Source organism: Rhizobium sp. S163, from assembly GCF_030380805.1.
GTDB lineage: Bacteria > Pseudomonadota > Alphaproteobacteria > Rhizobiales > Rhizobiaceae > Rhizobium.
Genome location: NZ_JAUDSA010000019.1, coordinates 1 through 110,938, shown reverse-complemented (window position 1 = coordinate 110,938; position 110,938 = coordinate 1). Strand labels below are relative to the sequence as shown.

Below are 110,938 nucleotides of genomic sequence, written 5' to 3'. Positions count from 1 at the left end.
ACGCTCAACCAGAAATTCGGCGCGATCCAGGATGCGTTCATCGCCATGTTCCCGCCGCCGCCGGTCCAGGGTCTGGGCACAACGGGTGGTTTCAAGCTGCAGCTCGAAGACCGGGCGGGCCTGGGCTACAACGCGCTGGACGAAGCGACCAAGGCCTTCCTCGCCAAGGCGTACCAGACGCCTGAGCTGGCCGGCCTGTTCTCAAGCTACCAGATCAACGTGCCGCAGCTCTACGCGGACCTCGATCGCGCCAAGGCCGAACAGCTCGGCGTGTCGGTGACCGACGTCTTCGAAACGCTGCAGATCTATCTCGGCTCGCTCTACGTCAACGACTTCAACGCATTCGGCCGCACCTATAGCGTCCGCGTGCAGGCAGATGCGCAGTTCCGCGCCCATGCCGACGATATCGGCCAGTTGAAAGTGCGCTCAGCTTCGGGGCAGATGATCCCGCTGTCGGCACTCCTCAAGGTCGATGCCACGACGGGACCGGAACGCACGACCCGCTACAACGGCTTCCTTGCCGCCGATATCAACGGCGGTCCGGCACCGGGCTTCTCGTCCGGCCAGGCACAGGCGGCCATCGAGCGGATCGCCGACGAAACGCTGCCGAAGGGCATCGGCTTCGAGTGGACGGATCTGACTTACCAGCAGATTCTCGCCGGCAGCTCGGGCGTGCTCGTCTTCCCGCTGGCGCTGCTGCTCGTCTATCTCGTGCTGGCTGCCCAGTATGAAAGCCTGACGCTGCCGTTGGCGATCATCATGATCGTGCCGATGGGCGTGCTGGCGGCCTTGACGGGCGTCTGGCTCACCGGTGGAGACAACAACATCTTCACCCAGATCGGCCTGATCGTCCTTGTCGGTCTCTCGGCGAAGAACGCGATCCTGATCGTGGAATTCGCCCGCGAGCTGGAATTCGAAGGCCGCACGCCTGTCCAGGCGGCGGTCGAGGCCAGCCGCTTGCGTCTGCGCCCGATCCTGATGACGTCGATGGCGTTCATCATGGGTGTCGTGCCGCTCGTCGTCTCGACCGGCGCTGGTGCCGAGATGCGTGCCGCCATGGGTGTTGCGGTGTTCTCCGGCATGATCGGCGTCACCTTCTTCGGCATCTTCATGACGCCGGTGTTCTACGTGCTGATCCGCAAGTTGGCGGGCAACCGTCCGCTGGTGCAGCACAAGGACGACGACCACAACGGCCACGGTGGAGCCGAGGTGATCCGGATGGCGGCCGAATAGGCTCTGCATCCATAACGATTGCGAAAGGCGGGGCATGTCCCCGCCTTTTCTGCGTTGATGGGGTTCCATGCGGCGATGTCTTGATTAGTCTACCGTTGCCGGGCGAGAGGAGTCGCGCCGGCATAGATGGAGGCATTGGATGCATATCGCTATCATCGGCGCTGCCGGCATGATCGGGCGCAAACTCACCGAACGGCTGGTGGCCAACGGGCAACTGTCCGGGCAGGAGATCGGGCGGCTGACGCTGGTCGATGTCGTGGCGCCGGCAGCACCTGTCGGCTTTGCCGGGCGGGTGGATGCGAGTGCGGCCGATATCTCGCAGCCGGGGCAGGCGGCGCTGATCGTCGGGTCGCGGCCTGATATCATCTTTCATCTGGCAGCCATCGTTTCCGCCGAGGCCGAGCTCGATTTCGAGAAGGGCTACGGGATCAATCTCGAGGGTACGCGGGCGCTGTTCGAGGCGATCCGTCTGGCGCATTTGCAGGATGGCTATCGTCCCTGTGTGGTCTTCACCTCCTCCATCGCCGTCTTCGGCGCGCCGATGCCTGATGTCATACCCGACGATTTCAATCTGACGCCGCTGACGAGCTACGGTACGCAGAAGGCGATGAGCGAGCTTTTGCTTGCCGACTATACGCGCCGTGGCTTCATCGATGGTATCGGCATTCGGTTGCCGACGATCTGTGTCCGGCCGGGCAAGCCGAACAAGGCCGCCTCCGGCTTCTTTTCCGGCATTATCCGCGAGCCTTTGGCAGGCCAGCCGGCCATTCTTCCTGTGCCGGATTCGGTTCGCCACTGGCATGCGTCGCCGCGCTCGGCGGTCGGCTTTCTGATCCACGCCGCAAGCGTCGATCTCGAGCCGCTTGGCGCGCAGCGAAGCCTGACGATGCCCGGCGTCAGCGCCTCGGTCGGCGAGCAGATCGAAGCCTTGAGGGCGATCGCGGGCGACAAGGCCGTGGCGCTGATCCGGCGGGAGCCGGATGAGCTGGTGATGAGGATCGTCGGCGGCTGGGCGCGGGCCTTTGCGCCGGAGCGGGCAACGCGCCTCGGCTTCGTGGCCGAGACGAGCTTCGAAGAGATCATTCGCGTGCATATAGAAGACGAAATGGAAGGCAGAATTCAATGAGCAGTCAACAACGGGCGATCGCGTTTCTAGGCACCGGACTGATGGGCGCGCCGATGGTGCGGCGCCTGCTCGATGCCGGCTTTGCCGTCACCGCCTGGAACCGCGACATCACCAAAGCCGAAGCGCTGAGAAGCGACGGTGCTGATGTCGCCGCGACGCCGGTCGCGGCCGTGCAGGGCGCATCCGTTGTCTTCACCATGCTCAGCGATGGCAATGCTGTTGGTGACGTCCTGTTTTCGCAAGGTGTGGCAGAGGCGCTTGCGCCCGGCGCGGTTGTTATCGATTGCAGCTCGATCACGCCTGAAGCGGCGCGCGATCATGCGGCGACGCTTGGCGAACGCGGCATCCGTCACCTAGATGCGCCGGTTTCCGGTGGCGTCGTCGGCGCTTCGGCCGGTACGCTTGCGATCATGGCGGGCGGTAGCGCCGATGTCGTCGATGCGCTCAGCGATGTGTTTTCCGCGCTTGGCCGGGTGACGCATGTGGGACCGAGCGGCACAGGCCAGCTCGCCAAGCTCGGCAACCAGCAGATCGTAGCGATCACCATCGGTGCGGTCGCCGAGGCGATGATGCTGGTCGAGGCTGGCGGTGGGTCGGCGGAGGCGTTTCGCCGCGCGATCCGGGGCGGCTTCGCCGAGAGCCGAATTCTTGAGATTCACGGTCAACGTATGGTGGAGCGCAATTTCGGCGGCGCAGGCCCATCTAAGCTGCAGCTGAAGGATCTCAACAATATCGTCGCCGAGGCGAAAAGCCTGGCGCTGACCTTGCCTCTGACCGAGGCCGTGCGCGCCGAGTTCGCCGCGTTCGTCGAGGATGGCAATGGCGATACGGATCACAGCGGATTGCTGCTGCAGCTGGAGCGAAAGGCCGGCCGCGAACGCGGAAAATCCTGATGGTCGGTACGGTCCCTGACGAACAATAAATAGTGCTGGTACGCCGTCATGCAATCATTGATAGATTTTTAGGGTGTTCTAATTAATGTCACACTTGGCAATCACTGGTAGGTGATCGTGGTTGCTGGCGGGCACGGGGATGGGTTTCGCTTTGACGTTGCGTGAGGCATGAATGGCTTTGGCATCTAAGAACTCCAGACGCTCTGAGCGGGAGTTTCAAGATCTTCTACGGCGTTTGGAGCTTGCGCTCGATGCGTCGCAGATCGGTGTCTGGGAGCATGACCTGCGATCGAACGAGATCTCCTGGGACGTGCAGATGCATCGCCTCTATCACTCCGGCCAGCGGAGCGGTCCCGTGCCGACATCGATCTGGTCGAACGCGATCCATCCCGATGATCGCGCGCGTGCCACCCAGGAATTCAACGACGCCATCGCCAAGCGCGGCCAGTATAATTCGGAGTTCCGGATCGTCTGGCCGAATGGCGAAATCCGCTACATCCGCTCCCGTGCGCATTTCTATGTGAGCGACGAGGGGGCGCCCTCGTTCATCGGCGCGGAATGGGATGTGACCGCAGACGTGCTTCTCAACGCCGAGGCGGCACGGCAGCGCGAGGTGGCCGAGGCCCGTGCGCTGGCGCTTGAGGAGAGCACGGCGCGGATCGAGCATGCGGCCGAGCACGACTACCTGACCGGTCTGCCGAACCGACGCTTCTTCGACAAGCGGATCGCGGAACTCGCCGAAGACGAAAGCATCTCGACGCTGGCGGTGCTGCATCTCGATCTCGACGAGTTCAAGCAGATCAATGACAGCTACGGCCATGCCGCCGGCGATGCCGTGTTGCGCGCAGCGGCCTTGCGGATCGCCGCGGTGCTGCCGGAAACGGGCATGGCGGCGCGGATCGGCGGCGACGAATTCGTCATCGTGCTCGTCAACTTCGAGAGCATGGACGAATTGCGGGAGATTGCGCGCCGTGTGCAGAAGCGTTTGCGCAAGAAGATCCGCTTCGGGCATGAGATGCTGCAGTCGGGCAGTTCCATCGGCATTTCATGGTCGGCGGATCGCGGCGATACCAATCTTCTGGCCGAATCCGACATGGCGCTATACGCGGCCAAGAGCGGCGGGCGCGACCGCATCGAGTTCTTCACGCAGCGGCTGAAGGACGAGCTGATGGGCAAGCGGCGGATCGCCGAGGAGCTCAAGCTGGCGCTGACGGCAGGCGAAATCGTTCCCTATTACCAGCTGCAATTCGACGCCCGCACGCGGGAGATCGTCGGGCTCGAAGCGCTGGCGCGCTGGCGGCACAAGGAGCGCGGCATTCTGGCGCCGGCGGATTTCCTGAAGGTTGCCGACGAACACGGACTGACCGCCGAAATCGATGCGTCGATCCTGCGGCACGTGCTGAGGGACCGCCGCGAATGGGAGCAGCATGGCTTCGATGTGCCGAGGATTTCGGTGAACATCTCCGGCCAGCGGCTTTATGATCCGCTCTTGATCAGCGATCTGGAAGCGCTCGATATCCCCGATAATTCGATCGTCTTCGAGTTGATCGAGACGATCTTTCTCGACGACTGCGACGACGAGATGATGCAGAGCGTCGACCGGATCAAGCTGATGGGCATCGAGATCGAGATCGACGATTTTGGCTCCGGTCATGCCTCGCTGATCGGCCTCGTCAGGCTGCGCCCGACGCGGCTGAAAATCGACCGCCAGCTGGTGGATGCGATCGATACGTCCGACGAGCAGCGGCGGGTGGTGAAGTCGATCATCGAGATCGCAAAGGCGCTCGGCGTCAAGGTGATCGCCGAGGGCGTCGAGACCGAGCGGCATGCCGCGACGCTGGCGAAGCTCGGCTGCGATGCGCTGCAGGGGTTTGCGCTGAGCAGGCCGGTGCCGGCCGCCGAGATTGACGCCAAGTTTTCAGCGCTGGTTACGAGCTGATAATCAGCTTGCCGTGCCGAGTTCACCGCGCGCTTCGAGATACCACTCCACGAAAGCCGCCACACCCTGTTCGAGCGAGGTGCTTGGCGTGTAGCCGGTCAGCGCCTGCAAGAGGTCGGGACTGGCATAGGTGCGCGGTACGTCGCCCTGCTGCATCGGCAGCATGACGCGCTTGGCTGGATGGCCGAGGGCTTTTTCCACCGTATCGACGAAGTCGAGCAGGCTGATCGGCTGGCCGCCGCCGATGTTGACGATGCGGAACGGCGCCTGGCGCGAGAGCGTCTCGACCTTCTCGGACGCGACGCGATTGCTTTCGGCGGGGACGACAGTGGAAAGTCGCACAACGGCTTCCACGAGATCGTCGATATAGGTGAAGTCGCGGCTCATCTTGCCTTCGCCGTAGATCTCGATCGGCTGGCCCTCCAGCATGTTCTTGACGAACTTGAAGAGCGCCATGTCCGGCCGGCCCCAGGGGCCGTAGACGGTGAAGAAACGGAAGGCCGTGGTCGGGATCTTGTGGAGATGGGCGTAGCTGTGCGCCATCAGCTCCATCGACTTCTTGGTCGCGGCGTAGAAGGTGAGCGGCTCGTCGGCGCGGTCGGTCTCGTGGAAGGGCACCGTCGGATTGGCACCGTAGATCGAGGAGGTCGAGGCCAGCATCAGATGGGAGACGCCGATGTTCTTGGCGATCTCCAGAATGTTCCACGAGCCGATCAGGTTGGAGTTCAGATAGGCTTGCGGGTTCTCGTTGCTGTAGCGCACGCCGGCCTGGGCGGCGAGGTGGATCATCACGTCGGGCTTGGCGACCGCGACAGCCTGTTTGAGTGCCGCGCGGTCCTCCAGCATCGCCGTCACCGGCGTGAAGGCCGGAAACTGCGCAAGCGCGGCGTTGCGCATGTGCTTGAGCTTGATGTTGTAATAATGCGTCATGCCATCGAAGCCGGTGACCTCGTGCCCGTCCTGCAGAAGCCGGCGCGCGAGATGGAAGCCGATGAAACCGGCTGTTCCGGTGATGAAATACCGCATGCTCATGCCCTGCTGTTCGTTATGCCTTGCTCTTCTTGCCGACCGCGAAGTAGCTGAAACCGTGCCTGGTAACTTCGGCGATCGGATAGATGTTGCGCAGATCGACCAGCACCGGCGTCTTGACCAGGGTCTTCAGCCGCTTGAAGTCGAGCGCGCGGAATTCCTCCCATTCGGTGACCAGGACCAGCGCATCGGCGCCTTCAGCGATCTCATAGGGATCGCTGCCATAGACGACGGGCCCGAGCAACTCCTTTGCCGCATCCATCCCCTCGGGATCGTAGACGTGGACTGTCGCGCCGCCGTCGAGCAATGCCTGGATGATGGTGATCGAGGGCGCATCGCGCATGTCGTCGGTGTTCGGCTTGAAGGTGAGGCCGAGAATGGCGATCTTCTTGCCGCGCACGTTGCCGTCGCAGGCAGCGACCACCTTGCGGCCCATGGCGCGCTTGCGGTTATCGTTGATGGCGACGGTGGTCTCGATCAGCCGCATCGGGCTGTCATGATCCTGCGCGGTCTTGACCAGCGCCAGCGTATCCTTGGGGAAGCACGAGCCGCCATAACCGGGGCCGGCATGCAGGAACTTGTCGCCGATGCGCTTGTCCATGCCGATGCCCTTGGCGACCTTCTGCACGTCGGCGCCGATCTGCTCGCAGAGATCGGCGATCTCGTTGATGAAGGTGATCTTCATGGCCAGAAACGCGTTGGCGGCGTACTTGATCAGCTCGGAGGTGCGGCGCTCGCAGAAATAGAGCGGGGCTTCGTTGAGATAGAGCGGGCGGTAGACTTCGCGCATAACCTCGATGGCACGCGGCTCCTCGGTGCCGAGCACGATGCGGTCGGGGCGCTTGAAGTCGGTGATGGCGGCACCTTCGCGCAGGAATTCCGGGTTGGACACGACTTCGATGTCCTTGTCGGGAAACTCTTCGCGGAAGATGCGCTCGAGCTCGTCGCCGGTGCCGACGGGGACCGTCGACTTGGTGACGACGACGGTGAAGCCTTGCACCGATGCGGCAATTTCACGCGCCGCCGCATAGACGTAACTCAGGTCCGCATGACCGTCGCCGCGGCGCGAGGGCGTGCCGACCGCGATAAAGACGACGTCGGCAGCGGCCACGGGGGCTGCGAGATCCCGGGAGAAATCCAGGCGTCCGGCGGCGCGGTTCTGCGCGATGATCGTGTCGAGGCCTGGTTCGAAGATCGGCACCTGGCCTGCTTCGAGCGCATCGATCTTGGCCGCCGACTTGTCGACACAGGTGATATGATGGCCGAAATCCGCGAGGCAGGCCCCCGAGACAAGGCCGACATAGCCCGAGCCGATCATCACAATACGCATGGAAATTTTCCTCAAACACCGATCAAAGCCCTGCCTGATGGCAAGGCCATGATGGTGTTACAGAGGTAATTTTATAAGTTCAAGACAACCAAGAGGTCAGTTGCGGCCGAACTCGTCGACGATACGGATGATGTCGTCTTCGCCGAGGTAGGAGCCGGTCTGGACTTCGATGAGTTCGAGCAGGATCTTGCCCGGATTGGCCAGACGGTGGACTTCGCCCAGCGGGATGTAGACCGATTCGTTTTCGCGCAGCATCTGCACGTTCTCGCCGATCGTGACCTCGGCCGTGCCCTTGACGACGATCCAGTGCTCGGAGCGGTGGTGGTGCTTCTGCAGCGACAGCTTCTTGCCTGGGGTGACGAAGATGCGCTTCACCTGGAAGCGGTCGCCGTTGAAGATCGAGGTGTAGCCGCCCCAGGGACGGTAGGAGGTCGGGTGTGTCTCGGTGAGCTTCGAGGTCGTCGGCTTGGAGGCCAGCATCTTGACGATGGCGCCGACGTCCTGGCTGTCCTTGAGGTGACCGACGTAGACGGCATCCTCGCTGGCGATGACGGCGACGTCGTCCATGCCGTTGACCGCCAGATGCACGCCGTGGGTCATGACCAGCGAGTTGCGGGTGTTGACGACAGTGGTGTTTTCAGCGGCGACATTGCCCTTTTCGTCAGGATTGCCGCTCTTCCAGATCGCGTCCCAGCTGCCGAGATCCGACCATTGGAAGGGGGAGGGAACGACGGCCGCGTTCCTGGTCTTTTCCATGACCGCGTAGTCGATGGAGATATCGGGGCTTTGCGCGAATGCCGCCTTGTCGAGGCGGATGAAGTCGAGATCCTTGACGCCCTTGATGACGGCTTCGCCTGCAGCCTTGAGGACATCGGGCGCGAAGGTGGTCAGCTCGCTCAGGAGCTTGGCGACCGGGAACATGAACATGCCGGAATTCCAGTAGAAGCCGCCGGATGCCAGCATCTCCTCGGCTTTCGCGAGCGGCGGCTTCTCGATGAAGCGCTTGACCGTCAGCGCGCCACTCGGCAGCGCCTCGCCGCCTTCGATATAGCCATAGCCGGTTGCCGGTTCCGTCGGCTTGATGCCGAAGGTGACGAGCTTGCCTGCGGATGCGGCGGCGATCGCTGCGCGCACGGCGTCGAAATAGACCTGGTCGGCATCGATCTCGTGGTCGGAGGCGAGCACATGCATGATGGCGCTCTCGCCGAAGCGGTCGCGCACCAGCGCGCCGGCGGCAGCAACGGCAGCGGCCGTGTTACGGGCCATCGGCTCCAGGAGGATGCTCGACAGCGTCATGTCGAGTTCACGGGCCTGCTCGGCGACGAGGAAGCGGAATTCCTCGTTGGTGATGACGATCGCCGGTTCATAGAGCGCCTTGTCGGAGACGCGCAGCAACGTGTCCTGAAAGAGGGTGGTATCACCGATGAAGCGGATGAACTGCTTGGGGGCGGCGGCGCGCGACAGCGGCCAAAGGCGCGTGCCCTTGCCGCCTGCCATGATTATCGGAACGATCTTCTGCGTCATCTGGATGTGTCCTCGAATGGTCTTTAATCGTTGATCAGTTTGCGCTCGCCCAGGCGCGGATGCGCTTGAGGCCTGCTGCAAGAAGGTCGGTGGTAGCGCTCTCCGTCTCCGCTTCCACATAGCAGCGCATCTCCGGCGCGTTACCCGATGGGCGGAAGTGGATGATGCGCTTGTCGGCAAGCGTCACCCGCAGGCCGTCGATGTCGCTGGTGCTGTCGACTTGGCCGATCGGCTGCAGGAAGTCGGAGAGATTGGCCGGGCTTGCGCGCAGATGCGCCATCAGCTTGGCGCTGGTCTCGACCGGGAAATTCTCCAGCCGATCGGCGGCGGCGAAGGGGAGCGCGTAGCCGGATGCGACGACCGACAGGGGGCGCTTGTTTGCGGCGGCCTGCGCCAGTGTCGCCAGAACAGGCAGGAAGCAATCGCGGGTCGGCAAAGCCAGCAGCGTGGTGCCATTGACCTCGAAAGCGCTCGCCACCAGCGTGCCGCCATTGGCCTCGAAGCCGACGACGCCGGTCTTGCCCGATGCCAGCGCTTCCTGCATGCCTGATATCACGAAGGGCGATCCGACGCGGGTGCGGATGACGCTGAACGATCCCGATGCTTCGATGCCGGAGTTGGAGGTCACCGGTGTCACCACGGCGTCCGCGCCGAGGAAGTTGCCGGCGATCAGGCCAAGGAGGTCACCGCGCAACGGAGTGCCGGTCTCGTCGGTCACCAGCGGCCGGTCGCCATCGCCATCGGCAGACACGATGGCGTCGAGGCCGTGGTCGGTTGCCGCCTGCTTCAGAAGTGCGATGGTCTCTTCCGAGACGGCTTCGGTATCGACGGGAATGAAGTGCTCGGAGCGCGCGAAAGCCGTGACTTGAGCGCCGAAGTGCTTGAGCAGATCGACCATGAGATCGCGGGCGACGGTGCTGTGCTGATAGACGCCGACCTTCAGGCCAGCAAGCGCATTGGCGGGCAGCAGACTGGCGTTGCGCTTCTTGAACAGGTCGAAACACTCGACCGACCGATCCTCGGCTTGCCGGTCACTCAGTGGCCATTCGAAGCCGGTGCGGTCGAGATCGGTCGCCGCCGCTGTGATCGCGGCTTCATCAGCCTTGTCGATCTCGCCATCCGGCCGATAGAATTTGATGCCGTTGCGGTCGGCGGGGATGTGGGAGCCGGTGATCATCAGCGAGGCGGCGCCGAGATGCAGGCCGTAAAGCGCCAGCGCCGGCGTCGGCACCGTGCCGCAATCGATCATCGCGAAGCCGAGCTTGCCGAGCGCCTTGATGCAGTCGGCTGATATCTCGGGGCTGGATTGGCGAAAGTCGCGGCCGACAAGGATTGGGTCTCCGGCCTTCGCCCGCCCACTTTCGAGGAGATAGCGGCCAAACGCCGTCGCATAGAGCGCCGATGCCCGGCCCTTCAGATCCTCGGAAAGGCCTCGAAGCCCGCTTGTCCCAAATTTCATTCTGAATAAGCCCTCGGCAACGCTTGAATTCGTCCACGCTTTGAAAGCAGATTACGCAAAGTTCGTAAACTTTGATGGCCGGCAACCGATAAAATGCTCGCCAAATCCCTTTTCGACGCAAGTCTGATACGCGTTTCGCGAGCCGGTGGAGGCAATTGCATGAATGAACAGACCATCGCACTCGAAGACAGCTGGAAGAGCGCCTTGTCCACAGAGTTCGAGCAGCCCTACATGCAAAGGCTGAGAAGCTTCCTTATCGAGCGAAAGCAGATGGGGAAACGGATTTTTCCCAAGGGATCGGAATATTTCAGGGCTCTTGATCTGACACCGCTTAAAGATGTGAAGGTCGTGATCCTGGGACAGGACCCCTATCACGGCTCAGGGCAGGCGCATGGCCTGTGCTTCAGCGTGCAGCCGGGTATCAGAATTCCGCCGTCTCTGGTCAATATCTACAAGGAGTTGCAGGCCGATCTCGGCATTACGCCGGCGCGCCACGGTTTTCTCGAACATTGGGCGCGGCAGGGCGTTCTGCTTTTGAACAGCGTGCTGACGGTCGAGGAGGCGCAGGCCGCGTCGCATCAGGGCAAGGGTTGGGAGACCTTCACCGATGCCGTGATCCGCAAGGTCAACGACGAATGCGATGCGGTGGTCTTCATACTCTGGGGCGCCTATGCGCAGCGCAAGGCTGCGTTTGTCGACACATCCAGGCATCTCGTTCTCAAATCGCCGCATCCATCGCCGCTTTCGGCGCATAACGGCTTTTTCGGCTGCCATCATTTCTCCAGGGCGAATGCCTTTCTTAAAGAGCATGGACGTTCGCCGATCGACTGGCAGCTTCCCGAAAACCCTGCCGATGAATAGCTTGCGATGAACGACATCAGATCGTCGTTCACTAAAAGTAGACAATGCGTTCCGGTCCGTGGGACTATTCCAACGCGCTGATAAAGATCATCTATGACCCATCGAACAGCCCGCCAGACGGGCCAGAAAGGGGTCTCAAATGCTCGACCAGATCAAGGGTCTTCACCACGTTACGTCGATGGCTGCGAACGCCCAGACGAACAATCAATTCTTCACCAACGCGCTCGGTCTGCGCCGCGTCAAGAAGACGGTCAATTTCGACGCTCCTGATGTCTACCACCTCTATTACGGCGACGAGAACGGTGCGCCCGGCACGATCATGACCTACTTCCCGTTCCCGAAGATGGCGCAGGGCCGTCCCGGCACCGGCGAAGTCGGAACGACGGTCTATTCCATTCCCGAGGGTTCGATCGGCTTCTGGAGCGATCGCCTCGCCAAGCTCAATGTGACCGGTCTGAAAGCCGAGGAAACATTCGGCGAGAAGCGGCTGAACTTTGCCGGTCCCGATGGTGACGGCTTCGCGCTGGTCGAGGTCAAGGACGACACCCGTCTGCCCTGGACACATGGCGGCGTTGATCAGGATCACGCGATCCGCGGTTTCCATTCGGTTGCCATGCGACTGCGCGATGACGGCGCGACATCGGAACTCTTGAAGTTCATGGGCTATCAGGTCCAGGACGAGCGCGACGGCGTCAAGCGTTTGACCATTCCCGGCGGCAATGGCGCGCACCTGATCGATCTTGAGACGATGCCGAACATCTCGCGGGCGCTTCCGGGCGCGGGCTCGGTGCATCACGTCGCTTTCGCCGTCGAAAACCGCGCGAAGCAGCTGGAGGTCCGCAAGGCCCTGATGGACACCGGATACCAGGTGACGCCGGTTATCGACCGCGATTACTTCTGGGCGATCTATTTCCGCACGCCAGGCGGCGTGCTGTTTGAAATCGCCACCAACGAACCGGGCTTTGACCGGGACGAGGATACGGCGCATCTCGGCGAAGCGCTAAAGCTGCCGACGCAGCACGAGCATCTGCGCTCGCTGCTGGAACAGCATCTCGAACCGCTGGAAGCATAAGCTAAGGATATCGATATGACCGATCATGGATATGTGCACCGGCTGCATGCCGGTGCCGCAGGCAAGCCTATTCTCTTCACGCTGCATGGGACGGGCGGAGACGAGAACCAGTTCTTCGACTTCGCGCGACAGCTTTTGCCCGAGGCAACCATCGTCTCGCCGCGTGGCGACGTCTCGGAATACGGCGCTGCGCGCTTCTTCAAGCGCACCGGCGAGGGCGTCTACGACATGGCCGATCTGGCGCGGGCGACCGACAAGATGGCGGGTTACGTCAGCGAGCTCGCAAGGGAGCACCAGGCTTCGGCAATCCTCGGGCTGGGCTTTTCGAACGGCGCCAACATTCTCGCCAACGTGCTGATCGAGAAGGGGGTGTTCGATGCGTCGGCGCTGATGCATCCGCTCATTCCCTTCCAGCCGAAAGCGAATGCCGGTCTGGCGGGACGCAAGGTGCTGATCACCGCCGGCGAGCGCGATCCGATCAGCCCCGTGCCGGTTACCAAGGCGCTGGCCGATTACTACGAGCGCCAGAAGGCCGATGTGACGACCGTGTGGCATCCCGGCGGACACGAGATCCGGCCGAATGAGGTCGATGCGATCAAGGCGCTCTTTGAGCCATACAGATAGGACACATTATCGGGCAGGCCTTTCGGGGCCTGCCCGATGGCTTCCTGCGCGCTACCACTTTGATCTAGGGTCATGCCTTCAATCTTCTGTGGTAATTTTTCATCATTGATACTGGAGCGGGTATAGGATCTCATTTTCCGAGGATATGCATTCGTATGAGCGATATTGCCGACCTCAGGATGATTTCAGGCCTCCTCCGTCGCCAGATATGGGTGGTCTTGGCCACCGCCGCCGCCATTCTCTCGCTCACCGCTATCGTCCTGACGGTGTTGACGCCGCGATATACGGCGCAGGCGCTTGTCGTCGTCGACACCAGCGCCAAGAATCTGCTGGCGCCTGATAGCGCGGCAATTGCCAATGCTTCCGATAATGCGCGGGTGGAGGGGGAGGTGCGGATCGCGCAGTCTGATGCCGTGCTCCTCGATGTCGTGCGCGAGGGCAAGCTCGCTGATGACCCGGAGTTCGCATCCCGATCCGGCTACCTTACGGCCATCTTAGCTCGCTTCGGCGGCGCATCCTCTCACACCACCGATGACGCCGAGCGCGAGACGCTGGCCGCGTTCAAGGAGGCGGTTCGTGTCCGCCGCGAGGGGCTGACTTATCTCATCACCGTTGGCGTCACATCCGAGGATGCCGCGAAAGCCGCGCTTCTCGCCAACCGTGCGGCTTCGGTTTACATCAGGCATCAGATCGACGCCAAGGTGGCGGGCACGATCGCGGCCCGCAACAGCCTGCAAGCACGAGTGAGCGCCGCCAAGGACAGCCTTGCGAGCCACGAGGGGCGGCTGGATGGCTTCCTTGCCGCCAATGCGGGTATGCGCGATGCCTTCAGCAACGGCAAAATGGGCCTGCGCGTCGCGGATGCACAACTCAATCAGCCAGCCACGCTGCCTACAACCACGCCGCAGCTACCGACACCCTCCGAGACGTTGACGCAATTCTACAGTCTGCAGCAATCGGCTGAGATCGCGCGGGCGCAATATCAGAACCTTCTCACCCGATTGCAGGATTTCGAGGCGCAGGCCAGCCTGCAACTGGCCGACAGCCGGGTGATTTCCGAGGCCTTGCCACCGATCGAGCCATCCTATCCGAGGGTTGCCGCGATCCTTGCTGTCGTGAGCCTCGTTGCGCTTGGGTTCGGTATCGGGGCGGGTTTCCTGCGGGAGTTCTTCGTTGGCGGATTTACCGGGGAGGATCAGGTCGAGGCGGTGCTGAACATCCAGCTGGCGTCGGTGGTGCCGCATGAGGAGGGTGGCGAGCTGGAGCGGCCGCATGGGCGCGGGCTCTCCGACCGGATCATGACGGCGCCGCTCTCTGTCTTTTCGGAATCGATCCGGCGTATCCGGGTCTCGGTCGAGCAGGCGCTTCTCAGCCGGCATCCTGTGACGGAGGATGCCCGCGAGGAGGGCATCGTGATCATGGTATCCTCCAGTCTTCCGGGGGAGGGGAAATCGACGCTCGCGACGGCGCTGGCGCGGACCTATGCGCTTGCGGGAAAGCGCACGCTGCTGATCGACTGCGACCTCAGGAAGCCCAGCATTCACCGCCACGTCGATCGCGATCCGACGCCCGCCTTCGTCAATCTGTTGCGCGGTGAGGCCGATCCTGGGCTCGCCAGCATGGTGGCCGTCGACCACGCCACGAACCTCTCCGTTATCCTTGGCGCGCGGCCGGCCGAGTTCGCGACCGACGAGCTGCTGATGAGCGCGCGGGTGCGGGCGCTTCTCTCTCGGGCGCGGCTGCATTTCGACTACGTCGTCATCGACACGCCGCCGGTCGAGGCGGCGGTGGATGCGCTTTATCTGGCCCGGCTCTGCGATGTCGCGCTCTTCGTGGTGCGCTGGGCGCGGACGCCGCAGAACGTCGCGCGCAAGGCTGTGGCGGCGCTGAAGGGAAATGTCGGCGGCGGCACGCCTGTGATCGCGGTGCTGAACGGGCAGGATCAGCGCCATTGGTTCAGCTTCCAGGCCAAGCCGCTGTGGCGCACAGCTTATGCTGGGTAGGGGGGAGGCCGCCGCTTCCGCCGTGGCCTACCTCTTTAGGTGCAATCCAGGCGTTTATCGGCGGCGTCCGCTTGACACACTAGCTGCGTTACTGAAGGTTTAGTTCATTCATAAATGCAACCTTATTCGCGTCATGGCTGCGCCCCGATTTTTCTCGGTGGCGCTTGATTGCAGGCATTTGAAATAGCGATTTCACTCATTCGTTGAAGAGCGACGCATGGTCCGTGCAAGGCGCATTCTCGTCCACGATTATTCCGGTCATCCGTTTCAGGTTCAGCTAGCCCGCTCGCTGGCGCGGCGCGGGCATGAGGTTCTCCACGTTTATTCGGCCAGCTTCCAGACGCCGAAGGGTGATCTTGCCGCGCGGCCGGATGATCCGTCCGGGTTTCGTATCGCCGGCCTTTCGCTGTCCGAGCCGTTTCAGAAGTCGAGCTTCCTGAAGCGGAGGGCGCAAGAGATCGAGTTCGGGCGGATGGTGGCCAGCGAGATCAGGCGGTTTCGGCCTGACATTGTGCTCTCCGCCAATGCACCGCTCGATACGCAAGCCGTCATTCACAAGGCTGCGCGCGCCGGCGGAGCGCGGTTCGTGTTTTGGCTTCAGGATATCTACAGCGAGGCCATCGGCCGCTTCCTGCCTGCGACGTTTCCGCTGATCGGGAACGCGGTGGCGCGCCGATATCAGCGGCTCGAATTTGGTCTGCTAAGGCAAAGCGATCATGTCGTCGCGATCACCGATGACTTCGTTCCATATCTCCGGCAAAACGGCATCACGCCCGGTCGGATCTCCGTTATCGAGAACTGGGCGCCGCTGGACGATATGCGATCGGTCGGACTGGCAGCGTTCGAAAGCGAAAGGGGCACTAGCCCTATCCGGACGGTCTATGCGGGAACGCTCGGCTACAAGCATAATCCCGATCTGCTGCTGCAGGTGGCGAAAGCGCTGCCTGTTGCGATCGATGTTCATTCCGAAGGAGCGATTGCCGAGAGCCTGGCGCGCAAGGCGGCGGCGGAAGGTGTCAGCAATCTGAGCGTAAAGCCGTGGGTGCCGTTTGCAGATTTGCCCGGTGTTCTCAGGTCAGCCGATATCCTGATCGCGATGATCGAAGAGGGGGCTGGGACCTTCTGCGTGCCATCAAAGGTGTTGACCTATTTCGGATGCGGCCGGCCGGTGCTGGCCTCCGTGCCACGCAACAACTTGGCGCGGCGGCTCATCGAGCGCGCCGATGCCGGGCTTGCGTCGGATCCTGATGATGCGGCGGCGTTCATCGACAATCTGCGTGGGCTTGCCGGCGATGCAGGGCTGCGTCGCAGGCTCGGCGCGAATGGTCGCTCTTATGCCGAGGCGCATTTCGCGATCGAGCCGATCACCGATCGCTTCGAGGCCATTTTCGCTGGACTCTATCAGATGGAGAAACAGGCAATCTAGCGCTGGGGGGCGTTGCATGCTGGAGAAGACTGCACTTGTCTGCGGCGCCGGAGGGTTCATCGGCAGCCACCTCGTTGCCCGCCTGAAGCGCGACGGCTTTTGGGTTCGTGGTGTCGATCTCAAATTGCCTGATTATGAGGAAAGCTTGGCCGACGAGTTCATCGTTGGAGATCTGAGGCTGATCGACGTCTGCGAACGGGTGATGGACCGCGATTTCCACGAGGTCTACCAGCTGGCGGCCGATATGGGCGGGGCCGGCTATATTTTCACCGGCCAGCACGATGCCGACATCATCCACAATTCGGCTTCGATCAATCTCAACGTCGCCGATCTATGCCGCCGGCGCGGGGCTGGGCGCGTGTTCTTCTCGTCGTCGGCCTGCGTCTATCCTGCCGTCAACCAGGCTGATCCCGATAACCCGAATTGCGAGGAATCTTCCGCTTATCCCGCAGCACCGGACAGCGAGTATGGCTGGGAGAAGCTGATTTCGGAACGGCTCTATCAGTCCTATGCCCGCAACTACGGCATGACCTGTCGCATCGCCCGCTACCACAACATTTTCGGCCCATCGGGAACCTGGGACGGCGGCAGGGAAAAGGCGCCGGCGGCCATTTGCCGGAAGGTGGCGCAGGCGGATCATGGCGGTGAGATCGAGATCTGGGGCGACGGCATGCAGACGCGCTCCTTCCTCTACATCGACGAATGCATCGAGGGCACGGTGCGGCTGATGCGCTCGGATTTTGCCGGGCCGGTCAATATCGGCTCCGAGGAGATGGTGAGCATCAACCGCCTCGTCGACATGGTGTGCGAGATCGCCGGCAAGCGGCTGCACAAACGGCATGTTGCTGGGCCGATGGGCGTTCGCGGGCGCAGATCGGACAATCGGCTGATTGCCGAGACACTGCACTGGCGGCCGACGCAGAGCCTGATCGATGGCCTGGAAAAAACCTATGCCTGGATCGAGAGCCAGCTTCTGCGGAGCGCTGCGTGAGACGCGCCTTTCCTCGGTGGGATAGGCTCTCTGCGATGTGCGGACGGCCGCGCGGCTCGACCAATGCGGCGTTGTTGATCCTGAGCTTCGCTATCGGGCAGGGATCGATCTTCCTGGCGCAAACATGGCTGATCCAACGCGGCGCACTCGATCTCCTGGCGGCGTTCGCGACGCATTTCTCCTTTGCGATCCTGGCGTTGATGATCGTCGACTTCGGCGCGCCTGTCGTCATCGCCACGCGGATTTCGCTGGCGGGGGATCGCGAGGTCCTGGATGTGGCGCGGCGCTGCTACTGGCAGGCCTCGGTTGTTCGGTTGGGCGTTGCGCTCGTGTTATCGCTGGCGGCGCTCGTCTACGCTTGGTTTGGCGGAGACGGATTTTCGCGGACCTATGTCCCCGCAGCGGTGCCTGCGCTGTTGATCTCGGCATTCAACGCGGCGGGCGTCTTTGATGGACTGGGGCTCAGCGGCATCAGCGGGTTGACCGGGATGCTCGCCTATATCGCGTCCGCCATCGCACTGGTCGTAGCTGGGGCGCAACCGGCTGACGCAGGCATGATCCTCGGGGTGGCGCTGTCGCTGGGATACGCCTTCGCGGTCTTCGCGCAGATGGCTGTGCTTTGGCGGCTGGGATGCGCGATGCGTGTGGTGAAGGTTAGCGTTGCGGATTGCGGCGCGTTTGCCCGTGAGGGATTTGGCGTTCTGCTTGCAATCCTGCCCGGACAGCTGTCGTTTCGGTTTCAGATCGTGGTCTGCGCGGCGGTTCTGGGGCAGGCGGGTTTGGGACTGTTCGTCTATGGCAGGCAGATCGCGGCGGCCGTGTCGCAGGTCCTGGAGTTCGTGCGGCGCGCGCATTTTCCCGATATGGTCCGTGCCCTTCGGCTGGGTGATACCACGTTGAGGGCGGGCTTCGAGGCGCAGCGGTTGGCGACGTTGCTTGCGATCGCGTTGACGCTTGGTTTGATGCTGGTCGGTAGCTCCTCCTTCTTGCTGATGAGCGGCGCCTTCGCGCAATCGGGTCTGGTGGTGGCGCTCTTTGCTGTCGGCGTACTGACCGGCGCGCTCTCGCAGACGCTGGCGCAGGCAGCGCAGGGGCTTGGTCGCTTTCGCGTCGTGGCCGTTGCTGCAGTACTCGCAATGCTCGTCGGCTTCGCAGCGAGCGCAGGTTTCGGGGCGTTGCTCGGGCTTGTCGGGCTGGCGGTGGCGGAGGTGGTGACGCATGTGGTTGGGGCGCTGGTCATCTGGGCCTCGGTGTTCCGGCGAGCGCACGGGCTGAAGACACTGCGGGTCAGCGCATGATCAGGCTCTGGACCGTCTCGGCGCTCTATCTCGCCAATCTGCCCTTCGCCGACAGCCTCTTCGTCGTTCTCTTGACGCTGCCGATGTTCCTCATGGTGCTGATCGGGCTCTATCGCATTCGGTCGCGCCGGTTCCAGGTCGGCGATATCTTCTGGTTCTGTCTCTTCGTCTACTTCGTGATCTCGCCCCTGCAGCGCATGCATGGGGACCGGATCGGCGGCGCGACGGCGATCACGGCCTATGCCTATGAGCCGCACGAATTTGTTGCCGCCATGCTGATTGTGGTGCTCTTCTGCATGCCGTTCCTGTTTGTCTCGATGGAGCGCGACGAGCCTGCCTCCGAAGCGGGTGGTTCGATATTTCCGGTGCCGGTTCTGCTGGCCGTGAACGGGCTTGCCTTCGCATCCTTCGTCGTATCCGAAGGCGGGATGGAGCGGTTGTTGTCGTCGCGGCTGGAGCAGGACCCTTCGCAGGCCTTCATCGGCAGCCTGTTCTTTCTCGGATTGCAGTCGGTGACCGCTTGCCTTGTCGCGGTGCGGTTTCATGTGTCCCGATCGCGGCTGATCTCTTTCGTGCCGCTGCTCCTCGTCATTGCCTTGCTGGCGGTCTCGCGAAATCCGTTCAATGCGCCGCGCTTCATGCTGCTGGCGGTCTGGGGGCCGGTCTTGCTGCCGCTTTGCGGTGGCCGGGTTGCGGCTGCGTGGTTTTATGTCGTTGGGCTGTTGGCGCTGACGGTCCTGTTTCCGGTGTTGAGCATCACCACGCGGCTTGGACTGGATGGCGTGGGCGATCTCTCCGAGATATCCGTCTTCAGCAACTTTTTCGACATTCCCTCGGTCGATGTCTTCGACATGGCGGTGCATGCGGTGCGGTTCATGTCTGCGCATGATCAGATGTGGGGCGAGAAGCTCGTCGCCATCCTGTTGTTCTTCGTGCCGCGCGCGGTCTGGCCCGGGAAGCCTGTCGTGGGCGGGCTTGATGTCGGCAACGAGCTGTTTGCGGCGGGCATGTACGGGACGCCGAACCTGTCCTTCTTCGTCGGCTGCGATCTCTACATGGATTTCGGCTTTGCCGGCGTCGCGCTGGGCGGGGTCGTTGCGGCCATGCTGCTGCGGTCGGTTCTGATGGCGGAGTGGGGCGTGTCCGGCGGCATCAGCGTGTCGCGTATCGTTATCGCGTCCTCGATGCCGATCCTTTTGCGTGGCCCGGTTGGCGCAGTGCTGCCGTTGTTTGTTTGCCAGATCGCGGTTGTTTTGGCGTTGTCCTGGCCGGTCAGGGAACACGCCTATCCTGGGCTGCCCCATCAGGAGCGGTTGCGGCGATGACGGAAGGCGCGTCGGAGAATTTCGGCATACTCGATGCCGCCCGATCTGGCTCGCGCGAGGGCGGGCCGAGTTTTAGCGTCAGGCATCGTGCGCTGCGTCTGACCTGGGGGATCACCTGGGCGCTGCTCGCGGCCTGGACGCCGGCACCTTTGCATCGGTGGCGGGCGTTTTTGTTGCGGCTGTTTGGGGCGCGGTTGGCGCGCAATGCGCGGGTACATGGATCGGCGCGGATCTGGTATCCGCCACATCTGGTCATGGAGGAGAACACGCTGATCGGTCGCGGGGCGATCATCTATTGCATCGCGCCTGTTCGTATCGGGTGCGGTGCGGTGATCTCGCAGGGGGCGCATCTGTGCACCGGCTCGCATGATATCGATGACGCGTTGTTCCAGCTCATTGCTCGGCCGATCACCGTTGGCGCTGACGCGTGGGTCGCGGCCGAGGCTTTTGTCGGCCCTGGCGTTTCGATTGGGGAGGGCGCGGTTCTCGGCGCGCGGGGCGTTGCTTTCGGCGATCTTGCCGCATGGACCGTTTATGCCGGCAATCCGGCGCGGCCGATCCGCGCCCGGGCTATCAACCCATAGCTTCGCGCGCGTCACCAGCCCATAGCCAGCGTCGCCGATACCCAGGCTACGGCGGTGATCGCATAGCCCTGGTCGTTCAGATGCAGGGCGTCGGCGCGAAGCGACCTCGGAATGATGCCGGCGGCGATGTCCTGTTGGTCCTCGGTCGTTTGATTGGCTGCGACGACGAGTGCGGCGTACAGGTCGACGAAGCGTGTCGCGTAGAGGGTAGCCAGTGTGGCGTTCAGGGTGGCGATCGTCTGGCGGGTTTCGGGGTTGTCGGCGGACGACGGTAGAATCGAGCCGATCAGATAGCGGCTGCCGGGGACATGGGCGGCCATGGCCGCGATGTCGGAGAGAACGGTCTCGGGTGTCGTCGCATTGTTGCGGCCGGCCGATAGCCATTGGATCTGGCCGGTGCTCGCATCGCTGGGGTGGAAGGGCGTGGCGTATGCGACGGGCACGGCGTCGCCTGCATGGCTGCGCGTGAACAGGTAGCGCGTACCGCCATCGGTCGTCAGCGTGCCCTCCACGCCGGCCAGCGTGCCGTGTAGGCCGATGGCGCCGTTGGCGCCGTGCAGCGCCTCGACCGATCGGTAGAGGACCTCCACTTGCGGGGTCCCGTCGCCCCATTCGATGACGATGTTGTCGAGCGACCAGCGGAGAAGGGTGCCGCTGCTGAGGAAGGCGATTGCGCCGCAGGGTGGGTTTGCGTTGGCGAGATTGCCGGCTGAGAAAACCAGTTCGTAATGACCGCTCGCCGCGACTGCCCATGTCGGGTCGTCGTCCGATGTCGTTGTCGCCCAGCTGCCGCCCGGTGCGCTGAGGCCGCCGACATGGATCTGGCCGCTGCCGTCGATGAGCTCGATGTCGAAGGCGATGTGGATGAGCTTGCCGCCTGGGATGATCTGGCCGCCGGGGATTTCGGCGATGGCCAGTTCGCATCCTCGCAGCACGCCGGCGTCGTCGTTTTCGACGATTAGTTTGCCGTCGCGCGCGACAACCGGTGCCGCGTGGCCGTCCTGGATGCGCGGTAGCCAGCCGTCGCTATCCTGATCGAAACGGTATCGCCGCGAGAATTCCGGGTGGTAGGCGGGGATTTCGCCGTCGCCGGGTGTCAGCTGCAGTGCGGTCGCGGCCGCGCCTTGTTCGAACTGGCCGGGGAAGATGCGCAGCGTGATGTCGATCGCGCTGCCCGGGATGATGTCGAGCAGATGCGTGGAGCGGATGAAGCTGTGGCTGTTCGTCGCCGTTGCCGAGACGTGGCTCCGCCTGCCATCAAGGGCGAAAGCCGGCGCGGCGATTTCGGCGAGGTAGCCGCCGAGCTCGTCGGCCTCGATGAGCAGAAGGCGCATGCCCGCTATGCCCGAGGTGGAGCCGGCGATCATCTGAATCGCGCTTGATATCGTCCAGGGGGTGCCCGGCTCCGCCGCGTGGTTGGCGGCGATGGCGCCGTAGATCTGTCGGCCGATGTCGGTGAAGCCGGCTGTCGCCGTCCCGTGGATTTTGACGTCGCCATAGGGCAGGCCGTTTTCGTCGGTGCCCTTGTTGATGCACTCATGGGTGAGACCGTTGACGATGCCGGTCTCGAACCGGTCCATCCAGTCGCGCGTATGCGGAAAGAGGTTCCTGATATCGCCGCCGGCCACGGCAAGCTTGAGCGGCACGCCGCCTTGTCTGGCTGCGATCTCGGTCGAGGTCTGGCCGCCGATGCCGCGATTGATGATCATTCTCGGCGGGTCGAAGAGGCTGGCGGCGATGGCCGGGAAGGTGGTGTCGCGGGACGATGCGCCGGCGCCTTCGGTCAGGCTGTCGCCGAATGCGATGATTGTGCGAGGGCCGGGGCGTTGCCGGGCGGGGGATTGGGCAGTCGAAAGGCCGATACCGACAAGCATTGCGGGTCTCCTGTAAGGATTGGGAAAAATATCCTAATTCAGTGTCGGGAGACGGGGACGAGCTGTCGGCGCAAGTTCTTTTACGGTCGAAGCGCTCGAAGCGTGGCTACCTTCATGTTGTCTTAAGTAATTATCTTGAGATTACAGGTTCCTTGTTCCATGATGATTCCGGCCGGAAGGTTTTCTGTGTCCGACGTCATGTCGATCGATGCAGATCGCCTCCGTAGAGAACATGTTTCCTGGTCATCGATCGCGTATCGCGGCCGCTAGACTTGATTTCACAATAGTATGCCGCCTGTGTGCGCTCGCCGTGGGCCTGATTGGGAAGATTGCATGAATTCGGAGTTTGCCGTTCGCCCCATGCGGCCCGGTGAGTTGGAGCTAGTGCTCGAATGGGCGCGCCAGGAGGGGTGGAATCCAGGTCTCGACGATTCGCTTCCATTTCATGACGCGGATCCATCGGGGTTTTTCGTCGGCGCAGTCGGCGAAGTCCCGGTTGGCTCGATCTCCGTCGTCAAGTATGGCGACGATCTGGCCTTTCTCGGGCTCTACATGGTTCACCCGGAATTTCGCGGCAAGGGTTACGGCAGGGCGATCTGGGATGCCGGCATCGCATCGGCGAATGGCCGCAGCATTGGGCTCGATGGCGTCGTTGCCCAACAGGAGAATTACCGCAAGGCCGGCTTCGAGGAAGCCTACAAGACGGTTCGCTATGGCGGCGTCATCGGCTCTTTGCCATCGTCGTCGCTGACCGCCACGCCCGTGACCGACAAGCTGGACGGGCTGGTGCGCTATGACGCCAGCGTGTTTTCAGCCCAGCGCCCGGCCTTCGTGACCTCGTGGTGCACCAACCGCAAGCATCGGCGCACGGCCGTCGTGCGCAAGAGCGGCAAGATCCGTGGCTATGGCACGATCCGCCGCTGTTATGACGGATACAAGATCGGGCCGCTGTTTGCCGCCGATGCGGATAGCGCAGCGGCGCTGCTTTCCACGCTTGGGCAGGAGGCGAAGGGCGCGCGGGTGTTCATCGATATCCCCTCCGACAATCGCGACGCGGTGGCGCTTGCCATCGGCATGGGGCTTGAGCCTGTGTTCGAGACATCTCGCATGTATCGCGGCGCCGTTCCCACGGTTCCGCTGAAGAATGTCTTCGGCGTCACCACATTGGAACTGGGCTAGCTAGCTCGCGTCCGAAGTGGCAGGTGCCGCGCGATTGGGGCGGCCCTTTTCGGCGATGGCGATGCCGCCGAGCGTCAGCACCAGCGCCACGATGTGGAACGTCTGCAGTGTTTCGCCGAGTAGCGCGACAGAAAACAGCGTGCCGAAGACGGGCACGAGATTGATGAAGAGCGCCGCGCGGTTTGCGCCGATCCACTCGACGCCCTTGATGTAAAAGACCTGTGCCATCAGCGAGGCGAAGATCGCCGTGTAGATGGTGATGAGCCATCCGGTGCCGTCGGGAGCCTGTGCCGCGCCCTTTGAGGCCTCCCAGGCCAGAAGCGGCAGCGCGCTCAGCATGGCGCCGAGCGCGGGCACCGCCATCAGCGTGCGCCAGTCGAGCGGCGGTTTCCATCGCAGGAAGATGGTGTAGACCGAGTAGGCGGCGACCGCGACCAGCATCAGGCCGTCGCCGGTGTTGAGGCCGAGCTCCAGGAGCGTGCTCAGGCTGCCATGGGCGGCCGTCAGCGCCACGCCGAGCAAGGTCATCGCGAAACCCAGGATTTGGGCCAGCGACACGCCGGTGCGGAAGAACAGGAAGTTGAGCAGGAATATCAGCATCGGGATGCCTGCCTGCTCGATTGCGACATTGATGGCGGTCGTATATTTTACCGCTGAATAGAGCATGGCATTGAACAGCGTGTAGCCGACAATGCCGTAGAAGAAGAGCAGAGGGAGGTTTTTGCGCACGACCGGCCAGTCGCGTCTCAGCTGCGGCACGGATATGGCGGCAATGATCGCCGTTGCGACGAACCAGCGTAGCGATGTCAGCATCATCGGGCTGACGTGACCGAGCGCCAGTTTTCCGGCAACGGTATTGCCACCCCAGCACATCGCGGCAACGACAAGGCATATGTAGGCTGCAAACTGCACGGCCGATTCTCTCCCGGTCGGCTGCGCGGGCGCAGAACTTCCTCCGACGATGGCGGCAAATAGCCTGCCAATAGCTGATTTGTCACGTAAAAAGCCAATTCAGACGGCAATACAGGGTCGCTTTCCCAAAAACAAAGCCTTATAGATGCGCGGGTTTGAGCAGGGAGCGGTTAAATCCGCCTTTAACAGGAAGACGTGAATGACGAACGTAGTTGTGGTCGGTTCGCAATGGGGTGACGAAGGCAAGGGCAAGATTGTCGACTGGCTTTCGGAACGTGCCGATGTGATCGTGCGCTATCAGGGCGGACACAATGCGGGCCATACGCTGGTCATCGATGGTGTCAGCTACAAGCTGGCGCTGCTGCCGTCGGGCCTCGTGCGCGGCAAGCTCAGCGTCATCGGCAACGGCGTCGTCGTCGATCCGCATCATTTCGTCGCCGAAGTCGAGAAGCTGCGTGCCCAGGGCGTCAACGTATCGCCCGAGATTCTGCGCATCGCCGACAACGCGCCGCTGATCCTCTCCCTGCACCGCGATCTCGATGGCTTCCGTGAAGATGCTGCCTCCAACAGCGGCACCAAGATCGGCACCACCCGTCGCGGCATCGGCCCCGCCTACGAAGACAAGGTCGGCCGCCGCGCGATCCGCGCCATCGACCTTGCCGACAAGGAAGCGTTGCCGGCCAAGATCGACCGCCTGCTGACGCACCACAATGCGCTGCGCCGCGGCCTCGGCCTGCCGGAGATTTCGGTGGAATCGCTCGAGAAGGAACTGAACGACGTGGCAGATCAGGTTCTGCCCTATGTCGACCAGGTCTGGCGTATCCTCGACGACCAGCGCAAGGCCGGCGCGCGCATCCTGTTCGAAGGTGCGCAGGGCGCGCTGCTCGACAACGACCACGGCACCTATCCTTTCGTCACCTCGTCCAACACGGTTGCCGGTCAGGCTGCCGCAGGCTCCGGTCTCGGCCCGACGGCGATCGGTTATGTTCTCGGCATCACCAAGGCCTACACGACCCGCGTCGGCGAAGGTCCGTTCCCGTGCGAGCTGAACGACGAAGTCGGCAAGCATCTTTCGACCGTCGGCCGCGAAGTCGGCGTCAATACCGGCCGTCCGCGCCGTTGCGGCTGGTTCGATTCCGTTCTGGTTCGCCAGACGGTGAAGACCTCAGGCATCACGGGCATCGCGCTCACCAAGCTGGACGTTCTCGACGGCCTCGACGAACTGAAGATCTGCGTCGCCTACAAGCTCGACGGCAAGGAGATCGATTATCTTCCGGCCAGCCAGGCTGCCCAGGCGCGCGTCGAGCCCGTCTACATCACGCTTGAGGGCTGGAAGGAATCGACCGTCGGCGCGCGCAGCTGGGCCGATCTGCCGGCCCAGGCGATCAAGTATGTCCGCCAGGTTGAAGAGCTGATCGGCGCCCCCGTCGCTCTCCTGTCTACAAGTCCTGAGCGCGATGACACCATACTTGTGACCGATCCTTTTGAGGATTAAGGTTTTATATGATTATTTGTGTGGTTCGCGCGGCGAACCACACTCTTAGAGAAAGTACGTATGGCGGATTTTATCGCAGTTATCCGGCGGGCGGTTGACGGCCTGACCGACAACACTCCCGATATGCGGGTGAAGGTTTACGAGCGTGCTCGCGGTGCCGTACAGCGGCAGCTCGAGAACATGAAGCCGCGTCCGCCCGAGGCCATGCTGCAGCGCCAGCTGGAAAAGCTCGAAGCCGCCATTCGTGAAGTCGAAGCCGAGCATGCCGACGCACTGCCGGCCGAGGACCAGGCTGCCGTCGCCGAGCCGGTGACGGAAGCGCCGGCCGAGCCGGAAGTCGCGCCCGAGCCAGTCGCGGAAGAGGCGGAGGACGCTCCGGAGGCCGAGCCGGCCTACGAGGCGCCCGCGTACGAAGAACCCGCTTACGAGGAACCGGCTTACGAAGCGCCCGTCGAGCCCGAGGCTCCGGTTGCTGACGAGCCTGTCGCGCATGAGGAGCCGGTTTACGAAGAGCCGGCGCCGGTGCATGCCGCCGAGGTTCACGAAGAGCCCGAAGTTCAGCCCGAGCCCGAAGTCTATCACGAGCCCGCGCACTCGCATGCCGAGCCCGTGTTCGAGGAAGCGCCGCATGTGTCCGCCGCCTCCGAGCCGGAAGCGGTCGAGCCGTGGCAGCTGCCGGTCGAGGACCAGTATGAGGCCGCGCGCGAGACGCATGGCCATGATTTCGCTGCCGCGCCTGATGTCGAGCCCTATGCAGAGCCTGTCATCGACGACGCGCCGCGGGCGCAGCCTGTCGCGCGCGATTTCGACCTGAGCAACCGTCTCGTCGAGCCGGTTCCGGTGTTCGAGCCGCCGCATCAGTTCGTCGAGCAGACGCAGGACGATCCCATTCATGCCGACGCCGCCGGTCATTTCGACCCGGTGTGGAACGAGCCGGCAGAAGAAGTGCCCGAACCGTCCACGAAGACGGTTGAGCCGACGGATTGGGCGCTCGAGGAACTGCGCCAGTTCTCCGAGACCTCGCATGCCGCACCTGCCGCAAACGATGCGGCGCGCGCCTTCGACGAAGTAGTGTCGAGCATCGACTACGCTGCGGCGCCGGTAGCGGCTGCACCGGCAAAGATGCCGGCTGCCAATGAGAGCTTCTCCTGGGAAGCGGCTGCGTTCGACGATCTGCCGCCGATCGACAACGACAAGAAGACACCGGCTGCCACATCCTACGAGGATGTCGATCTCTTCTCCGAAATTCATGGCGGACCGACGCCGAAAAACGAGCCTCTCGCCGGCGACGACTGGCAGGAAGCGACCCGGCTTCGCGGCTACGACAATCGTGGCGTCGTTGCCGAGGATGACGATGGCCTGCCGGTCGCAAGCAACGACGACGACATCGCCTCGAAGTTCCAGGGCAAGAATTTCCGCATGGAGCCGAAGCGCCGTCGTTTCGGCATCGGTTCCATCATCGCGCTTCTGATCGCTTTGGGCGTTGTCGGCGGCGGCGGTTATGCCGCCTATACGCACCAGGCCGCGCTGACCGAAATGGTCAAGGGCCTCGTCAGCGCAGCACCATCGCAGACCGCGCAGACGCCGCCTGTTGCAGGCACGACAGCGCCTGCGGACCAGACAAGCGATGCCAAGCCGGCTGCTGCGACGCCTGATGCCGCGCAGAACGGTGCGGCTTCCGCCGACGGTTCTGCTGCCGGCAACAAGTTCACGCAGCGGCTGATGGCCGATGGCACCGAGGTCGATAGCGGCCCGGCGGCTGCACCAAGCACGCAGGTCGCCGAAGGCAAGTCCGTCGCCGAGCAGAATGTCGCTTCCGCCGACCCGGTCGCACCGGCCGCCGCAGGCACGACACCGCCGGCAGCCGCTCCTGGCACGGCCGCACCTGCCGTCGCAGCATCCGCGACGCCGCCCGCAGCCGGCCAGACCGCGCCTGCCGGTTCCAGCGAAAAGATGTTCCTCTATGAGGAGCGCATCGGCCAGAGCTCGCCTACGGCGATCCAGGGCTCGATCGTCTGGAGCCTGCACCACGAGGCCGGCGCCGACGGCAAGCAGGAAGCTTCCGTGCAGGGCACGCTGACGGTGCCCGAGCGGAACCTCACGGCGCAGATCAACTTCAAGCGCAATTCCGATCCGTCGCTTCCGGCCAGCCATATCGTCGAAATGGTGTTCTCGCTGCCGGCGAATTTCGAAGGTGGCGCGATCGACAGCGTTCAGCGCATTTCGATGAAGCGGACCGAGCAGGATCGCGGTGATCCGCTTGTCGCGGTGCCCGCCAAGATCACCGACGACTTCCACATGATCGCGCTCAACGATTATCCGGATGCCCGCAAGGCCAACCTCGACCTGCTGTCGACGCGCGACTGGATCGATATTCCGATCACCTATCGCAACGGCCGCCGCGCGCTTCTGACCATGCAGAAGGGCCCGACCGGCGTCGAAGCCTTCAACGCCGCGATCCGCGAATGGAACGCAGCCGGCGACGTCTCGACCAGCCAGTAAGGCCGGTCGTTCAGACTGAACAAATACAGGAAAGGGCAGGTCGCGAGACTTGCCCTTTTTGACGAGATCGGCCCCCTTCGTTGCCGGGCTTTCTGGATTTGGAGTTTGGACAAGATGACCGCTGCGAGCCGCCCGGATCTGAGCGATATCAACCTCGACGACTGGGTGGAGCGCAGGCTTCCCAGAGCATGGCGACCCTACACGCGTCTGGCGCGTCTGGATCGTCCCGTCGGGATATGGCTCACGCTTTTCCCATGCTGGGCGGCGCTAATCCAGGCGTGGCACGGCTTTCCCGATATTCGGCAGCTGGTGATATTTTCGCTCGGCGCCTTGTTGATGAGAAGTGCCGGTTCCACCGTCAATGATATCGCCGATCGCAAGTTTGACGGCCATGTCGAGCGGACGCGCTTCCGGCCCCTGGCGAATGGCCAGATTGGTATCCTGCAGGCAGTGAGCTTTCTGGCCGTTCAGCTTGCGCTGGCAGCCTCGCTGCTGTTCTTCCTGTCGCCCTACACACGGCTGGTGGCGATCTGTGTTGTTCCGCTCGTCTTCATCTATCCGCTCTGCAAGCGCTTCACGCACTGGCCACAGGCCGTTCTCGGCGCGGCGTTCAACTGGGGCATGTTGATGGCCTGGGCCGAGGTCGCCGGGCACATCCCGCTTGGGGCCATCCTGATGTGGGGCGGGGCGATTGCATGGCAGATCGGCTACGACACGGTCTATGCCTATGTCGACGTCAAGGATGACACCCGGCTTGGACTGAAATCGACGGCGATCCTTTTTGGCCGGCATGGCAAGGCGATCATTGGCGTCTTCTACGGCGTGGCCGTTGGCGCATGGGCGCTCGGCGGCTGGCTGCTCGGGATGTCGCTGCCTTATATGCTCGGAATTCTGGTGATTGCCGCCCATCTTGCGTGGCAGACCGGGCGGATCGACCTTGTTCGCCCAGAGGTGAATTATCGGCTGTTCCTGGCAAATATCCTGACCGGCTTGCTGCTGGCGGGCGCGGCATTGCTGGGCACCCTGTAAACGAAAAGGGCGGGTCGTGAGACCCGCCCTTTGTCTTTTGGGGATTGGTTCGCTTACGCAGTGGCTTCGACGACGCGGACGGCCTTGGCGCGGTCGAGCGCGTCCTTGCGGACGGCGTCCTGAACCTTTTCGAAGGCGCGGACCTCGATCTGGCGCACGCGCTCGCGGCTGATGTCGAACTCGCTCGACAGATCTTCCAGCGTTACCGGATCTTCGGAAAGGCGGCGTGCCTCGAAGATGCGGCGTTCGCGGTCGTTCAGAACGCTCATCGCCTTGGCCAGCATGCGGCGGCGGGTGTCGAGTTCGTCCTGCTCGATCAGCACGTCTTCCTGGCTGTCATGATCGTCGACGAGCCAATCCTGCCACTGGCCGCTGTCGCCTTCCGACGCCTTGATCGGCGCGTTGAGCGAAGCGTCGCCGGACAGGCGGCGGTTCATCGAGATCACTTCTTCCTCGGAGACGCGCAGCTTGGTTGCGATCTCGGCCACGTGTTCCGGTTTCAGGTCACCTTCGTCGATGGCCTGGATACGGCCCTTCAGGCGACGCAGATTGAAGAACAGACGCTTCTGGTTCGCGGTGGTGCCCATCTTCACAAGCGACCAGGACCGCAGGATGTATTCCTGGATCGAGGCCTTGATCCACCACATGGCATAGGTTGCCAGGCGGAAACCGCGTTCCGGGTCGAACTTCTTGACGGCCTGCATCAGGCCGACATTGCCTTCCGACACGACTTCGCCGATCGGCAGGCCGTAGCCGCGATAACCCATGGCGATCTTGGCGACGAGACGCAGGTGGCTGGTGACGAGACGATGCGCAGCCTCGCGGTCGCCATGTTCGGAATACCGCTTTGCCAGCATGTATTCTTCCTGCGGCTCCAACATCGGGAACTTGCGGATTTCGTCGAGATAACGGTTGAGACCGGCTTCGCCGGCGGTAATGGACGGCAATCTGCTTCGGGCCATTCTTGCACCCTCCTATCTGAATTCCGATCCCCGCTTGGACGCGTCCCTGCGTCTTGAAGGCGAACCGGGAACGTGCGGCTTTGTCAAAGCCCGCACGAAGTCAGTGTAGAGATAAGTGTGGCGAAACCGTAGTTCAAGGCTCAGGCCCGCTTCACGATGCCGTTACAGCTCGGCATTGCGCAAGGCGTCGACCAGCGCCACCATATCGTCGGGCAGGGGGACCTCGAAGCGCATGAGTTCGCCGCTGCGCGGGTGTTCGAACTGCAGCATGTAGGCATGCAGCGCCTGGCGGCCGAAACTATTGACCGCCTTCTTGGCTGCATCCGGCAGAAGGTTGGCCTTGGTCTTGAAGCCCGCGCCATAGACGGTATCGCCGAGGAGCGGGTGACCAATATGGGCCATGTGGACGCGGATCTGGTGGGTGCGCCCGGTTTCCAGATGGCACTCGACGAGAGAGGCCAGCGACAGCGCATCCGGCGTCTCGTGGAAGCGCTCGATCACCTCGTAATGCGTGATCGCCTCGTCGGCATCGGCGGTGCCCGGGCGCTTGACGGCGCGGCGCGTGCGGTCGCCGGTGTCGCGGCCGAGCGGCGCGTCGATGCTGCCGGTCAATGTGCGCGGGCGGCCCCAGACGACGGCCTGGTAGGCGCGCTCGATCGGCATGGTGCGACCGTGGTCGGCGAACTGGGCGGAGAGGTGGCGGTGCGCGACGTCGTTCTTGGCGACGACCATGACGCCCGTCGTGTCCTTGTCGAGGCGGTGCACGATGCCCGGACGGCGCACGCCGCCGATGCCCGATAGGCTGTCTCCGCAGTGATAGATCAGCGCGTTGACCAGCGTTCCGTTCCAGTTGCCGGCGGCCGGATGGACGACCATGCCCGATGGCTTGGAGATGACGATCAGGTCGTTGTCTTCATAGAGAATGTCGAGCGGGATGTCCTCGCCCTTCGGCGTGGGATCCTCGGGCTCGGGCAGGTTGATCTCGAAGACGTCGCCGGGACGGACCTTCTTCTGCGGATCGGCGACGACTGATCCCTTCGACGTGACCTGACCTTCCTTGATCAGCACCTTGATGCGGCTGCGGGAGAATTCCTCGCCGAGCTGAGCCGTCATCCACGCATCAAGCCGGCCTTCGGCATGTTCATCCGCCGTCAGGACTTTCATATTGCCGGCTGCTTGTTTAAAGGGGTCGCTCAAGACGCTTCTTCTCCGAAGTATTTTATAGAATGGAACGCCATATATGACGAATGTCCAGCCAGAAGACGATCAGGAAGAAAAGCCCCTCGATCCGGCAATGGAAAATGTCCGACGCAAGATGATCCGCCTGCAGATCGTCTCCGGCTTCATCATGTTCGTGAGCCTTATGGCGGTCTTCGGCGCGGTTGTCTACAAGACGATGCGGGCGCCGGCCAAGGAGCCGGTCGCGATTTCATCCGCCGGAATTCCGTCGGATGCGCCGGTTTCCGTGACGGCAAACCTGCCCGCAGGCTTCGTTCTCCAGTCCTCTTCGCTTTCGGGCGGCCAGATCATGTTCTTCGGCAAGACCGCCGAGGGCGTGGCCAAGGCGCTGGTGTTCGACATCAAGGCCGGAAGCATCATTGCCGACGTGACCGTCAACGGCGGCTGAGAACGATGGCCCCCCGGCTGATTGCGATCGACAATGCTGACGACCCTGGTATCGCCGAGTTTCGCGACATTCGCGAACGCGATCTGACCGGGCGGCATAACCGGTTCATCGCCGAGGGTACCGTCGTGCTGCGCATGCTGGCCGAGGCGCACCTGATGGGCGGCGATTTCGCGGCCGAGAAGGTGCTTTTGCTGCGCAACCGCGTCGACGGCGTTGCCGATATTCTCGAACGGCTGCCGGAAGACGTTCCCGTCTACGTCGCGGAAGCGGATGTGCTCGACCGTATCGTCGGCTTCCATCTTCATCGCGGGGTACTGGCGCTGGGGCGGCGGCAGCCACAGGGCGGGGCGCTGATCGATCGGTTGCCCGAGCGCTCGCTGGTGCTGGTCGGTTGCGGCATTTCAAACCACGACAACGCCGGCTCGATGTTCCGCAATGCGGCTGCCTTCGATGCCGATGCCATCTTTCTCGACGAGACCTCGTGCGATCCGCTTTATCGGAAGGCGATGCGCGTTTCCGTTGGCTCCGTGTTGAGCGTTCCCTACCAGCGCGGCGGCGATGCGGTTGAGTTGCTCACGCAATTGGCCGAGCGCGATTTCGGCATCTGGACATTGTCGCCGCGCGGCGAGGTCGATATCCGCTCCATTCCGGCCTCCGAGCGCATGGCGCTGGTGGTCGGCACGGAAGGCGAGGGGTTGCCGCAGGCGGTGCTGTCGCGGTTTCGCAGCGCCCGCATTCCGCAATCGCCGGGGCTCGATAGCCTCAACGTCGCGACTGCGACCGGCATCGCGCTGTTTGCCATGTCTTCCACGGCCAAGCGTATCTGAGATCTGCTGGCGGCTAGGCTTAGCCGGGCTGCGACAGGATCGTGGCGGCGCGCTGGGCGAGGTCGATGCGCTCGCCTTCCTTCGTTTCCGCCGTCTCCGGCAGCAGCTCGCGGATCGGCGAGGCCTTGCCTTCGTTGATGGCGGTCAGGGCCACCATGTCGGCAGCGATGGTTGCGATCTCCTCGCGGATCGCGCCGTCGTTGGAGGTGTTCAGCCTGGCGGCGAGGATTTCCTCGGAGACCGCGGCGCTGCGGGCGCGCACTTCTTCGGCGAGGCGGGCTGCGACCGCGGCGGTATCGAGTTCTGAGATCGGGGCTTCTTCCGGCACGGGCTTTTCCTGCGGCGGGATGAGAACGAGGGGAGCAAGGCCGGCGGAGCGCAGCGCGCGGTTCGCCTTGCGCATGTCCGCATTGGCGGCCTTGACCTGATCCTTGAGCTTGGTCAGATCCTGCTGCCGGCGCGTCAGAAGCGCTTCCTTGTCGGCAAGGGTCGCCTTGTCGCGCTCGGCGCGGTCTTCGAGGCGCAGAACAGCGTGTTCCTGCTGCGTCAGCTTCTGTTCGGCATCCTTGGCGCGCTTCTGTAGCAGGCCGACATCCTGGCGAAGTTCGTCGCGCTCGGTGCGCAGGCCGCTGTGCTTGAAATTGAGGTTCTCGAGCTCGGTCTCGCGCGCGGCCATGTCGATCTTCAGATTGTCGGTCTGTTCGACGATCTTGTTCAGGCGGATACGGAGAGCATCGAGTTCGCCTTCCTTGGCGGCACTGGCCTGTTCGGCGATGTGCAGGCTCGTCTTCAGCTGGCTGATATAGTTCTCGTCCTTGCGCAGATGCGAGCGCAGTTCGGCAGCCTCGACACTCATGTCGGCGATCTGGGCCTGAAGCGCGCTGATCTCGGAGGCGAAGTGGCCGGCGTCGCGGGCGATCTGGTCGTGCTTCAATTGCAGCGACATCGACTTTTCGCGCTCGCGAATCAGATCCTGCGTGGTGCGGGCGTTTTCGGCGGCATAAAGCGCGCGGACCATGTCCTTTTGCGCACGCACTTCCTGGGGGCTGAGCGGCATCGTCGCGCGCATACGGTTTTCGGTGTACCAGACGATACGGCGATGGACGGCCGGCGATACGAGGAAAACCAGGAACGCCGCGGCCAGAAAGCCCAATCCGAACAAGAGCGCGTATTCGATCACGGCGAGGCCACTGCTTCCAGAAGTTGATTTGCGTCAGCCAATGATTAAGCGGCCAACGCCGTTAGGGCAAGTGGCGGATGGGTCACGGCGACACAGAGTTCGCCGTGACGACGATATCAGAAGGGGTTCCAGGTCGGATTTGGGGTAATCTTGATATAGCCGACGTTGAGGCCGAGGCGAGCGCCGACGCCAGTGCGGATCGGCACGACGAGGACGTTGTTGTTCTTGAGCAGCGTCATGCCGAAGCCGGCGATGACGAAGGCCTGGCCGCTGACGCCGCCGAAACGGGCATAGATCGCGTCTGTCGAGGGCAGGTCGTAAACCAGCATCATGACGCGCGTGCCCTGGCCACCGTAGTCGATGCCGAGCGAGGGGCCCTGCCAGTAGAGCGGATGCTCGCCGGCGTTCTTGGTATTCAGCTGGCCTTCGCCATAGGTCAGGCCGGCGATGAAGGCGCCGGAGCCTTCCTGGCCGAGAATGTAGCCGTTCGGCAAGCCGTACTTCTGGAAAGCGGCCTCGACCGCCTTGGCAAGGCCGCCGCTGGTGGAGCCGAAGAAGGAGTGGCCGGCGTCGACGATTTCTTGAACCGAGTATTGATCATTCCTGGCTTGCTGAGCCGCGGCCTGGGTCGCGACGAGCATCAGGCACGAGATCGCGAGCATCGAGACCCGCCGGCAGTCGGCCAGGAATCTTCCTAGGATTGAGGGGCGCATGGTGTCATCCGTTCATCATGGTCGATACATGGTGCCGTTTCCGGCGTTTCTATCATTTTGCGCGGATGGTCTTAACAATCGGTTTACCAAATATGGTGTCATTATGGCGCCGAGTACGCTCGCAAACTTCGTGCAATGATGAAGCAATATGTGTGGCGGAATGAATCACCGCCTTCTTGGAGACAATGATGTCGAAGAATCCAAACCTTACCCTGACCGGCCCAGATCTGGCCGCGCTTCTCTGCAGCCGTGTTTGCCATGACGTCATCTCGCCCGTCGGCGCGATCAACAACGGCCTCGAACTGCTTGACGAGGGCGGCGCCGATGCAGACGCCATGGATCTTATCCGCACCAGCGCGCTGAACGCCTCGGTTCGTCTCAAATTCGCACGCCTTGCCTTCGGCGCTTCCGGCTCCGTCGGCGCTTCGATCGACACTGGCGAAGCCGAGCGCGCCGCCAAGGACTTCGCCGCCGCCGAGAAGAAGACCGAAGTGGTCTGGAACGGCCCGCGCGCCATCATCGCGAAGAACCGCGTCAAGCTTCTGCTCAACCTGTTCCTCGTCGCTTATTCCTCCATTCCGCGCGGTGGCCAGATCGATATCACGCTCGAAAACCCGGAATTCGACGCGAAGTTCACGCTCGTCGCCAAGGGCAAGCTGATGCGCCTGCCGCCGAAGTTCGTGGAGATCTCGACGGGTGAGATCGAAGAAGCGATCGATGCGCACACGATCCAGCCCTATTACGCAGTGCTGCTCGCGGAAGAGTGCGGCATGAAGCTTGGCCATAGCGCCAGCGCCGAAGAGATCGTCTTCACCGCCGAAGTCATTCCGGCCTGATCTAAAACAGCGCCGGGATAGATTCCCGGCACATTGCTTGTATCGAAGTAATACTTCCTTAGCCGAATGTTTCTATCCTTGCCCGTGAAGATGCCAGCCAGGAGAGAAGCTGGGCAATGGAGCAGCGATGCAAAGGTTCATGATCACCGATTCGTCGGACGTCGTTCGTAAGGTCGGGAAGCGGATTCTCTCGGAACTCGACTTCATGGTCAGTGAAGCCTCCAGCGCCAGCGAAGCATTGTCCCACTGCCAGGTGGAGCTGCCGGACTACCTGATCGTCGATTCGTCCATGGATGGAGCGCTTGATCTGATCGTGGCGGTTCGCGCCATGGAAGGCGGCAAGGAGGTCAAGATCTACTATTGCGTGATCGAGGCCGACCTGAAGAAGCTGATGATGGGCAAGCGGGCAGGGGCCACGGACTTCCTGCTCAAGCCATTCGACCGCAAGATCCTGACCGCAGTCTTCGGCAATCGCGCCATCGCAGCCTGATATTTCCATTCGATTCAATCGCAAAAGCCGCCTTCGGGGCGGCTTTTGTCGTTCCGGACTTATTCCTGGGCACAAAAAATCCCGCCGTGAAGGCGGGATCTTAAGGATGATCGGCGTAGGGACCGAAATCGGATATCAGGCTGTTTCGGCGTATTCGGCGCCGTCAGGCTCGCGCAGAACGTAGCCGCGGCCCCAGACGGTTTCGATGTAGTTTGCGCCGCCGGCAGCGTTTGCAAGCTTCTTGCGCAGCTTGCAGATGAAGACGTCGATGATCTTCAGTTCCGGCTCGTCCATGCCGCCGTAAAGGTGGTTCAGGAACATTTCCTTGGTGAGCGTGGTGCCCTTGCGGAGCGAAAGCAGCTCCAGCATCTGGTACTCCTTGCCCGTCAGGTGAACGCGCTGGCCGCCGACTTCGACGGTCTTGGCGTCGAGGTTGACGATCAGTTCGCCGGTCATGATGACCGACTGGGCGTGGCCCTTGGAGCGACGGACGATCGCATGGATGCGAGCAACCAGTTCGTCCTTGTGGAAAGGCTTGGTCATGTAGTCGTCGGCGCCGAAGCCGAGACCGCGAACCTTGTCCTCGATGCCGGCCATGCCGGAGAGGATCAGGATCGGTGTTTTAACCTTGGACAGACGGAGAGTGCGAAGCACTTCATATCCGGACATGTCTGGAAGGTTGAGATCAAGAAGGATGATATCATAATCATACAACTTGCCGAGATCGACGCCTTCTTCACCAAGATCGGTGGTGTAGACGTTGAAACTTTCTGACTTGAGCATCAGTTCGATGCTCTGCGCTGTCGCGCTGTCATCTTCGATGAGTAGTACCCGCATTCTTATCCCCTTTACCGCCGCCGAAAGGTGGTCTGGCCCCTACGCGATACAGAAATGTCACTGCGTGATTTGGAAGCTGCCACGAAATGGTTAACAAATTCTGATTCACTCTGGCAAGAGGTAATCAATTTATTAAATATTTTGTCCATTCCGCTGTTTTCCAACGAGAATCCGCAAGGCCCTCTTCTCAACTGTTACATTAAGAAAGGCCGGCAAGCGATTCATTCGACTCACCAATGAAACGGACCGGAAATCGCGTAGTTGTGTTTACCGACCCTTAAATCATCGGCACTATCATTAACGATGCCCGTAAACGAAAGGTTACCAGCGGTAGGTTTTTGTTAACGCCGAGGGAAATTTTTTGGGCAAGTCGCATGACAGCGGCAGCTAATGGGCGGTTTCAAGTGAAGCCGGGGTCTCGCATCACTGGAGTAATGCGTATGAAGTCGCGTGAGAGCCTAGTTCGTCTGAAAGAGTTTCAGGTGAACGAAAAGCGTCGTCAGCTGCAGCAGTTGCAGATGATGATGTCTGAATTTGACCGTATGACGAAGGATCTGGAAAGCCAGATCGTCGTCGAGGAAAAGAAGTCCGGCATTTCCGACCCGAATCACTTCGCCTATCCCACCTTCGCGAAGGCAGCACGCCAGCGCGCGGACAATCTTCAGGTTTCGATCAAGGAACTGAGGATGCAGGAAGAGGCCTTGGAGCAGACGCTCGAAGAGATGCAGGCGGAATATGCACGCGCTGCCGCGCTCGAAGAGCGCGACGGGGCGGTTCGGGCACGAGCCTAGCGCATCGGCCCGAAAATCGGAATCGATTTTCGGAAAGCTCGATGCGTAGATTCAAAAAGTTAGAGCGTCCTTTGTGCGTCCATTCGGACGCACGGCGCTCTAAGCCAAGATGATCGATGCCTTCGGGCATCGGGGGTGTCATCTCATAAAAGCCATGCATGACGGGCGTGCTGTCCGTCATACATGGCTTTTGGCGTTTCCTGCCCTCTAGAAAATCAGTTGATGACGTCGCGCCATTCTTCATGGCGAAGCGCCTGCGCCTTAAAGAAAGGGCAGAGCGGAATGATCTTCCAGCCGCCGGTTCTGGCGGCTTCGACCGCATGCAGCGCCAGCGCCTGGCCGACGCCTTTGCCGCGCAGCGCATCCGGAACACCGGTATGATCGATGATGATGAGCGTCGGCGATGTGCGGGAATAGGTCATTTCGGCCTGGTGGCCTTCGAGCTCGGCGACGTAGCGGCCGCCCGATGCGTTTTCTTCGTTGGTGATCTTCATCCCGACTGCCTTCCTTTCGATTGCGTTGAAGCAAACGTGCCATGGCGCCGGCGCAAAGCAAAGGCCGCTCAAGGTGACGCATTGTTCGATGAAAGGGGAGGCAGGTGGTTCGGCGCTTGCGAAAAGAAGATGCCGAGCCTTGCTCGCGCAGCCTCTGTCCGAGTGGTCTTTGTGGACGGTGGCCGCGCTTCAGAGCGTCGGTTCAGTTCGGCAATGAGATAAACGCCGGAAAGCAGCAAAAGCTTCGGGCCGGCTTCACATCTTGCGATGTGCGGTCGGCCCGAACTGAAATGGAATCAACTTCAATAATTAATCAATGGCGATACTGCTGGATGCGCGTGGTGCGCAGACCGGCAAGACCATGGCTATTGATGGATGACTGCCAGGAGAGAAACTCCTCGACGGTCAGGGTATAGCGTTCGCAAGCTTCTTCCAAGCTCAACAGGCCACCGCGCACAGCTGCGACAACCTCTGCCTTACGGCGAATTACCCAGCGCCGAGTATTCGGCGGCGGCAAATCCGCAATCGTCAGCGGGCTGCCATCGGGGCCGATGACATATTTCACTCGGGGACGTATCATTTCGGTCATTGGACTCTCTACACAACTCAAGACCACGAGAGCCACTCTAGCTTGTCACATTTAAAAATTGCCTAAACGCGTCGTAAGACTTTGATAATAAATTTAACCGCGTCGCATGATGGCGCTGGCGCGCGCTTCGCGCACGGCTTCCCTTGCGTAAATTTGTCATAAGTGCATGGGAGCCATGCACAATGAATATTAGTTGTCTGATCCTCATCAAACTATAAGCCTCCCCAGGGGCAGATAGAACGTCGCGTGTCATCGCGATTGTTGTTTTTGCGTGCGTTGGGAATAGAATGTCAGGCTTCGCATAACGTTGAAGCGGCCGTTTTTTCTTTTCCTATACTTTGATTGTTGCTGCCAGAAGACCGTTTTCAGGCAAGTTTAGCCTTTGAAGGACGAAATCGATGCGGAATGAAGAACGCGCCGTTCAAGACGGCGCGGCGAATATTGTTTTTTTATCGTCAGAGAAGTCCAGTCCATCGCCGGATCCTAAGGAGCGCCTCGCGCGTCTCGCGAAAGCGGCGGGTTTCAACCACTATTTGTTCGCGGGTTTTCCACATGGCGATAATGGCGGCTTTGCGGGAAACCACATTTTCAGCAACTGGCCCGACAGCCTCGTTGCCGCCTATGACGAAGATGACCTGTTTCACAATAGTGCGCTTGTTTCGGAGCTCAGGAAATCGAGCCTGCCGGTTTCGTTTGGTGTCGGCGCGTTCGAGAGCAGCGTGACCAACCCGAAAAACGAGCGGATCACCGGGCGGTTTCGCGAGCTCGGATTTCGCCGGACATTTGCTTTCGTGCTCCATGACGCCGATCGCCAGCCTTATATTTTCGCGTTTTCGGGCGCGCGGGCGGATCTTTCGCGCGAGGAGGCGATGGCGCATGTGTTCAGCGCCATGGAATTTCTCGACGTCTATGCGCGGCTGCAGGTGACCGAGCAGCCGCTGGAGAACCTCAGCAGCCGCGAGATCGAATGCCTGCGCTGGTCGGCGGCGGGCAAGAGCAGCGACGAGATCGCCATCATACTGGAGCTCTCGCCGCACACCGTGGTCGGATATCTGAAAAGCGCGATGCGCAAGCTCGATTCCGTCAATCGGATGCAGGCGGTTGCCCGGGCCTTCCGCTACCGCCTGCTGTAACTCGTTCAGAGCATGACGGCGCAGAGTTCGGTCTTTGCCGGTCCAAATTCGTATTGCGCCGTGCCGCTGTGAAGCAATGCAAGCCAATCGCCCTGATTCAGCCAGACGATCGTCGTCGTGTTTTGCCGGGCCGGCGATGCTGAGGCCGGGCCGCTCGCGCTGGCGACGACCGTCGCGCCGTTGATCTCGATCGCCACACCGTGGCCTGATGAGGTGAGGGTGCTCAGAGAAAGCGACAGCAGATAGAAGCCGTCGGCCGGGACGATGAGCCGCGCGCCGGTGCCTGCTGGTACGGCGGTGCCGAGTTCGAAGCCGCCTTGTTCTGCGTGGATATCCGTGAAGCCGGTGCGGCTTGCCGCTGGTGGAGACGCTGTGCCGGCAGCGGGCGATGCTCGTACGATCGGTCGCGAGGGCATGCGCACGACGCCATCCGGCGCCACGATGAGCGCCGTCGACCAATCATCGCCATCGCCGCTGACCTTGATCGAAAACGCATCGCTTCCCGCAAGCCCCATCTCGGCGCGGCCCGACCAATTCGTCTGAAAGAGAAGCGTGCCTGTTTGAGACGGGTCGGCCTTGTTGATCTTCAACTGATGACCTTGTCCCGCATGGCTGAAGAGGCTTGCCTCGGAGGCGATCGCCAGCCGGTTGATCTCGTCTGCCGTCGCGTTGATGCCGATCTTGGGAAGCGAGCCGTCGGCATCGAGGGAGATGACGTTCCAGTTCGTGCCGTCGAAAGCGCGGAGCTGGCGGGTGTCGAGAAAGAAGGCGCGCCAGCCGGGGTTTGGCGAGAGATAGGCCCATGCGCCATCCTGCCAGACAGAAATCAGCCCCTGCCGGCCGAGCCACGCACCCTCGGGATCGGCGCCGACGAGGTAGCGGTCGCCTTCAACCGGTGTTTCGGGCGGTCCGTGCCGTTCGGCGATGATCGTCAGCTGGACCACTGTGTCGAGACGTTGCAGTGCCTCGTTATGCGGCACGTGCTTCTGCGCCTGGGAGGGCAGGATGTAGGGCAGGGCGAGGTTGTTGGTCTGGTCCGACACGATCGAGCTCCGGTGTTCGCGGCAGGTTTCACTGCCGCAAATCGTAGAGGCGTGTCGGGAAACGGGGATCGCGCGCGGGACCCGGCGCTGATTTCAAAGGGATATTTGCGAGAAACGTCCCCGTGCTCAAAGCCGGGGGGCGTTGCCCCAGGAGATGAAATCGGGGTTCGCGAAATCCGCGTCGTGGGCTTGCCGCGTCTTGCCGTAGGTGAGGGGGCGGCCGTCGAGGGTCACAGTGCAGCCGCCGGCCGCGCGCAGGATGGCATCGCCGGCCGCGGTGTCCCACTCCATCGTGCGGGTGAAGCGCGGATAGACGTCCGCTTCTCCTTCCGCGAGAAGGCAGAATTTCAGTGACGAACCGATGTTCTTGCACTCCGAGATGGCCTGCTCGGCCAGGAAACGCGCGGTCTGCGGGCTGTTATGCGAGCGGCTGGCGAGTGCGGTGCGTTTGGCCTTGGCGAGGCGCACATTGATCGGCAGCCGCTTTTCGACACGAAAGTCCGGGCCGATATGCAGCTTCTCGGCCGTGCCGTTCTCGCCGAGAAAGGCGACGCCCAACGCGGGGGCAAACACGATGCCGGCGGCCGGGTGGCCATGGACGATGAAGGCGATATTGACGGTGAATTCCGGCCGCTTGTCGACGAATTCGCGCGTGCCATCCAGGGGGTCGACCAGAAAGAACGACGAGCCGACCGCCGGTACGATGCCGGCCGCGACCGATTCTTCGGCGATGACGGGAATATCGGGAAAATCGCGATAGAGATGGGCGAGGATGATCCGCTCGGCCTGCTCGTCGGCGATGGTAACCGGACTGTTGTCGGCCTTGCTGGCCGCCTTGCAGCCGGCGCGGTACACATCCATGATCGCCTTGCCAGCCTCAAGGGCGGCGCGTTCAAACGTCTCGAGCATCGCGGGTCGGTTCGATCCCTTCTCCATCATGCTTCTCATATAGTCGTTTTCACGCTTCATTGCACCGTCGGCAGACCGTCGCAAAAGGACGCAGGTGTGGTTTGACGATTTTCCATCAGTTGGCGAAGGGTAAAGATCCCAGGGAAAAGTGAATTTGCGGTGAAAAGTGGCGTCGGAGCCCGGATTGTGTTGAAAAAATCAACTTTTTGAACTCGAAAAAGTCATTTTCACCAAAACGGCAAAGAACTTTGGAGCTTTGAAATTTTACACTTCCCTTTTGCCTTGAAAGCAGTATGAAATCTTTAATCAAGGGCTCAACAAGGGCTCGAATAACAAGAGACGCAGGCTTTTTACGGTTCTGTGTCCAGGGGAAAGACATATGGAATATTTTGTCCAGCAGCTCATCAATGGGCTGACTCTTGGATCCATCTATGGCCTCGTGGCTATCGGCTATACGATGGTTTACGGCATCATCGGCATGATCAATTTCGCTCACGGCGATATTTTCATGATCGGTGGCTTCGCCGCCCTTATCGTCTTTCTCGTCCTCACATCCATCTTTGCCGGTCTTCCAGTGGCTGTTCTGCTGTTGGCAATGCTGCTTATCGCGATGCTGATGACGAGTTTGTGGAATTGGACGATCGAGCGCGTCGCTTATCGCCCGCTGCGCGGTTCGTTCCGCCTGGCGCCGCTGATCACAGCGATCGGCATGTCGATCGTGCTGTCCAACTTCATCCAGGTGACGCAGGGTCCGCGCAACAAGCCGATCCCGCCGCTGATCAGCAGCGTCTATAACATTGGTGGCGTCACCATCTCGCTGAAGCAGATCGTGATCATCATCATCACGGCCGTGCTGCTCACCGTGTTCTGGTACCTCGTCAATCATACGGCGCTTGGCCGCGCACAGCGCGCCACCGAGCAGGACCGCAAGATGGCGGCGCTGCTGGGCGTCAACGTCGACAAGACGATCTCCGTGACCTTCATCATGGGCGCCGCACTCGCTGCCGTCGCCGGCACGATGTACCTGATGTACTACGGCGTGGTGAACTTCAACGACGGCTTCGTGCCTGGCGTTAAGGCGTTCACGGCGGCCGTTCTCGGCGGTATCGGTTCGCTTCCGGGCGCCGTTCTCGGTGGTCTGATGATCGGCCTGATCGAAAGCCTTTGGTCGGCCTACTTCACCATCGCCTACAAGGATGTGGCGACCTTCGCCATCCTCGCTTTCGTGCTGATCTTCAAGCCGACAGGTATCCTGGGCCGGCCGGAAGTCGAGAAGGTTTAACGTCATGGCAAATGTTGAAAACGCCCCTGGCAAGCCCGCATCCGGACTTGTCCAGAAGGGTATTAAAGAAGCTATCTTCGCCGGCATCATATCCTTCGGCATGTTCGTGCTGTATGTGGGTCTTGGCACGCAGCAGAACATCAGCAACGAACTCGTCGTCGTTCAGCGTTGGGGTTTGCTGGCCATCTTCGTCGCCATCGCGGCGGTCGGTCGGTTTGCGATCGTGGTATTCCTGCGTCCGCATCTCGATGCCCGCAAGCTTGCCAAGGCGCGCAGCGGCGAGCTCGACATCTCCGACAAGAAGGGCTTCTTCCACGCCCACTTCCTGAAGATCGCGCTTCTGGCGCTGGTGCTCTATCCCGTCGTCATCGTGGCGCTGGTCGGTGCGCAGGGCTCGCTGAAGTGGGTCGACAACTTCGGTATCCAGATCCTGATCTACGTGATGCTGGCCTGGGGCCTGAACATCGTCGTCGGTCTTGCCGGTCTGCTCGACCTTGGTTACGTCGCCTTCTACGCGGTCGGCGCTTATTCCTACGCGCTGCTCTCCAGCTATTTTGGCCTGTCCTTCTGGGTTCTTCTGCCGCTGTCGGGCATTCTCGCCGGTCTCTGGGGCATTATCCTCGGCTTCCCGGTCCTGCGTCTGCGCGGTGACTACCTGGCGATCGTGACGCTGGCTTTCGGCGAAATCATCCGCCTCGTCATCATCAACTGGACGGACCTGACCAAGGGGACGTTCGGTATCGCCAGCATTCCGAAGGCAACGCTGTTCGGCATTCCCTTCGATGCCAGCCCGCATGGCTTCGCCAAGCTGTTCCACCTGCCGATCTCGTCGGCCTACTACAAGATCTTCCTCTTCTATCTGATCTTGGCGCTGTGCCTCCTGACGGCCTATGTCACGATCCGCCTGCGCCGCATGCCGATCGGCCGTGCGTGGGAAGCGCTTCGCGAAGACGAGATCGCCTGCCGTTCGCTCGGCATCAACACGGTGACGACCAAGCTCACGGCTTTCGCCACGGGTGCGATGTTCGGCGGCTTCGCCGGCTCCTTCTTCGCCGCTCGCCAGGGCTTCGTATCGCCTGAATCCTTCGTGTTCCTGGAATCGGCCGTCATCCTCGCCATCGTCGTTCTCGGCGGCATGGGTTCGCTGACCGGCATCGCGATCGCGGCGATCGTCATGATCGGCGGTACCGAGGCGCTGCGCGAAATGGAGTTCCTGAAGCTCATCTTCGGACCCGACTTCACGCCGGAACTCTACCGCATGCTGCTCTTCGGCTTAGCGATGGTCGTCGTCATGCTGATCAAGCCGCGCGGCTTCGTTGGATCGCGTGAGCCGACGGCGTTCCTGAAAGAACGGAAATCGGTATCGGGAAGCTTCACCAAGGAGGGCCACGGCTGATGAGCCCTCAGGAAACCAACATGTCCAGCGATACCCTGCTCAAGGTCGAGCATCTGTCGATGAAGTTCGGCGGCCTGATGGCGATCAACGACTTCTCGTTCGAGGCCAAGCGCGGCGAGATCACCGCGCTGATCGGCCCGAACGGCGCCGGCAAGACCACCGTGTTCAATTGCATCACCGGTTTCTACAAGCCGACCATGGGCATGATCACCATGCGCCACAAGGATGGCAGAGAACATCTGCTTGAGCGTCTGCCGGACTTTCGCATCACCCGCGAAGCCAAGGTCGCCCGCACGTTCCAGAACATCCGACTGTTCTCCGGCCTGACGGTTCTCGAAAACCTACTGGTCGCGCAGCACAACAAGCTGATGCTGGCATCGGGCTACACCATTCTCGGCCTGCTCGGGATCGGTCGCTACAGCGCGGAAGCGAAGAACGCGATCGAGCTTGCCCGCTACTGGCTGGAGAAGGCCGATCTGATCGATCGCGCCGACGATCCCGCCGGCGATCTGCCATACGGTGCTCAGCGCCGCCTCGAGATCGCGCGCGCCATGTGCACGGGGCCGGAGCTGCTTTGCCTGGACGAGCCCGCCGCCGGTCTCAACCCGAAGGAATCGTTGACGCTGAACACGCTTCTGCGCGGCATTCGCGACGAGGGCACGTCGCTGCTCCTGATCGAGCATGACATGTCCGTGGTCATGGAAATTTCCGACCACGTCGTCGTGCTGGAATACGGCCAGAAGATTTCCGACGGCACGCCAGACCATGTGAAGAACGATCCGAAGGTCATCGCGGCCTATCTCGGTGTCGAAGACGAGGAAGTGGAACAGGTGATCGCAGACGTCGAAAACCTCGAAGGAGGTACGCACTGATGACCGGTCAGCCACTTCTCAAGGTCGAGGGTGTTGAAACCTATTACGGCAACATTCGCGCGCTCGCGGGCATTGATGTCCACGTCAACCAGGGCGAAATCGTCAGCCTGATCGGCGCCAACGGCGCCGGCAAGTCGACGCTGATGATGACGATCTGCGGCAGCCCGCAGGCGCGCGCCGGCAAGGTCATCTTCGAGGGCCGCGACATCACCAAGATGCCGACCCACGAAATCGCCCGCCTGCGCATTGCGCAGTCGCCGGAGGGGCGCCGCATTTTCCCGCGCATGAGCGTGATGGAAAACCTGCAAATGGGCGCCGGCCTCGATAACCTGAAATACTTCAAGGAAGACGTCGAGAAGATCTTCGCGATGTTCCCGCGCCTGAAGGAGCGCCAGACGCAGCGCGGCGGCACGCTTTCGGGCGGCGAGCAGCAGATGCTGTCGATCGGCCGCGCGCTGATGGCCCGTCCTAAGTTGCTGCTGCTTGACGAGCCGTCGCTGGGTCTCGCGCCGCTGATCGTCAAGGGCATCTTCGAGGCGATCAAGAAGCTGAACAAGGATGAGGGGCTCACCGTGTTCCTCGTCGAGCAGAACGCCTTCGCGGCACTGAAGCTTTCCGACCGGGCCTATGTCATGGTCAACGGCAAGGTGACGATGTCGGGCTCCGGCCAGGAACTGCTCGCCAATCCTGAAGTTCGCGCCGCCTATCTCGAAGGCGGACGGCATTGAGCATGACGAAGGGGAGACTTTGATATGCAGGGACTTTTCTTTGAAGGCGATACCGGCGTTCGCAGCGTCATCCGCCTGATCGTCGTGTTGATCGGCTTCTGGACCGCATGGCGTTCCGGCAAGGCTGCCGCTGACGGCTGGAGCGACTATCCTATCGTCATCGGCTACAGCGTGCTTCTGGCGGCCGCGATGCAGTTTCTGCATCACGCGCTGTTCGACGGACCTGTGCTGAGCGTGTTCTATTACGCCATCGACTTCGTCCTTCTCCTGATCTTCGCGACGGCTGGATACCGCTATCGCCGGACCAATCAGATGGTCAATAATTACTACTGGCTCTACGAAAAAACGTCACCCTTCTCCTGGAAGGCAAAACATTGACAGCCGGTTGAATCTAGGGACAAATTACCTCTCCGAGTGGAACAGGTTTCCCAGCGCAGTAAAGTGGGTGATGCGCTGGGTAATGGAACGGAACCCGCTAAAAAACTGGGAGTAACATAATGAAGAAGTCTCTTCTGTCGGCAGTGGCTCTGACGGCGATGGTCGCCTTCAGCAGCAACGCTTGGGCCGACATCACGGTTGCCGTTGCTGGTCCGCTGACCGGCCCGAACGCTGCGTTCGGCGCACAGCTCCAGAAGGGTGCCGAGCAGGCAGCTGCCGACATCAACGCTGCTGGCGGCATCAATGGCGAGCAGATCAAGATCGTGCTCGGCGACGACGTGTCCGACCCGAAGCAGGGTATCTCGGTTGCCAACAAGTTCGCAGCTGACGGCGTCAAGTTCGTCATCGGCCACTTCAACTCGGGCGTTTCGATCCCGGCTTCCGAAGTTTACGCTGAAAACGGCATCCTCGAAATCACGCCGGCTGCGACCAACCCACAGTTCACCGAGCGTGGTCTGTGGAACACGTTCCGTACTTGCGGTCGCGACGACCAGCAGGGCGGCATCGCCGGCAAGTATCTCGCCGACCACTTCAAGGACGCCAAGATCGCTGTCGTTCACGACAAGACCCCATACGGCCAGGGCCTCGCTGACGAAACCAAGAAGGCCATGAATGCCGCTGGTCTCACCGAAGCCATGTACGAAGGCATCAACGTCGGCGACAAGGACTTCTCGGCCCTCATCGCCAAGATGAAGGAAGCCGGCGTTTCGATCATCTACTGGGGTGGTCTCCACACCGAAGCTGGTCTGATCATCCGCCAGGCTGCCGACCAGGGCCTGAAGGCAACGCTCGTATCGGGCGACGGTATCGTTTCGAACGAACTGGCATCGATCGCTGGTGACGCAGTCGCCGGTACGCTGAACACATTCGGCCCGGACGCAACGCTGAACCCCGACAACAAGGCACTCGTCGAGAAGTTCAAGGCTGCCGGCTTCAACCCGGAAGCTTACACGCTGTACTCCTACGCCGCGATGCAGACGATCGCTGAAGCCGCCAAGGCAGCTGCTTCGACCGACGCTGAAGCCGTTGCCGCAGCGATGAAGGCCAAGGGTCCGTTCAAGACCGTTCTCGGCGAAATCTCGTTCGACGAAAAGGGCGACCCGAAGATCCCAGGCTACGTCATGTACGAATGGAAGAAGGGCCCAGACGGCAAGTTCTCCTACTTCCCGCAGGACGCGAAGTAAGAACTTTCGTTCTCACCTTGGAAGCCCGGTCTCGCGCCGGGCTTCTTTCGTTTTGGCAACAATGCGAACCGCCCGGCCGCTTACCGGTCTTGCGATCGAGGACGATCCGGTTACGATCGCCGGCGAATTCAACAGGTTGTCGCCGGTCGGCGCGCAGCCGCAGACGATACGGATACGCCATGTCCCGCCCCAAGATTCTGCTTACGCGCCGCTGGCCCTCCGCCGTGGAGGCTGTACTTGCCGAACGCTTCGACGCGACCTTCAACACCGACGACCTGCCGATGTCGCCCGAAGCCATCGCGGAGGCGTTGCGCACCCACGACGCCGTGCTGCCGACCGTGTCGGACAAGCTTCCGGCGTCGGTTTTCGAAGGCGAGATCCGGGCCAAGGTGCTCGGCAATTTCGGGGTTGGCTACAACCATATCGACATCGCAGCGGCGAAGGCCAAGGGCATCGTGGTGACGAATACGCCTGGCGTACTCACCGATTGCACCGCCGATATCGCGATGCTGCTCCTGCTTTCGGTCGCGCGCCGTGGCGGGGAGGGCGAGCGGCAGATCCGGGCCGGCGAATGGAAGGGCTGGTGCCCGACGCATATGATCGGCACCAAGGTTACGGGCAAGACGGTGGGGATCATCGGCTTCGGGCGCATCGGCAAGGCTTTCGCCCAGCGCTGCCATTTCGGTTTCGGCATGGATGTGGTGTTCTACAACCGCTCGACGGTCGATGCGGCGGAGGCGGCGCGATATGGCGCGCGGCAGCTCGCGACCGTGGAAGAGGTGCTGGCGGCCAGCGATTTCGTGTCGTTGCATTGCCCCGGAGGCGCGGAGAACCGGCATCTGATGAACGCGTCCCGTTTCACGGCGATGAAGCCGGGCGCCTATCTGATCAACACGGCGCGCGGCGATGTCGTCGACGAAGCGGCGCTGATCGCGGCGCTCGAGAAGGGCGTCATCCGTGGCGCCGGCCTCGACGTCTACGAGGCGGAGCCGCAGGTGCCGGAGAAACTGCGCGCGTTGGAGAACGTGGTTCTGCTGCCGCATCTTGGTAGTGCTACCGAAGAGACGCGCAATGCGATGGGGATGAAGGTGGTGGACAACATCACCGCCTTTTTCGAGGGACGCGAGCCGCCGGACCGGGTGGCCTGACGCCTGCCTATCGCTGCGCGCCGGCGGTCTTTCGCTCGCCCGAGGGGCCACGTGGCTTGGCCTCGAGGCCGAAGAGTAGGCGCGCGCGGCCGGGAATGAAGTCCACCGCGATGGCGAAGAGGCTCGACAGCACGAAGGTCGCGGCGGCGATGATGATGAAGCTCGGCACGGCAGGCAGGCCAAGCGGCAGCACATAATAGAGCGCGCCGACGATCACCGTCTGGTGGATGATGTAGAGCGGGAAGACCAGCCGGTTGACCGTGACCAGCCGCGCGTCCGGCTGGTTGAAATGACGGGCGGCGAAGCCGATGAGCGTCAGGATCATCGACCAGGCAAGCAGGAAGATCGCGGCCTTGAAGAGCGGGGTTTCATCGGCGTAGCTGCCGATCGCCTGCTCGGCTGGAGTAAGCCAGGCGAAGGCATAGAGGAACACCGTCACGGCCAGCGCGATTGCCGCGCTCAGATAGCGCTTGGCGATGATCGGCTCGATCAGGCTGCGGTGATTGCGGGCGACGAGGAAGCCGAGGCCGAACCAGCTTGCCCAGACGGCGAACCAGGCGCCGTCATTGTAGAGCGCATTGGTTTCCTTGGGGTAGAAGGGCGACAGAGCGAGATTGAGAGCGAGCGGCAGCAGGAAGAAGAGATAGATGGCGCCCGACTTCGCGATGCGCTCGAACCAGGCCATCAGTTTGTTGCCGGGCTGGCTGAGATAGAGAAAGATCGGGTAGCAGATGACGGACATGACGAGCAGATAGGCGACGAACCACATGTGCGCCCAGGTGAAATTGCCGGTCGGGTAGCGGCCTTCGGTGAAATAGCGCGTCAGCCAGAAACTGATGAGCGAGCCGTCATAGCCGGTCTCGTACATACGCTCATACCAGACCTGCGGCACGACGAGGACGGCCATGGCGAAGAGCAGGGGGACGAGCAGGCGGATGGTGCGCTTGCGCAGGAAGGCGAGGCTGGAATCCGAGCGGAAGGAGAAGGCGGCCCCCATGCCGGAGACGAAGAACAGTAGCGCCAGTCGCCAGGCGCGCGGGAATTCCATGATCAGCGAGAGCGCGGGGCTGGTGCGGTCGCTATGGATCAGCCAGCCCATGTCGGTGAAAAAGGCCGCCGAAGAGTGATAGAGGATCAGGATCGCGAAGGCGGAAATCCGCAGCCGATCCACATAATAAAGCCTGTCCTTCATGACCTGCCGGATATCATCTTGATGCCATGCCCAGCTTGCGGGCGTCGCTCAAAGATATCCGTGGGTGCTTTCTAAAGTGTGAGCGGCTCGCTTACCTACGTCTCATGCAACACATGCGCCGCCTTGACCGCCGCCGAAGCGCGGTTTTCGACGCCGAGTTTGACGTAGATCTGCTCGAGATGCTTGTTCACCGTGCGGGCGGAGAGGCCGAGAATTTCGCCGATGTCGCGGTTGGCCTTGCCCTTGGCGATCCAGAGCAGCACCTCGGATTCGCGGTGGGTGAGCGCGAAGCGCTGGCGCAGCACCTGGTCGTCGGCGCGCTGGCTGGCCGTCAGGCGGAAGAGATACTCGTCGGGGCCGATGGTGCCGAGGAAGGCAAGCTGCAGCACGTCCTGGCCGCCATGGGTGACTGATATGGTGGAGGCAGTGCGGTCCTTCATCCAGGCGGCGATGGTCGCGATTACGGTGTCCATGCCGTCGTCGCTGCCCATGGCGGCGTTGACGAGACGGGTTGCCTGCGGCGTCGACCAGTGGATGTTGCCGTCGCCCTTGACCGCCAGCAGATGGCGGCCGGCGGCATCGAGGGCCACGCGAGCGCTCTGGGCGGAGCGGGCGTTCTTTAGGTGCACGCCGATGCGGGCGCGCAGTTCGTCGATGTTGATCGGCTTGGTGAGATAATCGACGCCGCCGGAGCCGAGCGCATGGACGACGTGCTCGGTTTCCGTCAGGCCGGTCATGAATATGACGGGGATCTGGCTGATCGCCGGGTTGGCCTTCAGCCGCCGGCAGGTCTCGAAGCCGTCCATGCTGGGCATGACAGCGTCGAGCAGGATCAGGTCGGGGGTGATGCGCTCGACGATGTTGAGTGCTGCCGAACCCGAGGTGGCGATCAGGACGGAGAAGCCGGATTGCTCCAGCGCATCGGTGAGAAAGCCGAGCGCTTCCGGCGAGTCGTCGACCAACAGAACGATGTCGCGCGGGAGTTCAGCCAATGTGTTCCACCTTTTCGTCGAAGCGGTGCAGGAAGGCCATGAAGCCGTTCAGGTCGAAGGCGGCGACATAGGATCGAAGTTCCTCGGTAAATGGCTGATTTGCCTCCACCTTGGCAAGGTCGGCGAGCTTCGCCTCGATGCCCCTGATATAGCCGATCTCGCCGAGACGCAGCAGTTCCTGCACATGCGCGTCGCCGGGGCTTTGCAGGACTTGCTCGGTCTTCTTGGGTGCCGCAGGAGCCGCTTCGGCGTAGAGCCATTTGAGGCCGAGATGTAGGGCAAGCTTGTCGCGCAGGCGGCGGATGTCGACCGGCTTTCCGATCGCGTCATTGTGGCTGTCGTCGCTGTCGCCATGGGCGGCGGCGTCGCCGATGTTGGCGGAGAGCATGACGATCGGAGCGGTCTGGCCGGCTTCGCGCAGGCGCGAGACCAGCTGCCAGCCGTTCATCCCGGGCATCAGGATGTCGACGAGGAAGAGGTCGGGCTGGATGCCTTCGATCAGCGTCAGGCAATCCGTGCCGCTGGCCGCTGTCAGCACGACGAAATCGAGCGGGACCAGGATCTCGCGCATCATCTCGCGGTGATCCTCGTTATCGTCGACGACGACGATGGTGCGGCGCGGGCCGTCGTAGCTGACGATCTTCTTTTCCTGCGGCGGTGCCGCCATCTCGCGCAGCACGGCCGAGAGCATCAGGCGCACGCGGAAGGTCGAGCCATTGTCCTTTTCGCTGGTCACCGAGATTTCGCCGCCGAGCGTGTTGGTCAGAAGCTGGGTGATGGTCAGGCCAAGGCCGAGGCCGGGCATGGGGCGGATGCTGTCGGCTTCGCCGCGCTGGAAGGGCTCGTAGATGCGGCTGAGGTCCTTCTCCGCGATGCCGCGGCCGGTATCTGTCACGGTGAAGGTGGCGACCTGACTGCGATAGGCGACGTCGAAGGTGACCGTGCCCTCGTCGGTGAACTTGATGGCGTTGGACAGGAGATTGACGAGGATTTGGCGGAGGCGCTTCTCGTCGGTTCGCACGAACTGGGGCAGGGCAGGCGCGCGCTGATGGTTGAAGGTCAGGCCCTTGGCGAGCGCCTGCGGGCGGAACATGTCGACGATCTGGTCGAGGAAATCCTGGATGTTGATCTCGTTGGAATAGACCTGCAGGCGGCCGGCCTCGATCTTCGAGATATCGAGCAGGCCGTCGATGAGGCCGGAGAGGTGTTCGGCCGAGCGGCGGATGACCTTGATCGACGACTGACGCGGGGTCGGGATGGTCTCGTCGCGCTCGAGGATCTGGGCGTAGCCGAGCACGGCGTTGAGCGGCGTGCGCAGCTCGTGGCTGAGGCCGACGACATAGCGGCTCTTGGCGCGGTTGGCGGCCTCTGCGGTCTCCTTTGCGGCCTGCAGGGCGGCGTCGGTCTTCTTGTGGGCGGCGATTTCCTTCAGAAGCAGCGTGTTCTGGCGCGAGGATTCCTCCTCGGCGACGACACGGCTGTCATGCGCCAGCACATAGAACCAGCAGACGACACCAGCGATGACGGCGAAGACGAAGAAGACGATCAGGATCGTGCCGTTGACGACCTCGGCGGTCTCCGGCGAGGCGGCGGAAACCTGGTGGGCGATCATAGCCAAGATGGCGCCGACGGCGGTAAGCGCCAGGATGACGGCGATGCCGTAGCGGCCGAGGCGGGTGGTGAGCTTCTGGACGATGGTTTCGGGCAGGACAGCCTTGGCGACATAGCCGACCTGCGCGTTCAGATGCGCGTTGGGCTTGCACATGTCGTGACAACGGCTGTCGAGCGAGCAGCAGAGCGAGCAGATCGGCGCGGCATAGGCGGGACACCAGGCCATGTCCTCCGGCTCGAACGGGTGTTCGCAGACCGAACAGGTGATGTTGGTCAGGTTCTTCCAGCTCTGGCGCGGCTTGCGGGCGAGGTAGAACTTACCCTTTGTCGCCCAGGCGATCGCGGGCGAGGCGATGAGGGCGACGATGAGGGTGATGTATGGGGCGAGCGACGCCGCGATCGTGCCGAAGGCGCCGAAATGGGCGATGAGCGCGATGGTCGCCGACAGCGTCATGGCGCCGAGGCCGACGGGGTTGATGTCGTAGAGATGGGCGCGCTTGAACTCGATGCCTGGAGGAGCGAGGCCGAGTGGCTTGTTGATGAAGAGATCGGCCGAGATCGTGCAGAGCCAGGCCATGGCGATGATCGAGAAGATGCCGAGCGTTTCCTCGAGCAGCCGGTAGATGCCGAGCTCCATCAGCAGCAGCGCGATCGCCACGTTGAACACCAGCCAGATGACGCGGCCGGGGTGGCTGTGGGTGAGGCGCGAGAAGAAATTCGACCAGGCGAGCGACCCCGCATAGGCGTTCATCACGTTGATCTTCAGCTGCGAGACCATGACGAAGGCGGCCATCAGCAGCAGCGCGGCGTTGTGCCAGGGGATCATGTAGCCGAAGGCGGTGAGATACATCTGCGCCGGATCGGCGGCGCGGTCGGCGGGAACGCCTGAGGCAAAGGTCAGCACGACGAGGAAGGAGCCGGCCAGCAGTTTCGGTGCGCCGATGATGACCCAGCCGGGACCGGCGAGAAAGACGGCGAGGCGGTGGCGCCACTTGGTCTGCTTTTCCGGAGGGAGGAAGCGCAGGAAGTCGGCCTGTTCGCCGATCTGCGACATGAGCGCCAGGATGACGGCCGAGGCGGCGCCGAACTCGACAAGATCGAAGGGCGCGATGGTGCCGGGCGGGCCAGAGGCATGGCGGATGCCGGAGAAGGCGCGCCAGAGATCGAACTTTTCCCAGTCCATCACCGCGATGAAAAGGAAGGGCAGGATGTTGAGGACAATCCAAAAGGGCTGCGTCAGGAGCTGGAAGCGGCTGATCAGCCGGACCCCGTGGGTGACGAGCGGGATGACCATGACGGCGCTGATGATATAGCCGATCCAGAGCGGAATGCCCAAGGTCAGCTCCAGCGCGCCGGACATGATCGACGCCTCGATCGCAAACAGCATGAAGGTGAAGCTGGCATAGATCAGCGAGGTGATGGTCGAGCCGATATAGCCGAAGCTGGCGCCACGGGTCAGAAGGTCGATGTCGACGCCGTGGCGGATGGCGTAGCGGCTGATCGGCAGGCCGATGGCGAGCATGGCGATCGAGGCGACGATGATGGCGTAGAAGGCGTTGGTGGTGCCGTAGGAGAGCGTGATGGCGCCGCCGATCGCCTCCAGCGCCAGGAAGGATATGGCGCCGATCGCCGTCTGCGAGATGCGTTGCGAGGAGAACTGCCGGGCGCTCTTGGCGGTGAAGCGCAGCGCATAGTCTTCCAGCGTCTGGTTGGCGACCCAGCGATTGTATTCGCGCCTGACCGGAATAATGCGTTGCCGCGCTGCCATACCCGTAATCGGCCCCTTCGTTCCCCTTGTCATGCGTTCGTAACATGGAACAGTGCGGGGCTTAAGAGTGCGGTGCAACGCAAAACTGCACATTTCGCCCCGTCACCTACGTCATTTCGCGTATACGCTTTCGCAGTGCAGCACCGGATAGTCCCTTAAGCAACAGTTAATCGCCGTTTCAGGCCTGTTGTCGGAACAAGAAGAGGGGATCAACCAGATGAATCTGCGATCATATGTTTCCGGTGCCGTGCTCGGCGCCGTCATGTCGGCCACGGCCGCATTCCATGGAGCCGTTGCGGCTGACGACACCATCAAGGTCGGCGTTCTGCATTCGCTGTCCGGCACGATGGCGATCTCCGAAACGACGCTGAAAGACGCCATGCTGATGCTCATCGACGAGCAGAACAAGAAGGGCGGCCTTCTCGGCAAGAAGCTCGAGGCCGTCGTCGTCGACCCGGCTTCCGACTGGCCGCTGTTTGCCGAAAAGGCGCGCGAGCTGATCGAAAAGGACAAGGTCGCGGCCGTCTTCGGTTGCTGGACGTCCTCGTCGCGCAAGTCGGTCCTGCCGGTTTTCGAAGAACTCAACTCCATCCTGTTCTACCCGGTTCAGTATGAAGGCGAAGAGTCCTCGCGCAACATCTTCTACACCGGTGCCGCTCCGAACCAGCAGGCAATCCCGGCTGTCGACTACCTGATGGAAAAGGAAGGCGTTAAGCGCTTCGTTCTGGAAGGCACCGACTACGTCTATCCGCGCACGACCAACAAGATCCTGGAAGCCTACCTGATCTCGAAGGGCATTCCGAAGGAAGACATCATCGTCAACTACACGCCGTTCGGCTTCTCCGACTGGCAGACGGAAGTCTCCAAGATCAAGGAATTCGGCGCCTCCGGCAAGAAGACCGCCGTCGTCTCCACCATCAACGGTGACGCCAACGTTCCGTTCTACAAGGAACTCGGCAACCAGGGCGTAAAGGCAACCGACATCCCCGTCGTCGCCTTCTCGGTCGGCGAAGAAGAGCTTGCCGGTCTCGACACCAAGCCGCTCGTCGGCCACCTCGCTGCCTGGAACTACTTCGAGTCGGTCGAAAGCCCGGCCAACAAGAAGTTCATCAAGGAATGGCATGCCTACACCAAGAACGACAAGCGCGTGACCAACGACCCGATGGAAGCTGCCTATATCGGCTTCAATGCATGGGTTAAGGCGGTCCAGGCTGCTGGCACGACCGACACGGACAAGGTTCTCGACACGATCATCGGCACCACTGTTCCGAACCTGTCGGGCGGCTACGCCACCGTCATGCCAAACCACCACATCACCAAGCCGGTGCTGATCGGTGAAATCCAGGCGAACGGCCAGTTCGAAATCGTCCAGCAGACCCCTGCTGTCGTCGGCGACGAATGGTCGGACTTCCTGCCTGACTCCAAGGACCTGATCTCCGATTGGCGCAAGCCCATGAACTGCGGCAACTTCAATGTCGCAACGGGCAAGTGCGGCGGCAAGGGCTCCTGAGTGCTGATCACCCCGTCACTCTGACGCCTGAAGACTTCCGCCCGGTCTCTCCTGTCCGGGCGGAAGGTCCATCTCCGAAGCGCGGCCCTGATGCTTCGGACGGCAACGTTGCCGAATTAAGGCCCTGATTTTTCTTCCCGATTGCGCCGGAAGGCCAACGATAACCGAGGCAGAAAGCCGATGTATCGCGCCATCAAGATTTTGCTTTTGACCTTGTGCCTGGCCCTGCCGGCATTCGCCACGGCGCTGAAGGCGCAGGAAGACATCCACGCGCTGGTCGACGCGCTCGGCGTCGGCGATTTCCCGGAACGCGAGGTCGCCATCAAGGCGCTGGTCGCATCCGGCGATGCCCATGTCAGCCAGATCCTGCAGCAGCTCAGCGACGGCCAGCTTTACGTGAATTCGGAAAGCGGTGGCCCGGTTCTGCTTCAGGGCGGCACGGAGGACGAGCCGACCTTTTCCGATCCGATCAGCGGCGAGGCCGTCGCCGATATCGATGCGGACTACATGTCCAAGGTCAGGATCAACAATTCGCTGCGCGGCGTCATCGCTTCGGCGATGAGCCAGCTGACGTTGCTCTCTCCCGATCGCGGCGCCCGCCTTGCGGCCGCCCAGGGGCTGCTGCGCGATGCCGATCCCGCCAACCTCGAACTGCTCAACTCCGCGCTTTCCGCGGAGAAGGACGGCGAGGTCAAGGAGACGATGGAAGCCGCTCGCGCCGTCATGGTGCTGAAGAGCGATGTCGGCGCCGAGGACAAGAAGGCCGCCATCGACACGATCGCTGCCCGTGGCGGCCGCAACGCGCTGACCATCCTGACGACGGCCATGGCGACCGCGCCGGACGAGTTGAAGGGCGAGATCCAGACGCATATCAACACGATCAACCGCAGCCTGGCGCTCTGGGACGTGGTGCAGAACGTCTGGTACGGCCTGTCGCTCGGCTCGGTGCTGCTGCTTGCCGCCATCGGCCTTGCCATCACCTTCGGCGTCATGGGCGTCATCAACATGGCGCATGGCGAGATGGTGATGATCGGCGCCTACACGACCTATGTGGTGCAGCAGTATATCGCCTCGACATTCCCCGGCCTCGAAGTCTATTCGCTGGCCTTCGCGGTTCCCGCTGCCTTCATCTTCACCGGCTTCGTCGGCCTCGTCATCGAACGCACCGTGATCCGCTATCTCTACGGTCGTCCGCTGGAAACGCTGCTTGCAACCTGGGGCGTCTCGCTCATCCTGCAGCAGGCGGTGCGCTCGATCTTCGGGCCGACCAATCGCGAAGTGCGCAATCCAAGCTGGATGTCGGGCGCGTTCGAACTCGGTGGTCTTTCGATCACCTGGAACCGTCTGTGGATCATCGTCTTCTCGATGGCCGTGTTCGTGACGCTGCTGATGCTGCTCAAGCGTTCCGCCTTCGGCCTGCAGATGCGCGCCGTCACGCAGAACCGCCGAATGGCGTCTTCGATGGGCATTCGCACCGGCTGGGTCGATGCCTTCACCTTCGCGCTCGGCTCCGGCATTGCCGGCATGGCGGGTGTGGCGCTCAGCCAGATCGACAACGTCTCGCCCAATCTCGGCCAGAGCTACATCATCGACAGCTTCATGGTCGTGGTGTTCGGCGGCGTCGGCAATCTGTGGGGCACGCTGGTGGGGGCGCTGTCGCTCGGCGTCGTCAACAAGTTCCTCGAGCCCTTCGCCGGCGCCGTGCTCGGTAAGATCCTGGTGCTCGTCCTCATCATTCTCTTCATCCAGAAGCGGCCGCGTGGGCTCTTCGCACTCAAAGGAAGGGCAGTGGAAGCATGATTACGGCCTTCCTTCTCCGGTCTCTCGATCGCAAGATCATCGTCGCGCTTTTCATCCTGCTGGCGCTCGCCGTGCTGGTGCCGGTGCTGAACCTGATGACGCCGGCATCAAGCCCGCTGCATATCCCGACCTACATCATGTCGCTCTTCGGCAAGTATCTGACCTATGCGCTTCTGGCGCTGGCGCTCGATCTCGTCTGGGGCTTCTGCGGCATTCTCTCGCTCGGCCACGGCGCCTTCTTCGCGCTCGGCGGCTATGCGATGGGCATGTATTTGATGCGCCAGATCGGCACGCGCGGCAGCTACGGCGACCCGATCCTGCCCGATTTCATGGTGTTCCTGAACTACAAGCAACTGCCGTGGTTCTGGCATGGGTTCGACCACTTCTGGTTTGCGGCGCTGATGGTGCTCGTGGTGCCCGGGCTGCTCGCCTTCGTCTTCGGCTGGTTTGCCTTCCGCTCGCGCGTCAACGGCGTCTATCTCTCCATCATCACCCAGGCGATGACCTATGCGCTGCTGCTTGCCTTCTTCCGCAACGACATGGGCTTCGGCGGCAATAACGGCCTGACCGATTTCAAGGATATCATCGGCTACAACATCCAGGCCGACGGCACCCGCGCTGCCCTGTTCTCTGCCACCGCGATCCTGCTTGCACTGTCGCTGCTGATCGCGTCGGCCATCGTGCGCTCGAAGTTCGGCAAGGTGCTGGTCGGTGTGCGCGACGCGGAAAGCCGCACGCGCTTCCTCGGCTACCGCGTCGAGCACTTCAAGCTCTTCACCTTCGTCGTCTCGGCGATGATGGCGGGGATCGCCGGCGCGCTCTACGTGCCGCAGGTGGGCATCATCAACCCCGGCGAATTCGCCCCGGCCAACTCGATCGAAGTCGTCATCTGGACGGCGGTGGGCGGGCGCTCGACGCTGATCGGGCCGATTATCGGCGCGATCATGGTCAATGGCGGCAAGACGATCTTTACCGGCCTCTTCCCCGAATTCTGGCTCTTCGCGCTCGGCGGGCTGTTCGTGGCGGTCACGCTGTTCCTGCCCAAGGGCATCGTCGGCACGATCGGCCAGTATATCGGCAAGCGCAAGCCGTCCTCCAGCGACACGCCGCCCGCCAAGCGCGAAGACGGTGTAGACGCAGAAATCCAGCCCGCGGAGTGAGCGCCATGATCCCTGACGTCAAACCCAACAGCGTTCTCTATCTCGACAACGTCTCCGTCTCCTTCGATGGCTTCAAGGCGCTGAATTCGCTGTCGATCGTCATCGAGCCTGGCGAACTTCGCGCCATCATCGGCCCGAACGGCGCCGGCAAGACGACGATGATGGACATCATCACCGGCAAGACGCGGCCCGATACCGGGCAGGTGTTCTTCAACGGTCAGACCGATCTCACCAAGCTCGACGAGGCCGACATCGCCCAGCTCGGCATCGGCCGCAAGTTCCAGAAGCCGACGGTGTTCGAAAGCCATACGGTTTGGGACAATATCGAGCTGGCGCTGAACCGCAGGCGCGGGGTGTTTTCGACGCTGTTCTACCGGCTGTCGAGCGAGGACCGGTCGCGCATCGACGAAATCCTCGCGACCGTTCGCCTGACGCATCGCCGCGATGATCTCGCGGCCAATCTGAGCCATGGGCAGAAGCAGTGGCTGGAGATCGGCATGCTTTTGGCGCAGGAGCCGAAGTTGTTGCTGGTCGACGAGCCGGTAGCCGGGATGACGGATGCGGAGACGGCGGAGACGGCGATCCTGTTGAAGGAGATCGCCAAGACGCGGTCTGTTGTGGTCGTCGAGCACGACATGGGGTTTATCCGTGACCTTGGGGTGAAGGTGACGTGTCTCGCTGAAGGCTCGGTGCTGGCTGAAGGGTCGATCGATTTTGTGAGTTCCGATCCGAAGGTGATCGAGAATTATCTGGGGCGGTGATGAGCGTTGAGCAAGGATTACCCCCCCTCTGCCCTGCCGGGCATCTCCCCCACAAGGGGGGAGATCGACCTGTGGCGGGCGTCTCGTCAATCAATAGCCGTTCGAGCGAGCGGGTGCGCCCAGCCAATCTCCCCACCTGTGGGGGAGATGCCCGGCAGGGCAGAGGGGGGCGCCACAACCGCAAGCGATCATAGGGGAAAACCATGCTGACCGTCGAAAACGCAAACCTCCACTATGGCGCGGCGCAGGCGCTGCGCGGCATCTCGCTGAAGGCGGAGATGGGCAAGATCACCTGCGTGCTCGGCCGCAACGGTGTCGGCAAGAGCTCGCTGCTGCGCGCCGTCACCGGCCAACATCCGCTGTCGTCTGGCACGGTGACCTTCAACGACACCAAGCTCAACGGCCTTGCGCCCTATGCGCGCGCCAAGCAGGGCATCGGCTATGTCCCGCAGGGGCGCGAGATCTTTCCGTTGCTGACGGTGAAGGAAAATCTCGAGACCGGCTTCGCCCCGCTTACGCGCCGCGACAAGAATATCCCCGACGACATCTTCAGCCTGTTTCCCGTGCTGCAGACCATGCTCGGGCGGCGCGGCGGCGACCTCTCGGGTGGACAGCAGCAGCAGCTGGCGATCGGGCGGGCGATGGTGACGCGGCCGAAGATCCTCGTGCTCGATGAGCCGACCGAGGGCATCCAGCCGTCGATCATCAAGGATATCGGCCGGGCGATCCGCTATCTGCGCGATAGCACCGGCATGGCGATCCTGCTGGTCGAGCAGTATCTCGATTTCTGCCGGGAGCTTGCCGATTACGTCTACATCATGGATCGCGGCGAGATCGTGCACGAGGGGCTGGCGGAGACGCTGGATACACCCGAGGCGCGCCGGCATCTGACCGTCTGATCGGCATTCGCCGCTTTTAAAGGCACTCGACGATATCCGCGCGGCTGGCCGGCGCCGGGATCGCTGTGTCCTTGGTGCGGCATGGAAATTGCTTGCTTTCAATCAGTTACAGGATTGAATGAGAACGGCCGGGCAAACCGGCGGCATGAAAAGGGCATGGAATGACGAACGCCGCGGCAGCCACCAGACCGCAAAGGGCCGAAGGCCGCGGGCATCTGGCCGCGAAGTCGCTGGGCGGGCGCACGCGCATCCGCGAGCTTTATCAGGAGGGTGCAGCGAAGATCCGGCTGCCCGATACCTTCGATGCCTCGATGGAAGCCGTCATCATCAATACGGCCGGCGGGCTCACCGGCGGCGACCGCATGGACTGGAGCGTCGTGGCCGGTCCGGGCACGCGCATCGACGTGACCACGCAGGCCTGCGAGAAGATCTACAAGGCGTCCGCCGGCACCGCCGAGATCACTACCAAAATCCAGGTCGGCGCCAATGCGCGCGTAGACTGGCTGCCGCAGGAAACCATCCTCTTCGATCGCTCCTCGCTCTATCGGCGGCTCGATGTCGATCTCGACGAAGGGGCGGAGTTTCTGGCGGTCGAGGCGATCCTTCTCGGGCGCAAGGCGATGGGCGAGGCGGTTGTCTCCGGGCTGTTCCGCGACCGCTGGCGTATCCGAAAGGAAGGCCGGCTCTGCCATGCCGAGGATCTGAGGCTCGCGGGCGAGGTCCAGCCGCTGACGCGGGAGCAGGCGGTGCTGTCGGGCCAGGTCGCCTTCGCCACGTTGCTTTATGTCGGGCCGCAGGCGGAAGGCTATCTCAATGCGGTGAGGCCGTTGCTCGATGGTCATATGGGCGGCGCAAGCTGCTGGGCGGGCAAGCTCGTCGTCCGGCTTGCGGCGTCGGATGGCTTCGCACTTCGAAAAATCCTGATCCCGATCATTTCAGCCTTGCGCAACGGCGCGCCTGTGCCGAAAGTCTGGAATCTCTAGTTCAAGCAGATGGATGCACGATGAACCTCACACCAAGAGAAAAAGACAAGCTGTTGATTTCGATGGCGGCGATGGTCGCGCGGCGGCGGCTGGAGCGGGGCGTCAAGCTCAACTATCCCGAGGCGATCGCGCTGATTACCGACTACGTCGTCGAAGGCGCGCGTGACGGCCGGCCGGTGGCCGAGCTGATGGAAGCCGGCGCCCATGTCATCGGCCGCGACCAGGTGATGGATGGCATCGCCGAGATGATCCACGACGTGCAGGTGGAAGCGACGTTCCCTGACGGAACCAAGCTTGTCACTGTTCACGAACCGATCCGCTGAGCCATCATGCTCGAGCTTCGACCCAATTGTGAGTGCTGCGACAAGGACCTGCCGCCCGAAAGCCGCGAAGCCATGATGTGCAGCTTCGAGTGCACCTATTGCGCTGATTGTGCCGACAACGTGCTCTCAGGCATCTGCCCGAATTGCGGCGGCGAACTGGTGCGCAGGCCGGTGCGCCCGGCGGCCAAGCTCATCAACAACCCGGCATCGACGAAACGCGTGCTGAAGGCCGAGGGCTGCGCGCCCGTGAAGGCTGCGTGAGGAGAAAATCATGATCCCAGGCGAAATCATTGCCGCACCCGGCGAAATCGAACTCAACGCCGGCGCGCCGACCGTGACCATCGAGGTGTCGAACACCGGCGACCGTCCGGTGCAGGTCGGCAGCCATTATCATTTCGGCGAGACCAATGCCGGGCTCTCCTTCGATCGCGAGAAGGCGCATGGCATGCGGCTCGATATTCCGGCCGGCACCGCTGTGCGCTTCGAGCCGGGGCAGACGCGCTCGGTGACGCTCATTCCGCTATCCGGCAAGCGCGAAGTCTATGGCTTCCGCCAGCTGGTGATGGGCAAGCTGTGATCATGTCTCGGGAGGAGATGATGCGTTTCTTTATGCCTATGGGTTTCGGCCTGCTGGCGCTGATGGCTGCCGGTGGCGCCGGCGCCGAGGAAATCGACTGCAAGAGCCCGACGACGCAGACCGACATGACGCTCTGCGAGCGGGCGCGGCAGGACGAGGCCGACAAGGCGCTCAACGTTCAATACAAGAAGACCCGCGCCGCCATGGTCGCCATCGACAAGGATCAGGATGGCGACATGAAGGGGGCGGAGAAAGCTCTGGTCACCGCCCAGCGCGCTTGGATTGCCTACCGTGATGCGCAATGCGAGGCGGCCGGCTTTCAGGCGCGTGGCGGCACGATGGAGCCGATGCTGGTTGCCGGCTGCATCGCCAACGTGACCGATGCCAGGACCAAGGAGCTGAAGACGCTCGAAGACGCGATGAGCAACTGAAGTGGCAGAGAGCATCATGATCGTCGGCAATGGTGAGATCGGTGCGGATGGGGCCGCGGCTGTTGCCGCAGCACGCTTCGTCATCCGGTTCAACGAATGCCGATCCTATGAGGCAAGCCCCGGCCGCACTGACGTCGTCGCCGTCTGCAACACCGGCCGTCCCGCCAAGGCGATGCTGTCATCCGAGGCGTGGCGTGCGCATCCCGCCGTGGTCGAGGCTTCGGAGATCTGGAGCGTGCGCGATCCGGAGAAGTTCGCGGCGCTCAAGGGCCCGCTGGCCATTTCGCATCCCGAACTCGACGATTTCTGCGACGACTATACGAGTCAATTCAGCAGCTTCTGCAAGGACGCTGGCAAGGCACATGTGGTCGTTGACAAAGTGATTCATGATGGCGCCGACCAGGCGCTGGCCGCATTTGACCCCGCGCCTTACGTCGTGCCGAGCAGCGGCATGATCGTGATCGCTGAGGTCATGAACCGATTTCCCGATGCCCCGATCGCGCTTGTCGGCTTCGGCCATCAAGGCTGGGAGTGGCATCCCTTCGCCGCCGAAAGGCAGCTCGTCGACGCTTACGTCGCCGCAGGCCGCGTCACGCGGTTTTATCCGTCCGCATCCCGTTCGTCCTCCCAAGGAGCCTGACCCATGCCCTACAAGATTTCCCGCGCCGCCTATGCCGGCATGTTCGGCCCGACCACCGGCGACAAGGTGCGGCTTGCCGATACCGAGCTCTTCATCGAGATCGAGAAGGATTTCACCACCTACGGCGAAGAGGTGAAGTTCGGCGGCGGCAAGGTCATTCGCGACGGCATGGGGCAGAGCCAGGCAACGCGGGCGCAAGGCGCCGTCGATACCGTCATCACCAATGTCGTGATCATCGACCACACAGGTATCGTCAAGGCCGATATCGGGCTGAAGAACGGTCGCATCCACGCCATCGGCAAGGCCGGCAATCCGGACACGCAGCCGGGTGTCAACATCATGGTCGGCCCGTCGACCGAGGCGATCGCCGGCGAGGGCAAGATCATCACCGCCGGCGGCATGGACGCGCATATCCATTACATCTGCCCGCAGCAGATCGAGGAAGCGCTGATGTCCGGCATCACCTGCATGCTTGGCGGCGGCAGCGGCCCGGCGCATGGCACGCTCGCCACCACCTGCACCGGCGCCTGGCATATCGAGCGGATGATCGAAAGCTTCGACGGCTTTCCGATGAACCTCGCGCTCGCGGGCAAGGGCAACGCCTCGCTGCCGGCCGCACTCGAGGAGATGGTGCTGGCCGGCGCGTCGTCGCTGAAGCTGCACGAGGACTGGGGTACGACGCCGGCTGCGATCGATTGCTGCCTCTCGGTTGCCGACGAATACGATATCCAGGTGATGATCCACACCGACACGCTGAACGAAAGCGGCTTCGTCGAGGATACGATCGGGGCGCTCAAGGGCCGCACCATCCACGCCTTCCACACGGAAGGGGCGGGCGGCGGCCACGCGCCTGACATCATCAAGATCTGCGGCCAGTCGAACGTCATTCCGTCGTCGACCAACCCGACGCGGCCCTATACGGTCAACACCGTCGCCGAGCATCTCGACATGCTGATGGTCTGCCATCATTTGTCGCCGTCGATCCCCGAGGACATTGCCTTTGCCGAAAGCCGCATCCGCAAGGAAACGATCGCGGCCGAAGACATTCTCCACGATATCGGCGCCTTCTCGATCATCTCGTCCGACAGCCAGGCGATGGGCCGCGTCGGTGAGGTCGCGATCCGCACCTGGCAGACGGCTGACAAAATGAAGCGCCAGCGTGGTCCGCTGAAAGAGGAGACGGGGGATAACGATAACTTCCGCGTCCGCCGCTACATCGCCAAGTATACGATCAACCCGGCGATCGCCCAGGGTGTCAGCCACGAGATCGGCTCGATCGAAGTCGGCAAGCGCGCCGACCTCGTGCTCTGGAACCCGGCTTTCTTCGGCGTGAAGCCGGAGATGGTTCTGCTCGCCGGCTCGATCGCGGCCGCCCCGATGGGCGATCCGAACGCCTCGATCCCGACGCCGCAGCCGATGCACTACCGCCCGATGTTCGCCGCCTATGGCAAGCTGCGCACCAATTCGTCGGTCACCTTCGTCAGCCAGGCTTCGCTCGACGCCGGCCTCAAGGGTCGCCTCGGCGTCGCCAAGGACCTTGTCGCCATCAAGAACACGCGCGGCGGCATCTCCAAGGCGTCGATGATCCACAACAGCCTGACGCCCCATATCGAGGTCGATCCGGAGACATACGAGGTACGCGCCGACGGTGAACTGCTTACCTGCGAACCGGCGACCTCGCTGCCGATGGCGCAGCGTTACTTCATGTATTGATCAGCTTTAATGGCCGGCGCCCCGGTGCCGGCCAATGTCTTTATACACGTTTAGCAATGCATTCTTAAAGTTGTATCGTGATTGTGTGCTGTTCCACCATGGGGCGTTGCGTCCGAAATGGGACGCGCTGACCGTTGAAATCCTGAAAACTGTGATTTATCAATTTCTTAGATGCGCCGCCTCGCGGCCATTTCCAAGGCCATTTTCGTCGCGTTTCGATCCATTGTGCAGCGCACGAACAATTTACAAAACTCGCTAAAATCCGAGTGATTCCCTTAAGACCCCGGCAGCGGTTCGTGTCTCATCAATAGACTTGGCGAGGGGCTAGAAGGTCGATTCGGATGCACATTTTACTCGAGGCGGAGCTCGGCGATTTCAGGAATCGCCTGACGATTTACACCTATGCGCTGAAGATGAGTTTCGCCGCGGTGATGCTCTCCTCGCTTGTCATCGCGGTGCTGCTGTTGCCGCTCGATTGGGCGGGCATGCTGCCGGTTTCGCTGGAGCATGCGGTGATCTATGGCGTGGCGCTATCCTGGGTGATCGGCGGGATCGTATCGGGAGCGCTGGCCCTGGTCGCGGGTTATGCGATGCATCAGCTCAGCGTCTCGCGCGCCGAGTTCGAACAGCTGAGCCGCACCGACATGCTGTCCGGCCTATTGAACAGGCGGGCGTTCACCGAGGCGCTCGATGATGTCGATGAGCCGGCCTGTCTCGCGATCTTCGATGTGGACCGCTTCAAGGCTGTCAACGATCGCTACGGGCATGCCTGCGGCGATGCTGTTATCGTCGCTGTCGCCGCGGAGCTGTCGGCGGCCTTCAGCTCGGATTCGACTATTGCGCGGCTCGGCGGCGAAGAGTTCGGGGTTGTCGTCATCGCGCCGCTGAAGGAGGAGCGAGTGGCGCAGATCCGGGCCGCCTGCAACCGGCTTGCCGAACGGACGATCGCGCTCGATGGCTGCAGCTTCAATGTCACGATGTCGGCCGGCATCGCGGAGCTTTTTGATGGGCGAAGCAGGCAGGCTGCCTATACCGCAGCCGACAAGGCGCTCTATCTGGCGAAGACGCTCGGCCGCAATCGCGTCGTCCACGAGGATGAGGGGCTGCAGCGCCGCATGCGGCTCAGCCAGGATGAAACCAATGTCGACGGCAGGTCGTCCGCTATTCACTAAAGCGTTGCAACGACACGCGTATAGTGCGCAAACCGGCGTTTTGACCCTTGCGCGATTCCAGCCGATTTTGCATGCTCCTCGCCTGAACCGGAATGGACACATCATGCAGTACATCACCTCCTATCTGCCGGCCGGCACGCCGTCTTCCCACCCCACGCACAAGGTCGTGCTGCCGCATGATCTGAGGCATCTCCGGCGCAAGCTGCTGCATCTCGACAATGGCGAGATGGTCATGCTCGACCTCAAGGAGCCGGTGCTTTTCGCCAATGGCGACATGCTGGTGCTCGGCGATGGCGAACTGGTGGAGATCGTTGCAGCCGACGAGAAGCTTTTCGAGATCAAGGCGCGCGATCGCCTGCATCTGATTGAGCTCGCCTGGCATCTGGGCAACCGGCATCTGGGTGCGCAGATCGAGGAAGAGCGTATCCTGATCCTGCGCGACCATGTCATCCGCGCCATGCTCGAGGGACTGGGCGCGACGGTCTCGGATGTCACCGAGCCGTTCCAGCCGGCGCGGGGCGCCTATCATTCCCATGGCAGCCATTCGCATGGACATGATCACGGGCATGGGCACGACCATGGACATGATCATGGGCACAATCATTCGCACGACTGAGCCATGACCGAGAACGGTGATCTGCAGGCGCTGCTGCGGTTGATGGCATGGCTTTCGCCGGCTTTTCCGGTGGGCTCGTTCGCCTATTCGGGCGGGCTGGAGCGGGCGGTGCATGATGGGCTCGTGCACGATGCCGCCTCGCTCAGCGATTGGCTTGGTGCCATGATGGATCACGGCGCCGTCTGGAACGATGTCGTGCTGCTTGCCGAAAGCAACAGGGTGCAGGACAACGCCTCTGCGCTGTTTGAGGTGGCCGAGCTTGCCGAGGCGTTGGCGGGATCGCGCGAGCGGCATCAGGAGACGATGCTGCTCGGCGACGCTTTCCTGTCGGCGGCCGGCGCATGGCCTGATGCGGTGTTCACACGGCTGCCGAAACATGTGGCTTATCCTGTTGCCGTCGGCGCCGTGTCCGGTGCGCATGGGATCGGCGCTGAAAAGGCGGTCGCTGCCTTCTTGCATGCCTATGTCTCGCAGGCTGTTTCCGCCGGCATCCGGCTCGGCGTTGCTGGGCAGAAGGATGGTGTCGCGATCATGGCGGCGCGGGAAGGGGATATCGCTCTGCTCGCGCGGCGGGCGGCGGGCTCGACGCTCGATGAATTAGGCTCGGCGACGGTGCAGGCCGATATCGTCTCGCTACGGCACGAGACGCAATCGACGCGGCTTTTTCGGTCGTGACAACGGCGCTTGTCGCTAACGATCTGTGCCATTTGCCGGTGGCCGCCTTGCGGTTGACGCGCTATGATTATTCTCGATTGGAGTGCACGATATGAAATCAGGAAATGGACCTCTGCGGGTCGGCATCGGTGGACCGGTCGGCTCGGGCAAGACGGCGCTGACGGAAAAGCTCTGCAAGGCGATGCGCGACCAGTATTCGGTCGCCGTCGTCACCAACGATATCTACACGACCGAGGATGCAGAGGCGCTGATGCGCATGCAGGCGCTGCCGTCGGAGCGTATCGTCGGCGTCGAAACGGGCGGCTGCCCGCACACCGCCATTCGCGAGGACGCGACGATCAACCTGCAGGCCATCGCCGGTCTCAACGAGCGCATTCCCGATCTCGACGTGGTCTTCATCGAATCAGGCGGCGACAATTTGGCGGCGACCTTCTCGCCCGATCTTGCCGACATCACCATCTATGTGATCTCTGTTTGCCAGGGCGAGGAAATCCCGCGCAAGGGCGGGCCTGGCATCACCAAGTCGGACCTTCTCGTCATCAACAAAAAGGACCTCGCGCCTTATGTTGGCGCCGATCTCGACGTGATGGACCGGGACGCGACGCGCATGCGCGCCACACGCCCCTTCGTGTTCTCAGACATGAAACGCGGCGACGGCATCGGCGCCATCGTCGACTTCCTCAAGGTGCATGGCGGCTTGTAATCGCCGGGATCGTCTTCAGGACGTTGAGATTGCTGATCTCGATTGAGCGGCCGCTGACGGTAACGCCGGCGGCGCGCAGAGATGAGAAGGCGCGGGAGAGGGCCTCGGGTGCCAGCCCGAGCTTGCGCGCCAAAAGGCTCTTCTGGAAGGGAAGCCGCATCTTCGCCGCCAGGCCTTCCGGCTTGCAATGGGTGAGCAGATAGGTCGCGACCCGCTGGGGTGCGGTCTGCATGCGGTCGCTCGCCAGGCAATCGATCGTCGATAGCAGGTGCTGCGAGAGGCTGCGCATGATCGCGATGCCGATGTGCGGTCGGTGCTCGACCAGTGCCCGCACCTGTTCGAGATTGAAGCGGGCGAAGATCGAGTGCTCCATGGCCTGGGCGCCATAGCGATAATCGCCGCCATCCGTGACCAGGCATTCGGCAAAGCTGTCGCCGGGCTCGCAGATGCGGATATCGCCTTCCTGATTGTCGCCGCCAAGCCGGTAGAGCCGGGCGAAGCCCGTCAGCACGCAATAGAAATACTCGCCCCGTTCGCCCTGGTGAAACAGGATGTCGTGCATCTGGTAGCGCACGATGGTCGCGCAGGCGAGAAGCGCGTTGCGTTCATCCCGGTTGAGGCCGGAAAAAAGAATGGTTTCGCCAAGCATGGTCTTGTGGACATTGCTCAGTTTCAAGCCCGTCGTCATCTCTTTCTCCACATTCGTCGGTCGCAGGCCGCGCCTGCCATTCGGCTAAAATAGCCGGAATGGCCATGGGGAAAGTTGATCTGCATCAAGTGGGAGCAAGAAATGAAAAAGCCGGGGCGAACCCCGGCTTTTCCGTATGATCCGTTTACTCCGCCGCGAAGGGTGGCAGCCGGACGACGTTGCCGCCGGCTTTGCCCTTCTTGTCGTCGGGCTTCTCGATCGCGGTGACGCGGCCGTCGAGGCTGGTGACGGCGGTGGTGAGTTCCTCCGGCGAGAGCGGCAGCTGCTCCTCGTCCTTCTTGCCGACAAGGCGACCGAACAGCCAGCCGAGCAGGCGGGAAAGATCGTCCATGATCAGGAAGAAGGAGGGCACGACGACGAGCGAGAGCACCGTCGAGACGATGATGCCGCCGATCACGGCGATCGCCATCGGTGAGCGGAACGAGCCACCTTCGCCGACACCGAGCGCCGAGGGAAGCATGCCCGCCGACATGGCGATCGAGGTCATGATGATCGGGCGGGCGCGCTTGCGGCCGGCTTCCACCATGGCTTCGACACGCTCCATCCCATGCCGCTTCATCTCGATCGCGAAATCGACGAGCAGGATGGCGTTCTTGGTGACGATACCCATCAGCATCAGGATACCGATCAGAACAGGCATGGAGAGCGCGTTCTGGGTGACGATCAGCGCCAGTGCGACGCCGCCGATCGCAAGCGGCAGCGAGAACAGGATGGTGAAGGGCTGGATCACATCCTTGAAGAGCAGGATCAGCACGACCAGAACCAGCATCAGGCCCATCAGCATGGCATTGCCGAAGCTCTGGACCATTTCGCCCTGAACCTTGGCGTCACCGCTTTCGGCCAGATGCACGCTCTTCGGCAGCTCGGTTTCCGATACGATGCGCTTGAACTCGGCGGTCGAGGTATCGAGCGCGGTGCCGAAGGGCACGTCGGAGCCGATGGCGACGACGCGGTTGCGGTTGTTGCGTTTGATCGAGCTCGGGCCTTCCGAATAGTCCACATCGGCGACGCTGTAGAGCGGTACGCTGGCGCCGCTCGCCGTCTTGATCTTGATGGCGCGGATGGCGGCCAGATCGCGGCGGACATCGAGCGATGCCTGCACGCGGATCGGGATCTGCCGGTCGTCGAGCGAGATCTTGGCGAGGTTGGCGTCGATATCGCCGATGGTGGCGACGCGGATCGTCTCGGAGATCTGCTGCGGCGTGATACCAAGGCGGGAGGCCTCGGCCATGCGTGGGCGGATCTGCAGCTCCGGACGGGGCAGGGCGCCTTCGGAGGAGACGTTGGCCAGGATCGGCGACGCGCGCAGCTTCGATTCCAGCAGGCTGACGGCCTCGTTCAGATCGTCCTCGTTGGAGGAGAGGAAGTTGAAGGTGAGGTCGCGCTCGGCGCGGTCGTTGACCTTGGAGATGCGCACGTCAGGGATACCGCGCACGGCGGCGAAGATATCCTTCTCGACATCCCACTGCGGACGCGTGCGGCCGTGTTCTTCCATCTTCGGGATCAGGTTGCCGATGATGGGCAGTCCGCCGAGACCCTTGTTGACGAGGGTCTTCAGCAGCGAGTGATCGATATTGCCGAGGATGACGCGCACGGTGGCGCGGCGAAGCTCCAGATCGCCCTTGGGCGAGGCGCCGCCGAGAACGAAGACGCTTTCCACACCGTCGATCCCACGCACGGCGTCGTAGACCTTGGTCGAAGCGGCGGCCGTATCCTCAAGCGTGGCGTTCGGCGGCAGTTCGACGGAGAGCACGACGCGCGAGGAATCGTCCGGCGGCATGAAGCTGCCGGGTACGCGGCTGAGCAACATCATCGAGCCGATCAGGAAGGCGATGGCGCAGAGCAGCGTGGTGTAGCGCCAGTACCATTTGCGCGTGGTGCCGGTGACCAGGCGCGTATAGCCGCGCATGATCGTGCCGTCATTGTCGTGATGGTCTTCCATGCCGTCTTCCGCGCGCATCAGATAGGCGGCCATCAAGGGTGTGATGAGACGCGCCACGACGAGCGAGAAGAAGACCGAGAAGGCGACCGTCAGGCCGAACTGGATGAAGTACTGGCCGGCGATGCCTGGCATGAACGACACCGGCACGAAGACGGCGATGATGGTGAAGCTGGTGGCGATAACGGCGAGGCCGATTTCGTCTGCCGCTTCCAGCGCTGCCTTGTAGGGCGTCTTGCCCATCTTGATATGGCGGGCGATGTTCTCGATCTCGACGATCGCGTCGTCGACGAGAATACCGGTTGCCAGCGTCAGCGCGAGGAAGCTCACGAGGTTCAGCGAGAACCCCATGATATCCATGATCCAGAAGGTCGGAATGGCCGACAGAGGCAGCGCCACGGCGGCGATCAGCGTCGCGCGCCAGTTGCGCAGGAAGAAGAAGACGACGATGACAGCGAGGATCGAGCCTTCGATCAGCGTGTGAAGAGCTGCCTCGTAGTTGCCGTAGGTGAAGTAGACGCTGTCATCCACCATCTCGATCTTGACGTTCGGATTGGCCTTGCGGATTTCCGTCAGGCTTTCCGATACGGTTTCGGCGACCGAGACTTCGCTGGCGCCCTTGGCGCGGAAGACGGCGAAGGTGACCGACGGTGTACCGTTGAAGCGCGAGAAGGACTTCTGCTCCTCGTAAGTGTCGTCGATCGTGCCGAGCTCGGAGAGCTTGACGAACCGACCGTTGGGCAGGCTGATCGTGGTGGTGTTGAGCTGCGAGACGTCGCGCGTATCGCCGAGCGTGCGGATCGTTTGTTCGTTCCCGGCGACCTGGCCGCGGCCGGAGCCGAGGTTGACGTTGGTGCCGCGCAGCTGCTGGTTTACGTCGGCGGCGGTGATGCCATAGGCGTCGAGTTTGCCGGGATCGAGTGAGACACGCACTTCGCGGTCGGCGCCGCCGTAGCGGTCGATACGGCCGATGCCGGGCTGACCTTGAAGGGCGCGCTTGACGGTGTCGTCGACGAACCAGGACAGCTCCTCGAGCGTCATGTTGGGGGAGGAGACGGCAAAGGTCTGGATCGCCTGTCCTTCGACATCGACCTTGGTGACGATCGGCTCCTCGATGCCGGCGGGCAGATCGCTGCGGATCTTGTCGACGGCGTCCTTGGTGTCCTGAACGGCTTCGGCGGTCGGCTTCTCGATGCGGAAGACGACGACCGTCTGCGACTGGCCGTCGGTGACCGTCGACTGGATTTCATCGATGCCGCTGATGGAGGCGACCGCGTCCTCGACCTCCTTCGTCACCTGCATTTCGAGCTCGGCCGGTGAGGCGCCGCTCTGCGTGACGGTGATGGAAACGACGGGAACGTCGATATTCGGGAAGCGGGTGATCGGCAGCTTGTAGAAGGCCTGGATGCCCACGAACACCAGCAGCGCGAAGGCGAGCAGCGGCGCAATCGGATTTCGGATCGACCATGCGGAGAAATTCATGGATTGGCCTCGGTCAGTTCGATTGTGCCGATACGGCTTCGGTGACAGGGGTGATCTTGTCGCCATCGCGAACGAAGGCGCCGGCCTTGGCGACGACGGTGTCGCCTTCCTTCAGGCCTTCCGAGATCTCGACGAAGCCACCATCCTGGATACCTGTCGTCACTTTCACCTGCTTGACGACGCCATCCTCGACCTTGCGGGCGGTAGAGCCGTTACGGCCTGTGGTGACCGCCGACAGCGGAAGGGCGATGTCGTTCTTTTCGGCGACGATGATGTCGGCGCTGGCATACATGCCGGAGCGGGCAGCACTCTCGTCGTCGATATAGATATGCACGAGGCCGAGGCGGGTGGACTGGTCGACTGTCGGGGAGACGATCCGGACCTTGCCTTCGATCTTCGTGCGGTTGCCCGACAGCGTGACGATGGCGCGCTGGCCGACCTTGATCTTCTGGATATCGGTTTCCGAGAGCTCGGCGACGAGCTCGATCGCGCTATCCTTGATGACGGTGAACATCGGCTCGCCGGTGCCGGCGGCAATGGCGCCGATGCGGGCGTTCTTGGCCGAAATCACGCCTGATACAGGCGTCTTCACGTCCGTGCGCGCAAGCTTCAGATCGGCATCGGCGATCTGGCTGTCGATCACCTTCAGGTCGGCGATCGCAACCTCGATTGCCTGTTCCGCCGAGGAGACGCGCGCATTGGCGGTCGCAGCGGTCGCGTCGGCCTGCTCGACCTGGGCGGTCGATACCGTGCCCTTCTTGCCCATCTCGTCGGCGCGCGACTGCTGCAGGCGGGCCTGCTCGGCATTGGCCTTGGCCTCGAGCAGCTGGGCGCGGAGCTGGGCGAGACTTGCCTCGCCCTTGGCCTTGGTCGCCAGCATCTGCGCCTTCTGCAGCACCAGCGCATCATCGTTCAGCGTCGCAATCGTGCTGTCGGCCGTAACCTTGTCGCCGACATCGACGTTGAGCGCGCGGATGGAGAGACCCTCGACCTGTGGCTGGATATAGACTTCCTCGATCGGGCGGATCGTGCCGGTGCCGATGACGCGATCGACCAGCGCGCGCTTGGCGGCGGTCGTGACCACGATCACGGGCAGGTTCTGCTGTGCCTTTGGCGGCTGGTTTTCCTCAGCGAACGCGACCGATGCGGCAAAGGCAGCCGCGATCAGGGTGGAGGCGCGTAGAGTTTTAGGCGTCATGCGTACCATGCGTCTTTGTCCAGTCTTTGAAAAAGGTTGGCCAAACTCGCGCCTTGTCCTCAGCTCGCGAAGGCCTTCTCCCGTAAGTGCAAGCTCAGAAATATTCCCGCATCATTGCCGTATCTTACTTCGTAAGATGACCCTCGTCCGGCAAATCCGACATGTACGTGGTATCGTTTTGCCCCACGCGCAAGCCCGGCAGAAAATAATTCCTCGCGGCGCACATTAGTAATCTCGACGGCCGAGATCAATCACCATTCCGTGATGCCGGCATTCGGTTTGTTGATCCGCATTTCCGTCATTCCTATGACGCGCCAGCCGACGCCGATCCGACAACGCCACGAATTTTTTATGATTCAAATGAGAAACGCGCGGTACCAGCCCGCGCGTCCCTCGTTCATTCGATACGACTTGGTCGCCGCCCGTTACTTCGCGGCCGCGTCGGTGATGTCGTGCGTCCAGGCGCCCGTTGGTTCCTTGCTGATGATCTTCTGGTCCAGCAAGGCCTTGGCGGTGCGGTCGTAGAGCGTGGTGTCGAGCTTGCCGGTGCCGTCGCCGATCAGCTTGGCCACTTCGCTCATCATTCGCTTCTGGTGGTTTTCGTCCTGACCGCCGGCATCGACGACGATGCCTGCCGCATCATCGGGGTTCTCGACGGCGTACTTCCAGCCCTTCATCGAAGCCTTGACGAACTTGGCCATCTTTTCCTTGAAGGCCGGGTCCTTCAGCTTCTCCTCGTTGGCGTAGAGGCCGTCTTCGAGCAGGTCGTTGCCCATGGCGGTGTAGTTGAAGACCGTCAGTTCCTCAGGCTTGAAGCCTGCATCGATCGCCTGCCAGTATTCGTTGTAGGTCATGACGGAGATGCAATCGGCCTGCTTCTGCAGGAGCGGCTGAACGTCGAAGCTCTGCTTCAGCACGGTCACACCGTCCTTGCCGCCATCGGTCTTCAGGCCGATCTTGTTCATCCAGGCGAAGAAGGGATATTCGTTGCCGAAGAACCAGACGCCGAGCGTGTGGCCCTTGAAGTCGGCTTCGGTCTTGATCGGGCCGTCCTTGCGGCAGATCAGTTCCATGCCGGACTTCTGGAAGGGCTGGGCGATGTTGACGAGCGGGACGCCCTTTTCGCGGGCAACCAGCGCGCCGCCCATCCAGTCGACGATCACGTCGGCACCGCCGCCGGCGATCACCTGCTCGGGCGCGATATCAGGCCCGCCTGGCTTGATGTCGACGTCGAGGCCTTCTTCCTCGTAGTAACCCTTCTCCTTGGCGACGTAGTAGCCGGCGAACTGCGACTGGGTGACCCACTTCAGCTGAAGCGTCACCTTGTCGGCGGCCATCGCGTGGCTTGCCGCCATCGCCATGGCGCTCGCCATCATTGCAAGAACCAGTTTTTTCATTTTCTTGTTCCCTTTTTCTTTCTTTACGCCCGACCCCAGTGTCGGGAATAAATGACGCCTAGCCACCACGGATAGACGGATGCCAGAACGTCACCGCCCGCTCAGCGAGGGCGACGACGCCATAAAAGATCGAGCCTGCCAGCGCCGCGACGGCGATTTCGGCCCAGACCATGTCGACATTCATGCGGCCGATCTCGGTGGAGATGCGGAAGCCCATGCCGACGATCGGCGTACCGAAGAACTCCGCGACGATGGCACCGATCAGCGCCAGCGTCGAGTTGATCTTCAATGCATTGAAAATGAAAGGCATGGCCGCCGGAAGACGGAGCTTCAGCAGCGTCTGCCAGTAGCTGGAGGCGTAGGTCTGCATCAGGTCGCGCTCCATCGGACCGGATGCGGCAAGGCCGGCGACGGTGTTCACCAGCATCGGGAAGAAGGTCATGATCACGACGACGGCGGCCTTGGACTGCCAGTCGAAGCCGAACCACATGACCATGATCGGAGCAACGCCGATCATCGGCAGCGCCGAGACCATGTTGCCGATCGGCAGCAGGCCACGGCGCAGGAAGGCGACGCGATCGGCGAGGATGGCGACGACGAAGCCGGCGCCGCAGCCGATGACATAACCCGCGAGCACGGCCTTGAAGATCGTCTGCCTGACATCGTCGCCGAGGATCGGGAGCGATCCGACGATGCGCGCCGCAATCGCGCTTGGCGGCGGCAGGAGGACGAAGGGGATGCCGGCGCCGCGGGTGGCGGTTTCCCAGAGGATCAGGATCCAGGCGCCGAAGATGGCGGGCACCAGGAGCCGCAGCGCCGCGTCGTCGGCGCGGGTGTTGGTTCTGATCTCGACGATCTCGCTCACCGTGCGCCAGGCAAGCAGCCAGCATGCCGCCATCAGCAGGAAGAAGGGTTTTGCCGCGTAGCCTTCGTTACCCGTCAGGCTCGACAGCAGCAGCCAGGCGCCACCATGGGCGCCGATGAAGAGCACCGTTGCGCGGCTGGTCTTCGACTGCGGCAGCAGGGAGATGAGGGCGGATGCCGCGATCAGGATGAAGGTGATCGCCGCCATGCCTGTCGATGGTGGCTTGCCCGATGCGGCGGAGAACAGCGGCAGCGTTGCCGCGGCGGCGATAGTCAGGAGGAGGGCGACGATTGCCTGCCAGGACGCGTGCCTCATGCCGACCTCCCGCCCATGGCGCGATCGACGATCTTCGCGGCGATGCTGACGACCATGATCAGGAGTGCTGCCAGCAGCGAGCCGGCGATCAGCGCTGCCCAGATGTCGATGGTCTGGCTGTAATAGGAGCCGGCGAGCAGCTTGGAACCGATACCGGCCACCGCTCCCGTCGGCAACTCGCCGACGATGGCGCCAACGAGGCTTGCCGCGATCGCCACCTTCATGGAGGTGAAGAGATAGGGCACGGAGGCGGGCACGCGGAGCTTCCAGAAGGTCTGGGCGGGGGAGGAATTATAGGTGCGCATCAGGTCGAGCAGCATGACCTCGGGCGAGCGCAGGCCCTTCACCATGCCCACGGTCACGGGGAAGAAGGAGAGATAGGTCGAGATCAGCGCCTTGGGGATGAGGCCGGTGATGTTGATGGCGCCGAGGACGACGATCACCATCGGTGCGATTGCCAGGATCGGGATGGTCTGCGAGGTGATGATCCACGGCATCAAGCTGCGATCGAGCGCCTTGATATGGACGATGCCGACGGCGATCAGGATGCCGAGCAGCGTGCCGAGGGTAAAGCCGAGCACGGTGGAGGAGAGGGTGACGCCCGAGTGATAGACGAGGCTGCGGTTGCTGGTGAGCTTGCGCAGGAAGGTGTTCTCGAAGACGTTTTGCGCGACCTGGTGCGGGGCGGGCAGGAGGGGCTTTGGCTGCGAGAGGGTCTTTCCGATGAACTCCATCGTTGTCGGCGTGGCGTTGGCGCGGGTGTCCATGTCGCGCTGGAAGGAGGCGTTCATGAGGATGGCCGCGACGTACCAGATGGCGACGAGGGCGGCCAAGATGGTGGTGACGGGGATGATCTTGTCCTTGAGGGTGTCCGGGGTCATGCGGCTTGCCTCGCATTGGCGAGGGTGTGCCGTGGGTTACCCCCCTCTGTCCTGCCGGACATCTCCCCCACAAGGGGGGAGATCGACTCGTTGCGACGGCATCCCCAAACAATGAGAGTGGAGCGAGCGGCTGCGCCCAGCCAATCTCCCCACCTGTGGGGGAGATGCCCGGCAGGGCAGAGGGGGGTAGCCACGGAACGCTGACCTTCAATGCTCATAACTATGCCCCGCTCTGAGCCCATCGCGCACGCGGTGGGCGATCTCAAGGAACTCCGGGCTCTCACGAATATCCAACGGCCGTTCGCGGGGCAGCGGCGAGTCGATGATGTCGGTGACGCGGCCGGGGCGGGGGGACATGACGACGATCTTGGTGGACAGATAGACCGCCTCGGGGATCGAGTGGGTGACGAAGCAGATGGTCTTGTTGGTGCGCGCCCAGAGCTTCAGCAGTTCCTCGTTGAGGTGGTCGCGGACGATTTCGTCCAGCGCGCCGAAGGGCTCGTCCATCAGAAGCAGGTCGGCGTCGAAGGCCAGCGCGCGGGCGATCGAGGCGCGTTGCTGCATGCCGCCCGACAGTTGCCAGGGGAACTTCTTCTCGAAGCCGGTGAGACCGACGAGATCGAGCGCCTCGGCGATGCGCTTCTGCCTCTCTTCGGCCGGGTAGTTCATGATCTCCAGCGGCAGCGCGATGTTCTTGTCGATAGTGCGCCAGGGATAGAGCGCCGGCGCCTGGAAGACGTAGCCGTAGGCGCGCGCCTTGCGGGCTTCCTCCGGCGTCATGCCGTTGACTGTGATATCGCCCGAGGTCTTCTTCTCGAGATCGGCGATGACGCGCAGGAAAGTGGTCTTGCCGCAGCCGGATGGGCCGATGAAGGAGACGAAGTCACCCTTGCGAACATCGAGGTTGACGTTGCTCAGCGCATGCACCGGCGCGTCATTGGCCTGGTAGGTGAGACACAAATCCTTGGCGGATACGACGGAGGCAGCTTGCGTCAATGCGGATCGATCCTGTTTTCCCCGCGCGGCGGCGGTTTGCGTGATATCATGGGCGGCGGTTTGGGCCGCGCCGGCAAGCTTTGAGGAGGACGACGATGGATGCGACATCAAAACCGACCTGCCATATCGTGCGCCCCGACCATTCCTACGACGGAAAGCAGGGGCTGAGCTATTTCCAGGGCATTGCCGCCGAGACGGTCGGCGCCAAGGGCATCTGCATGCATCTTCTCACCATTCCGCCCGGCGTGCGCGCCAAGGCGCATCTGCACGAGGCGCACGAGACGGCGATCTACATGCTGTCGGGCGAGGCGCACACCTGGTACGGCGACGACCTCGAGCACCATGTTATCGTGCATGCCGGTGAGCTGTTCTACATCCCCGCCGGCGTACCGCACCTGCCGGCCAATCTCAGCAGCACGCCCTGCACGGCGATCATCGCGCGCACCGATCCCAACGAGCAGGAGAGCGTCGTGCTGTTGCCGGAGCTGGATGGGAACGTGCCGGTGTGATGTCACTTGCATAGTGGCAGCGGCCCCCACTTTATGCCGGCATCCGAGGTGAAGCCGATCGTGTAGCCTTTCGGGCCATAGGTGATCTTTGCCGTGTCCTCGCTTGCCGCTTCTTCGCCTTCGGCCTCGCAGGAGACCTTGGCGGTGAAGTTCTTGCCCTCGGTCTTCAGCACCTTCTCGATGGTGCAGGCGGAGGCCGCCGTCGTGATGGCTTCCGATGTCAGCAGGAAGAAATTTTCCGATCCGGTGGATTCGCCCGACTTGGCATAGGCGCATCCATCCTTGTTGCCGTAGCTCCCCTTGATCGGCAAGGTGTCGGCGCTTGCCGCGGAGGTCAGCGCGGCAAGCGAAACGAGGGTAAGAACCAGCGTGCCGCGCGCCATCGATCACACCCCGCTTGCCGGAATGCCAGATCGTTCGACCTTGCGCGGCGCAGTGATTTCCTTCCAGGTCGAGAGCGCCTTCGAGACGGCCGTGACCGGTTCGCGCTTGACGAACTCGCCATGGCCCTCGCGGGTCTTCATCGTCTCCTCTTCGACCACGACAACGCCGCGGCTCAGCGTGTAGCGCGGCAGGCCGGTGACCTGCTTGCCCTCGAAGACGTTGTAGTCGATAGCCGATTGCTGGGTCTTGGCCGAAATCGTCTTGAAGCGCTTGGGGTCCCAGACCACGAGGTCGGCATCGGCGCCGACCAAGATCGCGCCCTTGCGTGGGTAGATGTTGAGGATCTTGGCGATGTTCGTCGAGGTGACGGCGACGAATTCGTTCATCGTCAGGCGGCCGGTGTTGACGCCGTAGGTCCAAAGCATCGGCATGCGGTCCTGCAGGCCGCCGGTGCCATTAGGAATCTTGGTGAAATCGCCGACGCCATAACGCTTCTGATCTGTGGTGAAGGCGCAGTGATCGGTGGCGACGACCTGCAGCGAGCCGGAGGCGAGGCCGGCCCAGAGTGAGTCCTGGTGCTGCTTATTGCGGAAGGGGGGCGACATGACGCGGCGGGCGGCGTGGTCCCAGTCCTTGTCGAAATATTCGGTCTCGTCGAGCGTCAGGTGCTGGATCAACGGCTCGCCATAGGCGCGGATGCCCTTTTGCCGGGCGCGGCGGATGGCTTCATGGGCCTGTTCGCAGGAGGTGTGGACGATATAGACGGGGCAGCCGGCCATATCGGCGATCATGATGGCGCGATTGGTGGCCTCGCCCTCGACCTCGGCGGGGCGGGAATAGGCGTGGGCCTCGGGGCCGTTATTGCCTTCGGCGAGCAGCTTCGCCGACATGGAGGCGACGACGTCGCCGTTTTCGGCGTGGACCAGCGGCAGGGCGCCAAGCTCGGCGCAGCGCTGGAAGGAGGCGAACATCTCGTCGTCGTTCACCATCAGCGAACCCTTGTAGGCCATGAAGTGCTTGAAGGTGTTGATGCCCTTGTCCTGAACGATCGTCTTCATCTCGTTGAAGACCTGCTCGCTCCACCAGGTGATCGCCATGTGGAAGGAATAGTCGCAATTGGCGCGGGTGGACTTGTTGTCCCACATGGTGAGCGCTTCGAGCAGCGACTGGCCGGGGGCGGGGAGCGCGAAGTCGACCACCATCGTCGTGCCGCCGGCAAGGGCCGCGCGCGTGCCGCTGTCGAAATCGTCGGAGGAATAGGTGCCCATGAAGGGCATTTCGAGATGGGTGTGCGGATCGATGCCGCCGGGCATGATGTAGCAGCCGGTGGCGTCGAGCGTCTCGGTTCCGGAGAGGTTGGGCCCGATCTCGACGATCTTGCCGCCATCGACCTTCACGTCCGCCTTGTAGGTCAGGTCGGCGGTGACGATGGTGCCGTTCTTGATGACTGTGCTCATTGGTCGGGTTCCCTGTTTTTTTATGAGACGGGGCACCGTTCACGGTGCCGTCGCGCCGTGTCCAGCAGTCTAAAGAATATGAAATACGCCTTCCGGAAAATGCTCGCTAAAGGCTGGTTCAGGTCTCCACGAGATCGAGCCTGCGCTCGACGCGGTCAAGGCGTTCATCGATGCGATCGACGCGCCGTGAAATGCTCGCATATTGCTGCTCAAGAAAGCCAAGCCGCTCCTTGATCTCGATGAGGTCGTCCGAGTGACGATCCTGCGTGGCGCGGATCGCGCGCAGATGCTCAAGGACGAGGTTTTCTGTAGAGGAAGACATGCAAGGGTCTCCGCGAGTTCAGCCGGTATTGAATATAGCGGCTGCATGGTCATCCGACAATCTCCGCCGTCTCCACCACCGCGTGGAACAAAACGTCCGCGCCGGCCGAGGCCCACTCCTTTGAGATCTCCTCGGCCTCGTTGTGGCTGAGACCGCCGACGCAGGGGCACATGACCATTGTGGCTGGCGCCACCTTGGCGGCCCAGCAGGCGTCGTGGCCGGCGCCGGAGATGATGTTCATGTGGCTGTAGCCGAGCCGGTCGGCGGCGTTGCGGACGGCGTCTACCAGCTTCGGGTCGAAGGTGACGGGGTCGAAATGGCCGACGGCCTCGACCGAGCAGCCGACGCCGAGGGCGTCGCAAATCTTTGCGGCCTCGGCCTCGATCTTTGCGCGCATGCGGTCGAGCTTGGTCTGATCGGGGGTGCGGATGTCGACGGTGAAGACGACCTTGCCTGGAAGCACGTTGCGGGAGTTCGGCGAGAAGAAGACCTGGCCCACGCCGCCGACGGCGCCCGGCTGTTCGGCCATCGCCACACCCTGCACCATCTCGATGATGCGGGACATCGCGAGCCCGGCGTTGACGCGCAGGTTCATCGGGGTGGAGCCGGTGTGGGCTTCGCGGCCGGTCAGCGTGAATTCCAGCCACCAGAGGCCCTGGCAGTGGGTGACGACGCCGATCTGCTTGTTTTCGGCTTCGAGAATCGGTCCCTGCTCGATGTGATATTCGAAATAGGCGTGCATCTTGCGCGCGCCCACCTCTTCCCCGCCCAGCCAGCCGATGCGCTTCAGCTCGTCGCCATAGGTCTTGCCCTCGGGGTCTTTGCGGGAATAGGCGTAGTCGATGTCGTGGACACCGGCGAAGACGCCGGAGGCGAGCATGGCGGGCGCAAAGCGGGCGCCTTCCTCGTTGGCCCAGTTGGTGACGACGATAGGGTGCTTCGTCTTGATACCCATGTCGTTCATCGTGCGCACGACTTCGAGCGCGGCCAAGACACCGAGCACGCCGTCATACTTGCCGCCGGTCGGCTGCGTATCCAGATGCGAGCCGACATAGACGGGGAGCGCATCGAGATCGGTGCCGGGGCGGGTCGCGAACATCGTGCCCATCTTGTCGACGCCCATGGTCATGCCAGCGGCGTCGCACCATGTCTTGAAGAGGCTGCGGCCCTCGGCATCGGCGTCGGTCAGCGTCTGGCGGTTGTTGCCGCCGGCGATCCCCGGGCCGATCTTCGCCATGTCCATGAGATTGTCCCAGAGACGGTCCCCGTTGACGCGCATGTTCTCGCCTGGTGCTGCCACCATATCCGTATTCCTCACCAGTTTTATGCGGCGCATGCTATGCAGCATGTCCGCTTGTTCCCGTGGTCAGTTTCAGCGCCGTTGTTGTTTTGTTAGCGTCTGAAAATCGTCAGTTGCCTTTGATTTGCTTCTGACGGATAATTTGACCGACTGGTAAACATTACAACTTCCGGCGTCGGGCTCAAGGCGAAAATCAGGAAAATTACCGACAAAATTCAGGGCAGATGCTCAGTTTTTCGGCACTGTATCGCTGCCGCTTAAAGTTGACTGAAATAGTTGAATTTGAAAGAGAAAAATTAGCGACATGGCGATCCCGAGAGCTGCGAAAACACAGCGGCGCACCCGCATCCAGGAGGAGAAAGAAGAACAGATCCTGGAAGCGGCGCTCGATGTGTTTTCGGTGAGCGGTTTTCGCGGCTCGACGATCGACCAGATCGCAGAAGTGGCGGGCATGTCGAAGCCCAATCTTCTCTATTATTTCCGCACCAAGGAAGCGATGCACCGGGCCCTGATCGACCGGGTGCTGTTCACCTGGCTCGAGCCGCTGCGCGCCTTCAACGCACAAGGCAATCCCGAGAGCGAGATCCGCGGCTATATCCGCCGCAAGCTGGAAATGGCGCGGGATTTTCCTCGCGAGAGCCGGCTGTTCGCCAACGAGGTGCTGCAGGGGGCGCCGCATATCGAGGACGAGCTGAAGGGGCCGCTGAAGGAACTCGTCGACGAGAAGGCCGCGGTCATTCGCAGCTGGGCCAAGGCCGGCAAGATCGTCAAGTGCGATCCCTACCACCTGATCTTCTCGATCTGGTCGACGACGCAGCATTACGCCGACTTCGACGTGCAGGTGCGCGCCGTGCTCGGGCAGGCACACTCCGGTGAGGGGCGGTTCGAGGACGCGGCGCGTTTTCTCGAACAGCTCTTCGTGGATGGTCTCAGCGTGCGGACGAACCAGCCGGCATCATGATTTAGCGATCGGCGTCATGCGCGATAGGGCGCTTGCGACGCTCTCGATCGTGTAAGGCTTCTGCAGCAGATTGGCGCCAAGGGCGCCGTAGGCCTGTGATACTCCCTCGCCATATCCCGTCGCCAGGATCAGCGGCACGCCCTTCGCCGCCAGCCTTTCGGCGACGGCGATGCTCGTTTCCTCACCAAGATGGACGTCAAGAACGGCCAGGTCGAAATTGCGGCTGTCGATGACCGCCAAGGCGTTCGAGACATTCGGCGCAAGCGACACGCTATGGGCGCCGAGTTGCAGGAAGATGTCTTCGCCATCCATGGCGATGATGAGATTGTCCTCAACAAGCAGGATGTCGAGCCCGTCGAGCGGCCGGTCCTTGATCGTCTCCAGAATGGCCTTGGCCGATTGCAGCGATTGCTCCGGCAGCAGCGACACCGCGCCATCGGCGAAAGTCGCGAACTTCTCGGGGATCAGGAAATGCGCCTCGAGGCCTTCAGGCTCGTAGCGCACATCCGCCTGGCCGCCGAGCTCATAGGGGATCGAGCGGCGGATGATCGTGGTGCCGAAGCCCTGTCGGGTCGGCTGCTTGACGGGCGGGCCATCGCTTTCGCGCCAGTGGATGACGAGATTGCCGGCGTCGTCCTTGTGCCAATCGACCCCGACGGTGCCGCTGTCGCAGAGGCTGCCGTATTTGGCGCTGTTGGTGACCAGTTCGTGGAAGACGAGCGCCGAGATCGAAAACGCCTGAGGTGCCAGCAGCACTTCCGGCCCGTTCATGATGATACGCGCGGCATTCGGGCCGAGATAGGCGGCGGCTTCGGCCTGCAGCAGCGCGCGCAGCGGCGCCGGTGCCCAGTGATCGCGGGTGATCTGGTCGTGCGCGCGCGACAGCGCCTGCACGCGGCCTTCGAGATGGCCGATGAACTCGTCGGTGCTATCCGTCGTGCCGCGCGACTGGCGGATCAGGCCGCTGATGAGGCTCAATATGTTGCGCACACGGTGGTTCAGCTCGGCGATCAGCAATTCCTGCCGTTCGTTGGCCTGCTGGCGCACGGCATTGGCTTCATCGGTCAGCCGTAGAACGACCTCGATCAGCGTGACGCGAATGGTTTCGGCAACGCGGCGTTCGGCGGCGGAGAAGGGCTGCGAGTGCTGGCGCACCAGCTCGGACCAGGTCTCGAAGCTCTTGCGCGGTGTCAGGCGCGGGCCGTTCGGGCCGTATTCGACGGGCTTGTGCGGATCTCCCGCCCAGCGCACGGAGCGCACGATCTCCTGGCGGAACAGGACCACGTAGTCGCGCGGCGAGCGCGAGATCGGAATGGCGATGAGCCCGGCCACGATGTCGCCGGACATCGTTCCCGGCCAGGTCTCGGCGATGCTATCGGTCGAAAACACGCGGCCGGCCGAATTGCGGTTGAGGACACGGACGAGATCGGCGAATTCGGTCTGCGACGGGGTGATGCCGTTCAGCGCCGAGCGGCCGTTGATCCAGACGCCGATGCCATCGGCGGGGATCGCGTCGGCCAGCGCGTCGATCAGCCAGGAGGGATCGTCAAGCAGGCTGGCATTGTCGGCGACCGAGGTCAGCAGCCGGTCGGCGATCTGGCGGGCCTTGGTTTCGAACTCAAGCGCAAGCCGCCGCTCGCGGCTCTCCAGCCGTGAGGCAAACATCTGGCCGAACAGCTCCGATGTCGTGCGGCGCTCGAAGGAGGGCAGGCGGGGGGAATAGTGGTGGCAGGCAAACAGGCCCCAGAGCTTGCCGTCGACGACGATCGAGATCGACAGCGAGGCGCCGACGCCCATGTTCTTCAGATATTCGATGTGGATGGGCGATACCGAGCGCAGGATCGACATGGAGAGATCGAGCGAGCGTCCATGGGCATCGATCTCCGGTACCAGAGGCACGTTGACGGCGTCGATGTCGGCGATGATGCGGAAGAGATTGCGGGTGTAGAGCGCCCGCGCCTGCACGGGAATGTCGGAGGCGGGGTAATGCAGGCCGAGGAACGAGCCGATGCCGGCACGCGCGGCTTCCGCCACCACTTCGCCAGCGCCGCTTTCGTCGAAGCGGTAGACCATGACGCGGTCGAAGCCGGTGAGCGCGCGGGCCTGGCGGGCGCCTTCGCGGAAGAAGGCTTCCAGCGTCTCTGCCTGGTCGAGACGGCCCATCATGCTGCGGATCGACACCGGCGAGCCACCTTGCGCACCCTCCTGCGAGGGCTCGGCCTCGATCACCACCTGATCGTCGCTCATGTGGATGGCGATGTCGAAGAGCGGGCCGCCTTCGGAAAGTTCGATGCCGAAGAGGCGTTCCACCACGTCTGGGCCGCGCATGATGCTCAGCCGATTGCGCAGCGTGTGCATGGTCTTGCCGCTGATGACGCGCGACACGGGCTGGCCGATGATCTCATCGCAGGCGATGCCGACGAACTGTTCGAGATTGACGGAGGCGCGCGCCACCATCCAGTCCGATGACACGACGAGCAGGAAGCCAAAGGGCTGGATGGCGCCGAGGCGGTGGATGGGTTCGCGGTCGCAATTGGTGAGGTCGACCTTGCCGAAATTCTCGCTCGAATTCTCGTTCACGACGGGCCGTGCTCCCGATCATACGGGGCAGCGTCTGCCATCGGGCGAACCGGAAAAACGTCTGCCGCTGCGTGGCAATCGCTGGTGTGGGCGCGAAGCGCGCTGCAAGGGGGCATGCTGTGGGATTTCCAGTTTTCGGTTCGGGACGCGAGATAGATCTCTAATGAGCAGGATTGAAAATATGCGTCAAGCCATCCGGATTTCCACCCGCCGGGCAGGAAATTTCACTGCATCAAGGACTTCGCCTGCTTGCGCGCGGTTTTCTGCCTGATCTCGTAGACCTGCCGAACCTCATGTCTTCGCTGGTCTCGCCTGTCATCCGCGGGAATTTCCGAGAGCCAGGCGATGGCTATGTCCGTGAACTCTGCGTCGGCGGGGATGAGGAGATCGGTCTCGTCGAGCTGTTTGCGGATGCAGCCGCGATCAAAGGCAATGACGTCGTTTCCGGCTGCCTTGGCTTCGAAGACGACCAAGGGCTGGGCCTCGTTGGCGTAGGTTGTCGGGAAGACGAAGACGTCGATATCGCGGTAGAACTTCGCCTTGTCGTCGCCAAGCACGCGGCCGCGATAATCGAGCGCGCCGGCGAATTCATTCAGCGCCGCGTCGATCATGGCGCGGTCGGCGCTATCGGTCGCCGGGCCGGCAAGGACGGCGCGGATCGGCAAGCCTTGCAGGATCGCCTGTCGCAGCAGATCGAGAAACGTCTCCAGTCCCTTGGCGCGGCTGAGGTTGCTGAGCATGCCGATCGTCAGCGGACGCGCTGAGATCGCGGCGTCCTCGCTCTGCGGGGGCACGAAGGCGGCGTTGGAGATGATGGCGGTGTGCAGGCGCCGGTCATAGGTGTCGGTGAAGCGGTCGCGCATCATGCCACAGAGAAAGACATGGGTGAGATCGGGAGCGGCGAGCGCCAGGATGGCGCGCATGGTGAAGCTCGGCCGGTCGATATAGCGAAAGCTGTGGTGATGCAGGTAGGTCGGGTAGGCGAAGAGCCGGGCGAACGCCACCAGCAGCAGCGTGTAGAGTTGGCCGAAGCCGCCATCGCAGGCGAGGTAGCAGGCCTTGTCGGCATGGCCGCGCTCGCGTGCGAGACTGGCGAGCGCGGCGAAGACCTTGATTGCCTTCGCTGGGTGCCGCCAGAGGCGGGAACCGCCTGCCTGTGGCGAGAGGTTGCTGGTGACCACGCTGTGGTCTTCCGAGAGCAGCTCCACCATCGCCGCCGTGGCGAAGGAGAAGCCGTGTAGCGGCGGCGGCAGCGGGCCGATGGCAACAATATGACGGGTCATGCGGGCCACCTCTTGAGCCTGCGATGACTATGCGCGCCGGCGCGGAAAACTCAATCTCCCCGTTCGGCGCATATGCCCGCCGCTATGCGGTGGCGTTGGACGATCCGGTTTCGAAATCGAAGCTTTCGTCGGCCCAGCCGGTCATGCCGCCGATCATCACCTTGACCCGGTATCCGAGTTTGGCGAGGCGGAGGGCCGCCTTGTCGGTGCCGTTGCAATGGGGGCCGGCGCAGTAGACGACGAAAAGGGTGTCCGCAGGCCACGCGGACATGCGATGCGCGGTCATCTTGCCGTGCGGCAGGTTCTGGGCGCCGGGCACGTGCGACAACGCGAACATGGCAGGAGAGCGGACGTCGAGGAGGACGAAGTCGATGCGTCCTGATGAGAGCGAGGCGTGAACGTCCCAGCAATCGGTTTCGAAGGCGAGCTTGCGGGCGTAATAGGCGGCGATCGCCTCGGGTGCTGCTGCCGGGGTTTCGGCGACGTAGCTTGGTGCCGCGGGCTGTGGTTCGGGGATCATGTCGGTCATCGGTGTCTCCTGTCGTTGTTGTTGCCGCAGAAGATGCGCGATGATAGGTCTTGGCGAAACTGGCCATAATGACGACTGACGTAAAGATCATGCCAAATATTACCGCACTATCAGGACCCAAGGTCGCCGTGCTCGTCTATGACGGTCTGTGCACCTTCGAATTCGGCATCGCCTACGAGGTCTTCGGTCTGCCGAGGCCGGAGATGGGGGCGAATTGGTATCGCTTTCGCGCCTGCGGCGTCGAACCCGGGCCGCTTCGCGCGGCTGGCGGGCTGAGCGTCACCGTCGATGGCGGTCTCGACGATCTCGAGGATGCCGATCTGATTGTCGTTCCCGGTTGGCGAGCGATCGATGCGCCGGTACCCGACGGGCTGATAAAGGCGTTGCAAGCGGCGTATGGGCGCGGGGCGCGGATCATGTCGCTATGCTCAGGTGTTGCTGTTCTGGCCGCCTCGGGATTGCTTGCGGGCAAGCGGGCGACGACGCACTGGCGTTATGTCGCTTCCGTCGCCGAGCGCTATCCCGAGATCGGGCTCGACGCCGATGTGCTCTACATGGATGAGGGGCGGATGCTGACGGCGGCGGGCAGTGCCGCCGGTATCGATCTCTGTCTGCATGTGGTGCGCGGCGATTTCGGCGCGGAGGCGGCCAATTCGGTCGCCCGGCGCCTCGTCGTGCCGCCGCATCGCGAGGGCGGGCAGGCGCAGTTTATCCGGGCTCCCGTGCCGCAGCCGCGCGAAGGCGTACGCCTCGGCCCGCTCATCGAGTGGATGCGGTCGCGGCTCGACGAGGATCAGCCGATCAGCCTGCTCGCGGCGAAAGCGGGGATGAGCCAGCGGACCTTTCAGCGCCGCTTCGAGGCAACGACGGGATCGAGCGTCGGCGAATGGTTGCTTAACGAGCGGCTGCGGCATGCGCGCGAACTCCTGGAGCGAAAGGGCGAGGCATCGCTCGACGACATCGCGACCGCCTGCGGCTTCGGCACACCGGCAACGATGCGGCATCATTTTCGTCGGCGGCTGGGGACCAGCCCGGGGGCTTATCGGAAGGTGTTTTTGGGTGGTGTTACGCGTACGAGCCGGGGCGATAAGGCTTGACGTTGATGTCGTTCTCACGCTTGCGGGCCTGAGCAATGTCGAAGCTGTTTTGCATTCTCATCAGCGTATCCATGGAAAGTCCGAACGCCTTTTCGAATCGCAGCGCCATTTCCGGCGAGAGTGACGCCCTCTCGTTGAGCAGGGCGGAAAGGGCAGGACGGGTCACGCCGAGGACGCGCGCGGCGTCGGTGACCGAAAGCGCAAGCTCTTCCAGAACCTCGTGCTTCAGAAAGTCGCCGGGATGGGCGGGGCTTTTTACGCGAATACCAAGTGCGTCCGTCATGGGGTCATTCCTAGTGATAGTCTTCGTAGTTCAGATCGATAATCTCGATCTCCGCGTTGTCGATACGAAATGTAAGCCGCCAGTTCTTGGTGACAAACAGGCTCCAGGTGCCTTTCCGGTCGCCTGTGAGTTGGTGTGCTTTCCAGCTTGGAATAGCCCTTAGCTCGTCTTCCGTCTGCATATCCTGCAGATAAGAAATCATGCGGCGCAGCTTGGCCACGACCGCCGGCTGGAGGCCGGACGCGTCGTCATCGACGACGAACCGTCGAAGGCCTTTATGGAGAATATTCCGTATCCTCATGAGGACATATAATCACAAAGCCGCAAACTGTAAAGTGTCGCTTTACAGTTTGCGGCTTTGTATTCTGATGGCTGGACTTGCTTACTCCGCGGCCTGCCGGGCCATCGGGTTGTTCGGGTGCGTCGTCCAGTTGGCGTAGTTGGGGTCGACGGTCTTGCCGGTGCGTTCGTCGAGGCTGCCGGATGGAAGCTGCTCCATGGTGATGCAGTTTTCGACGGGACAGACGTTGACGCAGAGGTTGCAGCCGACGCATTCGTCTTCCATCACCTCGAAGTGCCTGACGCCGTTGACGAACTGGGTGATCGCCTGGTGCGAGGTGTCCTCGCAGGCGATGTGGCAGCGGCCGCACTTGATGCAGGCGTCCTGGTCGATCTTGGCCTTGGCGATGTAGTTGAGGTTCAGATATTGCCAGTCGGAGACGTTGGGCACGGCGCGGCCGGTAATGTCGTCGAGGTTGCGGTGGCCCTTGGCGTCCATCCAGTCGGAGAGGCCCGAGATCATCTCCTGGACGATCTTGAAGCCATAGGTCATTGCCGCCGTGCAGACCTGCACGTTGCCGGCGCCGAGCGCGAGGAACTCGGCCGCGTCGCGCCAGGTGGTGACGCCGCCGATGCCCGAGATCGGCAGGCCCTGAGTTTCCGGATCGCGGGCGATCTCGGCCACCATGTTGAGCGCGATCGGCTTGACCGCCGGGCCGCAATAGCCGCCATGGCTGCCGCGTCCGTCGATCGAGGGTTCCGGCGAGAAGGTGTCGAGATTGACCGAGGTGATCGAGTTGATCGTGTTGATCAGCGAGACCGCGTCGGTGCCGCCGGCGTTGGCCGCGCGGGCCGGCTTCCTGATGTCGGTGATGTTGGGCGTCAGCTTGGTGATGACTGGCATGCGGGTGTACTGCTTGCACCAGCGCACCACCATTTCGATATATTCAGGCACCTGGCCGACTGCGGCACCCATGCCGCGCTCGGACATGCCATGCGGACAGCCGAAGTTGAGCTCGATGCCGTCGGCGCCGGTCTCTTCCACCAGCGGCAGGATCGCCTTCCAGCTCTCCTCCTCGCAGGGGACCATGATCGAGGCGATCAGCGCGCGGTCCGGCCAGTTCATCTTCACCTGCTTCATTTCGCGCAGGTTGGTGTAGAGGTCGCGGTCGGTGATGAGCTCGATGTTGTTCAGGCCGAGCAGGCGGCGGTCGGCGCCCCAGATCGCGCCGTAGCGCGGGCCGTTGACGTTGACGACCGGTGGGCCTTCCTCGCCCAGCGTCTTCCAGACCACGCCACCCCAGCCCGCCTTGAAGGCGCGCTCGACGTTGTAGGCCTTGTCTGTCGGCGGCGCCGAGGCGAGCCAGAAGGGGTTCGGCGATTTGATGCCGACGAAATTGTTGCGGAGATCAGCCATGGTTCACTCTCCCCTTCAGGCGACGGCAACGGCCGGCTGCGCATCGGCAGCCAGCATGCGGTGAATGGATTCAGCGGCGTCGCGGCCATTGGCGACGGCCGAGACGGTGAGGTCGTTGCCCCCGAAGACGCAGTCGCCGCCGGCCCAGACGCCGTCAAGCGAGGTGCGGCCTTCGGCATCGACGACGATGCGGCCGGATTCCAGGCGCAGGCTTCCGAGGCTCGACGAGACGAGCGCCTGGCCGATCGCCTTGAAGATCTGGTCGGCGCCAATGACGCCGGTTTCGCCCGTGGTCGCCAGGCGACCTTCCGACAGCGTGGTGTATTCGACCTCAAGCGCCGCGACCTTGCCGTCCTGAGCAAGGATCGCCTTCGGCGCCAGCCAGTGGCGGATGATGACGCCCTTGGATGTCGCCAGATCCTGCTCGAATTCGGACGCGTTCATGTGCTCCTTGCCGCGGCGGTAGCAGATGGTCACTTCCTCGGCGCCAAGCAGCTTTGCCTGCACGGCCGCATCGATGGCGGTCATGCCGCCGCCGAGCACGATGACGCGGCGGCCGATGGCGATGTCGGCCTTGTTGTCAGTCTGGCGCAGCGCGGCGATGAAATCGACAGCGTCGTCGACGCCCGCGAGGTTCTCGCCCTCGACGCGGAGCGCGTTGACGCCCGAGAGGCCGATGCCGAGGAAGACGGCGTCATATTGCTGTTGCAGGTCGGCGAGCTGGAAGTCGCGGCCGAGCAGTTGGCCGTGCCTGACCTCGATGCCGCCGATCGAGAGCACATAGTCGACTTCCTTCTGCGCGAAGCCATCGACGGATTTATAGGTGGCGATGCCGTATTCGTTGAGGCCGCCGGATTTCGGCTTGGCGTCATAGATCACGACCTCGTGGCCCTTGACGGCGAGGCGGTGCGCGGCGGCAAGACCGGCCGGGCCGGCGCCGACGACGGCGATCTTCTTTCCTGACGAAGCAGCGCGGGTGTAATATTGCTTGCCTGATTGCATGGCCGCGTCGGTGGCGTAGCGCTGCAGGCGGCCGATCTCGACGGGGCGTTCCTCGGCAGTGTTGCGCACACAGGCCTGCTCGCAGAGCTCTTCGGTGGGACAGACGCGGGCGCACATGCCGCCCAGGATGTTCTGATCGAAGATGGTCTTGGCGGAGCCGAGGGGATTGCCAGTCGATATCTGCCGGATGAAGAGCGGGATATCGATGGCGGTGGGACAGGCCGTCATACAGGGCGCGTCATAACAGAAATAACAGCGGTCGGAGGCGACCAGAGCCTCGTGCTTGTCGAGGCGGGGGTGAAGATCGGAGAAATTCTTGTCATACTCGGCGGGCGAAAGCCGGCCAGCATGAATCCCAGTGTCCAGACGTTCCATTGAAGTTCCCTCATTATAGGTAAACGGCCAGTGGAACGAAGCGTAACTCAGGATAAAAAATTTATCAAACGGTAAAATTTTAGCATAGGGCAGTCTTGAAGGGTGGTGCATCCTGCTGTTTTTGAACAGTTTTTTGATTTTGAGTTGATTGCTGTCAAGTTGCTCGATGGGCGCTTGCGGCCGCGCCGATCTTCACAGCGGAAGAATAATTGAAAAAATCAGAGATTTTTCGTGAAGAGCGGGAACCATTCCTCGCATAGCCCGTTATGGCGATATCCGAATGGTGATCGCATCGACCCAAAAATGCGCGCCCCCAAACCACCTTCGGATCACACTCACGGTCCCCTCCCGGTGAGTGAAAACAGCCGGTGCGCCGCCCTCGCACTGGCTGTTTTCTTGTGCGCGGTATTCAATAAAAATCGATGGAATGTCAGGTGGTGACGGTCAGACGCCGCCGACCTGTTGCGGCGCGCGCTTCAGGATCTCGAATTCCGTGTCGGGGATCAGCAGGTGGTACTCGATGCGGCCCGGCGTCAGGCGCAGGTCCGCCTTCCCGTTGACCGACGACGGCACGACGCGCTCGAGCACGATGCGGCCGAAGCTGTTGTCGCTGAATTCGTGGACTTCGTCGTTGGGCAGCGTTTCGGTCCAGGTGAAACTGATCGCCTTGCGGTCGCCGTGCGTGGTTTCCTGACAGTCGAGCGCGATCGCGGGTGCGCCGCCGGCAATGGCGCCGAAGGTCGCCGAATTGACGATCAGCTCGTGGAGCGCAAGGCCGACATGGACGGCGGCGTTAGGCGTCAGGTGCACATTGAGCCCGGTGACGGGCAGGGGGCCGGCGCTCTCCGGCCAATAGGGGGCGAATTGCTTGCGGGTGAGTTCGAACAGGAAGGCGCCGCGCCAGCTACTGTCGGTGATGAGATCCTGCGAGTTCGACAGTGACTGAAGCCGGCCGCGGAACTTCACAAGGAAGCTGTCGAGTGACAGCGTGTTTCGGGCGGTCTGCGTGGCGATGCCCTGGATGATGGCAAGCAGGTTTTTCGAGCGGTGCGAGAGTTCGCGCAGAAGCGACTTCAGCACCTTCTCGCGGTGTCTGGTCTCGGTGATCTCGGTGATAACAGACAGCAGGCCGATTTCATGGCCGAGCGTGACGCGCTGCACCTTGATTTCGTAGGTGCGCATCTCACCGTCGATGGTTATGTCGGCCTCGGTGCTGGCCGGGGTGCCGGTTTCCAGCACCTTGCGCTTCAGTGTTTCGAGATTGCGTGCGTGGACCTCGCCGAACATGTCGGCGTCGCTGCCGCCTGGGAGAACGGCGTGTTCAAGATGCGCGGGAAGGTTCTCGGCGTAGACGATACCGAGGTCGGGATCCTGATAGACAACGGCGATGCCGGCGCTCGCGAGCGCCCGCTCCATCAAGAGCTCCTTGCCTTCCAATGCGAAGGGCATGCCGGCCAATGGTCCAGTCCTCTTCACCCAGCCGCCCTTCCTTCAATCCGTTTATGCCGCCAGCAGACCCTAAAGTCCGCCCACCGCTTCTTTTTAGAGGCAAGCGCTAGATAAAATCTTAATATCCGGGGAGCGCTGCAGATGGACTGGAACGCTCCCCTTTTCGCATTGTTCCGCAATTGCTGAAATATAGCGTCAGGCGGCTGCCTTCGTGCTTTCGTTGAAGAAAAGCGCCTGGCTGATCAGAGCTTTGACCATGTCAGGATTGAATGGCTTGGTGACGAGGAAGGTCGGCTCGGGACGCTCGCCGGTCAGAAGGCGCTCGGGGAAGGCGGTGATGAAGATCACCGGCACGCTCGAGGTCTTGAGGATGTCGTTGACCGCGTCGATACCCGAGCTGCCGTCGGCAAGCTGGATGTCGGCGAGAACCATGCTCGGCTTGGTCTTGTTGTAGAGCGCCACGGCTTCCGTGTGGGTGCGGGCGATGCCGGTGACGCGGTGGCCGAGGCTTTCGACCATCTGTTCGATATCCATGGCGATCAGCGGTTCGTCCTCGATGATCATGATATCCGTCGCGACCTGGCGGGAAATCTCGCGCGATGCGCTGTCGAGCAGGGTCGCCACTTCGCTCTCCTCGCTGTCGAGGATTTCGGCGATTTCGCCGACGCGGAAGTTTTCGACCGAGGCCAGGATGAAGGCCTGGCGGGCGCGCGGCGAGACCTTGCCGAGGTTGATGGTGGCGCGCTGCTCCCAGGCATAGGGGGAGGAGGGCTCGGGAATCTGCACCGTCGAGGAACCAAACAGCGTCGTGAACAGTTTGTAGAGTGCGACGCGGTCATTCGATGTGTCAGGGAAAATGGATATGTCGGCAATGATTGCCTCAAGCACTGCGGCGACATAAGCGTCGCCTGATGTCTGTGTGCCGGTCAACGCCCGTGAATAGCGGCGCAGATAAGGAAGGTGCGGCGCAATTCGAGTAGAAAGTGTCATAGAAAGCTCCCATAAGCAGGGCCGAAAAACAGCTCCAGTGCATCGAGAACGCACACTACCTGAAAAAAGTTCCAGATGATCAGGAACTTTTTTTACCACCGCGCATTCTACTGCCCACGAGAAGGGGCTCATCGTAAACTGACCTGCGACACGACATGCATTCCGAGAGGGTTGTCCGGCGAGAATTCGACCGAGGCGGCGGGGGACCGGAATGAAGGTTTTCCCGCAGCGGTACGCGAGGCTTAGAGACAACGGACAAGAAGTGAAAAGTTAATGACAAGCCGGAACAACGAAGACATAGACGGCCAACGCGCTGAGTTACGTGCAAGCGACATCATGGATCCCAACAGCCAGATCGGGGTGCGTTTGAGGTCGCTTTACGCTGCCGTTCAGGAAGAAGCGATCCCCGATCGTTTCCTCGATCTCCTCGAAAAGCTCGACCAGGCCGAAATGGCCTCGGCCAAAGCAGCGAAGTGAAGGTTGATCTATGGACAAGCAGCAACCAAGCTTCAAACGCGAGCTCCTTTCGGCTCTCCCAAGCCTGCGCGCATTCGCCATCTCGCTGATCGGTCGTCATGACCGCGCTGATGACCTCGTGCAGGACACCATCATGAAGGCATGGGCCAAGCAGGACCACTTCGAGATGGGCACCAACATGAAGGCCTGGCTCTTCACCATCCTGCGCAACGAGCTTTACAGCCAGATGCGCAAGGCGGGCCGCGAGATCCAGGACAGCGATGGCCTGTTCACGGAATCCATGGCAACGCACCCGTCGCAATATGGCGCGCTTGACCTGCAGGACTTCAAGAAGGCGCTTGAGCAATTGCCGAGCGACCAGCGCGAAGCGATCATTCTGGTCGGCGCATCCGGCTTCTCCTACGAGGAAGCGGCCGAAATCTGCGGCTGCGCGGTCGGAACGATCAAGAGCCGCGTCAATCGCGCCCGCCAGCGGCTGCAGGAAATGCTGCAGATCACCGGTGAGGCCGATTTCGGACCGGATGCGACCTCGTCGCCGCTGACCTCGAAGGCCTTCGCCTTCTGAGAGCGCATTGATCAGACAATGAAAAACCGGCTGACCCTTGCGGGCGCCGGTTTTTTTATGCGTTCAGCGCAAGCGCAAGCGCCAGTGCCGTCAGTCGCGATCCTTCGAGGTGAAGAGATTGGCGGCGACCATGGCGGCAATGACGCCGGCGGTCAGAAGCGGCTGCGAGCGGATGATCCCGAGGCTGGCCGCAGCGGCCGTCTCGAACGCCTGCTTACGTTCCCTGGCGCGTCGGGCTTCCTGCGCATTCATCACCCTCATGACGATCATCACGATGATGGCGATCAGAAGTGCGCAGGCCGCGAGGAAGAGTGCTGCTCCGACGGCGCCGTAGATGCCGGCAAGCCAGATCGCGCCGGCTGTGACGGCAAGCGCATAGGCGGTCAGCACGAAAATCGCGGCGATGGCAATGAAAATACCGTTGCGCTTGGTGCGCGCAACGGTGCGGTGAACACTCGTGCCTACCAGGAGGCTGAGGATCGGGAACAGCATCTAGCCTCCTTAGCGTCGTGCCAGGAGGGCAACGACCAGTCCGAATGCGGCAGCAGCGCCGATGGTGGCGACCGGGTGCCTGCGAACGGTGTCGCGCACTTCGGAAGCGCCGCGCAGATAACCATCCTGCAGGTCGCGCAGCAAGTCCTCACTGCGGGCAACCAGATCTTCGTAGCCGGAGGCTGCCTGGGCAGTCAGCCTATCGCTCTGCTTGCGCGAGTTCTTGCTGATCAGCTTCGTCAGCGACGCGATTTCATCCTGAAGGGATGCGATCTGGTCCTCGACCGTTGCCTCGATGTTGTGGAGAGCGGCGCTGCCATTGCGACGGTGACGGCCGGACTGAAGGAAAGATGCCATGGTTTTCTCCATTGTTACGGCGCGGTTTCGCACCGCCTGGTTAAACACAGGATCAGAACGCAAGCTTGCATGAACACAGATGCCCGGCAATGACCCAAATCAATGGCTTAACGCGGGTTGTGGGCAAAAGGTTCCGCGCGTGATCAGCCGCCGACGGCGCTGTGGGCGAGTACGAAAGGGGTGCCGTCGTCGGGCACCTTGTTGATGCGCAGCGGGCAACCGAAGACCGAGTGCATGGTCTCGTCGGTCAGCACCTCGTGCACCGTGCCTCGGGCCGCGAGGCCACCCTGCTGCATGAGAATGATCTGGTCGGCGAAGAGCGCCGTCAGATTGAGGTCGTGCATCACGGCGATGACGCCGCCGCCGGCGTCGCAGAAGGCGCGGGCAAGCCGCATGATCGTCAGCTGGTGGCTGATATCGAGGCTGGAGACCGGCTCGTCGAGAAGGAGCCAGCGCGGCTTTCCATCGACGACGGGCTCGGAGATTTGGCAAAGCACGCGGGCAAGCTGCACGCGCTGCTGTTCGCCACCGGAGAGGTGCTGGTAGAAGCGCCCTTCGTAGCCGTCGAGATCGACCGAAGACAACGCCTTGGCCGCCGTCTGCTCGGCGCGCTCGGGATTGCGGTTCAGCCCCGAGGTCAGGCCCATGCGGACGATTTCGCGCACGGTGAAGGGGAAGGAGATGTTGCTTGCCTGGGGCAGCACGCCGCGCACGGCCGCCAGCTGGTATGGCTGCAGCCCGCGCACGTCTTCGCCGTTGATGCGGATCGAGCCGTTATAGGGCAGTTCGCCGGATACTGCTTTCATCGTGGTCGTCTTGCCGGAGCCGTTGGGCCCGGCAATCGCCGTCAGCTTGCCGGATGCTGCGGTGAAGCCGACGTCTTCAACGATGGTTTTGCCCGACAGGCGGACGGAGACGCCGGAGACTTCGATCATGGCAGATACTCAAAGGGCAAGGCGGGAACGCTGGCGCAGCAGGATCCAGAGAAAGAACGGGCCGCCGACGGCCGCGGTGATGATGCCGATCGGCAGTTCGGCGGGCGCGACGATGGTGCGGGCGATCACGTCGGCGAAGATCAGGAGCGAACCGCCGAGGAGCGCCGAGGCCGGCAGGAGATAGCGGTGGTCCGGCCCGATCGCCATGCGAAGCACATGCGGCACGACGATGCCGACAAAGCCGATGCCGCCGCTGACGGCGACAGATGCGCCTGTCGCGGCCGCCACGGTGACGATGGCGATGTTCTTCAGCCGCTGGACGGGAACGCCCATGTGGAAGGCCGCGGCTTCGCCAAGCGTGATCGCGTTGAGGCCCTTGGCGAGGAAGGGGACGGCGATGAAGGACAGGAGGATGATCGGGCCGGCGGCGGCGATCTTGGTCCATGTCGAGCCGGCAAGCGAGCCCATGCCCCAGAAGGTGAGGTCGCGTAGCTGCTGGTCGTTGGCCATGTAGACGAGCAGACCGGTCATGGCGCCGGCAAGCGAGCCGAGCGCGATGCCGGCAAGCAGCATGGTCGCGACGGAGGTCTGGCCGTTGCTGGTGGCGATCCGGTAGAGGAGCAGCGTCGTGGCGAGGCCGCCGGCGAAGGCTGCGAATGGAAGCGCGTAGATGCCGAGCAGGACGTAGAGCGGAGCGACAAAGCCGCCGCCGAGCACGATCATGACGACAGCGCCGAGGCCGGCGCCGGAGGAGACGCCGACGAGGCCGGGATCGGCCAGCGGGTTGCGAAACAGGCCCTGCATGACGGCGCCCGACACCGCCAGCGAGCCGCCGACGAGGAAGCCGAGGATGGCGCGGGGCATGCGGATGTCGAAGATGATGATGCGGTCGCGCATGCTGAGCGCATCATCCGATCCGGCGACATTGGCGATCACGTCGAGGAAGGACGCATCCGAGGCGCCCGTCGTGACGGAGAACAGCAACGACAGGACGGAGCCGACCACCAGCAGCGCGATGACCGCCAGTGCCAGCAGCGAGCGATCGCCGGCCCGGTGACGCTCACGCATCCCCGAGGCCGAAAACACGATGCGACGTCCGTCCATGTCGTTCAGTACCGCCATGGTCAGCCCCCGTAGATCGCCTTGGTGAGCTCGCGCACGGCGCTTGCGGTGCGCGGTCCGAAGCCGAGCAGGTGCAGGCCGTCCATGCGGATGATCGCCTTGTTCTGCACGGCGGGCGTCAGCGCCAGCGCCGGCTGGTTCATCAGGTCTTCGTTCTTGGTGCCTGCGCCATCGCCACGGTTCATCATCAGGATGACGTCGGGCTTGGCCTCGATAATCGCCTCGTCCGTCAGCGGCTTGTAGCCCGGGAAGGTGCCGACGGCGTTGACCAGGCCGGAGAGCTTGATGATGCCATCGGCCGCCGTTCCGGTGCCCGAGGCCATGATCTTGCCGCCCTGCATGCTGAGGATGAAGAGAACGCGCTTGCGTTCGCTTTCCGGGTGCTTGGCAGCGTCTGAAATCGCGGCATCGAGATCGGTCGCGACCTGCTTGTGCAGTTCGGCGGCCTTGGGCTCGACACCGAGGAGCACGCCGACCTTGTCGATCTTGGCGAGGATGCCGTCGCGGGTATAGGCGTTCGGCACCGTCTCGAAGGGGACGCTGGCGCTGCGCAGCACCGTCAGCGCTTCCGGCGGGCCGGAACCCTCGACGGCGACGATCGCCGTCGGGTTCATGGCGAGGATGTTTTCGGGCGACAGCGCGCGCATGTAGCCGACGTCTGGCAGCTTCAGGGCCTGTTCGGGAAACAGGCTGGTCGTGTCGCGGGCGATCAGGTGCTTTTCTTCGCCGAGCGCGTAGATGATCTCGGTGAGGTCGCCGCCGATCGAGATCAGGCGGGTGCTGTCGATCTTGTCTTCGGCATGAGCAGCCGGCGAGAAGGCGAGGAGCGAGGCTGCCAGCGGCAGGGCCATGAGTCCCCGCAGCATGGATGTCGTCGTGGATGCCCCGCGATTGTGGTTCGACATCGTCATCTCCTTCGGCTTACGCCGCAACGCTGGTCGCCTTGGGCAGGCTTTCGACGATGTCGCGCCAGTCTGCGCGCTCCGCGGAGCCTTCGTGGCGCTTGCCGAAGAACTGGATGATCATTTCGCCATTGGCGCCGTAGACCTCGACGGAGGTAACGTCGCCATCCTTGGTCGGCTTGCGCACGGCCCAGGTCTCGGCGATGTGGTCCTGACGCAGGTGCAGGTGGAAGGTCTCGTCGAGGATGTTGATCCACGGACCCATCGGCTGAATGTTGAAGATCGGGCCGGAGTGGATCTGGACGATGCCGTCATTGCCAACGAAGCACATGATCGGCAGACCCGACTTCACCGAAGCGTGCATCATCTCTGCGGTCGCGGTGTTGTCGAGCTGCCAGGCGAAGTCGTCGCCAACGGTGCGCACGGCGGCCTGGCGGCCGATCTTCAGCTTGCGCAGCATGCCGAAGAATTCGTGCGTGTCCGTCATCTTGCTCCAGTGGTCGCGCAGCTCGTCCTTGGTGACGCTGCCGCTCTCGTCGGCTACCGTCTTGCTGTCGTCCGCGACGAAGTCCTGCGACTGGTCCTCGATCTTGAGGTCGTTCACGATAGAGTGATAGGCATCGACGTTGGAGGCCGGGCGCAGATGCACTTTGTGCACGGCGGTGCCGGCCTTGTCGAAATACTGGAGGCTCAGGCGTTCCTGGTCGCCATCCTTCTTGGTCACGGCGAAGGCGTGGACCCAGCGGCTCGGGAAGATGCGCAGGTCGATGTTCTCGCCGAGCACGATGGCGCCCTGGCCACCGGTCTTGATGTTCTCGTAGACACCGATCTTTTCGTGAACGGCGCTCTCGTTGCGCGAGAGGGCCATGACTTCGCCGAGCTCGGCGACGCGTTCGAGAAGCTTGAGCGCGCTGCCGTCGATGCGGGTGGCGGAAATGCCGACTTCTGCTGCAACGAGCGCTGCCTCGGAAACCTTGAGCTGGGCGGCGATATCGCGCTCGCGCATCTTCGGATTTTCGGCGCGGAACGCGCGGATTTCGGCCGGTGAAGGCTTGGTGTTCTCAGTCATTGTCTACCCCTACTTATTCAGAATTAGTTTGCCCTGGCGGGTGATTTTCATGCGGTACAAAGCGCCATCGTGGCGAATGACGATCTCGTTGGCGCCGCGAAAAATCTCGCTGCTCTCCAGGATTCGGACGTCGGCCACGGCGTCGCGCGCCAATAGCGTTTGCTTCAGTGTGTCCGTCTTCTCGACCATCATTTCGTTGGCTTTTTTGCTTCTCTAGGTAGGCCAAAAAAGGCCCCTGCGACCTACAAGTATCTTGACTCTCATAGTCATCATTTTTTAAAGACGCAATAGCGGACTTTGTAAGTCAAGTTTCTGAAATTCAGTGGAGAGACACAATGGTAGTCACGAGGCCGGTCACACGATTTGCAACGCTTTTGGCGGCCGGCTCTCTGGTGCTGACGGGCGCGATCCAGGCCTATGCGCAGGAGCCCGCCGCGGCAGCCGCGCCGAAGGCGGCGCTCGATGTGGAGCTCAACGGGCTGGCGGCATCGCAGAAGGGCTGCATGATGACCTTCGTGGCGTTGAACACGCTGCCTCAAGACATCACCAAGGTCTCCTTCGAGCTTGCTTTCTTCAACGACAAGAACGCCGTCGACAAGATCACGGTTCTCGATTTCCGCGATCTGCCGCAGGGCAAGAAGCGGGTGCGGCAGTTCGATATGCCGAATGTGAAATGCGAGGCGGTGACGCGGGTGCTGATCAACGACACGCCGGCGTGCGAAGGCCCCGACAAGGGTGAGTGCATGAAGGGTCTTGTGACCCGCTCCCAGGTTTCCATTCCTTTCGAAGGTTGAGCGACGGCCGGGGGTAGCCCCGGCCTCTTGCGTTGCAGTGGTACAAGGCATCCAAAATGGTGGTTTCAGCGAGATCAAAGCCGAGACAGGTTCTCTTCGACGAGACGGTCGCCGATGGCGGTGTGAACGACAACAATCCGGGCATGCATCCCGGCCACGAGTTGTCTGATCTTCGTAACGTCGCGCGCCAGCCGGCCGCTGAGGCTGTCGTCCACTATGCCCGCCAGGCGCAGATAGCGTCCTTCCCGCAGGATCCGCGCAGCGCGAGCAACGGCCATGCCGCCGCGCCGCTGATGGATGCGAGCGTCGAGATGCCGGCGGCCACCCGGCCGCATCGCGGCAAGCTCGGCGTGACGGCTGCCTGCATCGGTTCCTTCATATTCCACGGCGCGCTTGCCATCGCGCTGATCGTCGGCGTCGTCGTCACCCCGGAGCAGCCGGAGGAAGAGGCGGGCGAGACGGTGAGCGTGATCATGCTCGGCGATTCCGATCTCGACCAGGCATCAGCGGGTGAGGAGACGACCGAACCGCAGCCGGAAGAGATCGTGGCGGAAGAGGTGCAGCCCGAGGCCGCGCAGCAGCCGACCGAGGTTCAGCCCGACGCGCAGCCGGTCGATCCGCAGCCTGTCGCGCCGACGCAGGAAGTGACGCGTGTCTCGCCCGAGAACATGACGGCGGTCGAGCCGGAGGTGCTGACATCGCAGGTGCCGGCCGAGACCTCCGTGGTTCAGCCGATGGCGACCGAGGTGCCGACGCAGGTTCAGCCGGAGATCACGCCGACGACGCCCACGACGCCAGAGGATGTAGCGCCGGTGCAGCCGACCGAGACGGCGGAAATTCCGCCTGAGCCGGAGACCGTGCCGAAACCCGATCCGAAGCCGGTGGCGCAGAAGCCTGTCGAGAAGCCGAAGCCGGTCGAGAAAAAGCAACCGCCGAAGAAGGTCGTTACGCGCTCGGGCTCCCAGGGCGAGAACAAGCAGGATAGCCGGCGCGGTGCGTCGGATGGCGTCGACCAAGCCTCGGACCAGGATTCGCGCAGCGCCGGGAATCGCGGTGGCTCCGGTAGCGCCGCAGTCGCCAACTATCCGGGCAAGGTGCAATCGAAAATCCGGCGGTCCGTTCGTGTGCCTTCTCAATACAAGCGCATGAACGCCGCGATGAGCGTTCGCATCCGGCTGAGCATCAACGGCTCCGGCGGCCTGAGCGGCCTCTCGGTGGCGCGCAGTTCGGGCATTCCCGAACTCGATGCAGCCGTTGTCGATGGCGTTCGCCGCGCCGCGCCATTCCCGCCGCTGCCATCGGAATGGGGCAAGCCGGTCTGGACCTTTACACAGGAAGTGCAGGTCACATCGGGTCGCTGACAGCAGGCGGCCCGACGATAAAATCGGGCCGTCCAGAAAATATGATCAAAATAATCAACTTTATACTTTACTCTAAAAATCAAGTTTACTAAGGTCCACCCACACACGCAGCAATCGTGTGCCGATCAATGAACGAACGGGTGGTCAATGGCGCGTAAGGCGAAGAAGGGTTCTAACCGGGAAATCCGCGTGAGTGCGGATACAAGCACGGTTGAGGAGACCTCCGGACGTTCCAAGCTCGATGGCCGCAGCTTCCTTTATGTCGGCGGGCGCGACTGCCAGGTGGCGCATCTGCGCCAGATCTGCAGCAATTTCGGCGCCGAGCTGATCCACCACGATGGCGGTCTGCGCGAGGCTGTATCGCGCATCGATACGGTGCTTCCCTCCGTCGACTGCGTCTTTTGCCCGATCGACTGTATCAGCCATGATGCTTGCCTTCGGGTAAAGACCGGCTGCAAGAAGTTTGGCAAGACCTTCATTCCGCTGCGCAACGGCAGCAAGTCGAGCCTCGAGCGGGCGTTGACGACGATGAACGAGCGAAACGCCACCCGATGAGCGATAGACACCCGGAAGGGTACACGTTGATCGGCCTGCACAAGCTGGCCGCCCACAATGGCGATGGCATGGTGCCCGAACTCTATGAGCTGATGATGGAACGCGAAGAGCGGCGCAGGTACTATCCCAATGTCGAGCAGTTTCCGATCTGGGAAGCGCGCATGCCCGGCGAATTGCCGGAAAAGCCGCTTGGACGGGATGCGCTCGACGGCCGGAACGTGGTAGCCTTCGAGGCTCCCGAGGCCGAGAGGAAACGCAAGGCGTGAGTGCTCCCATGTTTATCGCGATGAACCGCTTCAAGGTGTCGATCGGGTCGGAGGCGGAATTCGAAAGCGTCTGGCGCAACCGCGATTCCAGCATTTCGGAGGTGCCCGGCTTCGTTGAATTCCGGCTGCTGCGCGGTCGCGAGAATGCGGAGGAGGGCTATACGCTGTTTTCCTCGCACACGATCTGGCGCAGCGAAGAGGATTTCCTCAACTGGACGAAGTCCGAGCAGTTCCGCGCCGCCCATCGCAATGCCGGCGACCGCAAGACGATGTATAAGGGGCCGCCCGTGTTCGAGGGCTTTCAAGTCGTGGACGGGATCTGAGCGATGGTGGCTGACAATCCAGATCGTATCGAGGTTCTTCCCGTTTTGCCGTCGCTCGATATCGGCGAGACGCTTTCCTTTTATCGCGGCGGGCTCGGCTTCGAGACGATCGTCTATCAGGACAAGGATTATCTCATCCTGCGTCGCGACGAGATGGAACTGCATTTCTGGCTGACGGCTGATCGGTCGCTTTGCGAGCGCACATCTGTCTACCTGCGCGGCGGCGGCATCGGCGCGCTCCACGCGGAATACCAAGCGCGCGGCGTCGAGAAGCTCAGCGACATGACGGTGCGGCCGTGGAACATGGAAGAGTTCTACATCCACGATCCGCACGGCAATCTGCTGCGCTTCGGCCGGATCCCGCAGCAGGCATAAGCCGCTTGGTCTTAAGCGCGGTTGCGGAAGACGGCGCCGGCGGCGATTGCCAGCCAGCCGAACATCATGGCGAAGCCGCCCGTGGGCGCCGCCATCGGAAACAGGCTTGAGCCTGCAAAGCGAAGTGTCACCAGATCCACTGAAAACAGCAGCGTGCCCAGACCCATGAGCAGGCCGGCGAGCCATGCGGTCTTAAGCTTTTCGCCAGCTAGCGCCAGTGCCAAAAGGGCAGGGGCATGGGCGAGGCACATGGCGGAGGCCGAGGCGAGGAAGTGCCCGTCGCCATCGAGATGGGCGGCGGCTGCGGCCAGCGCCACGCCGGCAAAGCCGAAGAGGCCTGAGAGCACCAGGAAAAGCGGCGAGAAGCGCTGATTGAGCGTCATTATCGGGAGCCTATTGCTTGTTCTGCATGTGATCGGCCAGCCGCTCGATCGGCGGAAGGATGATCTCGCGCAGCTTCGGGTTCGGAACGGTCTCTTCCAGCGCCTGGCGGAAGCATAAAAGCCACTCGTCGCGCTCGACGGGACCGATCTCGGCGATGAAGTGGCGGCTTCTGAGGCGCGGATGGCCGTATTTCTCGACATAGACAGGCGGGCCGCCGAGATAGCCGGTCAGGTATTCGTAGAATTTCGCTTCGCTACCCTCGAGCGTCGGCGGGTGAACCGCGCGGACGTGGCTCGCCTCCGGCAGCGTGTCCATCAGTTCGTAGAAGCGATGCGATAGTGCCCGGATCGTAGCGTCGCCGCCGACGGCCTCGTAAAGTGTAATGGTGTTCTCGCTCACGGCGCGGCTCCTCACAGCTTGTCTCTTCATGCACCGCCGCAGCCTCGATCGCAACCGGAACCCGCACCACCAAGCGCGACATTTCGCGCCAGCCCCAGCGATCGAAATTTCGCGGTATCTTGACAAAACCGTCCAGACGGTATCTTTATGCATCATGTCAAACGCTCATCACCGCCGCAAGCAACCCGCCATCGTCCGCCAGCAGCTGCTGGATGTCGCCGCGCGCCTGACGAACGAGCAGGGGATGAGTGCTGTGACGCTCGATGCCGTGTCCGGCGCATCAGGGGTCAGCAAGGGTGGGCTTCTCCACCATTTCCCGACCAAGAACGCGTTGCTGGATGCGCTTTTCGAGGATCTCCTGGCGCGCTTCGATGCCGATCTCGACGAGCGCATGCGCGAGGATCCGGTGCCGCATGGCCGTTTCACGCGCGCCTATCTCAACGCCGTCGCCGGCTTGCGCGACAGCCCTGACGATGCCGGCCACTGGGCGCAGGTGACGATCGCGCTTCTTGCCGAGCCGCGGCTGCGGCAGCGCTGGGGGGAGTGGATCGACGGGCGGATCGAGGAATATGTAGGCACGGACTCGTCTATCGATGCGCAGATCGTGCGCTTCGCGGCCGATGGCCTCTGGCTCGCCGACATGATCGGTGGCGCCTCCGACGACACGCAGCGCCAGGCGCTTCTGGCACGCCTGGTCGAGCTGACCGCACGCTAACTTCCCTACAATAGAGGACAAATCATCATGGCACCGGTTGCGGTCTATGCGCTCTTGTTTACGGCGATCGCGCTCGAAGTCATCGGCACGACGGCGCTGCAGCTTTCGCAGCAGTTCAGCCGCTTCTGGCCGACGGCGCTGATGGTCGCGTGCTATGCCGCCTCCTTCTACTGCCTGTCGCAGACGCTGAAAGTGATCCCTGTTGGGATCGCCTATGCGATCTGGAGCGGGCTCGGCATCGTGTTGATTTCCAGCGTCGGCCTCATCTATTTCAAGCAGCGGCTGGATACGCCTGCTGTCATCGGCCTGGGGCTGATCATCGCTGGCGTGCTCGTGGTCAACCTGTTCTCCAAATCCGTCACCCATTGATTTTAATGGAATCCGGTCGTATGCGAGGGAAGCCCCCGTCACCGGGGAGATGGCCCCCGGGTCGCGACATTTGACCTCACCTCACAGAGGCCTGACTTGCGCAATCGGCTGCGATGTCCATATCCTGAGTGACAGATGACAGTTTAAGCATCGCGCATTGGAACACCCATGACTGACAGCACCGCTGACCTTACCTCCCCAAAATCCGCCGATTCCAAGCCCGAGGGACAGACCTTCGGCACCTCGGGCATTGCCCCGATGGGACGCCCGAGCCCGGTTACCCGGTTCTTCATGGGCATCGTCGCCTGGGCGGAGAAGCTGAATTACAAATACGCCAAGCTCGGCAATCCGCCGGTCTACGACAACGCCACTTTCCCTTGGGCGAAAGAGGTCGAGGCCGCATACCCGCAGATCCGCGCCGAGCTGGAGCGCGTGTTGGTGCGCCAGAGCGAGCTGCCGACCTTCCAGGATATCTCGACCGACGTGAAGACGATCTCGACCGATTCCGGCTGGAAGACCTTCTTCCTCCTCGGCTTCGGCGTGAAGTCGGAACAGAACATCGCGCAGTGCCCGGAAACGTGGCGCGCGGTCCAGAAAATCCCCGGCCTCAAGACGGCGATGTTTTCGATCTTCGAGCCGGGCAAGCATCTGCCGGCGCATCGCGGCCCCTATAACGGCGTGCTGCGCCTGCATGTCGGCATGATCGTGCCGGAGCCGGCCGACAAGCTCGCCATCCGCGTCAAGGACCAGATCTGCCACTGGCAGGAAGGCAAGGCGCTGATCTTCGACGATGCCTACGAGCATGAGGCCTGGAACCACACCGACAAGACCCGCGTGGTGCTGTTCGTTGATTTCGACAAGCCGCTGAAGTTTCCGGCCCGCTTCGTCAACTGGGCGCTGATGAACCTCGCCGTCTTCACGCCGTTCATCCGCGAAGGACTGGATAACCACAAGGAGTGGGAAAAGAAGTTCTACGCCGAAGCCGAAGCTTTTAGAAACCGGCCACAGGGCTGAGCGAACAAAACTAGGCCCTGAAAGATAAAACAGCATGGCCTCGTTTCAGAGGCCATGCTGTTGTTCGGCGGGTGGGACGCCGCTCTCAAATCATCGTGCGGCGATCGCGCCGCAGGCAGTCTCGATGCGCATGTTTCGGAGCCGGCAGGTCGCTTCCCCTCGTAAGCAGGCCTTGCTCCGGCGACGTCAGTCGCCCCCATTCGCAACTAGTTGTTGTTTGCCGCCCTCAGGCGACGGTCCGGCTTGGTTGCCAGGTAGATGACATAATCTTCTGCTGCGTCTGCCAGGTGAAGCGCGATTTCTGCTTCACGCCATCCCGCCGCGATTGCGCGACGGACAACTTCGGTTATCGCCCCTTTGCAGACGCTTTCGCATTCCCGCGACCGTCCCATATCATCGGCGTTGAATCTTGGAGAGCGGATGTTTGTCATGGCTGAAGATTGCCATAACCGCCTTCGTTTTCAACAGGATGCTAATGGATTGGTTACCCAGTAAGGTTAAGGCTTGCGGGTGTTTCAGGCTGCGACAGACGCGTTGTCGCGGAACGAAACGAAGGACCGAAAACGGCTGGCAACAGAGACTGAAATGTCTCGATCCGGATCGAAATCCTGGGCGAGGGCCCAACGGTCGGGCGACGCGCGGATTGCTCCGTTAACGCACGTTAAGCGTGTTTTTCTGATTTTCTGCGCGGAGTGGCGTTTGCGGCCCGGCGATCGATCTGTTAAGGATGGCGCGAAGCTGAACGCAAACTCGTCCAGGGAGACTGTCATGAAAGCGATCCTGTCCAGAACGAAAGGAACGATCACCCACAAGGACACTCCGCTTCATGTCTATTCAATTCGCCCGCGCGCGAAAAGACGCGCCGCGTCGTAAACCACTCCCGACCACTTCCGAGCTTGATGCTACCGCCGATCAACAGGCGCGGCGCCGGTCTCGGGTCGCCAAGTTTCTCAGCTACTACCGTCCGCATCTGCCGCTGCTCTGCGCCGATGTCGTCTGCGCCATTCTTGTCGCTGCGACCGCCGTGGCATTGCCGATCTGCGCCAATATCGTCACGAACCGCCTTCTCGTGATCGCGGATGCGGGGGAGGCCACCGTGCTGATCCTTAAGGTCGGCGCTGTCATGCTGGCGCTTCTGGCGGTGCAGATGATCGCGGTGTTCTTCGTCGATTATCGCGGTCATGTGATGGGCGCGCGCATCGAGGCAGCCGTCCGTCAGGAGCTGTTCGATCATTGCCAGAAGCTCTCCTTCAGCTTCTACGATCGCCAGCGCACCGGACAGCTGATGAGCCGCATCACCAGTGATTCACTCTGGCTCGGCGAACTGTTCCACCATGGTCCCGAAGATGTCTCGATCGCCATCCTCAAATATGGCGGCGCCATGCTGGTGCTCTTCTATATCGATCCTCTCCTGGCAGGGTTGATCCTGTTGCTGACGCCTCTCGCGATCGCCTACGCGCTGCATTTCAACCGCCGCATGAGCCACGCGCTTGAACGCAGCAAGCAGCAGATCGCCGGCGTCAACGAGCAGCTGGAAGACAGCCTCGCCGGCATCCGCGTCGTGCAGTCCTTCGCCAATGAAGGGCTGGAGAGGGATCGTTTCGCCGTTCAGAACGAGCGCTTTCTTGTCAGTCGCGCGGATGGCTATCGAAGCGAAGCGTGGTTTTCCGTGGGAACGGAGAGCTTTGCACAGTTCATCACGATCCTGGTCATCGTCATCGGCGGCATCCGGATCGTGTGGTCGGCGATGACGGTGGCCGATCTCCTGACCTTCCTGCTTTGCGTTGCGGTGCTTGTCGATCCCGTGCAGCGGCTCGCCAATTTCGTGCGGCTCTGGCAGGAGGGCTATACCGGCTTCGTGAGGGCGATGGAGATCCTCGATGTCGAGCCCGATATCGTCGATCGTCCGGGCGCACATGCGCTGCCGACGCCGAAGGGGGAAATCAGGTTCGAGGATGTCAGCTTCGGCTATGATGCCGACACGACAGGCGTGTTCGAGAATCTCTCCTTCACCATCGCGCCAGGCGAGTTCGTGGCGCTGGTCGGTCCGTCGGGGGTGGGCAAGAGCACCTTGTGCTCGCTCATTCCGCGTTTCTACGATGTGCAGGCGGGGTCGATCCTGATCGATGGCGCCGATATCCGTGATGTCACCCTGTCGTCGCTACGGGGCCATGTCGGCGTGGTGCAGCAGGACGTCTATCTGTTCGCGGGCTCGGTCGCCGACAATCTTCGCTATGGGCGGCCGGATGCCACCGATGCGGAAGTGGAGGCTGCGGCGCGGGCGGCCAATGCGCATGAGTTCATCATGGCGCTTGCCGATGGATACGATACCGACATCGGCCAGCGCGGGGTGCGGCTTTCGGGCGGACAGCGACAGCGGTTGACGATCGCGCGGGCGTTTTTGAAGAACCCCGCGATCCTGATCTTCGACGAGGCCACCAGCGCGCTCGACAATGAGAGCGAACGGGCAGTGCAGCAGGCGCTGCTCGGGCTCGCCAAGGGACGCACCACCGTCGTCATCGCGCATCGTCTGTCGACGGTCCGCCACGCCGACCGCATCCTCGTGCTTACCGCCGGCGGGATCGTCGAGGAGGGCAGGCATGAGGATCTGATGGCGCGCGACGGGATCTATGCCGGCTTGTACAGCGTGCAGGCCAGCATGTGATCGCTCGCATTCGAAACAAAAGGCCGGAGCATCATCATCGATGCGCCGGCCTTACGATCTCAGAGCCCCGGCGAACCGGGGCTTTTTCTCAATTGCTGTCGTTGTCTCAGTTTGCCTTCGCCACGACCTGCTTGACCGGGGCGGCGTTGCCGCCCGGGTTGTAGCCGCCGCCGATGGCGACGTTGAGCGCGACGTAATCGGTTGCCATCTGCTGGACGGCTGCGGCCAGGCTTGCCTGGGCAAGCGAGACCTGACGCTGGGCGTCGAGGACGTCGAGCAGCGAGGAGGCGCCGTCCTTGTAGCTGGCGGTCGACAGATCGAGCGTTTCCTGGGTCGTCTTGACCTGGGCGCGGAGTGCCGCAACCGTCTGCGCGTCGCGGCGAACCGCCGACAGCGCGTTTTCCACTTCCTCGACCGCCTGCAGAACCGCCTGCTTCCAGGCAAGGTACTGAGTCTTGGCGTCGGACTTGGCGATATCGACATTGGCGCGCAGGCGGCCACCGTCGAAGATCGGCAGCGTCAGCGTCGGGCCGAAGGACCAGCTGGTCAGGCCGCCGCCGGAAACGCCGGCTGCCTTGACATAGGTGGGCGAGATCGAGCCGGAGAGCGAGATCGACGGATAGAGTTGGCTGATGGCCACGCCGATATTGGCGGTGGCGGCGGCCAGATTGCGCTCGGCGACGCGGATGTCGGGACGATTGCGGATCAGGTCGGCCGGAACGCCGGAGACGATGCCGGCACGGAAGACCGGCTGCGAGCCGCCGCGCTGCAGTTCAGCGACCATCGAGCCGGCCGGCTTGCCGAGCAGGGTGGCGATGTGGTGGGCGGCGACGCGGAAGTTGGTTTCCAGGCCCGGGATTTCAGCCTGGGTCGACTGTACCAGACCTTCGGCCTGCACGACGTCGAGACGCGAGGCTGCACCGGCATCGAGCTGGAACTTGGTCAGCTCGTAGGTTTCCTGGCGCGATTTCAGGTTGGCCCTGGAGAGCGCGATGCGCTCCTGGTAGTAGCGGGCGTTGATGTAGGAGTTCACCAGATCCTGGAGATAGGTGAGCTTGGCGACGTCGGCGGTCGAGTAGGCGGCGTC

At 62.4% G+C, this 110,938-nt stretch carries 109 protein-coding genes and 1 pseudogene (1 of these 110 cut by a window edge); 61 read left to right on the top strand and 49 right to left on the bottom strand.

The genetic code is table 11. From position 1 onward, the window contains the following. The 4 genes from QTL96_RS22205 to QTL96_RS22190 form a co-directional block, all read left to right on the top strand. Positions 1-1,233, top strand: partial view of an efflux RND transporter permease subunit gene (locus tag QTL96_RS22205; RefSeq protein ID WP_289729228.1) — the end only. 1,971 nt of this gene lie to the left of the window's left edge; 1,233 of the gene's 3,204 nt are visible here — the last part of the coding sequence; its start codon lies off the left edge, out of view; the stop codon is at positions 1,231-1,233. A gap of 139 nt (positions 1,234-1,372) precedes the next feature. After that, positions 1,373-2,359 carry a D-erythronate dehydrogenase gene (gene denD / locus QTL96_RS22200; RefSeq protein WP_289729227.1) on the top strand — a complete coding sequence of 329 codons (987 nt, stop codon included), beginning with the start codon at positions 1,373-1,375 and terminating at the stop codon, positions 2,357-2,359. Further along, the gene (locus QTL96_RS22195) at positions 2,356-3,252 is read left to right on the top strand and encodes an NAD(P)-dependent oxidoreductase (protein ID WP_289729226.1); all 897 of its coding nucleotides are present in this window, start codon (positions 2,356-2,358) and stop codon (positions 3,250-3,252) included. The genes denD and QTL96_RS22195 overlap by 4 nt, the downstream gene beginning before the upstream one ends. Positions 3,253-3,424: 172 nt before the next feature. Further along, positions 3,425-5,191, top strand: a complete 1,767-nt coding sequence (locus tag QTL96_RS22190) for a GGDEF domain-containing phosphodiesterase (RefSeq protein ID WP_289729225.1) — start codon at positions 3,425-3,427, stop codon at positions 5,189-5,191. Positions 5,192-5,194: 3 nt separating this feature from the next. On the opposite strand, the gene QTL96_RS22185 is transcribed toward QTL96_RS22190, so the two are convergent. The 4 genes from QTL96_RS22185 to QTL96_RS22170 all read right to left on the bottom strand — a co-directional run bounded on the left by QTL96_RS22185 (position 5,195) and on the right by QTL96_RS22170 (position 10,533). Then, positions 5,195-6,217 carry an NAD-dependent epimerase/dehydratase family protein gene (locus QTL96_RS22185; protein ID WP_289729287.1) on the bottom strand — a complete coding sequence of 341 codons (1,023 nt, stop codon included), beginning with the start codon at positions 6,215-6,217 and terminating at the stop codon, positions 5,195-5,197. Between the two features lie 19 nt (positions 6,218-6,236). Then, the gene (locus QTL96_RS22180) at positions 6,237-7,550 is read right to left on the bottom strand and encodes a UDP-glucose/GDP-mannose dehydrogenase family protein (RefSeq protein ID WP_289729224.1); all 1,314 of its coding nucleotides are present in this window, start codon (positions 7,548-7,550) and stop codon (positions 6,237-6,239) included. A 96-nt stretch (positions 7,551-7,646) separates the two neighbouring features. Beyond that, entirely contained in the window at positions 7,647-9,074 is a 1,428-nt protein-coding gene (locus QTL96_RS22175; protein ID WP_289729223.1) for a mannose-1-phosphate guanylyltransferase/mannose-6-phosphate isomerase, read from the bottom strand. Between the two features lie 34 nt (positions 9,075-9,108). Continuing rightward, entirely contained in the window at positions 9,109-10,533 is a 1,425-nt protein-coding gene (locus QTL96_RS22170) for a phosphomannomutase (protein WP_289729222.1), read from the bottom strand. Positions 10,534-10,692: 159 nt separating this feature from the next. Between QTL96_RS22170 and ung the strand changes: the two genes are divergently transcribed. The 9 genes from ung (at position 10,693) to QTL96_RS22125 (ending at position 20,717) form a co-directional block, all read left to right on the top strand. Next, positions 10,693-11,394: a uracil-DNA glycosylase gene (gene ung / locus QTL96_RS22165; RefSeq protein ID WP_289729221.1), complete on the top strand. Its 702-nt coding sequence runs from the start codon at positions 10,693-10,695 to the stop codon at positions 11,392-11,394. Between the two features lie 139 nt (positions 11,395-11,533). Further along, positions 11,534-12,466, top strand: a complete 933-nt coding sequence (locus QTL96_RS22160) for a VOC family protein (RefSeq protein ID WP_289729220.1) — start codon at positions 11,534-11,536, stop codon at positions 12,464-12,466. Between the two features lie 15 nt (positions 12,467-12,481). Then, positions 12,482-13,090 (top strand): alpha/beta hydrolase, encoded by a 609-nt coding sequence (locus tag QTL96_RS22155; RefSeq protein ID WP_289729219.1) that lies wholly within the window; start codon positions 12,482-12,484, stop codon positions 13,088-13,090. 155 nt (positions 13,091-13,245) lie between these two features. After that, complete coding sequence (locus QTL96_RS22150) at positions 13,246-15,093, top strand: Wzz/FepE/Etk N-terminal domain-containing protein (RefSeq protein ID WP_289729218.1); 1,848 nt, start codon at positions 13,246-13,248, stop codon at positions 15,091-15,093. Positions 15,094-15,310: 217 nt separating this feature from the next. Continuing rightward, complete coding sequence (locus tag QTL96_RS22145; RefSeq protein ID WP_289729217.1) at positions 15,311-16,519, top strand: glycosyltransferase family 4 protein; 1,209 nt, start codon at positions 15,311-15,313, stop codon at positions 16,517-16,519. A gap of 16 nt (positions 16,520-16,535) precedes the next feature. Beyond that, positions 16,536-17,510 (top strand): NAD-dependent epimerase/dehydratase family protein, encoded by a 975-nt coding sequence (locus tag QTL96_RS22140; RefSeq protein WP_289729216.1) that lies wholly within the window; start codon positions 16,536-16,538, stop codon positions 17,508-17,510. A 74-nt stretch (positions 17,511-17,584) separates the two neighbouring features. Continuing rightward, on the top strand, positions 17,585-18,808 hold the full coding sequence (locus QTL96_RS22135) for a hypothetical protein (RefSeq protein WP_289729215.1): 1,224 nt from the start codon (positions 17,585-17,587) through the stop codon (positions 18,806-18,808). Then, complete coding sequence (locus tag QTL96_RS22130) at positions 18,805-20,133, top strand: hypothetical protein (protein WP_289729214.1); 1,329 nt, start codon at positions 18,805-18,807, stop codon at positions 20,131-20,133. Before QTL96_RS22135 ends, QTL96_RS22130 begins: the two co-directional genes overlap by 4 nt. Beyond that, on the top strand, positions 20,130-20,717 hold the full coding sequence (locus tag QTL96_RS22125; protein ID WP_289729213.1) for a putative colanic acid biosynthesis acetyltransferase: 588 nt from the start codon (positions 20,130-20,132) through the stop codon (positions 20,715-20,717). The genes QTL96_RS22130 and QTL96_RS22125 overlap by 4 nt, the downstream gene beginning before the upstream one ends. 11 nt (positions 20,718-20,728) lie before the next feature. On the opposite strand, the gene QTL96_RS22120 is transcribed toward QTL96_RS22125, so the two are convergent. Further along, positions 20,729-22,591: an SGNH/GDSL hydrolase family protein gene (locus tag QTL96_RS22120; RefSeq protein WP_289729212.1), complete on the bottom strand. Its 1,863-nt coding sequence runs from the start codon at positions 22,589-22,591 to the stop codon at positions 20,729-20,731. Between the two features lie 333 nt (positions 22,592-22,924). On the opposite strand from QTL96_RS22120, the gene QTL96_RS22115 reads away from it, so the two are divergent. Beyond that, positions 22,925-23,770 carry a GNAT family N-acetyltransferase gene (locus QTL96_RS22115; RefSeq protein ID WP_289729211.1) on the top strand — a complete coding sequence of 282 codons (846 nt, stop codon included), beginning with the start codon at positions 22,925-22,927 and terminating at the stop codon, positions 23,768-23,770. On the opposite strand, the gene QTL96_RS22110 is transcribed toward QTL96_RS22115, so the two are convergent. Next, positions 23,771-24,682, bottom strand: a complete 912-nt coding sequence (locus QTL96_RS22110) for a DMT family transporter (protein ID WP_289729210.1) — start codon at positions 24,680-24,682, stop codon at positions 23,771-23,773. It abuts the gene before it with no gap. A 199-nt stretch (positions 24,683-24,881) separates the two neighbouring features. On the opposite strand from QTL96_RS22110, the gene QTL96_RS22105 reads away from it, so the two are divergent. From QTL96_RS22105 to ubiA, 3 genes are all read left to right on the top strand, one after another. After that, a complete protein-coding gene (locus tag QTL96_RS22105; protein WP_047514597.1) occupies positions 24,882-26,177 on the top strand; it encodes an adenylosuccinate synthase in 1,296 nt (431 codons plus the stop codon). A gap of 60 nt (positions 26,178-26,237) precedes the next feature. Beyond that, complete coding sequence (locus QTL96_RS22100; protein WP_289729209.1) at positions 26,238-28,679, top strand: hypothetical protein; 2,442 nt, start codon at positions 26,238-26,240, stop codon at positions 28,677-28,679. Positions 28,680-28,793: 114 nt separating this feature from the next. Further along, positions 28,794-29,708: a 4-hydroxybenzoate octaprenyltransferase gene (gene ubiA, locus QTL96_RS22095; protein WP_289729208.1), complete on the top strand. Its 915-nt coding sequence runs from the start codon at positions 28,794-28,796 to the stop codon at positions 29,706-29,708. A gap of 53 nt (positions 29,709-29,761) precedes the next feature. On the opposite strand, the gene rpoH is transcribed toward ubiA, so the two are convergent. Beyond that, on the bottom strand, positions 29,762-30,670 hold the full coding sequence (gene rpoH, locus QTL96_RS22090; RefSeq protein ID WP_289729207.1) for an RNA polymerase sigma factor RpoH: 909 nt from the start codon (positions 30,668-30,670) through the stop codon (positions 29,762-29,764). Positions 30,671-30,832: 162 nt separating this feature from the next. Beyond that, on the bottom strand, positions 30,833-31,867 hold the full coding sequence (locus QTL96_RS22085; protein ID WP_289729206.1) for an RluA family pseudouridine synthase: 1,035 nt from the start codon (positions 31,865-31,867) through the stop codon (positions 30,833-30,835). A 43-nt stretch (positions 31,868-31,910) separates the two neighbouring features. On the opposite strand from QTL96_RS22085, the gene QTL96_RS22080 reads away from it, so the two are divergent. After that, complete coding sequence (locus QTL96_RS22080; RefSeq protein ID WP_113008336.1) at positions 31,911-32,297, top strand: hypothetical protein; 387 nt, start codon at positions 31,911-31,913, stop codon at positions 32,295-32,297. A 5-nt stretch (positions 32,298-32,302) separates the two neighbouring features. Continuing rightward, positions 32,303-33,124, top strand: coding sequence for an RNA methyltransferase (locus QTL96_RS22075; RefSeq protein ID WP_289729205.1), 822 nt, complete (start codon positions 32,303-32,305; stop codon positions 33,122-33,124). 19 nt (positions 33,125-33,143) lie between these two features. Here the strand turns inward: QTL96_RS22075 and QTL96_RS22070 are convergent, their stop codons facing one another. Then, positions 33,144-34,304 (bottom strand): hypothetical protein, encoded by a 1,161-nt coding sequence (locus QTL96_RS22070; RefSeq protein WP_112945351.1) that lies wholly within the window; start codon positions 34,302-34,304, stop codon positions 33,144-33,146. A gap of 116 nt (positions 34,305-34,420) precedes the next feature. Beyond that, the gene (locus tag QTL96_RS22065; protein WP_112945352.1) at positions 34,421-35,017 is read right to left on the bottom strand and encodes an EipA family protein; all 597 of its coding nucleotides are present in this window, start codon (positions 35,015-35,017) and stop codon (positions 34,421-34,423) included. Positions 35,018-35,202: 185 nt separating this feature from the next. Between QTL96_RS22065 and chpT the strand changes: the two genes are divergently transcribed. Beyond that, positions 35,203-35,853 (top strand): histidine phosphotransferase ChpT, encoded by a 651-nt coding sequence (gene chpT, locus QTL96_RS22060; RefSeq protein WP_026282744.1) that lies wholly within the window; start codon positions 35,203-35,205, stop codon positions 35,851-35,853. A gap of 127 nt (positions 35,854-35,980) precedes the next feature. Next, the gene (locus QTL96_RS22055; RefSeq protein WP_018897077.1) at positions 35,981-36,343 is read left to right on the top strand and encodes a response regulator; all 363 of its coding nucleotides are present in this window, start codon (positions 35,981-35,983) and stop codon (positions 36,341-36,343) included. Between the two features lie 135 nt (positions 36,344-36,478). On the opposite strand, the gene ctrA is transcribed toward QTL96_RS22055, so the two are convergent. Then, entirely contained in the window at positions 36,479-37,180 is a 702-nt protein-coding gene (gene ctrA / locus QTL96_RS22050) for a response regulator transcription factor CtrA (protein WP_003542362.1), read from the bottom strand. A gap of 440 nt (positions 37,181-37,620) precedes the next feature. Here ctrA and QTL96_RS22045 point away from each other — a divergent pair, with 440 nt between their 5' ends. Next, complete coding sequence (locus tag QTL96_RS22045) at positions 37,621-37,971, top strand: hypothetical protein (RefSeq protein WP_018897078.1); 351 nt, start codon at positions 37,621-37,623, stop codon at positions 37,969-37,971. Between the two features lie 215 nt (positions 37,972-38,186). Here QTL96_RS22045 and QTL96_RS22040 read toward each other — a convergent pair whose 3' ends face one another. Next, positions 38,187-38,465 (bottom strand): GNAT family N-acetyltransferase, encoded by a 279-nt coding sequence (locus QTL96_RS22040; protein ID WP_113008332.1) that lies wholly within the window; start codon positions 38,463-38,465, stop codon positions 38,187-38,189. 313 nt (positions 38,466-38,778) lie between these two features. Further along, positions 38,779-39,054, bottom strand: a complete 276-nt coding sequence (locus QTL96_RS22035) for a DUF1153 domain-containing protein (protein WP_007533628.1) — start codon at positions 39,052-39,054, stop codon at positions 38,779-38,781. Between the two features lie 398 nt (positions 39,055-39,452). On the opposite strand from QTL96_RS22035, the gene QTL96_RS22030 reads away from it, so the two are divergent. Then, a complete protein-coding gene (locus QTL96_RS22030; protein ID WP_289729204.1) occupies positions 39,453-40,187 on the top strand; it encodes a LuxR C-terminal-related transcriptional regulator in 735 nt (244 codons plus the stop codon). A 5-nt stretch (positions 40,188-40,192) separates the two neighbouring features. On the opposite strand, the gene QTL96_RS22025 is transcribed toward QTL96_RS22030, so the two are convergent. Continuing rightward, a complete protein-coding gene (locus QTL96_RS22025) occupies positions 40,193-41,230 on the bottom strand; it encodes a DUF2793 domain-containing protein (RefSeq protein WP_289729203.1) in 1,038 nt (345 codons plus the stop codon). 126 nt (positions 41,231-41,356) lie between these two features. After that, positions 41,357-42,139, bottom strand: coding sequence for a 3'(2'),5'-bisphosphate nucleotidase CysQ (cysQ, locus tag QTL96_RS22020; RefSeq protein WP_289729286.1), 783 nt, complete (start codon positions 42,137-42,139; stop codon positions 41,357-41,359). Positions 42,140-42,518: 379 nt separating this feature from the next. On the opposite strand from cysQ, the gene QTL96_RS22015 reads away from it, so the two are divergent. From QTL96_RS22015 to QTL96_RS21985, 7 genes are all read left to right on the top strand, one after another. Further along, the gene (locus tag QTL96_RS22015) at positions 42,519-43,421 is read left to right on the top strand and encodes a branched-chain amino acid ABC transporter permease LivH (protein WP_113008329.1); all 903 of its coding nucleotides are present in this window, start codon (positions 42,519-42,521) and stop codon (positions 43,419-43,421) included. Between the two features lie 4 nt (positions 43,422-43,425). Then, positions 43,426-44,817: a high-affinity branched-chain amino acid ABC transporter permease LivM gene (livM, locus tag QTL96_RS22010; protein ID WP_289729202.1), complete on the top strand. Its 1,392-nt coding sequence runs from the start codon at positions 43,426-43,428 to the stop codon at positions 44,815-44,817. After that, entirely contained in the window at positions 44,817-45,689 is an 873-nt protein-coding gene (locus tag QTL96_RS22005; protein ID WP_026282746.1) for an ABC transporter ATP-binding protein, read from the top strand. Before livM ends, QTL96_RS22005 begins: the two co-directional genes overlap by 1 nt. Next, positions 45,689-46,417: an ABC transporter ATP-binding protein gene (locus tag QTL96_RS22000; RefSeq protein ID WP_018897087.1), complete on the top strand. Its 729-nt coding sequence runs from the start codon at positions 45,689-45,691 to the stop codon at positions 46,415-46,417. The genes QTL96_RS22005 and QTL96_RS22000 overlap by 1 nt, the downstream gene beginning before the upstream one ends. Before the next feature lie 24 nt (positions 46,418-46,441). Beyond that, the gene (locus QTL96_RS21995) at positions 46,442-46,795 is read left to right on the top strand and encodes a DUF6867 family protein (protein ID WP_018897088.1); all 354 of its coding nucleotides are present in this window, start codon (positions 46,442-46,444) and stop codon (positions 46,793-46,795) included. A 119-nt stretch (positions 46,796-46,914) separates the two neighbouring features. Then, complete coding sequence (locus QTL96_RS21990) at positions 46,915-48,039, top strand: branched-chain amino acid ABC transporter substrate-binding protein (RefSeq protein WP_018897089.1); 1,125 nt, start codon at positions 46,915-46,917, stop codon at positions 48,037-48,039. Positions 48,040-48,218: 179 nt separating this feature from the next. After that, positions 48,219-49,187 (top strand): D-glycerate dehydrogenase, encoded by a 969-nt coding sequence (locus QTL96_RS21985; RefSeq protein WP_289729201.1) that lies wholly within the window; start codon positions 48,219-48,221, stop codon positions 49,185-49,187. Between the two features lie 7 nt (positions 49,188-49,194). On the opposite strand, the gene QTL96_RS21980 is transcribed toward QTL96_RS21985, so the two are convergent. The 3 genes from QTL96_RS21980 to QTL96_RS21970 form a co-directional block, all read right to left on the bottom strand. After that, a complete protein-coding gene (locus QTL96_RS21980; protein ID WP_289729200.1) occupies positions 49,195-50,379 on the bottom strand; it encodes an acyltransferase in 1,185 nt (394 codons plus the stop codon). A gap of 95 nt (positions 50,380-50,474) precedes the next feature. Beyond that, positions 50,475-51,371 carry a response regulator transcription factor gene (locus QTL96_RS21975; protein WP_289729199.1) on the bottom strand — a complete coding sequence of 299 codons (897 nt, stop codon included), beginning with the start codon at positions 51,369-51,371 and terminating at the stop codon, positions 50,475-50,477. After that, positions 51,364-54,750, bottom strand: a complete 3,387-nt coding sequence (locus tag QTL96_RS21970; protein WP_289729198.1) for an ATP-binding protein — start codon at positions 54,748-54,750, stop codon at positions 51,364-51,366. Before QTL96_RS21970 ends, QTL96_RS21975 begins: the two co-directional genes overlap by 8 nt. A 217-nt stretch (positions 54,751-54,967) precedes the next feature. Between QTL96_RS21970 and urtA the strand changes: the two genes are divergently transcribed. From urtA to ureG, 16 genes and pseudogenes are all read left to right on the top strand, one after another. After that, positions 54,968-56,260 (top strand): urea ABC transporter substrate-binding protein, encoded by a 1,293-nt coding sequence (gene urtA / locus QTL96_RS21965; protein ID WP_018897094.1) that lies wholly within the window; start codon positions 54,968-54,970, stop codon positions 56,258-56,260. Between the two features lie 180 nt (positions 56,261-56,440). Then, the gene (gene urtB, locus QTL96_RS21960) at positions 56,441-58,060 is read left to right on the top strand and encodes an urea ABC transporter permease subunit UrtB (RefSeq protein ID WP_289729197.1); all 1,620 of its coding nucleotides are present in this window, start codon (positions 56,441-56,443) and stop codon (positions 58,058-58,060) included. After that, a pseudogene (gene urtC / locus QTL96_RS21955) lies at positions 58,057-59,121 on the top strand (urea ABC transporter permease subunit UrtC); the annotation flags it as partial. The gene urtB and the pseudogene urtC, both read left to right, overlap by 4 nt. A 104-nt stretch (positions 59,122-59,225) precedes the next feature. Continuing rightward, positions 59,226-59,981, top strand: coding sequence for an urea ABC transporter ATP-binding protein UrtD (urtD, locus tag QTL96_RS21950; RefSeq protein WP_018897097.1), 756 nt, complete (start codon positions 59,226-59,228; stop codon positions 59,979-59,981). A gap of 203 nt (positions 59,982-60,184) precedes the next feature. Continuing rightward, a complete protein-coding gene (gene urtE / locus QTL96_RS21945) occupies positions 60,185-60,880 on the top strand; it encodes an urea ABC transporter ATP-binding subunit UrtE (RefSeq protein ID WP_018897098.1) in 696 nt (231 codons plus the stop codon). A gap of 161 nt (positions 60,881-61,041) precedes the next feature. Beyond that, positions 61,042-61,863 (top strand): urease accessory protein UreD, encoded by an 822-nt coding sequence (locus QTL96_RS21940; RefSeq protein WP_289729195.1) that lies wholly within the window; start codon positions 61,042-61,044, stop codon positions 61,861-61,863. A 20-nt stretch (positions 61,864-61,883) separates the two neighbouring features. Continuing rightward, positions 61,884-62,186, top strand: a complete 303-nt coding sequence (locus QTL96_RS21935) for an urease subunit gamma (RefSeq protein WP_018897100.1) — start codon at positions 61,884-61,886, stop codon at positions 62,184-62,186. Positions 62,187-62,192: 6 nt separating this feature from the next. Beyond that, a complete protein-coding gene (locus tag QTL96_RS21930) occupies positions 62,193-62,447 on the top strand; it encodes a DUF1272 domain-containing protein (protein WP_065691154.1) in 255 nt (84 codons plus the stop codon). Positions 62,448-62,457: 10 nt separating this feature from the next. Then, complete coding sequence (locus QTL96_RS21925) at positions 62,458-62,763, top strand: urease subunit beta (RefSeq protein WP_047514525.1); 306 nt, start codon at positions 62,458-62,460, stop codon at positions 62,761-62,763. A 38-nt stretch (positions 62,764-62,801) separates the two neighbouring features. After that, positions 62,802-63,194, top strand: a complete 393-nt coding sequence (locus tag QTL96_RS21920) for a lysozyme inhibitor LprI family protein (RefSeq protein ID WP_289729285.1) — start codon at positions 62,802-62,804, stop codon at positions 63,192-63,194. A 16-nt stretch (positions 63,195-63,210) separates the two neighbouring features. After that, entirely contained in the window at positions 63,211-63,834 is a 624-nt protein-coding gene (locus QTL96_RS21915) for a Urease operon accessory protein (RefSeq protein WP_289729284.1), read from the top strand. A gap of 3 nt (positions 63,835-63,837) precedes the next feature. Then, the gene (gene ureC / locus QTL96_RS21910; protein WP_289729194.1) at positions 63,838-65,547 is read left to right on the top strand and encodes an urease subunit alpha; all 1,710 of its coding nucleotides are present in this window, start codon (positions 63,838-63,840) and stop codon (positions 65,545-65,547) included. 341 nt (positions 65,548-65,888) lie between these two features. After that, positions 65,889-66,719 (top strand): GGDEF domain-containing protein, encoded by an 831-nt coding sequence (locus tag QTL96_RS21905; protein WP_113008316.1) that lies wholly within the window; start codon positions 65,889-65,891, stop codon positions 66,717-66,719. Positions 66,720-66,822: 103 nt separating this feature from the next. Continuing rightward, on the top strand, positions 66,823-67,335 hold the full coding sequence (gene ureE, locus QTL96_RS21900; protein WP_112980396.1) for an urease accessory protein UreE: 513 nt from the start codon (positions 66,823-66,825) through the stop codon (positions 67,333-67,335). Positions 67,336-67,338: 3 nt separating this feature from the next. Next, positions 67,339-68,010 carry an urease accessory protein UreF gene (locus tag QTL96_RS21895; RefSeq protein ID WP_289729193.1) on the top strand — a complete coding sequence of 224 codons (672 nt, stop codon included), beginning with the start codon at positions 67,339-67,341 and terminating at the stop codon, positions 68,008-68,010. 91 nt (positions 68,011-68,101) lie between these two features. Then, a complete protein-coding gene (gene ureG / locus QTL96_RS21890; protein WP_018897109.1) occupies positions 68,102-68,713 on the top strand; it encodes an urease accessory protein UreG in 612 nt (203 codons plus the stop codon). On the opposite strand, the gene QTL96_RS21885 is transcribed toward ureG, so the two are convergent. From QTL96_RS21885 to QTL96_RS21855, 7 genes are all read right to left on the bottom strand, one after another. Next, positions 68,691-69,401 carry a Crp/Fnr family transcriptional regulator gene (locus QTL96_RS21885; RefSeq protein ID WP_113197468.1) on the bottom strand — a complete coding sequence of 237 codons (711 nt, stop codon included), beginning with the start codon at positions 69,399-69,401 and terminating at the stop codon, positions 68,691-68,693. The two genes, ureG and QTL96_RS21885, sit on opposite strands and share 23 nt — an antisense overlap. Positions 69,402-69,546: 145 nt before the next feature. Beyond that, positions 69,547-72,843, bottom strand: coding sequence for an efflux RND transporter permease subunit (locus QTL96_RS21880; protein WP_289729192.1), 3,297 nt, complete (start codon positions 72,841-72,843; stop codon positions 69,547-69,549). A 13-nt stretch (positions 72,844-72,856) separates the two neighbouring features. After that, positions 72,857-74,050 carry an efflux RND transporter periplasmic adaptor subunit gene (locus QTL96_RS21875; protein ID WP_289729191.1) on the bottom strand — a complete coding sequence of 398 codons (1,194 nt, stop codon included), beginning with the start codon at positions 74,048-74,050 and terminating at the stop codon, positions 72,857-72,859. 416 nt (positions 74,051-74,466) lie between these two features. After that, positions 74,467-75,438 (bottom strand): ABC transporter substrate-binding protein, encoded by a 972-nt coding sequence (locus tag QTL96_RS21870; RefSeq protein WP_113008308.1) that lies wholly within the window; start codon positions 75,436-75,438, stop codon positions 74,467-74,469. Positions 75,439-75,496: 58 nt separating this feature from the next. Beyond that, positions 75,497-76,618, bottom strand: coding sequence for an ABC transporter permease (locus tag QTL96_RS21865; RefSeq protein WP_289729190.1), 1,122 nt, complete (start codon positions 76,616-76,618; stop codon positions 75,497-75,499). Next, entirely contained in the window at positions 76,615-77,499 is an 885-nt protein-coding gene (locus QTL96_RS21860; RefSeq protein ID WP_289729189.1) for an ABC transporter permease, read from the bottom strand. The genes QTL96_RS21865 and QTL96_RS21860 overlap by 4 nt, the downstream gene beginning before the upstream one ends. Positions 77,500-77,706: 207 nt before the next feature. Continuing rightward, complete coding sequence (locus QTL96_RS21855; protein ID WP_289729188.1) at positions 77,707-78,495, bottom strand: ABC transporter ATP-binding protein; 789 nt, start codon at positions 78,493-78,495, stop codon at positions 77,707-77,709. Positions 78,496-78,590: 95 nt separating this feature from the next. On the opposite strand from QTL96_RS21855, the gene QTL96_RS21850 reads away from it, so the two are divergent. After that, complete coding sequence (locus QTL96_RS21850; RefSeq protein WP_047514486.1) at positions 78,591-79,004, top strand: cupin domain-containing protein; 414 nt, start codon at positions 78,591-78,593, stop codon at positions 79,002-79,004. A 2-nt stretch (positions 79,005-79,006) separates the two neighbouring features. On the opposite strand, the gene QTL96_RS21845 is transcribed toward QTL96_RS21850, so the two are convergent. From QTL96_RS21845 to QTL96_RS21830, 4 genes are all read right to left on the bottom strand, one after another. Further along, complete coding sequence (locus tag QTL96_RS21845) at positions 79,007-79,387, bottom strand: hypothetical protein (RefSeq protein ID WP_289729187.1); 381 nt, start codon at positions 79,385-79,387, stop codon at positions 79,007-79,009. Positions 79,388-79,390: 3 nt separating this feature from the next. Then, positions 79,391-80,845 carry a dihydropyrimidinase gene (hydA, locus tag QTL96_RS21840; RefSeq protein WP_289729186.1) on the bottom strand — a complete coding sequence of 485 codons (1,455 nt, stop codon included), beginning with the start codon at positions 80,843-80,845 and terminating at the stop codon, positions 79,391-79,393. A gap of 118 nt (positions 80,846-80,963) precedes the next feature. Next, entirely contained in the window at positions 80,964-81,167 is a 204-nt protein-coding gene (locus tag QTL96_RS21835) for a hypothetical protein (protein ID WP_289729185.1), read from the bottom strand. Between the two features lie 49 nt (positions 81,168-81,216). After that, entirely contained in the window at positions 81,217-82,470 is a 1,254-nt protein-coding gene (locus tag QTL96_RS21830; protein ID WP_289729184.1) for a Zn-dependent hydrolase, read from the bottom strand. Positions 82,471-82,771: 301 nt separating this feature from the next. Here QTL96_RS21830 and QTL96_RS21825 point away from each other — a divergent pair, with 301 nt between their 5' ends. Beyond that, positions 82,772-83,428 (top strand): TetR family transcriptional regulator C-terminal domain-containing protein, encoded by a 657-nt coding sequence (locus QTL96_RS21825; protein ID WP_289729183.1) that lies wholly within the window; start codon positions 82,772-82,774, stop codon positions 83,426-83,428. On the opposite strand, the gene QTL96_RS21820 is transcribed toward QTL96_RS21825, so the two are convergent. From QTL96_RS21820 to QTL96_RS21810, 3 genes are all read right to left on the bottom strand, one after another. Continuing rightward, positions 83,423-86,008, bottom strand: a complete 2,586-nt coding sequence (locus tag QTL96_RS21820) for an HWE histidine kinase domain-containing protein (protein WP_289729182.1) — start codon at positions 86,006-86,008, stop codon at positions 83,423-83,425. The genes QTL96_RS21825 and QTL96_RS21820 overlap by 6 nt on opposite strands. Positions 86,009-86,232: 224 nt before the next feature. Next, entirely contained in the window at positions 86,233-87,291 is a 1,059-nt protein-coding gene (locus QTL96_RS21815; RefSeq protein ID WP_289729181.1) for a glycosyltransferase family 4 protein, read from the bottom strand. 82 nt (positions 87,292-87,373) lie between these two features. Further along, positions 87,374-87,811, bottom strand: a complete 438-nt coding sequence (locus tag QTL96_RS21810; protein ID WP_289729283.1) for a rhodanese-like domain-containing protein — start codon at positions 87,809-87,811, stop codon at positions 87,374-87,376. 77 nt (positions 87,812-87,888) lie between these two features. Here QTL96_RS21810 and ftrA point away from each other — a divergent pair, with 77 nt between their 5' ends. Next, positions 87,889-88,917: a transcriptional regulator FtrA gene (gene ftrA, locus QTL96_RS21805; RefSeq protein WP_289729180.1), complete on the top strand. Its 1,029-nt coding sequence runs from the start codon at positions 87,889-87,891 to the stop codon at positions 88,915-88,917. On the opposite strand, the gene QTL96_RS21800 is transcribed toward ftrA, so the two are convergent. From QTL96_RS21800 to QTL96_RS21775, 6 genes are all read right to left on the bottom strand, one after another. Then, the gene (locus QTL96_RS21800) at positions 88,886-89,200 is read right to left on the bottom strand and encodes a HigA family addiction module antitoxin (protein ID WP_289729179.1); all 315 of its coding nucleotides are present in this window, start codon (positions 89,198-89,200) and stop codon (positions 88,886-88,888) included. The genes ftrA and QTL96_RS21800 overlap by 32 nt on opposite strands. 10 nt (positions 89,201-89,210) lie before the next feature. Then, a complete protein-coding gene (locus QTL96_RS21795) occupies positions 89,211-89,501 on the bottom strand; it encodes a type II toxin-antitoxin system RelE/ParE family toxin (protein ID WP_112432265.1) in 291 nt (96 codons plus the stop codon). An 81-nt stretch (positions 89,502-89,582) separates the two neighbouring features. After that, entirely contained in the window at positions 89,583-90,896 is a 1,314-nt protein-coding gene (gene preA, locus QTL96_RS21790) for an NAD-dependent dihydropyrimidine dehydrogenase subunit PreA (RefSeq protein ID WP_289729178.1), read from the bottom strand. 15 nt (positions 90,897-90,911) lie between these two features. Beyond that, on the bottom strand, positions 90,912-92,273 hold the full coding sequence (locus QTL96_RS21785; protein WP_289729177.1) for an NAD(P)-dependent oxidoreductase: 1,362 nt from the start codon (positions 92,271-92,273) through the stop codon (positions 90,912-90,914). 444 nt (positions 92,274-92,717) lie between these two features. Next, positions 92,718-93,722, bottom strand: a complete 1,005-nt coding sequence (locus QTL96_RS21780; RefSeq protein ID WP_289729176.1) for a PAS domain-containing sensor histidine kinase — start codon at positions 93,720-93,722, stop codon at positions 92,718-92,720. Positions 93,723-93,917: 195 nt separating this feature from the next. Beyond that, entirely contained in the window at positions 93,918-94,712 is a 795-nt protein-coding gene (locus QTL96_RS21775) for a response regulator (protein ID WP_047514451.1), read from the bottom strand. 273 nt (positions 94,713-94,985) lie between these two features. Between QTL96_RS21775 and QTL96_RS21770 the strand changes: the two genes are divergently transcribed. Continuing rightward, positions 94,986-95,189 carry a NepR family anti-sigma factor gene (locus QTL96_RS21770; protein ID WP_018897184.1) on the top strand — a complete coding sequence of 68 codons (204 nt, stop codon included), beginning with the start codon at positions 94,986-94,988 and terminating at the stop codon, positions 95,187-95,189. Positions 95,190-95,199: 10 nt separating this feature from the next. Further along, positions 95,200-95,754 (top strand): RNA polymerase sigma factor, encoded by a 555-nt coding sequence (locus tag QTL96_RS21765; protein WP_018897185.1) that lies wholly within the window; start codon positions 95,200-95,202, stop codon positions 95,752-95,754. 90 nt (positions 95,755-95,844) lie between these two features. Here the strand turns inward: QTL96_RS21765 and QTL96_RS21760 are convergent, their stop codons facing one another. From QTL96_RS21760 to hemP, 7 genes are all read right to left on the bottom strand, one after another. Further along, entirely contained in the window at positions 95,845-96,246 is a 402-nt protein-coding gene (locus QTL96_RS21760) for a hypothetical protein (protein WP_289729175.1), read from the bottom strand. A 9-nt stretch (positions 96,247-96,255) separates the two neighbouring features. After that, complete coding sequence (locus QTL96_RS21755) at positions 96,256-96,603, bottom strand: hypothetical protein (protein ID WP_289729174.1); 348 nt, start codon at positions 96,601-96,603, stop codon at positions 96,256-96,258. A 143-nt stretch (positions 96,604-96,746) separates the two neighbouring features. After that, positions 96,747-97,538 carry a heme ABC transporter ATP-binding protein gene (locus tag QTL96_RS21750; protein WP_112945391.1) on the bottom strand — a complete coding sequence of 264 codons (792 nt, stop codon included), beginning with the start codon at positions 97,536-97,538 and terminating at the stop codon, positions 96,747-96,749. A 9-nt stretch (positions 97,539-97,547) separates the two neighbouring features. Beyond that, entirely contained in the window at positions 97,548-98,660 is a 1,113-nt protein-coding gene (locus QTL96_RS21745) for an iron ABC transporter permease (protein WP_289729173.1), read from the bottom strand. A 2-nt stretch (positions 98,661-98,662) separates the two neighbouring features. Then, the gene (locus QTL96_RS21740; protein ID WP_289729282.1) at positions 98,663-99,526 is read right to left on the bottom strand and encodes an ABC transporter substrate-binding protein; all 864 of its coding nucleotides are present in this window, start codon (positions 99,524-99,526) and stop codon (positions 98,663-98,665) included. A gap of 55 nt (positions 99,527-99,581) precedes the next feature. After that, the gene (locus QTL96_RS21735) at positions 99,582-100,631 is read right to left on the bottom strand and encodes a ChuX/HutX family heme-like substrate-binding protein (RefSeq protein ID WP_289729172.1); all 1,050 of its coding nucleotides are present in this window, start codon (positions 100,629-100,631) and stop codon (positions 99,582-99,584) included. Between the two features lie 9 nt (positions 100,632-100,640). Further along, positions 100,641-100,823 (bottom strand): hemin uptake protein HemP, encoded by a 183-nt coding sequence (hemP, locus tag QTL96_RS21730; protein ID WP_112945395.1) that lies wholly within the window; start codon positions 100,821-100,823, stop codon positions 100,641-100,643. Positions 100,824-100,966: 143 nt separating this feature from the next. On the opposite strand from hemP, the gene QTL96_RS21725 reads away from it, so the two are divergent. The 6 genes from QTL96_RS21725 to QTL96_RS21700 all read left to right on the top strand — a co-directional run bounded on the left by QTL96_RS21725 (position 100,967) and on the right by QTL96_RS21700 (position 104,305). Next, positions 100,967-101,425, top strand: a complete 459-nt coding sequence (locus QTL96_RS21725) for a hypothetical protein (RefSeq protein ID WP_289729171.1) — start codon at positions 100,967-100,969, stop codon at positions 101,423-101,425. Positions 101,426-101,481: 56 nt separating this feature from the next. Further along, positions 101,482-102,786, top strand: coding sequence for a TonB family protein (locus QTL96_RS21720; protein WP_289729170.1), 1,305 nt, complete (start codon positions 101,482-101,484; stop codon positions 102,784-102,786). A 147-nt stretch (positions 102,787-102,933) separates the two neighbouring features. Beyond that, positions 102,934-103,341: a DUF2325 domain-containing protein gene (locus tag QTL96_RS21715; RefSeq protein WP_289729169.1), complete on the top strand. Its 408-nt coding sequence runs from the start codon at positions 102,934-102,936 to the stop codon at positions 103,339-103,341. Then, complete coding sequence (locus tag QTL96_RS21710; protein ID WP_113008285.1) at positions 103,338-103,607, top strand: hypothetical protein; 270 nt, start codon at positions 103,338-103,340, stop codon at positions 103,605-103,607. Before QTL96_RS21715 ends, QTL96_RS21710 begins: the two co-directional genes overlap by 4 nt. Positions 103,608-103,615: 8 nt before the next feature. Beyond that, entirely contained in the window at positions 103,616-103,930 is a 315-nt protein-coding gene (locus QTL96_RS21705; RefSeq protein ID WP_289729281.1) for an antibiotic biosynthesis monooxygenase, read from the top strand. 3 nt (positions 103,931-103,933) lie between these two features. Continuing rightward, on the top strand, positions 103,934-104,305 hold the full coding sequence (locus QTL96_RS21700) for a VOC family protein (RefSeq protein WP_289729168.1): 372 nt from the start codon (positions 103,934-103,936) through the stop codon (positions 104,303-104,305). Between the two features lie 11 nt (positions 104,306-104,316). Here the strand turns inward: QTL96_RS21700 and QTL96_RS21695 are convergent, their stop codons facing one another. Both QTL96_RS21695 and QTL96_RS21690 read right to left on the bottom strand, forming a co-directional pair. Continuing rightward, entirely contained in the window at positions 104,317-104,688 is a 372-nt protein-coding gene (locus QTL96_RS21695) for a DUF423 domain-containing protein (RefSeq protein WP_289729167.1), read from the bottom strand. A gap of 10 nt (positions 104,689-104,698) precedes the next feature. Further along, on the bottom strand, positions 104,699-105,088 hold the full coding sequence (locus QTL96_RS21690) for a group II truncated hemoglobin (RefSeq protein WP_047514411.1): 390 nt from the start codon (positions 105,086-105,088) through the stop codon (positions 104,699-104,701). Between the two features lie 154 nt (positions 105,089-105,242). Between QTL96_RS21690 and QTL96_RS21685 the strand changes: the two genes are divergently transcribed. From QTL96_RS21685 to QTL96_RS21675, 3 genes are all read left to right on the top strand, one after another. Continuing rightward, a complete protein-coding gene (locus QTL96_RS21685) occupies positions 105,243-105,803 on the top strand; it encodes a TetR/AcrR family transcriptional regulator (RefSeq protein WP_018897201.1) in 561 nt (186 codons plus the stop codon). 27 nt (positions 105,804-105,830) lie between these two features. After that, positions 105,831-106,172 carry an SMR family transporter gene (locus QTL96_RS21680; RefSeq protein ID WP_018897202.1) on the top strand — a complete coding sequence of 114 codons (342 nt, stop codon included), beginning with the start codon at positions 105,831-105,833 and terminating at the stop codon, positions 106,170-106,172. A gap of 168 nt (positions 106,173-106,340) precedes the next feature. Further along, positions 106,341-107,186 carry an aspartyl/asparaginyl beta-hydroxylase domain-containing protein gene (locus tag QTL96_RS21675; protein ID WP_018897203.1) on the top strand — a complete coding sequence of 282 codons (846 nt, stop codon included), beginning with the start codon at positions 106,341-106,343 and terminating at the stop codon, positions 107,184-107,186. Positions 107,187-107,701: 515 nt separating this feature from the next. Here the strand turns inward: QTL96_RS21675 and QTL96_RS21665 are convergent. Next, the gene (locus QTL96_RS21665; protein WP_289729166.1) at positions 107,702-107,956 is read right to left on the bottom strand and encodes a hypothetical protein; all 255 of its coding nucleotides are present in this window, start codon (positions 107,954-107,956) and stop codon (positions 107,702-107,704) included. A gap of 56 nt (positions 107,957-108,012) precedes the next feature. On the opposite strand from QTL96_RS21665, the gene QTL96_RS21660 reads away from it, so the two are divergent. Next, complete coding sequence (locus QTL96_RS21660; protein ID WP_289729165.1) at positions 108,013-109,851, top strand: ABC transporter ATP-binding protein; 1,839 nt, start codon at positions 108,013-108,015, stop codon at positions 109,849-109,851. Between the two features lie 106 nt (positions 109,852-109,957). Here the strand turns inward: QTL96_RS21660 and QTL96_RS21655 are convergent. Then, a partial coding sequence (locus tag QTL96_RS21655; RefSeq protein ID WP_289729164.1) for an efflux transporter outer membrane subunit occupies positions 109,958-110,938 on the bottom strand: 981 nt, incomplete at its 5' end.

What these genes read in the sequence shown, in the direction of transcription:
- denD (WP_289729227.1), top strand. Translation starts at nt 1,373, where the DNA reads ATGCATATCGCTATCATCGGCGCTGCCGGCATGATCGGGCGCAAACTC.
- QTL96_RS22195 (WP_289729226.1), top strand. Translation starts at nt 2,356, where the DNA reads ATGAGCAGTCAACAACGGGCGATCGCGTTTCTAGGCACCGGACTGATG.
- QTL96_RS22190 (WP_289729225.1), top strand. Translation starts at nt 3,425, where the DNA reads ATGGCTTTGGCATCTAAGAACTCCAGACGCTCTGAGCGGGAGTTTCAA.
- QTL96_RS22185 (WP_289729287.1), bottom strand. Translation starts at nt 6,217, where the DNA reads ATGCGGTATTTCATCACCGGAACAGCCGGTTTCATCGGCTTCCATCTC.
- QTL96_RS22180 (WP_289729224.1), bottom strand. Translation starts at nt 7,550, where the DNA reads ATGCGTATTGTGATGATCGGCTCGGGCTATGTCGGCCTTGTCTCGGGG.
- QTL96_RS22175 (WP_289729223.1), bottom strand. Translation starts at nt 9,074, where the DNA reads ATGACGCAGAAGATCGTTCCGATAATCATGGCAGGCGGCAAGGGCACG.
- QTL96_RS22170 (WP_289729222.1), bottom strand. Translation starts at nt 10,533, where the DNA reads ATGAAATTTGGGACAAGCGGGCTTCGAGGCCTTTCCGAGGATCTGAAG.
- ung (WP_289729221.1), top strand. Translation starts at nt 10,693, where the DNA reads ATGAATGAACAGACCATCGCACTCGAAGACAGCTGGAAGAGCGCCTTG.
- QTL96_RS22160 (WP_289729220.1), top strand. Translation starts at nt 11,534, where the DNA reads ATGCTCGACCAGATCAAGGGTCTTCACCACGTTACGTCGATGGCTGCG.
- QTL96_RS22155 (WP_289729219.1), top strand. Translation starts at nt 12,482, where the DNA reads ATGACCGATCATGGATATGTGCACCGGCTGCATGCCGGTGCCGCAGGC.
- QTL96_RS22150 (WP_289729218.1), top strand. Translation starts at nt 13,246, where the DNA reads ATGAGCGATATTGCCGACCTCAGGATGATTTCAGGCCTCCTCCGTCGC.
- QTL96_RS22145 (WP_289729217.1), top strand. Translation starts at nt 15,311, where the DNA reads ATGGTCCGTGCAAGGCGCATTCTCGTCCACGATTATTCCGGTCATCCG.
- QTL96_RS22140 (WP_289729216.1), top strand. Translation starts at nt 16,536, where the DNA reads ATGCTGGAGAAGACTGCACTTGTCTGCGGCGCCGGAGGGTTCATCGGC.
- QTL96_RS22130 (WP_289729214.1), top strand. Translation starts at nt 18,805, where the DNA reads ATGATCAGGCTCTGGACCGTCTCGGCGCTCTATCTCGCCAATCTGCCC.
- QTL96_RS22125 (WP_289729213.1), top strand. Translation starts at nt 20,130, where the DNA reads ATGACGGAAGGCGCGTCGGAGAATTTCGGCATACTCGATGCCGCCCGA.
- QTL96_RS22120 (WP_289729212.1), bottom strand. Translation starts at nt 22,591, where the DNA reads ATGCTTGTCGGTATCGGCCTTTCGACTGCCCAATCCCCCGCCCGGCAA.
- QTL96_RS22115 (WP_289729211.1), top strand. Translation starts at nt 22,925, where the DNA reads ATGAATTCGGAGTTTGCCGTTCGCCCCATGCGGCCCGGTGAGTTGGAG.
- QTL96_RS22105 (WP_047514597.1), top strand. Translation starts at nt 24,882, where the DNA reads ATGACGAACGTAGTTGTGGTCGGTTCGCAATGGGGTGACGAAGGCAAG.
- QTL96_RS22100 (WP_289729209.1), top strand. Translation starts at nt 26,238, where the DNA reads ATGGCGGATTTTATCGCAGTTATCCGGCGGGCGGTTGACGGCCTGACC.
- ubiA (WP_289729208.1), top strand. Translation starts at nt 28,794, where the DNA reads ATGACCGCTGCGAGCCGCCCGGATCTGAGCGATATCAACCTCGACGAC.
- rpoH (WP_289729207.1), bottom strand. Translation starts at nt 30,670, where the DNA reads ATGGCCCGAAGCAGATTGCCGTCCATTACCGCCGGCGAAGCCGGTCTC.
- QTL96_RS22080 (WP_113008336.1), top strand. Translation starts at nt 31,911, where the DNA reads ATGACGAATGTCCAGCCAGAAGACGATCAGGAAGAAAAGCCCCTCGAT.
- QTL96_RS22075 (WP_289729205.1), top strand. Translation starts at nt 32,303, where the DNA reads ATGGCCCCCCGGCTGATTGCGATCGACAATGCTGACGACCCTGGTATC.
- QTL96_RS22065 (WP_112945352.1), bottom strand. Translation starts at nt 35,017, where the DNA reads ATGCGCCCCTCAATCCTAGGAAGATTCCTGGCCGACTGCCGGCGGGTC.
- chpT (WP_026282744.1), top strand. Translation starts at nt 35,203, where the DNA reads ATGATGTCGAAGAATCCAAACCTTACCCTGACCGGCCCAGATCTGGCC.
- QTL96_RS22055 (WP_018897077.1), top strand. Translation starts at nt 35,981, where the DNA reads ATGCAAAGGTTCATGATCACCGATTCGTCGGACGTCGTTCGTAAGGTC.
- ctrA (WP_003542362.1), bottom strand. Translation starts at nt 37,180, where the DNA reads ATGCGGGTACTACTCATCGAAGATGACAGCGCGACAGCGCAGAGCATC.
- QTL96_RS22045 (WP_018897078.1), top strand. Translation starts at nt 37,621, where the DNA reads ATGAAGTCGCGTGAGAGCCTAGTTCGTCTGAAAGAGTTTCAGGTGAAC.
- QTL96_RS22040 (WP_113008332.1), bottom strand. Translation starts at nt 38,465, where the DNA reads ATGAAGATCACCAACGAAGAAAACGCATCGGGCGGCCGCTACGTCGCC.
- QTL96_RS22035 (WP_007533628.1), bottom strand. Translation starts at nt 39,054, where the DNA reads ATGACCGAAATGATACGTCCCCGAGTGAAATATGTCATCGGCCCCGAT.
- QTL96_RS22030 (WP_289729204.1), top strand. Translation starts at nt 39,453, where the DNA reads ATGCGGAATGAAGAACGCGCCGTTCAAGACGGCGCGGCGAATATTGTT.
- cysQ (WP_289729286.1), bottom strand. Translation starts at nt 42,139, where the DNA reads ATGCTCGAGACGTTTGAACGCGCCGCCCTTGAGGCTGGCAAGGCGATC.
- QTL96_RS22015 (WP_113008329.1), top strand. Translation starts at nt 42,519, where the DNA reads ATGGAATATTTTGTCCAGCAGCTCATCAATGGGCTGACTCTTGGATCC.
- livM (WP_289729202.1), top strand. Translation starts at nt 43,426, where the DNA reads ATGGCAAATGTTGAAAACGCCCCTGGCAAGCCCGCATCCGGACTTGTC.
- QTL96_RS22005 (WP_026282746.1), top strand. Translation starts at nt 44,817, where the DNA reads ATGAGCCCTCAGGAAACCAACATGTCCAGCGATACCCTGCTCAAGGTC.
- QTL96_RS22000 (WP_018897087.1), top strand. Translation starts at nt 45,689, where the DNA reads ATGACCGGTCAGCCACTTCTCAAGGTCGAGGGTGTTGAAACCTATTAC.
- QTL96_RS21995 (WP_018897088.1), top strand. Translation starts at nt 46,442, where the DNA reads ATGCAGGGACTTTTCTTTGAAGGCGATACCGGCGTTCGCAGCGTCATC.
- QTL96_RS21990 (WP_018897089.1), top strand. Translation starts at nt 46,915, where the DNA reads ATGAAGAAGTCTCTTCTGTCGGCAGTGGCTCTGACGGCGATGGTCGCC.
- QTL96_RS21985 (WP_289729201.1), top strand. Translation starts at nt 48,219, where the DNA reads ATGTCCCGCCCCAAGATTCTGCTTACGCGCCGCTGGCCCTCCGCCGTG.
- QTL96_RS21980 (WP_289729200.1), bottom strand. Translation starts at nt 50,379, where the DNA reads ATGAAGGACAGGCTTTATTATGTGGATCGGCTGCGGATTTCCGCCTTC.
- QTL96_RS21970 (WP_289729198.1), bottom strand. Translation starts at nt 54,750, where the DNA reads ATGGCAGCGCGGCAACGCATTATTCCGGTCAGGCGCGAATACAATCGC.
- urtA (WP_018897094.1), top strand. Translation starts at nt 54,968, where the DNA reads ATGAATCTGCGATCATATGTTTCCGGTGCCGTGCTCGGCGCCGTCATG.
- urtB (WP_289729197.1), top strand. Translation starts at nt 56,441, where the DNA reads ATGTATCGCGCCATCAAGATTTTGCTTTTGACCTTGTGCCTGGCCCTG.
- urtD (WP_018897097.1), top strand. Translation starts at nt 59,226, where the DNA reads ATGATCCCTGACGTCAAACCCAACAGCGTTCTCTATCTCGACAACGTC.
- urtE (WP_018897098.1), top strand. Translation starts at nt 60,185, where the DNA reads ATGCTGACCGTCGAAAACGCAAACCTCCACTATGGCGCGGCGCAGGCG.
- QTL96_RS21940 (WP_289729195.1), top strand. Translation starts at nt 61,042, where the DNA reads ATGACGAACGCCGCGGCAGCCACCAGACCGCAAAGGGCCGAAGGCCGC.
- QTL96_RS21935 (WP_018897100.1), top strand. Translation starts at nt 61,884, where the DNA reads ATGAACCTCACACCAAGAGAAAAAGACAAGCTGTTGATTTCGATGGCG.
- QTL96_RS21930 (WP_065691154.1), top strand. Translation starts at nt 62,193, where the DNA reads ATGCTCGAGCTTCGACCCAATTGTGAGTGCTGCGACAAGGACCTGCCG.
- QTL96_RS21925 (WP_047514525.1), top strand. Translation starts at nt 62,458, where the DNA reads ATGATCCCAGGCGAAATCATTGCCGCACCCGGCGAAATCGAACTCAAC.
- QTL96_RS21920 (WP_289729285.1), top strand. Translation starts at nt 62,802, where the DNA reads ATGGGTTTCGGCCTGCTGGCGCTGATGGCTGCCGGTGGCGCCGGCGCC.
- QTL96_RS21915 (WP_289729284.1), top strand. Translation starts at nt 63,211, where the DNA reads ATGATCGTCGGCAATGGTGAGATCGGTGCGGATGGGGCCGCGGCTGTT.
- ureC (WP_289729194.1), top strand. Translation starts at nt 63,838, where the DNA reads ATGCCCTACAAGATTTCCCGCGCCGCCTATGCCGGCATGTTCGGCCCG.
- QTL96_RS21905 (WP_113008316.1), top strand. Translation starts at nt 65,889, where the DNA reads ATGCACATTTTACTCGAGGCGGAGCTCGGCGATTTCAGGAATCGCCTG.
- ureE (WP_112980396.1), top strand. Translation starts at nt 66,823, where the DNA reads ATGCAGTACATCACCTCCTATCTGCCGGCCGGCACGCCGTCTTCCCAC.
- QTL96_RS21895 (WP_289729193.1), top strand. Translation starts at nt 67,339, where the DNA reads ATGACCGAGAACGGTGATCTGCAGGCGCTGCTGCGGTTGATGGCATGG.
- ureG (WP_018897109.1), top strand. Translation starts at nt 68,102, where the DNA reads ATGAAATCAGGAAATGGACCTCTGCGGGTCGGCATCGGTGGACCGGTC.
- QTL96_RS21885 (WP_113197468.1), bottom strand. Translation starts at nt 69,401, where the DNA reads ATGACGACGGGCTTGAAACTGAGCAATGTCCACAAGACCATGCTTGGC.
- QTL96_RS21880 (WP_289729192.1), bottom strand. Translation starts at nt 72,843, where the DNA reads ATGAATTTCTCCGCATGGTCGATCCGAAATCCGATTGCGCCGCTGCTC.
- QTL96_RS21875 (WP_289729191.1), bottom strand. Translation starts at nt 74,050, where the DNA reads ATGGTACGCATGACGCCTAAAACTCTACGCGCCTCCACCCTGATCGCG.
- QTL96_RS21870 (WP_113008308.1), bottom strand. Translation starts at nt 75,438, where the DNA reads ATGAAAAAACTGGTTCTTGCAATGATGGCGAGCGCCATGGCGATGGCG.
- QTL96_RS21865 (WP_289729190.1), bottom strand. Translation starts at nt 76,618, where the DNA reads ATGAGGCACGCGTCCTGGCAGGCAATCGTCGCCCTCCTCCTGACTATC.
- QTL96_RS21860 (WP_289729189.1), bottom strand. Translation starts at nt 77,499, where the DNA reads ATGACCCCGGACACCCTCAAGGACAAGATCATCCCCGTCACCACCATC.
- QTL96_RS21850 (WP_047514486.1), top strand. Translation starts at nt 78,591, where the DNA reads ATGGATGCGACATCAAAACCGACCTGCCATATCGTGCGCCCCGACCAT.
- QTL96_RS21845 (WP_289729187.1), bottom strand. Translation starts at nt 79,387, where the DNA reads ATGGCGCGCGGCACGCTGGTTCTTACCCTCGTTTCGCTTGCCGCGCTG.
- hydA (WP_289729186.1), bottom strand. Translation starts at nt 80,845, where the DNA reads ATGAGCACAGTCATCAAGAACGGCACCATCGTCACCGCCGACCTGACC.
- QTL96_RS21835 (WP_289729185.1), bottom strand. Translation starts at nt 81,167, where the DNA reads ATGTCTTCCTCTACAGAAAACCTCGTCCTTGAGCATCTGCGCGCGATC.
- QTL96_RS21830 (WP_289729184.1), bottom strand. Translation starts at nt 82,470, where the DNA reads ATGGTGGCAGCACCAGGCGAGAACATGCGCGTCAACGGGGACCGTCTC.
- QTL96_RS21825 (WP_289729183.1), top strand. Translation starts at nt 82,772, where the DNA reads ATGGCGATCCCGAGAGCTGCGAAAACACAGCGGCGCACCCGCATCCAG.
- QTL96_RS21815 (WP_289729181.1), bottom strand. Translation starts at nt 87,291, where the DNA reads ATGACCCGTCATATTGTTGCCATCGGCCCGCTGCCGCCGCCGCTACAC.
- QTL96_RS21810 (WP_289729283.1), bottom strand. Translation starts at nt 87,811, where the DNA reads ATGATCCCCGAACCACAGCCCGCGGCACCAAGCTACGTCGCCGAAACC.
- ftrA (WP_289729180.1), top strand. Translation starts at nt 87,889, where the DNA reads ATGACGACTGACGTAAAGATCATGCCAAATATTACCGCACTATCAGGA.
- QTL96_RS21800 (WP_289729179.1), bottom strand. Translation starts at nt 89,200, where the DNA reads ATGACGGACGCACTTGGTATTCGCGTAAAAAGCCCCGCCCATCCCGGC.
- QTL96_RS21795 (WP_112432265.1), bottom strand. Translation starts at nt 89,501, where the DNA reads ATGAGGATACGGAATATTCTCCATAAAGGCCTTCGACGGTTCGTCGTC.
- preA (WP_289729178.1), bottom strand. Translation starts at nt 90,896, where the DNA reads ATGGCTGATCTCCGCAACAATTTCGTCGGCATCAAATCGCCGAACCCC.
- QTL96_RS21785 (WP_289729177.1), bottom strand. Translation starts at nt 92,273, where the DNA reads ATGGAACGTCTGGACACTGGGATTCATGCTGGCCGGCTTTCGCCCGCC.
- QTL96_RS21780 (WP_289729176.1), bottom strand. Translation starts at nt 93,722, where the DNA reads ATGCCCTTCGCATTGGAAGGCAAGGAGCTCTTGATGGAGCGGGCGCTC.
- QTL96_RS21775 (WP_047514451.1), bottom strand. Translation starts at nt 94,712, where the DNA reads ATGACACTTTCTACTCGAATTGCGCCGCACCTTCCTTATCTGCGCCGC.
- QTL96_RS21770 (WP_018897184.1), top strand. Translation starts at nt 94,986, where the DNA reads ATGACAAGCCGGAACAACGAAGACATAGACGGCCAACGCGCTGAGTTA.
- QTL96_RS21765 (WP_018897185.1), top strand. Translation starts at nt 95,200, where the DNA reads ATGGACAAGCAGCAACCAAGCTTCAAACGCGAGCTCCTTTCGGCTCTC.
- QTL96_RS21760 (WP_289729175.1), bottom strand. Translation starts at nt 96,246, where the DNA reads ATGCTGTTCCCGATCCTCAGCCTCCTGGTAGGCACGAGTGTTCACCGC.
- QTL96_RS21755 (WP_289729174.1), bottom strand. Translation starts at nt 96,603, where the DNA reads ATGGCATCTTTCCTTCAGTCCGGCCGTCACCGTCGCAATGGCAGCGCC.
- QTL96_RS21750 (WP_112945391.1), bottom strand. Translation starts at nt 97,538, where the DNA reads ATGATCGAAGTCTCCGGCGTCTCCGTCCGCCTGTCGGGCAAAACCATC.
- QTL96_RS21745 (WP_289729173.1), bottom strand. Translation starts at nt 98,660, where the DNA reads ATGGCGGTACTGAACGACATGGACGGACGTCGCATCGTGTTTTCGGCC.
- QTL96_RS21740 (WP_289729282.1), bottom strand. Translation starts at nt 99,526, where the DNA reads ATGCTGCGGGGACTCATGGCCCTGCCGCTGGCAGCCTCGCTCCTCGCC.
- QTL96_RS21735 (WP_289729172.1), bottom strand. Translation starts at nt 100,631, where the DNA reads ATGACTGAGAACACCAAGCCTTCACCGGCCGAAATCCGCGCGTTCCGC.
- hemP (WP_112945395.1), bottom strand. Translation starts at nt 100,823, where the DNA reads ATGATGGTCGAGAAGACGGACACACTGAAGCAAACGCTATTGGCGCGC.
- QTL96_RS21725 (WP_289729171.1), top strand. Translation starts at nt 100,967, where the DNA reads ATGGTAGTCACGAGGCCGGTCACACGATTTGCAACGCTTTTGGCGGCC.
- QTL96_RS21720 (WP_289729170.1), top strand. Translation starts at nt 101,482, where the DNA reads ATGGTGGTTTCAGCGAGATCAAAGCCGAGACAGGTTCTCTTCGACGAG.
- QTL96_RS21715 (WP_289729169.1), top strand. Translation starts at nt 102,934, where the DNA reads ATGGCGCGTAAGGCGAAGAAGGGTTCTAACCGGGAAATCCGCGTGAGT.
- QTL96_RS21710 (WP_113008285.1), top strand. Translation starts at nt 103,338, where the DNA reads ATGAGCGATAGACACCCGGAAGGGTACACGTTGATCGGCCTGCACAAG.
- QTL96_RS21705 (WP_289729281.1), top strand. Translation starts at nt 103,616, where the DNA reads ATGTTTATCGCGATGAACCGCTTCAAGGTGTCGATCGGGTCGGAGGCG.
- QTL96_RS21700 (WP_289729168.1), top strand. Translation starts at nt 103,934, where the DNA reads ATGGTGGCTGACAATCCAGATCGTATCGAGGTTCTTCCCGTTTTGCCG.
- QTL96_RS21695 (WP_289729167.1), bottom strand. Translation starts at nt 104,688, where the DNA reads ATGACGCTCAATCAGCGCTTCTCGCCGCTTTTCCTGGTGCTCTCAGGC.
- QTL96_RS21685 (WP_018897201.1), top strand. Translation starts at nt 105,243, where the DNA reads ATGTCAAACGCTCATCACCGCCGCAAGCAACCCGCCATCGTCCGCCAG.
- QTL96_RS21680 (WP_018897202.1), top strand. Translation starts at nt 105,831, where the DNA reads ATGGCACCGGTTGCGGTCTATGCGCTCTTGTTTACGGCGATCGCGCTC.
- QTL96_RS21675 (WP_018897203.1), top strand. Translation starts at nt 106,341, where the DNA reads ATGACTGACAGCACCGCTGACCTTACCTCCCCAAAATCCGCCGATTCC.
- QTL96_RS21665 (WP_289729166.1), bottom strand. Translation starts at nt 107,956, where the DNA reads ATGACAGTCTCCCTGGACGAGTTTGCGTTCAGCTTCGCGCCATCCTTA.
- QTL96_RS21660 (WP_289729165.1), top strand. Translation starts at nt 108,013, where the DNA reads ATGTCTATTCAATTCGCCCGCGCGCGAAAAGACGCGCCGCGTCGTAAA.